General features: G+C 66.7%; 85 protein-coding genes (2 of these 85 cut by a window edge). 30 read left to right on the top strand and 55 right to left on the bottom strand.

Annotation, left to right across the window (positions count from 1 at the left end):
• Positions 1-1,139 carry the 5' portion of a right-handed parallel beta-helix repeat-containing protein gene (locus tag AC6UUM_RS15035; protein WP_500803057.1) on the bottom strand. The gene continues 16 nt to the left of window position 1, outside the view, so 1,139 of the gene's 1,155 nt are visible here — the first part of the coding sequence; its start codon is at positions 1,137-1,139; its stop codon lies beyond the left edge, outside the window.
• 195 nt (positions 1,140-1,334) lie between these two features.
• Here AC6UUM_RS15035 and AC6UUM_RS15030 point away from each other — a divergent pair, with 195 nt between their 5' ends.
• On the top strand, positions 1,335-1,937 hold the full coding sequence (locus AC6UUM_RS15030) for a TIGR02466 family protein (protein ID WP_500803056.1): 603 nt from the start codon (positions 1,335-1,337) through the stop codon (positions 1,935-1,937).
• Between the two features lie 66 nt (positions 1,938-2,003).
• Here the strand turns inward: AC6UUM_RS15030 and ftsZ are convergent, their stop codons facing one another.
• The 18 genes from ftsZ to AC6UUM_RS14940 form a co-directional block, all read right to left on the bottom strand.
• Positions 2,004-3,494: a cell division protein FtsZ gene (gene ftsZ, locus AC6UUM_RS15025; protein ID WP_500803055.1), complete on the bottom strand. Its 1,491-nt coding sequence runs from the start codon at positions 3,492-3,494 to the stop codon at positions 2,004-2,006.
• Positions 3,495-3,553: 59 nt separating this feature from the next.
• A complete protein-coding gene (ftsA, locus tag AC6UUM_RS15020; RefSeq protein ID WP_500803054.1) occupies positions 3,554-4,777 on the bottom strand; it encodes a cell division protein FtsA in 1,224 nt (407 codons plus the stop codon).
• A 90-nt stretch (positions 4,778-4,867) separates the two neighbouring features.
• Positions 4,868-5,746, bottom strand: coding sequence for a cell division protein FtsQ/DivIB (locus tag AC6UUM_RS15015; RefSeq protein WP_500803053.1), 879 nt, complete (start codon positions 5,744-5,746; stop codon positions 4,868-4,870).
• A complete protein-coding gene (locus tag AC6UUM_RS15010) occupies positions 5,743-6,672 on the bottom strand; it encodes a D-alanine--D-alanine ligase (RefSeq protein WP_500803052.1) in 930 nt (309 codons plus the stop codon). The genes AC6UUM_RS15015 and AC6UUM_RS15010 overlap by 4 nt, the downstream gene beginning before the upstream one ends.
• Entirely contained in the window at positions 6,669-7,631 is a 963-nt protein-coding gene (murB, locus tag AC6UUM_RS15005; protein WP_500803051.1) for a UDP-N-acetylmuramate dehydrogenase, read from the bottom strand. The genes AC6UUM_RS15010 and murB overlap by 4 nt, the downstream gene beginning before the upstream one ends.
• A 166-nt stretch (positions 7,632-7,797) precedes the next feature.
• The gene (gene murC / locus AC6UUM_RS15000; RefSeq protein WP_500803050.1) at positions 7,798-9,258 is read right to left on the bottom strand and encodes a UDP-N-acetylmuramate--L-alanine ligase; all 1,461 of its coding nucleotides are present in this window, start codon (positions 9,256-9,258) and stop codon (positions 7,798-7,800) included.
• The gene (gene murG, locus AC6UUM_RS14995; protein WP_500803049.1) at positions 9,255-10,394 is read right to left on the bottom strand and encodes an undecaprenyldiphospho-muramoylpentapeptide beta-N-acetylglucosaminyltransferase; all 1,140 of its coding nucleotides are present in this window, start codon (positions 10,392-10,394) and stop codon (positions 9,255-9,257) included. Before murG ends, murC begins: the two co-directional genes overlap by 4 nt.
• Positions 10,391-11,590, bottom strand: a complete 1,200-nt coding sequence (locus AC6UUM_RS14990) for an FtsW/RodA/SpoVE family cell cycle protein (RefSeq protein WP_500803048.1) — start codon at positions 11,588-11,590, stop codon at positions 10,391-10,393. The genes murG and AC6UUM_RS14990 overlap by 4 nt, the downstream gene beginning before the upstream one ends.
• An 11-nt stretch (positions 11,591-11,601) precedes the next feature.
• On the bottom strand, positions 11,602-12,873 hold the full coding sequence (murD, locus tag AC6UUM_RS14985; protein WP_500803047.1) for a UDP-N-acetylmuramoyl-L-alanine--D-glutamate ligase: 1,272 nt from the start codon (positions 12,871-12,873) through the stop codon (positions 11,602-11,604).
• On the bottom strand, positions 12,870-13,943 hold the full coding sequence (mraY, locus tag AC6UUM_RS14980; protein ID WP_500803046.1) for a phospho-N-acetylmuramoyl-pentapeptide-transferase: 1,074 nt from the start codon (positions 13,941-13,943) through the stop codon (positions 12,870-12,872). Before mraY ends, murD begins: the two co-directional genes overlap by 4 nt.
• Positions 13,940-15,322, bottom strand: a complete 1,383-nt coding sequence (locus AC6UUM_RS14975) for a UDP-N-acetylmuramoyl-tripeptide--D-alanyl-D-alanine ligase (protein ID WP_500803045.1) — start codon at positions 15,320-15,322, stop codon at positions 13,940-13,942. Before AC6UUM_RS14975 ends, mraY begins: the two co-directional genes overlap by 4 nt.
• Entirely contained in the window at positions 15,319-16,764 is a 1,446-nt protein-coding gene (locus AC6UUM_RS14970; RefSeq protein WP_500803044.1) for a UDP-N-acetylmuramoyl-L-alanyl-D-glutamate--2,6-diaminopimelate ligase, read from the bottom strand. Before AC6UUM_RS14970 ends, AC6UUM_RS14975 begins: the two co-directional genes overlap by 4 nt.
• Positions 16,765-18,513 (bottom strand): peptidoglycan D,D-transpeptidase FtsI family protein, encoded by a 1,749-nt coding sequence (locus tag AC6UUM_RS14965; protein WP_500803043.1) that lies wholly within the window; start codon positions 18,511-18,513, stop codon positions 16,765-16,767.
• The gene (locus tag AC6UUM_RS14960) at positions 18,513-19,010 is read right to left on the bottom strand and encodes a hypothetical protein (RefSeq protein ID WP_500803042.1); all 498 of its coding nucleotides are present in this window, start codon (positions 19,008-19,010) and stop codon (positions 18,513-18,515) included. The genes AC6UUM_RS14965 and AC6UUM_RS14960 overlap by 1 nt, the downstream gene beginning before the upstream one ends.
• A complete protein-coding gene (rsmH, locus tag AC6UUM_RS14955) occupies positions 19,007-19,987 on the bottom strand; it encodes a 16S rRNA (cytosine(1402)-N(4))-methyltransferase RsmH (protein ID WP_500803041.1) in 981 nt (326 codons plus the stop codon). The genes AC6UUM_RS14960 and rsmH overlap by 4 nt, the downstream gene beginning before the upstream one ends.
• Positions 19,984-20,487, bottom strand: coding sequence for a division/cell wall cluster transcriptional repressor MraZ (locus AC6UUM_RS14950; protein ID WP_500803040.1), 504 nt, complete (start codon positions 20,485-20,487; stop codon positions 19,984-19,986). Before AC6UUM_RS14950 ends, rsmH begins: the two co-directional genes overlap by 4 nt.
• Positions 20,488-20,830: 343 nt before the next feature.
• Positions 20,831-21,118, bottom strand: coding sequence for a hypothetical protein (locus AC6UUM_RS14945; RefSeq protein ID WP_500803039.1), 288 nt, complete (start codon positions 21,116-21,118; stop codon positions 20,831-20,833).
• 30 nt (positions 21,119-21,148) lie between these two features.
• Complete coding sequence (locus AC6UUM_RS14940) at positions 21,149-22,135, bottom strand: cysteine synthase A (RefSeq protein ID WP_500803038.1); 987 nt, start codon at positions 22,133-22,135, stop codon at positions 21,149-21,151.
• Positions 22,136-22,215: 80 nt separating this feature from the next.
• Here AC6UUM_RS14940 and AC6UUM_RS14935 point away from each other — a divergent pair, with 80 nt between their 5' ends.
• Complete coding sequence (locus AC6UUM_RS14935) at positions 22,216-23,673, top strand: hypothetical protein (RefSeq protein ID WP_500803037.1); 1,458 nt, start codon at positions 22,216-22,218, stop codon at positions 23,671-23,673.
• A 48-nt stretch (positions 23,674-23,721) separates the two neighbouring features.
• Here the strand turns inward: AC6UUM_RS14935 and AC6UUM_RS14930 are convergent, their stop codons facing one another.
• Positions 23,722-24,069: a hypothetical protein gene (locus AC6UUM_RS14930; RefSeq protein ID WP_500803036.1), complete on the bottom strand. Its 348-nt coding sequence runs from the start codon at positions 24,067-24,069 to the stop codon at positions 23,722-23,724.
• Between the two features lie 106 nt (positions 24,070-24,175).
• Between AC6UUM_RS14930 and AC6UUM_RS14925 the strand changes: the two genes are divergently transcribed.
• Positions 24,176-24,988 carry a hypothetical protein gene (locus AC6UUM_RS14925; RefSeq protein ID WP_500803035.1) on the top strand — a complete coding sequence of 271 codons (813 nt, stop codon included), beginning with the start codon at positions 24,176-24,178 and terminating at the stop codon, positions 24,986-24,988.
• Between the two features lie 4 nt (positions 24,989-24,992).
• Here the strand turns inward: AC6UUM_RS14925 and recQ are convergent, their stop codons facing one another.
• The gene (gene recQ, locus AC6UUM_RS14920) at positions 24,993-26,789 is read right to left on the bottom strand and encodes a DNA helicase RecQ (protein ID WP_500803034.1); all 1,797 of its coding nucleotides are present in this window, start codon (positions 26,787-26,789) and stop codon (positions 24,993-24,995) included.
• Positions 26,790-26,853: 64 nt separating this feature from the next.
• Here recQ and AC6UUM_RS14915 point away from each other — a divergent pair, with 64 nt between their 5' ends.
• Positions 26,854-27,846, top strand: a complete 993-nt coding sequence (locus AC6UUM_RS14915) for an esterase-like activity of phytase family protein (RefSeq protein WP_500803033.1) — start codon at positions 26,854-26,856, stop codon at positions 27,844-27,846.
• A 9-nt stretch (positions 27,847-27,855) separates the two neighbouring features.
• Here AC6UUM_RS14915 and AC6UUM_RS14910 read toward each other — a convergent pair whose 3' ends face one another.
• Together AC6UUM_RS14910 and rpmB are read right to left on the bottom strand one after the other, a co-directional pair.
• Complete coding sequence (locus AC6UUM_RS14910; RefSeq protein WP_500803032.1) at positions 27,856-28,485, bottom strand: GNAT family N-acetyltransferase; 630 nt, start codon at positions 28,483-28,485, stop codon at positions 27,856-27,858.
• Between the two features lie 22 nt (positions 28,486-28,507).
• On the bottom strand, positions 28,508-28,801 hold the full coding sequence (rpmB, locus tag AC6UUM_RS14905; protein WP_500803031.1) for a 50S ribosomal protein L28: 294 nt from the start codon (positions 28,799-28,801) through the stop codon (positions 28,508-28,510).
• 161 nt (positions 28,802-28,962) lie between these two features.
• On the opposite strand from rpmB, the gene AC6UUM_RS14900 reads away from it, so the two are divergent.
• Positions 28,963-29,241, top strand: a complete 279-nt coding sequence (locus AC6UUM_RS14900) for a YciI family protein (protein ID WP_500803030.1) — start codon at positions 28,963-28,965, stop codon at positions 29,239-29,241.
• A 155-nt stretch (positions 29,242-29,396) separates the two neighbouring features.
• Here the strand turns inward: AC6UUM_RS14900 and ptsP are convergent, their stop codons facing one another.
• Genes ptsP through AC6UUM_RS14885 form a run of 3 tightly spaced genes read right to left on the bottom strand, consistent with a single transcriptional unit; the run spans position 29,397 to position 33,939 of the window.
• Positions 29,397-31,658 (bottom strand): phosphoenolpyruvate--protein phosphotransferase, encoded by a 2,262-nt coding sequence (ptsP, locus tag AC6UUM_RS14895; protein WP_500803029.1) that lies wholly within the window; start codon positions 31,656-31,658, stop codon positions 29,397-29,399.
• The gene (locus tag AC6UUM_RS14890) at positions 31,658-32,698 is read right to left on the bottom strand and encodes an NAD(P)H-dependent flavin oxidoreductase (protein ID WP_500803028.1); all 1,041 of its coding nucleotides are present in this window, start codon (positions 32,696-32,698) and stop codon (positions 31,658-31,660) included. The genes ptsP and AC6UUM_RS14890 overlap by 1 nt, the downstream gene beginning before the upstream one ends.
• Positions 32,695-33,939 carry an aspartate kinase gene (locus AC6UUM_RS14885; RefSeq protein ID WP_500803027.1) on the bottom strand — a complete coding sequence of 415 codons (1,245 nt, stop codon included), beginning with the start codon at positions 33,937-33,939 and terminating at the stop codon, positions 32,695-32,697. Before AC6UUM_RS14885 ends, AC6UUM_RS14890 begins: the two co-directional genes overlap by 4 nt.
• Before the next feature lie 104 nt (positions 33,940-34,043).
• On the opposite strand from AC6UUM_RS14885, the gene ubiG reads away from it, so the two are divergent.
• The 4 genes from ubiG (at position 34,044) to AC6UUM_RS14865 (ending at position 37,470) form a co-directional block, all read left to right on the top strand.
• Entirely contained in the window at positions 34,044-34,781 is a 738-nt protein-coding gene (gene ubiG / locus AC6UUM_RS14880) for a bifunctional 2-polyprenyl-6-hydroxyphenol methylase/3-demethylubiquinol 3-O-methyltransferase UbiG (RefSeq protein ID WP_500803026.1), read from the top strand.
• Between the two features lie 218 nt (positions 34,782-34,999).
• Complete coding sequence (locus AC6UUM_RS14875; protein WP_500803025.1) at positions 35,000-35,938, top strand: hydroxymethylglutaryl-CoA lyase; 939 nt, start codon at positions 35,000-35,002, stop codon at positions 35,936-35,938.
• Positions 35,935-37,140: a CaiB/BaiF CoA transferase family protein gene (locus AC6UUM_RS14870; protein WP_500803024.1), complete on the top strand. Its 1,206-nt coding sequence runs from the start codon at positions 35,935-35,937 to the stop codon at positions 37,138-37,140. Before AC6UUM_RS14875 ends, AC6UUM_RS14870 begins: the two co-directional genes overlap by 4 nt.
• Before the next feature lie 24 nt (positions 37,141-37,164).
• On the top strand, positions 37,165-37,470 hold the full coding sequence (locus AC6UUM_RS14865) for a hypothetical protein (protein ID WP_500803023.1): 306 nt from the start codon (positions 37,165-37,167) through the stop codon (positions 37,468-37,470).
• Here AC6UUM_RS14865 and AC6UUM_RS14860 read toward each other — a convergent pair.
• Entirely contained in the window at positions 37,457-38,050 is a 594-nt protein-coding gene (locus AC6UUM_RS14860) for a TMEM165/GDT1 family protein (protein WP_500803022.1), read from the bottom strand. The genes AC6UUM_RS14865 and AC6UUM_RS14860 overlap by 14 nt on opposite strands.
• 53 nt (positions 38,051-38,103) lie before the next feature.
• Between AC6UUM_RS14860 and AC6UUM_RS14855 the strand changes: the two genes are divergently transcribed.
• Complete coding sequence (locus AC6UUM_RS14855) at positions 38,104-39,042, top strand: aspartyl protease family protein (RefSeq protein ID WP_500803021.1); 939 nt, start codon at positions 38,104-38,106, stop codon at positions 39,040-39,042.
• Between the two features lie 49 nt (positions 39,043-39,091).
• Here the strand turns inward: AC6UUM_RS14855 and AC6UUM_RS14850 are convergent, their stop codons facing one another.
• From AC6UUM_RS14850 to cobT, 6 genes are all read right to left on the bottom strand, one after another.
• The gene (locus tag AC6UUM_RS14850) at positions 39,092-39,790 is read right to left on the bottom strand and encodes a hypothetical protein (RefSeq protein ID WP_500803020.1); all 699 of its coding nucleotides are present in this window, start codon (positions 39,788-39,790) and stop codon (positions 39,092-39,094) included.
• Entirely contained in the window at positions 39,777-41,753 is a 1,977-nt protein-coding gene (locus tag AC6UUM_RS14845; protein ID WP_500803018.1) for a CHASE2 domain-containing protein, read from the bottom strand. The genes AC6UUM_RS14850 and AC6UUM_RS14845 overlap by 14 nt, the downstream gene beginning before the upstream one ends.
• Before the next feature lie 9 nt (positions 41,754-41,762).
• Complete coding sequence (locus AC6UUM_RS14840) at positions 41,763-44,993, bottom strand: CHAT domain-containing protein (RefSeq protein WP_500803017.1); 3,231 nt, start codon at positions 44,991-44,993, stop codon at positions 41,763-41,765.
• Positions 44,990-62,530 carry a hypothetical protein gene (locus tag AC6UUM_RS14835; protein ID WP_500803016.1) on the bottom strand — a complete coding sequence of 5,847 codons (17,541 nt, stop codon included), beginning with the start codon at positions 62,528-62,530 and terminating at the stop codon, positions 44,990-44,992. Before AC6UUM_RS14835 ends, AC6UUM_RS14840 begins: the two co-directional genes overlap by 4 nt.
• Positions 62,530-64,341 (bottom strand): ShlB/FhaC/HecB family hemolysin secretion/activation protein, encoded by a 1,812-nt coding sequence (locus AC6UUM_RS14830; RefSeq protein WP_500803015.1) that lies wholly within the window; start codon positions 64,339-64,341, stop codon positions 62,530-62,532. The genes AC6UUM_RS14835 and AC6UUM_RS14830 overlap by 1 nt, the downstream gene beginning before the upstream one ends.
• Positions 64,342-64,528: 187 nt before the next feature.
• Positions 64,529-66,382, bottom strand: coding sequence for a cobaltochelatase subunit CobT (cobT, locus tag AC6UUM_RS14825; protein WP_500803014.1), 1,854 nt, complete (start codon positions 66,380-66,382; stop codon positions 64,529-64,531).
• Positions 66,383-66,525: 143 nt separating this feature from the next.
• Here cobT and AC6UUM_RS14820 point away from each other — a divergent pair, with 143 nt between their 5' ends.
• The 4 genes from AC6UUM_RS14820 (at position 66,526) to AC6UUM_RS14805 (ending at position 70,709) form a co-directional block, all read left to right on the top strand.
• Positions 66,526-67,650 carry a CaiB/BaiF CoA transferase family protein gene (locus AC6UUM_RS14820; RefSeq protein ID WP_500803013.1) on the top strand — a complete coding sequence of 375 codons (1,125 nt, stop codon included), beginning with the start codon at positions 66,526-66,528 and terminating at the stop codon, positions 67,648-67,650.
• Between the two features lie 145 nt (positions 67,651-67,795).
• Positions 67,796-68,965: a deoxyguanosinetriphosphate triphosphohydrolase gene (locus AC6UUM_RS14815; RefSeq protein WP_500803012.1), complete on the top strand. Its 1,170-nt coding sequence runs from the start codon at positions 67,796-67,798 to the stop codon at positions 68,963-68,965.
• Complete coding sequence (locus AC6UUM_RS14810) at positions 68,962-70,095, top strand: serine hydrolase domain-containing protein (protein ID WP_500803011.1); 1,134 nt, start codon at positions 68,962-68,964, stop codon at positions 70,093-70,095. Before AC6UUM_RS14815 ends, AC6UUM_RS14810 begins: the two co-directional genes overlap by 4 nt.
• A 53-nt stretch (positions 70,096-70,148) precedes the next feature.
• Positions 70,149-70,709, top strand: coding sequence for a phage tail protein (locus AC6UUM_RS14805; protein WP_500803010.1), 561 nt, complete (start codon positions 70,149-70,151; stop codon positions 70,707-70,709).
• 313 nt (positions 70,710-71,022) lie between these two features.
• On the opposite strand, the gene AC6UUM_RS14800 is transcribed toward AC6UUM_RS14805, so the two are convergent.
• A complete protein-coding gene (locus AC6UUM_RS14800; protein WP_500803009.1) occupies positions 71,023-72,030 on the bottom strand; it encodes an FHA domain-containing protein in 1,008 nt (335 codons plus the stop codon).
• Between the two features lie 285 nt (positions 72,031-72,315).
• Between AC6UUM_RS14800 and AC6UUM_RS14795 the strand changes: the two genes are divergently transcribed.
• Positions 72,316-73,797 (top strand): serine hydrolase domain-containing protein, encoded by a 1,482-nt coding sequence (locus AC6UUM_RS14795; RefSeq protein ID WP_500803008.1) that lies wholly within the window; start codon positions 72,316-72,318, stop codon positions 73,795-73,797.
• An 8-nt stretch (positions 73,798-73,805) separates the two neighbouring features.
• Here the strand turns inward: AC6UUM_RS14795 and AC6UUM_RS14790 are convergent, their stop codons facing one another.
• Both AC6UUM_RS14790 and AC6UUM_RS14785 read right to left on the bottom strand, forming a co-directional pair.
• Entirely contained in the window at positions 73,806-75,737 is a 1,932-nt protein-coding gene (locus AC6UUM_RS14790) for a hypothetical protein (protein WP_500803007.1), read from the bottom strand.
• A gap of 57 nt (positions 75,738-75,794) precedes the next feature.
• Positions 75,795-77,009 (bottom strand): acyl-CoA dehydrogenase, encoded by a 1,215-nt coding sequence (locus AC6UUM_RS14785; RefSeq protein WP_500804989.1) that lies wholly within the window; start codon positions 77,007-77,009, stop codon positions 75,795-75,797.
• Positions 77,010-77,100: 91 nt separating this feature from the next.
• Between AC6UUM_RS14785 and AC6UUM_RS14780 the strand changes: the two genes are divergently transcribed.
• On the top strand, positions 77,101-78,105 hold the full coding sequence (locus AC6UUM_RS14780) for a fumarylacetoacetate hydrolase family protein (protein WP_500803006.1): 1,005 nt from the start codon (positions 77,101-77,103) through the stop codon (positions 78,103-78,105).
• A gap of 6 nt (positions 78,106-78,111) precedes the next feature.
• Here AC6UUM_RS14780 and AC6UUM_RS14775 read toward each other — a convergent pair whose 3' ends face one another.
• A complete protein-coding gene (locus tag AC6UUM_RS14775; RefSeq protein ID WP_500803005.1) occupies positions 78,112-78,711 on the bottom strand; it encodes an HNH endonuclease in 600 nt (199 codons plus the stop codon).
• Between the two features lie 135 nt (positions 78,712-78,846).
• Between AC6UUM_RS14775 and gluQRS the strand changes: the two genes are divergently transcribed.
• From gluQRS to AC6UUM_RS14740, 7 genes are all read left to right on the top strand, one after another.
• Positions 78,847-79,737, top strand: coding sequence for a tRNA glutamyl-Q(34) synthetase GluQRS (gene gluQRS, locus AC6UUM_RS14770; protein WP_500803004.1), 891 nt, complete (start codon positions 78,847-78,849; stop codon positions 79,735-79,737).
• Positions 79,738-79,791: 54 nt separating this feature from the next.
• Positions 79,792-79,992, top strand: a complete 201-nt coding sequence (locus AC6UUM_RS14765; RefSeq protein WP_500803003.1) for a twin transmembrane helix small protein — start codon at positions 79,792-79,794, stop codon at positions 79,990-79,992.
• Positions 79,993-80,012: 20 nt separating this feature from the next.
• Positions 80,013-80,558 (top strand): cob(I)yrinic acid a,c-diamide adenosyltransferase, encoded by a 546-nt coding sequence (locus AC6UUM_RS14760; protein ID WP_500803002.1) that lies wholly within the window; start codon positions 80,013-80,015, stop codon positions 80,556-80,558.
• Between the two features lie 21 nt (positions 80,559-80,579).
• Complete coding sequence (egtB, locus tag AC6UUM_RS14755) at positions 80,580-81,797, top strand: ergothioneine biosynthesis protein EgtB (RefSeq protein WP_500803001.1); 1,218 nt, start codon at positions 80,580-80,582, stop codon at positions 81,795-81,797.
• A 1-nt stretch (position 81,798) separates the two neighbouring features.
• Entirely contained in the window at positions 81,799-82,779 is a 981-nt protein-coding gene (gene egtD / locus AC6UUM_RS14750; RefSeq protein WP_500803000.1) for an L-histidine N(alpha)-methyltransferase, read from the top strand.
• 102 nt (positions 82,780-82,881) lie between these two features.
• On the top strand, positions 82,882-83,631 hold the full coding sequence (locus tag AC6UUM_RS14745) for an electron transfer flavoprotein subunit beta/FixA family protein (protein ID WP_500802999.1): 750 nt from the start codon (positions 82,882-82,884) through the stop codon (positions 83,629-83,631).
• A complete protein-coding gene (locus AC6UUM_RS14740; RefSeq protein WP_500802998.1) occupies positions 83,628-84,560 on the top strand; it encodes an electron transfer flavoprotein subunit alpha/FixB family protein in 933 nt (310 codons plus the stop codon). Before AC6UUM_RS14745 ends, AC6UUM_RS14740 begins: the two co-directional genes overlap by 4 nt.
• Before the next feature lie 377 nt (positions 84,561-84,937).
• Here AC6UUM_RS14740 and AC6UUM_RS14735 read toward each other — a convergent pair whose 3' ends face one another.
• Together AC6UUM_RS14735 and AC6UUM_RS14730 are read right to left on the bottom strand one after the other, a co-directional pair.
• The gene (locus tag AC6UUM_RS14735; RefSeq protein ID WP_500804988.1) at positions 84,938-85,924 is read right to left on the bottom strand and encodes an MlaA family lipoprotein; all 987 of its coding nucleotides are present in this window, start codon (positions 85,922-85,924) and stop codon (positions 84,938-84,940) included.
• 126 nt (positions 85,925-86,050) lie between these two features.
• Positions 86,051-87,007, bottom strand: coding sequence for a stealth family protein (locus AC6UUM_RS14730; RefSeq protein ID WP_500802997.1), 957 nt, complete (start codon positions 87,005-87,007; stop codon positions 86,051-86,053).
• 306 nt (positions 87,008-87,313) lie between these two features.
• Here AC6UUM_RS14730 and AC6UUM_RS14725 point away from each other — a divergent pair, with 306 nt between their 5' ends.
• Complete coding sequence (locus AC6UUM_RS14725; RefSeq protein ID WP_500802996.1) at positions 87,314-89,731, top strand: penicillin acylase family protein; 2,418 nt, start codon at positions 87,314-87,316, stop codon at positions 89,729-89,731.
• A gap of 4 nt (positions 89,732-89,735) precedes the next feature.
• On the opposite strand, the gene AC6UUM_RS14720 is transcribed toward AC6UUM_RS14725, so the two are convergent.
• The 8 genes from AC6UUM_RS14720 to ahcY all read right to left on the bottom strand — a co-directional run bounded on the left by AC6UUM_RS14720 (position 89,736) and on the right by ahcY (position 100,495).
• Positions 89,736-90,353, bottom strand: a complete 618-nt coding sequence (locus AC6UUM_RS14720; RefSeq protein ID WP_500804987.1) for a YceI family protein — start codon at positions 90,351-90,353, stop codon at positions 89,736-89,738.
• A gap of 307 nt (positions 90,354-90,660) precedes the next feature.
• Positions 90,661-91,419, bottom strand: coding sequence for a nucleotidyltransferase family protein (locus tag AC6UUM_RS14715; protein WP_500802995.1), 759 nt, complete (start codon positions 91,417-91,419; stop codon positions 90,661-90,663).
• A complete protein-coding gene (locus tag AC6UUM_RS14710; RefSeq protein WP_500804986.1) occupies positions 91,416-92,390 on the bottom strand; it encodes an aminoglycoside phosphotransferase family protein in 975 nt (324 codons plus the stop codon). The genes AC6UUM_RS14715 and AC6UUM_RS14710 overlap by 4 nt, the downstream gene beginning before the upstream one ends.
• Positions 92,387-92,857 carry a tRNA (adenosine(37)-N6)-threonylcarbamoyltransferase complex ATPase subunit type 1 TsaE gene (gene tsaE, locus AC6UUM_RS14705; RefSeq protein ID WP_500802994.1) on the bottom strand — a complete coding sequence of 157 codons (471 nt, stop codon included), beginning with the start codon at positions 92,855-92,857 and terminating at the stop codon, positions 92,387-92,389. The genes AC6UUM_RS14710 and tsaE overlap by 4 nt, the downstream gene beginning before the upstream one ends.
• A complete protein-coding gene (locus tag AC6UUM_RS14700) occupies positions 92,838-94,823 on the bottom strand; it encodes a TonB-dependent receptor domain-containing protein (RefSeq protein ID WP_500802993.1) in 1,986 nt (661 codons plus the stop codon). The genes tsaE and AC6UUM_RS14700 overlap by 20 nt, the downstream gene beginning before the upstream one ends.
• A gap of 74 nt (positions 94,824-94,897) precedes the next feature.
• Positions 94,898-96,937, bottom strand: a complete 2,040-nt coding sequence (locus AC6UUM_RS14695) for a TonB-dependent receptor domain-containing protein (protein ID WP_500802992.1) — start codon at positions 96,935-96,937, stop codon at positions 94,898-94,900.
• A 109-nt stretch (positions 96,938-97,046) separates the two neighbouring features.
• Complete coding sequence (locus AC6UUM_RS14690) at positions 97,047-98,996, bottom strand: TonB-dependent receptor domain-containing protein (protein WP_500802991.1); 1,950 nt, start codon at positions 98,994-98,996, stop codon at positions 97,047-97,049.
• 95 nt (positions 98,997-99,091) lie between these two features.
• Entirely contained in the window at positions 99,092-100,495 is a 1,404-nt protein-coding gene (gene ahcY, locus AC6UUM_RS14685; protein ID WP_500802990.1) for an adenosylhomocysteinase, read from the bottom strand.
• A 198-nt stretch (positions 100,496-100,693) separates the two neighbouring features.
• On the opposite strand from ahcY, the gene AC6UUM_RS14680 reads away from it, so the two are divergent.
• Entirely contained in the window at positions 100,694-102,787 is a 2,094-nt protein-coding gene (locus tag AC6UUM_RS14680; RefSeq protein ID WP_500802989.1) for a prolyl oligopeptidase family serine peptidase, read from the top strand.
• A 7-nt stretch (positions 102,788-102,794) separates the two neighbouring features.
• Here the strand turns inward: AC6UUM_RS14680 and AC6UUM_RS14675 are convergent, their stop codons facing one another.
• Genes AC6UUM_RS14675 through AC6UUM_RS14660 form a run of 4 tightly spaced genes read right to left on the bottom strand, consistent with a single transcriptional unit; the run spans position 102,795 to position 107,147 of the window.
• Positions 102,795-103,169 carry a YbaN family protein gene (locus AC6UUM_RS14675; protein ID WP_500802988.1) on the bottom strand — a complete coding sequence of 125 codons (375 nt, stop codon included), beginning with the start codon at positions 103,167-103,169 and terminating at the stop codon, positions 102,795-102,797.
• Between the two features lie 41 nt (positions 103,170-103,210).
• Positions 103,211-105,361 carry a glycosyltransferase gene (locus AC6UUM_RS14670; RefSeq protein WP_500804985.1) on the bottom strand — a complete coding sequence of 717 codons (2,151 nt, stop codon included), beginning with the start codon at positions 105,359-105,361 and terminating at the stop codon, positions 103,211-103,213.
• Between the two features lie 10 nt (positions 105,362-105,371).
• Positions 105,372-106,559, bottom strand: coding sequence for a hypothetical protein (locus tag AC6UUM_RS14665; protein ID WP_500802987.1), 1,188 nt, complete (start codon positions 106,557-106,559; stop codon positions 105,372-105,374).
• Between the two features lie 45 nt (positions 106,560-106,604).
• Positions 106,605-107,147 carry a carboxymuconolactone decarboxylase family protein gene (locus tag AC6UUM_RS14660; RefSeq protein ID WP_500802986.1) on the bottom strand — a complete coding sequence of 181 codons (543 nt, stop codon included), beginning with the start codon at positions 107,145-107,147 and terminating at the stop codon, positions 106,605-106,607.
• 75 nt (positions 107,148-107,222) lie between these two features.
• Between AC6UUM_RS14660 and AC6UUM_RS14655 the strand changes: the two genes are divergently transcribed.
• Complete coding sequence (locus AC6UUM_RS14655) at positions 107,223-107,543, top strand: winged helix-turn-helix transcriptional regulator (protein WP_500802985.1); 321 nt, start codon at positions 107,223-107,225, stop codon at positions 107,541-107,543.
• On the opposite strand, the gene hisN is transcribed toward AC6UUM_RS14655, so the two are convergent.
• Complete coding sequence (hisN, locus tag AC6UUM_RS14650) at positions 107,533-108,300, bottom strand: histidinol-phosphatase (RefSeq protein ID WP_500802984.1); 768 nt, start codon at positions 108,298-108,300, stop codon at positions 107,533-107,535. The two genes, AC6UUM_RS14655 and hisN, sit on opposite strands and share 11 nt — an antisense overlap.
• A gap of 2 nt (positions 108,301-108,302) precedes the next feature.
• Entirely contained in the window at positions 108,303-109,442 is a 1,140-nt protein-coding gene (locus AC6UUM_RS14645) for a CaiB/BaiF CoA transferase family protein (RefSeq protein ID WP_500802983.1), read from the bottom strand.
• Positions 109,443-109,733: 291 nt separating this feature from the next.
• On the opposite strand from AC6UUM_RS14645, the gene AC6UUM_RS14640 reads away from it, so the two are divergent.
• The 4 genes from AC6UUM_RS14640 to AC6UUM_RS14625 all read left to right on the top strand — a co-directional run bounded on the left by AC6UUM_RS14640 (position 109,734) and on the right by AC6UUM_RS14625 (position 114,200).
• Positions 109,734-110,318, top strand: coding sequence for a PEPxxWA-CTERM sorting domain-containing protein (locus AC6UUM_RS14640; protein ID WP_500802982.1), 585 nt, complete (start codon positions 109,734-109,736; stop codon positions 110,316-110,318).
• Between the two features lie 164 nt (positions 110,319-110,482).
• Positions 110,483-112,696, top strand: coding sequence for a transferrin receptor-like dimerization domain-containing protein (locus AC6UUM_RS14635; RefSeq protein ID WP_500802981.1), 2,214 nt, complete (start codon positions 110,483-110,485; stop codon positions 112,694-112,696).
• Positions 112,693-113,628, top strand: coding sequence for an alpha/beta fold hydrolase (locus AC6UUM_RS14630; RefSeq protein WP_500802980.1), 936 nt, complete (start codon positions 112,693-112,695; stop codon positions 113,626-113,628). The genes AC6UUM_RS14635 and AC6UUM_RS14630 overlap by 4 nt, the downstream gene beginning before the upstream one ends.
• Complete coding sequence (locus tag AC6UUM_RS14625) at positions 113,625-114,200, top strand: glutathione S-transferase family protein (RefSeq protein WP_500802979.1); 576 nt, start codon at positions 113,625-113,627, stop codon at positions 114,198-114,200. Before AC6UUM_RS14630 ends, AC6UUM_RS14625 begins: the two co-directional genes overlap by 4 nt.
• Here the strand turns inward: AC6UUM_RS14625 and AC6UUM_RS14620 are convergent.
• On the bottom strand, positions 114,197-114,604 hold the full coding sequence (locus AC6UUM_RS14620) for a GFA family protein (protein WP_500802978.1): 408 nt from the start codon (positions 114,602-114,604) through the stop codon (positions 114,197-114,199). The two genes, AC6UUM_RS14625 and AC6UUM_RS14620, sit on opposite strands and share 4 nt — an antisense overlap.
• Positions 114,604-115,343, bottom strand: partial view of an oxidoreductase gene (locus AC6UUM_RS14615; RefSeq protein ID WP_500802977.1) — the 3' portion only. It continues 253 nt past the right edge of the window; only the last 740 of its 993 coding nucleotides appear in the window; the start codon falls outside the window, past its right edge; the stop codon is at positions 114,604-114,606. Before AC6UUM_RS14615 ends, AC6UUM_RS14620 begins: the two co-directional genes overlap by 1 nt.

Raw genomic sequence — 115,343 nt, 5'->3', positions numbered from 1 at the left:
GCCGGGCCGTTTTGCAGGCGCAGTTGCCGGCCGACGAGGGCAAAACCCAGCATCAGCAGCAGCCAGGTCGCCGGCTCCGGCACTGGTTCAGTGTCAGACGCGCTGAAACTGACGGGGATCAACCGGCTGTTGTACGATCGGCTCTCGTGGATGCTGCCGACCAGCCCTGCCAAGGTAGGCACCAGATCGGAAAACATATGCTTCGGCCAGATGGCGTTGGCATCGGTGCGGAAATCGAACGACTGGTTGTTGGCAGCGTAATTGTTGGTGCCGTTGGGCTGACGCAGTCCAACCTGCCATTGAGCGCCAAACGGGGTGACGAACATATTGTCCACCATCACGCTGTCGGAACAGCCATAGCAGCTGACGCCGTGCACGTAGGTCGTGGCGGCATAGTTGCCCGCAAAGGTCAGCCGGGTTCCGCTGTTGTTGCTGGGCGTGAAGGATACAAAGGCCTGCATGATGCCCGCGGCATAATTGTTGAGGATATAGATGTCGGATTGCAGGGCAGCGCCAGGGGTGGTCCACAACTGGATGCAATCCGGATGGGCACCGTTGAAAGGATCAAAGCGGGTACAGCGATTTTCGGAAATGATCATCCGCTGGCTGCTCCACATCTGAATGCCATCGGATCGGCTGGCGACGAACTGATTGCCGGTAATCAGCGAATCCTGGCTCTCGCGGACATTGATGCCATCGCGATTGTTGGTGAATTCATTGTTGCGCACCGTGACGAAGCTGGATCCGGAAACGAAAAGTCCCCCACCCGTAACGTTGGCATTGCCCACCACCGTAGCGCCGGCAAAGCTGACCTGGCTGCTGTTATTGATGCGGATGGTGTACCAATCGCGCGTGTCCGTATCGGTGCGGCCCCAGGTGCCGCCATTGAAAGCAATGTTGTGGACATTCGTCAGGTTCATGCCTTCCAGCAGCGTGGCACTGCTGGCATCGACCCGGACACCGCCGAAATCCCGGTTGCTGATCCGCAAGGTGCTGCTGAACATGCCTTCCAGCCGCAGCGTGTCGCCAGCGTTCAAACGTGCCAGCGCGCTGTTGATCGTGGTCGGGGTCATCACCACGGTCTTGCCCGCCATGGCCGGTGCGGCGGCCCACAGGCCCCAGATGGCCAGCAGACGCACAGCAAGACGCCCCGAAAAGTGGCCTGAAAAGAACATGGCGATTTCTCCCTGGCAGGCCAGCGGGGTCGCCGACACATCCAGGGTGGGTAACGACAGCTCCGAAATGGGCCTGCGCGGCTATGGGCAAGACTTTCTCCAGATTGGAGGTAATCGCGCGGCTTGCGCATCGCGCGCCGCCGCGCGAGAGGCAGTGGCATGACCATTCAGCATCTGTTCGCGACGCCCTTGTGGCAGGGCATGATTGATGATGCTGCGTTGCTGGCCGATCTGGCAGGCAGCGTGCGCATGCTGGCGCAGGACGATGCGGCCGGGCGGCGCTGGTGCCGGGATCACCGCTATCGCGGCTATACCAGCTATGCCTCGTTGAACGATCTGCCGGTGCGTGATCCGGCCTTTGGGGCGCTGGCGCGGCTGTTGGTGCGCCAGGCGACGGATTTTGCTGCGGCGGCGCATCTCGATCTGGCTGGGAAGCGCCCGCGGCTGGACAGCTTGTGGGTCAATATCCTGAAACCCGGCGGCGGCCACAGCGGCCATATCCATCCGCACAGCATCATTTCGGGCACGCTCTATCTGGAGGTGCCCGACGGTGCCGGCGCCATCCGTTTCGAAGATCCGCGGCTGCCGATGCTGATGCACGCGCCGCCGCGCCGCCGCGACGCGCCGCGCGAAGCGACGACCTTCGTCGCGGTTGCACCGGTGCCGGGTATGCTGCTGCTGTGGGAAAGCTGGCTGCGCCACGAAGTGCTGCCCAGCGCCGCCAAAGCCGACCGCTTGTCGGTAAGCTTCAACTTTTCCTGAGCGTGGCCCAGAAGCAAGTGTCCGGGCCTCCGTGTGGAGACCGGGCCTCTTGCCGAACCCTGTTGCTCAGCGGTTGCCTTGCCGCTTCAGAAAGCCCGGCACGTCATCATCGGTGCCGGCCGCCGGCGCGGGCGGCGGCGCCAGCGTGGCGGGCGGTTCCGGGGCGCGGCGCGTGCGCGACACGCCCATCATGCGTTCGAACAGGGTGAGCGGCCGCTCTTCGATGACCGGCTCTGGTGCGGGTACCGGCGCTGCCGCCGGGCCGGCGGGGCCCGCCACCGGCACCTGCGGCGTGAAACGGAAGCTGGGCGGTGCCGCGGTCTCGGCGCGCTCGGCACCGGCCAGATCGATGGCATCATCCACTTCATCGCTGGCTTCGGCCTGTTCGGCCAGGTCGAGCGCCGGCTGTGCGGCCTCGGCGTTGTCTGCAATCACCTCGCCCTGCGGTGTCAGGTCGATCGCCGGTGCGGGCACTGGCTCGGCTGCGGGCGCAGGCTCCGTGATCGGGGCCGGTGTGGAGAAGATGCTGGGCTGTGACAGGAAGGCGCTGGCGGCGGCCTTCTTGGCGGGCACGGTGATCGGCATCGGTTTGGCGGCAGCATCGATGCCGGTGGCAACCACCGACACGCGCATCACGCCATCCAGATCGGGATTGAAGGCGCTGCCCACCATGATGTTGGCGTCGCCGTCCACCATGTCGCGGATATAGCTGGCGGCTTCGTCCACCTCCATCAGCTTCAGATCGTCGCCGCCGGTGATGTTGATGATCACGCCCTTGGCGCCGCGCATGGACACTTCATCCAGCAACGGGTTGGCGATGGCCTTTTGCGCCGCCTCGATGGCACGGCCTTCGCCGCTGGCTTCGCCGGTGCCCATCATCGCCTTGCCCATTTCGGACATGACGGTGCGGATGTCGGCGAAATCCAGGTTGATCAGGCCGGGCATCATCATCAGATCGGTGATGCCGCGCACGCCCTGGTGCAGCACCTGATCGGCCATCACAAAGGCTTCCTTGAACCCGGTGTTGGCATTGGCGATCAGGAACAGATTCTGGTTCGGGATGATGATCAGCGTATCGACATGCTTCTGCAGCTCGATGATGCCTTCTTCGGCGGCGCGCATGCGGCGGCTGCCTTCAAAGCTGAACGGCTTGGTGACGACGCCGACGGTAAGGATGCCCTTTTCGCGGGCGGCGCGCGCGACCACCGGGGCTGCCCCGGTGCCGGTGCCGCCGCCCATGCCGGCCGCGATGAAGCACATGTGCGCACCGTCCAGCGCGCTTTCCAGTTGATCGAGCGTCTCTTCGGCCGAGGCCCGGCCAATTTCGGGCCGGGCGCCGGCGCCCAGGCCTTGCGTGATCTTCATGCCCAGCTGGATGCGGGTCGCGGCCGGGCTCAGCGCCAGTTGCTGGGCATCGGTATTGGCGACGATGAACTCAACCCCGGTCAGATCGGCGGCGATCATGTTGGCCACGGCATTGCAGCCCGCCCCGCCAACACCGACAACGGCGATGCGTGGCTTGAGTTCGGTCAATTCCACCCGTGCGAATTCCAGCATCTCGTGTCTCCCATACGCGTTTACATACTAGATGATGTGCGAATCGGGGGGAAGCCGCTTCATAGACTTCCCCACAGTTTTTCAATGACGCCCGACAAGCCCCGACGCGGTTCGTTCGACTGGCCGGCAACCTGCTGATGCCAGATGTCGCCACTGTCGCTGGCGGCAAACAAGACCAGACCGGCCAGCGTTGCGAACGCCGGGCCTTCCTGCGCTTGCGGCAGGCCGACCAGCCCGCGCGGCCGGCCGATGCGGACATTGCAGCCCAGATAGGTTCCGGCATAATCGGCGATCGATCGCAGATCCGCGCCGCCGCCGGTCAGCACGATGCGCCGCGCCTGCGGGCCGACAAAGCCCAAAGTCCCAAGTGCGCGGGCAATCTCGCCGAACAGCATGTCGAGCCGGGTACGGATCACGCTGACCAAGGCGGCACGCGGCACCTTCACCGGTTCGCCGCTGCCGTCTTCGTTGCCCTGCGGGATTATCACCGCGTCATTCTGGTCGCGGGTGGTGGCGACCGCCGCGCCATCGAAGGTCTTCAGCCGTTCGGCGCCGCTGCGGCGGGTGGCGAAGGCGGCAGCGATATCCTCGGTGATGTCGACACTGCCCATCGGGATGGTCGCCACGCCCACGGCGATGCCGAACTTGTGCACGGCGATGCTGGTAATGCCGGCGCCGATCTCGATCAGCGCCACGCCGATGTCGCGTTCCTCGGCATCGAGCACGGCCAGGCTGGCGGCCAGCGGGCTGGCAACCAGTGCCGAGACCCCCAGATGCGCCTGGCCCACGGCGCGGCCATAGTTCAGGATCGCCGGCGTATCGGCGGTCACCACATGGATATCCATGCCCAGCCGATCGGCGTGCAGGCCCAGCGGGCTTTCCACCCCGACCAGCCCGTCCATCGTGTAGAGCGCCGGCATTGCATGCACCACGGTGCGGCCCTTGGGATCGATGGCGGCGCGCCCGGCCTGGCGCAACGTCACCATGTCGGTGGGCGTGATGTTGGCACCGGCAATATCGATTTCGGCGCTGGCCATGATGCTGGCCATGTTGCCGGCCGCAAAGCCGCCGACCACGCTGTTCATCTGGATGCCGGCGGCGCGTTCGGCCTGGTCCATGGCGCCACGGATCGCCATTTCGGCCTTTTCATAATCGGTCACCGCGCCGCGCTTCAGCCCGCTGCACGGCTTCTGGCCGCTGCCGATCACGCGCGGCTCTCCATCACCGCCGATCAGCGCGATCAACGCCGAGACTTTCGAGGTGCCGACATCGAGCACCGCCACCGGCCGTTCAGGCTGGCTGCGGCTGAGCGGAGGCAGGGGAAGGCGGGGCGGATTGCGTGAAGGGGTTTTGGGGGCCATGATCGTCTTTCGTCAGATTTCGCGGGCTTGCGCGGCGGCGCGGCGCGCCTTTTCCGCGTCGGCCAGCGTCTGCGCCACGGCCGGGCCAGCCACGATCATGCGGCCCGGCAGCCGCAGATCGAACCGGGTGAAACCGCCACCGATCAGCCGCACCGGGCCCTTGCCATCCAGCCGGGCAAAGGCGCTGAGCGCCGCCTTGGCCAGCGCCGGCCGATCAGGCAGCGCCAGCACTTCGCCACTTTTGAAGTGGAAATCCCAGCGCCGGCCACCGACCAGCGTAACGGCGGTCACATCGCGGCCCAACGGCGTGGCCGCCAACAGCGCCAGCGCCTCGCGCACCCGGCCATTGGCGTTCGGCCCGATCAGGATCGGCAGGTCGTTCCAGCGTTCCAGCCGCTCCCGGGTCAGCACACGGCCTGAAAGATCGATGGCGGCCAGTTTCTGGTTGAGCTGCCACAGCGCCACCGGCTTGCGCTCGGTCACTTCGATCACCAGCGTGTCGGGCAGGCGGCGCTGCACGCTGGCGTCGGCCACCCATGGCAGCTTCTTCAACCGTGTGCGCACCGCATCGAGATCGGTGGCCAGCATGGCATTGGTCGGGCCGTTCAGCACGGCGGCATAGATGGCCAGCCGATCCTGTTCGCGCGCGCCGATCAATTCGACATGCCGCACGTCCCAGCCGCGCGCTGCCGTCCATTGCACAAATCCGGTCCACAAAAGCTGCGGCACGCCGACCGCGATCATCACGGCGGCCGCAATCGCCAGCACCACGCCCAGCGCGATGCCGGCCTGGCGCTTGCCAAAGGCCGGCGCGGCGGTGGCGGCGCGGGTGGGCCGCGCCTGCGCCGATTTCGGCACGCGTGCGCCGCGTTTCAGGGTGGCCGCCGTCATGTCCGGTCTCCCGTCTCTGCAAGTGCCAGATCGATCAGCGTCTGCACCAATTGCTCATACGGCATCCCGATGAACCGCGCCTGTTCCGGCACCAGGCTGAGCGGCGTCATGCCCGGTTGGGTGTTGACCTCCAACAGGTAGAGGCCGGCGAGGCCCTGATCCGGGTCCCAACGGAAATCGCTGCGGCTGGTACCCTTGCAACCGAGCAGGCGGTGCGCGGCCAGCGCATGCGCCAGGCAGGCTTGCGTGATTTCCGCCGGAAGTTGGGCGGGGCATTCATGCACGGTCAGGCCGTCGGTATATTTGGCATCATAATCATAGAAACCCGACACCGGTTTAAGCTCTGTCACCGCCAGGGCGCGTGTCCCGATCACCGCGACGGTCAATTCCTTGCCGGCAATGAACGGCTCGGCGAGCAGGGTGGGAAACTCCGCCCACGGCCCCGGCACATCGCGGCGAATCGGGTTGCCGTGGTTGCTGCTGTCGGTGACGATGGCGACGCCAACCGACGATCCTTCATTGACCGGCTTCAGCACATAGGGGCGTGGCAGCGGATCGGCGTCGAACAGGCTCTCGCTGCTGACAATCACGCCCCTGGGCATCGGGATGCCGGCCGGCACCAGCACCAGCTTGGTCAGTTCCTTGTCGATCGCAATCGCCGACGTGGTGACGCCCGAGTGCGTATAGGGCAGGCCGAGCAGATCGAGCAGGCCTTGTACCGTGCCGTCTTCACCGGGCGTGCCGTGCAGCGCGTTGAACACGACATCGGGGGCGGCTTCGGTCAGGCGCTGGGCGACATCGCGGCCCATGTCGATCTCGACCACGTCATGGCCCAGATTGCGGCAGGCCTGCGCAATGCCGCGGCCGGAGGTGAGCGACACCTCGCGCTCGGCGGACCAGCCGCCCATCAGGACTGCGACCTTCATGGCGTGGCTCCTTGCTGGACGTTCCTCACCCCCAGCCCCTTCCCTTCAGGGGAGGGGCTGGGGGTGGGGAATGACGAAACTGCAGCAACCCGCCCCACCCGCTGGATCTCCCACTCCAACGCCACGCCCTGCGTGCGCAACACGTGCGCGCGCACCAGTTCGCCCAGCGCTTCGATATCCGCGGCGGTCGCACGGTGGCTGTTGATCAGGAAATTGCTGTGTTTCTCGCTCACTTCCGCGCCGCCAACACGCAAGCCGCGGCAGCCGGCGTTGTGCACCAGTTCCCAGGCCTTGTGGCCGTGCGGATTCTTGAAGGTCGATCCACCGGTGCGGGTGCGCAGCGGTTGGCTGGCTTCGCGGGCGGCAGCGATGCGGTCCATCTCGGTCTGGATGACGGCGCGCTCGCCAGGCCGGCCACGCAGCCGTGCTGAAATCACGATCTCGCCGTCAGCCAGGTTGGAGTGGCGATAGCTGTAGGCCAGATCGCTGGCGCTGCGGGTTTCGATAGTGCCGGCGCGCGTCACCACGCTCGCTTCTACCAGCACATCGGCGACCTCGCGACCGTAAGCCCCGCCATTCATCCGCACGAAGCCGCCCACCGTGCCGGGAATGCCGCGCAGAAACTCCAGCCCCGCCAACCCGGCATCGCGCGCCGCGCTGCTCACCGCAATGCCGCTGGCGCCGCCGCCGCAGATCATCGTGTCGCCGTCCGCACTCACCTTGCCGAAGGCCTTGCCCAACCGCACGACCACGCCGGCCACGCCGCCGTCCCGCACGATCAGATTGCTGCCCAGTCCGAGCGCGAGGACGGGCGTCTCGGCGGGCAGGGCGCGCAGGAAATCGCAAAGGTCATCGGCGTCGGCCGGCTCGAACAGCCAGTCCGCCGGCCCGCCGGCCTTGAACCACAGCAGCGGGGCGAGGGGGGCGTTGGTGGTGAGTTTGCCGCGGGGGGTGTTCATGACGCCCACCCCTCACCCCGCTCGGCTGCGCCGAGTCGCCCTCTCCCGCAAGGGGAGAGGGAAGCAAGGCACGCCCGCACGTCACCTCTCCCCTTGTGGGAGAGGTCGGACTCGCGAAGCGAGCCGGGAGAGGGGTACGCCCTCCGCCGCAAATGCACCGAAAGCATCACCCGCCCCGCGCCTTCGCCACCGCATCCGCCAGCCCGGCCGCCCACTTGGTGATATCGCCCGCGCCCAGGCAGATCACCTGGTCGCCGGGCTGCACCACGCCGGCCAGCACCGTCGCCAGCTCGTCCGCGCCGGAAACCACCGCTGCCGAAGGATGCCCGGCCGCCACCAGCCCGGCCGCCAAGGCTGCCGCGTCCACACCCTCGATCGGCGCTTCGCCCGCGGCATAGACCGGCGCCACGAACACCATGTCGGCATCGTTGAAGCCGGAGCAGAAATCCGCCATCAGATCGCGCAGCCGCGTGAAGCGGTGCGGCTGGACCACGGCGATCACCCGGCTGCCGGCACTTTCGCGCGCGGCCGCCAGCACGGCGCGGATCTCCACCGGGTGGTGACCATAATCGTCGATGATCGCGGCGCCGTTCACCTCACCCACCTTGGTGAAGCGCCGCTTGACGCCGCCGAAGCGCGCCAGGCCGGCGCGCAGGCCATCATCATCCACGCCCAGTTCCAGCGCCACGGCAATTGCCGCCAGCGCGTTCTGCACATTGTGCCGGCCCGGCATCGGCAGCAGCAGATCATCGATGCGACGCTGGGTGTCGGTGGCGCCGACCCGCGTGCGCACCAGCACCGCAAAGCGATTGCCGCCCGGCACCGGTGTCACCTCCAGGCCGCGCACATCGGCAGTGGCGGCAAAACCATAGGTGATGATGCGCCGATCCGACACGCGCGGGATCAGCGCCTGCACTTCGGGGTGATCGATGCACAGGATGCCGGCGCCATAGAAGGGCACGGCGTTGACGAACTGGCGAAAGCCTTCGCGCACCTTTTCGAAATCGCCCCAGTGATCGAGATGTTCGGGATCGATGTTGGTGACGATGCCAAACGTGCCGGTCAGCCGCAGGAAACTGCCGTCGCTCTCGTCCGCCTCCACCACCATCCAGTCCGACGTGCCGAGCCGGGCGTTGGAACCGATGGTGTTGATGATGCCGCCATTGATCACCGTCGGATCGAGCCCGCCGGCATCAAGCAGTGTGGCGACCATCGATGTCGTCGTGGTCTTGCCATGTGTGCCGGCCACGGCGACGCAGCTTTTCAGGCGCATCAGTTCGGCGAGCATTTCGGCGCGGCGCACCACTGGAATGCGCCGGCTGCGTGCTGCCACCACTTCGACATTGTCGGGCTTGATGGCCGTGGAAATCACCAGCACGGCGGCATTGGCGACATTCTCCGCCGATTGGCCAATGAACACGGTGATGCCCTTCTGGCGCAGGCCATCGACGACATAGGATTCCGCCGAGTCCGAGCCCTGCACGGCAAAGCCCAGATTGGCCATCACCTCGGCAATGCCCGACATGCCGATGCCGCCGATGCCAACAAAGTGGATGACACCGATATCGGTGCGGAAACCGGGCCGCAGGCGCAGGGCGCCGGGTTCGGGGGAAACAACGGGGCTCATGCGATCAATCCAGTGGCGATGACAAGGTTGGCCAGCCGCCGCGCAGCCTCCGGATGCCCGGCGGCGCGCGCGGCGGCGGCGGCGGTTTCCAGCCCCTGCCGGTCGGCAAGCCACAGCGTCAAGGCCTGCGCCAAGCGTTCTGCGGTGAACTCGCTTTGCCGGATCATTTGCGCCGCGCCGGCCGCGACCAGCGCGGCGGCATTGTCGGCCTGATGATCATCAGTGGCGATGGGCAGCGGTACCAGGATGGATGGCCGGCCCATCACCGCCAGCTCCGCCACTGTGGAGGCACCGCTGCGCGCGATGACGATATGGCTGGCGGCCATTTCGGCGGGCAGATCAGGGAAATAGGCGGCGATGCGCGGGGCGATGCCGGCGGCGGCATAGGCGGCGAGCATCGCGTCGCGGTCTTCATCACGGCCCTGATGCGTCACATCCAAACCCGCCCGCAGCGGTTCGGGCAGCAGCGCCAGCGCGGCCGGCACGATGCGGTTCAGGATCGCCGCGCCTTGGCTGCCGCCGGTGACCAGCAATTTCAGCCGGGGCGCGTCGGCATCAAACGGTACCTCGCGGGCAGCCAGCACTTCGGGGCGGACAGGGTTTCCGGTGAAATGCGCGCGGCGTTGCCAGCTGTCTTCCATGCGCCGGATGCGCGGAAAGCTGGTGGCGATGGCGCGCACCCGCGGCGCCAGATAACGGTTGGTGCGGCCCAGCACGGCGTTCTGTTCATGGATCAGGCAGGGCAGATACAGCGACAGGCCCGCCAGCAAGCCGGGCAGGGCGGGATAGCCGCCGAACCCGACCACGGCGCGTGGCCGCATCTGCTTGAACAACGCACGCGCCGTGCTGCGGCCCTTCCAGATGCTCAGCGCCACGGATGGCAGCGATTTCCAGCCACTGCGGCCTGTCGATGCGGCATCGACCTTGGTGATCGCCACGCCCGGAAACAGGCCGGGAAAGCGCAGGCCGCGCTCGTCGGTCACCAGATGCACATGATGGCCGCGCGCCATCAGTTCCAGCGCCAGGCAATGCGCCGGCACCATATGGCCACCGGTGCCACCGGCGCACAGCACATAGGTGCCGCCGGGTGCGGGGGCCTGCTGGCGCGGCCGCGAGTCGTAGCGATCCTCTGTCATGTCGTGCGCAGGCCGCCGGCTTGCGCCCACGGCCGGGCTTTCAGGAAGGGATTGTTGCGGGTGAGCGCCAGCAGCAGCCCGGCGCCGACGCACGTCGCCAGATAGGAGGAGCCGCCGTGGCTGATGAACGGCAGCGTCATGCCCTTGGATGGCAACAGCGCCAGATTGACCATCATGTTGATCGCTGCCTGGAATCCGAACTGGGTCGCAAGGCCGGTGGTGGCGAGGAACACGAACGGATCATCTTCGTCCATCGCCACCAGCAGCGCGCGCACCACCAGGCCCATGAACAGGCCGGCCAGCATGAAGCAGGCGATGAGGCCGAATTCCTCGCCGATCACGCTGAAGATATAGTCGGTCTGCGCTTCGGGCAGGCGGAACTTCATCCGGCCCTCGCCCGGCCCGGTGCCCAGCCAGCCCCCGGCGCGGAAACAATCCAGCGCCTTGTCGATCTGGAAGGTGTCGCCCACGCCGAAAATCCATTTGTCGATGCGCGCGGCGAAGTGATCGAGGGTGAAATAGGCGCTGACCAACCCAGCCGCGCCGAGCGCAACGCCGGTGCCGACCAGTTGCAGCGACAGCCCGGCGAGCATCGCCTGCACCAGCCACACCGCCGAAATCAGCGCCGATTGGCCGACATCCGGCTGCGCGATCAGGCACACCAGCGCCACGCCCAATATGCCGGCGCTGATCTGCAAGGTGGGCAGGCTGCGATCGGCGACGCGCAAGGATAGCAGCCATGCGGTGGCGATCACGAAGCAGGGCTTGAAGAATTCCGAAGGCTGGAACTGGAAGAAGGGCAGCTGGATCCAGCGCGCCGCGCCATTGGTGCCGCCGCCGATGAACGGCACCAGCAGCAGCCCGATCAGCATCGCGCCCGTGCCGAACACCGCGATGCGTTTCAGCAAGCGCACATCCAGCATCGAGGTCGCCACCATCAACGGCAGGCCGAGCGCCACCCAGCCCAATTGCCGATACAGGAAATAGAGATCATCGAGGCGATAATTCTTGCCCGACAATTTGCGCGCCGCCGCCGGAGAGGCCGCCGCCACCGCGACAATGCCGATGGCCATCAGCGCGAAGATCAGGATCAGCAGTGTCTTGTCGATCGTCCAGAACCAGCGGCCAAAGCTGGACCGGTCGCCGCGCGAAAGGGCGGTGGCAGACATTGCTCGGTTCTGGGGGCGGCTGGCCATGGCGGGGCTCCTCACAACTGGCTGACCAACGCCCGGAACGCGTCGCCCCGGTGTTCGAAATCGCGATATTGGTCAAAACTGGCCGCGGCCGGGCTGAACAGCACGACATCGCCGGGCCGGGCTGTTGCCAGCACGGCGGCGACGGCGGCCTCCAGCGTGCCGGCCATCGTGGTGGGCACCTGCGCACCGATCTGCGGCGCGAACAGTGGCGCGGCTTCCCCGATCAGCCAGGCATGGGCAACGTTTTGCAGGTGGGGCAGGATCGCCGACAGATCGGCCTGGCCGCCGGCATCGAGCTTGGGCCGGCCGCCAGCGATCCAGTGGATGCGGGGGTAAGCGGTCAAGGCCGGCGCCGTGCTGTCCGGATTGGTCGCCTTGCTGTCGTTCACCCATAGCAGCCCGCGCTTTTCGCCGACCGGCTCCATGCGGTGGGCAAGCGCGGCATAGCTGGCGAGGCCTTCGGCGATCGCGCCGTCAGCAATCCCCAGCGCGCGCGCCGCCGCCGTCGCAGCCTGCGCATTCAGCACATTGTGCGGGCCTTGCAGGCCGGGCCAGTTGGCAGCATTGCCGGGCAGCGGTACATCCTCGATGATGATCGGCGCAGCGGCGCTCATCTGCCACTGCGCCTGCGCCGCGCGACCGATGATGGCCGTTCCACCCGTCTGCATCCTGAACAGCCGCGCCTTGGCGGCGGCATAGCCGGCCATGCTGCCATGGCGTTCGAGATGGTCGGGCGTCAGATTGGTGCAGATCGCCACAGCGCAGGCCAGGCTGTGGGTGATGTCGAGCTGATAGGAGGAGAGTTCCAGCACCCATACGCCGCCCGCCGGCAACGGCGCCTGCGCCAGGATCGGCAGACCGATATTGCCCCCCATCGCCGCCGGGATTCCGGCCGTGGTGCACAGATGGTGAAGCAGCGCGGTCGTCGTTGATTTGCCGTTGGTGCCGGTGATGCCGACGATCCTTGTGGGCGGCAGGCTGGGCAGGGCGCGCGCGAACAGCTCGATATCGCCCAGCACGGGCACGCCATGGCGCGCAGCGGCGGCAAAGATCGGCGCGCTGTGCGGCACGCCCGGCGACACCACGATGCCGGCAAAGCCCGCCAGATCGATGCTGTTCAGATCGGCAATGTCAGCTGCCACATGCTGGCGCGCCGCTGCATTGTCATCCCAGGCGGTGACGTTCCCGCCCGATGCCGCCAATGCGGCCACGGTCGCGCGGCCGGAACGCGCCAATCCCAGCACGCCCCAGCGTTGGCCGGCAAAGGCAGGCGAGGTGATCACCGCAGCTTCAACGTGGCAAGGCCGATCAGTGCCAGCAGGATCGCAACGATCCAGAACCGGATGACCACCGTGGCTTCCTTCCAGCCCTTCTTCTCGTAATGGTGATGCAGGGGCGCCATGCGAAACACGCGCTTGCCGGTCAGCTTGAAACTGCCGACCTGGATGATCACCGACAGCGTCTCCAGCACGAACAGCCCGCCGATCACCAGCAGCACCAGTTCGTGATTGGTCACCACCGCAATCGTGCCGAGCGCGCCGCCCAGCGCCAGGCTGCCAGTGTCGCCCATGAACACCATGGCCGGCGGCGCATTGAACCACAGAAAGCCCAGGCAGGCGCCGATCAACGCCGCGCAGAACACCGCCAGCTCGCCCGATCCCGGCACATGATGGATGCCAAGATATTCCGAAAAGCGGATATTGCCGACCAGATAGGCGATGATGGCAAAGGCGGCGGTCGCGATCACCACCGGCATCGTCGCCAGCCCATCGAGGCCGTCGGTCAGGTTCACCGCATTGCCGAACCCGGTGATGATGAAGGCCGCAAAGACGATGTAGAACAGGCCGAGATAAAGGCCGAAATCCTTGAAGAACGGCAGATAGAGCGTGAAGCCGGTGCGGCTGGCGATGAACGATACCGCAAGACCGGCAATCAGGAATTCCAGCCCCAGCCGCACCTTGCCCGATACGCCCTTGTGGCTCTGTTTGGTCACCTTGTCATAATCGTCCATGAAGCCGATCGCGCCAAAGCCCAGCGTGACCAGCAGCGCCGTCCACACAAAGCCATTGCCCATGTCCATCCACAACAGTGACGAGACGGTCAGCGCGATCAGGATCAGCAGGCCGCCCATCGTCGGGGTGCCGCGCTTGGTAAGCAGATGCCATTCCGGCCCATCCTCGCGGATCGGCTGGCCCTTGCCCTGACGGCTGCGCAGCATATCGATGAAGCGCGGGCCCAGAAGCAGGGCAATCGCCAGCGCCGTCACCAGCGCCGCAATGGTGCGGAACGTGATGTAGCGGAACAGGTTGAAGATGCCGTCATAGCCAGCGAAATCGGCCATCAGCTTGATCATGCGGGGCTCTCCTCGGCCAGCGCGGCGACAATCCGGCCCAGCCCGACACTGTTCGATCCCTTGACCAGCAGCACATCATCCGCGGCTAACACACCCTGTAACTCCGCCTGCGCGGCGTCGGCCGAGCCGACGTGGCGCACATCGAGCTGCCGGCCAAGCGCCTTGGCCAGCGGTTGCATTTCGGGGCCGACCAGCACGGCCACCGCTACGCCGGCCTCGATCAGGTGTGGGGCGATGCCGGCGTGGAATTCGGCGGACAGCGCACCCAGTTCCTTCATCGCGCCCAGCAGGGCCAGCCGCCGGCCGTGGCGGGCCGGCGCGATGGCGCCCAGCACCGCGAGGCTGGCGGCCATGCTGGCGGGATTGGCATTATAGGCTTCGTCGATCACCACCGCCTGGCCCGCGCCTGCTGGCACGCGCAGCCGCCGGCCGCGCCCGGCCAGATCGTTGAACTCGGCCAGTGCCAGCCCGGCCAGCGCCAGATCGCCGCCGGCCGCCTGCACCGCCGCCAGCACGGCGAGCGCATTGTTCACCCAATGCTTGCCGGCGAGGCCGATGCGGAAGGTCAGCCGATCCGAACCGATGCGCGCCGTGACGCAACTGCAATCGGGGTGCAGCTTCACCTGCTCCGCCCACACGTCGGCGCCTGCGTTCTGGCCAAAGCGCACGATGCGGGCACCCGCGTCGCGCGCGCCGGCCGCCAAAATGTCGGCGTGGATATTGTCGTGCGGGATGATGGCGGTGCCGCCGGCGGGCAGGCCGGCAAAGATTTCCGCCTTGGCACGCGCGATGTCGGATTCCTGGGCAAAAAATTCGCGGTGGGCGCTGGCCACCCAGGTGACGACCGCGATATGCGGCTGCACCAGGGCAGTAAGCGCCGTCAGTTCGCCGGCATGGTTCATGCCCATTTCGAACACGCCAAAGCGGCTGGCGGCGGGCATGCGCGCCAGGCTCAAGGGCACGCCGGTATGGTTGTTGTAGCTTTTGACGCTGGCATGCACCGCGCCCGGCGCAAACCGGTCGAGCGTAGCCTTCAGCGCTTCCTTCACGCCGGTTTTGCCGACACTGCCGGTCACGCCGATGCGGGTGGCGCCGCTGCGATCGCGGGCTGCGGCGCCGAGCGTGTTCAGGGCCGCCATCGTGTCCGGCACCAGCACATGCGGGGCGGCCGTCGGCTCGCTGACCAGCAAGCCCGTCGCGCCGCGCGCCAGCGCGCCGTCGATGAAACGGTGGCCATCGGTGGCCTCACCCTGCAAGGCGATGAACAGGTCACCGGCGGTCACTTCGCGGCTGTCGAAGGTGACGCCATCCACGGCAAAATCGCCGCGCGCCACGCCGCCGGTGGCAGCGGCGATCTCGGGGGCGGTCCACAGGCTCATGCCGCGCACGCCCGCGCTACGGCCACATCGTCGAACGGCAGCACTTGCGTGCCGACGATCTGGCCCTGTTCATGGCCCTTGCCGGCGATCAGCACAACGTCGCCGGTCGCGGCTGCGGCCATGGCGGCCGCAATCGCCTCGCGCCGGCCCGGCACTTCGCGCGCACCCGGAGCCCCTGCCAATACGGCCGCGCGGATTGCGGCCGGGTCTTCGCTGCGGGGATTGTCGTCGGTGATGATCACCACATCGGCGTGGGCAGCGGCAGCTTCGCCCATCAACGGCCGCTTGCCGGCATCGCGATCGCCGCCGGCGCCGATGACGATGACCAGTTTGCCTGCCACATGCGGGCGCAGCGCCGTGCAGGCCGCGACAATGGCATCGGGCGTGTGGGCATAATCGACATAGACCGCCGCGCCGCCGCGCGTGATCACCGCCCGTTCCAGCCGGCCGCGCACGCCGGTCAGGCGCGCCAGATTGGCAAGCGTGCTGCGTTCGTCGCCGCCACAAGCGATCACCAGCCCGGCGGCGACCAGCGCATTGGCGGCCTGATAGGCGCCGATCAAAGGCAGGGCGATGCGGTGCGTGCCGGCAGCGCCCGTCACCACCAGATCCTGGCCCAGACTGGTCGGGTCACGCTGCACCAGTTGCAGATCGGTGCCCGCAGTGCCCACGGTGAACAGCCGCAAGCCGCGCGCGCGGGCCGCGGCGATCATCTGCGCCGACCAGTCGCCATCATCGGCCCAGATCACCGCGCAGCCGCCGGCATCGACGACATCACTGAACAATCGCGCCTTGGCCGCGAAATAGGCGGCCATCGTGCCGTGATAGTCCAGATGATCGCGGCTGAGGTTGGTGAAGGCGGCGGCCGCCACCGGCAGCCCTTCGATGCGATGTTGGTCAAGGCCGTGGCTCGATGCTTCGAAGGCGGCATGGCTGATGCCCTCGCGCGCCAGACCGGCCATGGTGGCCAGGAACGTCACCACATCGGGCGTCGTCAGCCCGCCGGTGCTGTCGCGCGGGGCGATCTGATCGTGGCCGGTGGTGACGCCCAACGTGCCGATGCTGGCGGCGCGCTGCCCGGCGACATGCCACAATTGCCGGGTCAATTCGGCCGTGCTGGTCTTGCCGTTGGTGCCGGTGATCGCCACCGTCGTCGCCGGGAATGGCGCGAAATATCGCGCTGCCAGACGGGCAAAGGCTGCGCGCGGATTGGCATCGGCAACGTGCAGCGCACCGGCCACCACTGCCTGCGGCCGGGCCACGACAGCGATCGCTCCGGCCGCAATGGCGGCGGCCACATAATCCTCGCCATTCACGCGCGCGCCGGCAAAGGCGCCAAAGATCGTGCCCGGCGCCACCTTGCGATGATCCAGCGCAAAGCCGGTGACGGGCCCATCGCCGCCACCGGGCACCAGATCTTCAAGGCGGATCGCGTGCGCCATCTATTCCTTCACCTCGGCTTTGGCTGGCAGCAGCCCGGTCAGATCGAGATCGCGGTTGGCATCGGGCGCCACATTCAGCGCCGGGGCAATGCGTTCGATGATGCGGCGCACGGCCGGGGCCACCACCATGCCGGCGGTGCGGAACCCGGCGCTGGCCTTGCTGCCGCGCGGATCGTCGATCATCGCCACCACCACATAACGCGGCGCATCCATCGGAAAGGCGGCGGCAAAATTCACCACATTCTGGCCGTGCACATAACGGCCATTCTCGATCTTCTCGGCGGTGCCGGTTTTTCCGCCCACGCGGTAACCGGGCGCGTCGGCGCGGCGGCCGGTGCCGCTGGTCACCACCAGCCGCAGCAGCCGGCGGATTTCGGCGCTGGTCTTTTCCGAAAACACCCGGCGGCTGGGTGCCACGGTGACGGCATCGCGGCGCAGCAGGGTCGGCGGATGATAGATGCCACCGTTGACCAGCGTGGCATAGCCGGCGGCCAGGTGCAGTGGCGTCACGGTCAGGCCGTGGCCGTAACTGATCGTCATGGTGGCGCTCTGCCCCCAATTGGACAGCGGCGGGAACTGTGGCCGGGCCTTTTCCTTCACTTCGATCTCGACCGGTTTCAGGAACCCCAATTTGTCGAGATATTCGCGCTGGCGGGTCCGGCCCATTTCGATGGCGATGCGCGCCGTGCCGATGTTGCTGCTGTGGATGAAGATTTCCGGAACGGTCAGCCAACGGTTCTTGGCGTGATCATCCTTGATGCGAAAGCCTGCAACATGCAGCGGCTGGGTGGCGTCATAGCGCTTCTGCAGGTTGGTCAGGCTGCCGCTCTCCAGCGCCGAAGCGATGGTGAAGGCCTTGAAGGTCGATCCCAGTTCATAACCGCCCAGCGTCACCCGGTTGAAGCGCGAGCCGTCGTCATTTTCCTTGGTATAGGCGGTGCCGTCGGCGCGCTGGCCCGGCACATTCGGGTTGAAATCCGGCAGCGACACCATCGCCAGCACTTCGCCGGTTGCGACGTCCAGCACCACGCCGGCGGCGCCCTTGGCATTCTGATCGGTGACCAGGGCGGCCAGCTCATTCTGCATCGCCTGTTGCACCCGCACATCCAGCGACAGCGCCAACGGCGCGGCGCGCGCCACCGGATCGGCGAGCCGCGCATCGAAGGCGCGCTCCACGCCGATCAAGCCGTGGCCCTGCTCGCTGGTATAGCCCAGCATCTGCGCGGCCAGATTGTAGTTCGGGTACAGACGCTGCGCCTCGCGCGCCACTTCGATGGCGGGATCGCCCAGATTGTTGATGCGCTGCGCCTGGCTGGGCAGCACGCGGTGCGCCAGATAACGCAGCGTCTGCCGGCTGGTCAGCACGTCCAATATCTCGTCGCGGCTTTGTTCGGGCAGGATTTCCGCCAGTTTGCCGGCCAGCAATTCCGGATCGGAGGTCAACCGCGCCGGCATCACGGTGATGGCATAGGCTTCGAAGGTGCGCGCCAGTTCGATGCCGTTGCGATCGACGATGTCACCGCGCGGTGGCGCAGCCGTCACCGCCACGGTCTCGCCCGCCGTCTGGCCCTGCAACACCGCCAGATCAACCAGCCGCACCAGCACGAACAGCGCCAGCACCGGAAAGAGCATGATCAGGAAGGCCAGCCGCTGCCGCGCCTGCGCCCGCGCCGTCACCCGCTCGCCCGCGACCGCCGCAGGGGCAGCGGCTGCAGCCAGTTTCGGATCGAGGCCGGGAATGCTGGCCATCAGCGGGCGCCGCCTTGCTGTTCCGGGGCGGGGATGACCGGGGCGGCAACGGCGGCCGATGGCGCCGGGGCGGCCGTCGGGAAGCTGGCGTTGATCACGCGCGCACCAACCGCAGCCGGCGGGTTCGGCTGAGGTGCAGCGCCGGGCAGGCCCGTTGGCGGGGTGATGGCATATTGCAGCGCCGGGCTGGGCGTTTTGACCTCACCGGGCTCCGCCGCAAAGCTGGCGAGCTGTACCGGGGAGCGCAGGATCTGCCCGCCTTGCGGCGCCGACAGTTGAAACACATTGTCGTTCCAGCGTTGCAATTCCGGCATGCCGGTGCGGGTGCGCAATTCGGCTTCCAGCTCGCGGATGCGCACGGTGTTTTCCACCAGTTCGATGTTCAACTTCGTGACGGCGCGGCGCTCGGCGGCAGCCTTGGTGGTGATGATCTGGGCGCCGGCCACCACGGCGGTCGTCGCCGCGATCCAGGCCAGGGCGGAAAGATACTGCCTCATGCCATTTCTCCTGCCGAAGTAGCAGCAGCCCACGCCGGGGCGTCTGTTGCCCATGCGGGGGCGTCGCTGCGCACCGCGCTGCGCAAGGTCGCGCTGCGCGCGCGCGGGTTGCGGGCGATTTCGGCGGCGGACGCGCGCACCGCCTTGGCCGGCCGCGCAAAGCTGGGCGGCGCACCCGGCATGGCGAGCGGCTGGTGCCGCGACCCGGCCGGTGCGCCGCCGCTACGGTCACGCAGGAAATTCTTCACCCGCCGGTCTTCGGCGCTGTGGAACGACACCACCGCCAGCCGCCCCCCGGGCCGCAGCAGCCGCTCGGCCGCCACCAGCCCGGCATCGAGTTGGCCGAGTTCGTCGTTCACATGGATGCGCAGCGCCTGGAAACTGCGGGTGGCCGGATCCCTGCCCGGCTCTCCCCGGCCGAGGACGCGGCGGATCAGCCCGGCCAACTCGCTGGTGCGCGTGAACGGGCGATCGGCGACAATCGCCCGCGCAATGCGGCGCGACGCGCGCTCATCGCCCAGATGGAACAGGATGTCGGCGATTTCGGCCTCGTCGGCACTGTTGATGAAATCGGCGGCGCTCATGCCGGTCTGGCTCATCCGCATGTCGAGCGGGCCATCGGACTGAAAGGAAAAGCCGCGCGCCGCTGTGTCAATCTGCATCGACGACACGCCGATATCGAAAGCGATGGCATCCACCGCCGTCACGCCGCGTTCGGCCAAGCCTGCCACCAGCTCGGCAAACGGCCGCTGGATCAAGGTCACATCATCGGTCGCCGCCAGATCGGCATTGAGGGCAATGGCATCGGGATCGCGATCGAAGCCATAGGCATGGGCGATGCCAAAGCCGCGCGCCGCGCGCAGATAACCGCCGGCCCCCAGCGTCGCATCGACATAGCGATCGCCCGGCCGCAGATCGAGCGCGGCCAGCACTTCGGCCAGCAGCACCGGCACATGCGGGGAGTCAGGGGCGCTCATGGCGTTTGCCGTTCTGGCGGCCGTTCCAGCGGCAGCCCGCGGGCTTCCAGCTCACCTTCCACCATGAAGCGCTGGCCATCAACCAGCAGCGGGTGGGCCATGAACGTCCACGGATCCCACAATTCAAAATATTCATAGCCGCCGACGAACAGCACGTGGCTGCCGATGCCGCCGGCGCGCTTCAGCCCGGCGGGCAGCACGACGCGGCCGGCATCATCGATGCTCAGATTCTGCGTGGAGCCGAACAGGAACGCGCGCTCGGCATGTGCCTCCGGGCTGATCGACGCGCCGTGCCGCGCATCGAAATCGCTCTTCAGCTTGGCGGAATGCGACTCGTCATAGGCCATGAGGCAGCGGCGCCCGGCGTGGCCCGGCCCCAGCACGACCTGACGGCTGGCAGTGCGGGCGGTGATGACATCACGAAAGGCAGCCGGGATCGACAGGCGGCTCTTTACGTCCACCGCGTTCACAAAATAGCCCGTGTAGGACGTGTTGCTCACCCAGATCCCCTGTCGGGATTGGGGTGCCTGCTGCCGCTGCCGCCGCCACTGTGGCGTTCATTCGGCAAATATCGGCCACAAACCGCCCCATCCCACTGTGGATAAGCGGTCTATCATGGGATTGAGTGGGCCTCAATGGAATCTGATGGGCCGATATGGTCTCAATTGGGGATATCCATGGGCAAACTGCATTTCTTGGCAAATCGTTCTTGGGACGTTCTCCGTGCGCCTCCGCAAAATCGGCCTGTGGATAAAATTGTGCGCTTTTTCACGCCGCGCGCGCCGCCAGGGCCGTCGCGCCGCGCCAGCCGATTCGCTGCCAGCCCGCACGCCTGCGGCTGGATCATTTCTCTTGCGGCCGGGTGGCCGGGCCGGGCGCGACGCCCAGCACCGCCAGCGGCTCACCGGCGCCGGGCTGGTCGTTCACCCGCGCCGGGCCCAGACGCGCCGCCGCGAGCATCACGATCAGAAAGATCGCTGCCAGCCCGGTCAGGCCCCAGCGCAGCCGTTCGCCGCTGCGCTCCGGCCGCCGTAGCCGGGCCAGCGCACCGGGCGCCCGACCAGAACCGCCCGCGCTGCCATCGCCCGATCCCTTGCTGGGCGGGCCGGCACCGAGGTCTGAAATCTTCATATCCATCAACCATGATTCTACGGTGTATGGTCACCCGGCGGCAAGGCCTTTGGCAGCAAGCCATTCATCATTGTAAATCGTTGACAAATAACGCAATCCGCTGTCGCACAAGATGGTCGCGATGATATGCCCCGGCCCCATGTGCCGCGCCAGCCGCACCGCGCCCGCCACATTGATACCCGAAGACAGGCCCAGGCAGATGCCTTCTTCATCGTTCAACCGGCGCACCCAGTGCAGCCCTTCGGCATCGGGCACGCGAAATTGCGCATCGACCTGCAGCCCATCCAGATTGCCGGTGATGCGCGACTGGCCAATGCCTTCCGATACGCTCGATCCTTCGGCCTTCAGCTCGCCATGGGCAAACCAGTTGTACAGCGCGGCGCCTTCCGGATCGGTCAGGGCGATGGTGATCTCCGGCTTTTCGGCGCGCAGCCCCAGCGCGACGCCGGCCAGCGTGCCGCCGGTGCCCACCGCGCAGGTGAAGCCATCGATCCGGCCGCCGGTCTGCTGCCACAGCTCGGCGGCGGTGGTGCGGATATGCGCCAGGCGATTGGCGACATTGTCGAACTGGTTGGCCCAGATCGCGCCCGGCGTTTCCTCGGCGATGCGGCGCGAGGTGTGCACATAATGGCCGGGATTGGCATAGGGCGCGGCCGGCACCAGCACCAGTTCAGCACCCAGGGCGCGCAGCGTGTCCATCTTCTCGCGGCTCTGGGTTTCGGGCATCACGATGATGGTGCGATAGCCGCGCGCCCGGCCGACCAGCGTCAGGCCGATCCCGGTATTGCCGGCGGTGCCTTCGACAATGATGCCGCCTGGGCGCAAGGCCCCGCGCGCCTCTGCATCATCGATGATGCCCAGCGCGGCGCGATCCTTCACGCTGCCACCGGGGTTCAGGAATTCGGCCTTGCCCAAAATCGTGCAGCCGGTGTCGCGGCTGGGGCTGGCCAGCGTGATCAGCGGCGTGTTGCCGATCAGCCGGGTGATGTCGGCAGCAATATCAGGGTTGGAGTTCATGGGCAGCTTCTACGCGGCGGGCGACCTTGCAGCAAGGAAGCTGTGTTGCGGTGCGGGCAAGCATGGCTAAACTGATTGTCATGCGTATATTCGCTTTCCTTGCATCGGCGCTGCTGCTGGCAGCATGCGGCGACCAGCCCGGCGGGGAACTGAAAGTTGCGGTTATCGGTGATGGCCCGCTGGCCGACGCGCTCGCGGCCGAAGCCACCAGCGCCACCTTGCTGAAACGCGGCGCCAATGGCGAACTGGCCACCGGGCTGGCGACCAGCTGGCGGTTTCTGGATGAAGGCGATGCGCTGATCCTGCGCCTGGCGCCGCTGCGCTGGCCCGGCCGCGATGGCCGGCCGGGGGCCGAACTGGTGGCCGGCGATGTCGTCGCCAGCCTGCGGCGGCCCCGCAACGCCGCGGCGCGCGCCCTGCTGGCCGATGCCGGGCTGGCTGCGAAGGGCAATGTGCGCGCACCCATAAACCGCGTCGTCGAGCTGTTGCCGCGCCCGCCGACTCCGTTTCTGCTCGAATTTCTGGCCGAACCGGCGCTGGCGCTGCGCAATCGGCGTGGTCAGGCCTATCCGGGGGCCTATGCCCAAGGCCGCGACGGCGCGTCGATCCGGCTCAGCCGACGCAGTGGTACCGCGACCGCTGATGCGCAGGCCGCCCGCATCATCATTGATGCCCCCGATGCCGCCGCCGCGGTCCGCGGTTTTGCCGCCGGCGATGTGCATGTCGTGCTGGGCGAAGGCCTGGCCGGGCTGGGCACTGTACGCGCCGGCGCGACCGGCCGAGCGCTGATTGTCGAACCGGTGCACGGCGTCATCGGCCTCGCCATCGCGCCCTTCGCGGTGGCGCCCGGCGGCCGGCTCGCCGATCCGCGCCTGCGCCGCGCGCTGCTGCTCGCGGCCGATGGCGCAGTGCTGGCCAATCGTTTCGCGCTGTCCGCCTTGCAGGCGCAGACAAGGCTGTGGGATGGGCTGCCGGCCCCGCTCGACGAACGCCGCCTGCCGCCCGGCGCGCGCCAGGTCCAGGCCAACGCCTTGCTGGCCGCAACCGGCCATGGCCCGTCGCGGCCACTGGCCTTGACCGTACTGGTGCCGGCGAGCGCCGAGGCGGCGCTGATCGCCCGCGAACTGGCGGCCAGCTGGGTGCCGCTGGGCATCTCGCTTGAAATGGTCACGCAGCGCCGCACCGGCGGCGCTGTGCCGCGCCACGATCTGGCGCTGCAGGAAATCACCGCGCCGGTGCCGGACGCGGCGGCGCATCTTGCCCGCTGGCGCTGCGGCCGCGCGCTGCCGTGCAGCCCCGCGGCCGACCGGCTGCTGCAAGAGGCGCGCGACGCCGGCAATGATCTGGCCACCCGCGCGGCCGCGGTTACGGCGGCCGAAGCCGCGCTGATGGTCGATCCGGCCTTCATCCCGCTGCTGCGTCCGGTGCGCTGGGCGCTGGTGGCAAACGGTGTCAGTGGCTTTCAGGCCAATGCATTAGGCCGCCACCCGCTGGGGCGGATGCTGCCGCCCGGCGCAGGCGCGGCCGGAGCGAACTAGAGTCGCTTTGCACCCGGAATGGCTCGCTCAGGCCGGGCAGATTTTCTGCTAGCAGCGCTTGGCCGACGCGCGGCCGATTTCGCGGCCAGCCAGGGCACCGGCGCCGGCCACCAGCGCGCTTTCACCGACATTGCCGCCCAGCAGGGCCGCACCGGCGCCCGCTATCACGGCACCGGCGATGGCCCCGCGTGTCTTGGCCCGTTTCTTGGCGCGCAGGCACTGCTCCAGCGTCTGATAGGATTTGCCATCATATTCATACAGGGTCGGCAGGGTCTGCGATTGGCTTTGCGCCTGGTTGCTGGTCTGCTGGGCCAGCACCGGGCTGGCCGCGGGGCCGGTCAGGCCGATCACCGCGGCAATCAACAGCGGGTTGCGAATGGAAAAAGCATTCATCATTGTCTCCTTGGCAATTGGCCGCATCATCCGTGGTTTGCCGATCGGCGACAAGCAGGTGACGACCGGATTAAGCCAGCGTTCAACTTGCCAGCCGCATCCTGTATGCATGATGAAGCAGTTGATGTTGCCAGCGCTGCTGGTGCCCGTTCTGGCTGCCAGCGCCGCGCTGGCCAATCCTCTGGTCATACCGGCGACGCGCAACGGCGAACCGGTGCGGCTGCGCGCCGAATATGTCCCGGCCAGCCAGTTTGCCGGAGCAGCCCCGGTGGCGGCGCCGGCGATAGCCGCGCCCGGATATCAGATGGCCTATCCGCCGCCCGCATATCCGCAAGATAGCCTACAGCCGGGCTATGATCCGGCCCAAGCCGGCTATGTGCGATCGGCCGATCAGCCATATTTCGACGAACGACCGGCCTATGATCAGGCCGTTTATCAGCAGGATGGCTACCCACAGGGCGCCAATTGGCAAGCGGGTTATGGCCAGCCCTATCCGCCGCCGGTCACGGTGGTGCAGACGCGCGTCGTGCCGGTCGCCTATCCGGTGCCCGTTGCTTATGCCGTGCCGGTCGGTTGGCGCGGCAATGGCTTTCGCGGCGGGTTTCGCGGCCGCGGTTACGGTTGGAACCGTGGCTTTGGCGGCGGCTATGGCGGCTGGAATCGCGGCTGGGGCGGCGGCGTCGTGATCCAGCCGGGCTGGAACAGCGGCTTTTATCGTGGCGGTTATGGCGGCTACTATGGCGGTGGCAATCGTGGTTGGAGCTGCCGCTCGACCGGCGGCGGTGCGCTGGCCGGCAGTGTGGCTGGCGCGGCCATCGGCTATGGCCTGGCCAACCGCTGGGATCGCGGTACGGGTGTGGTGATCGGCGGAATTGTCGGTGCACTGGCTGGCACGGCCATCGAACGCTCCGGCCGCTGCTGAACGCTCACCCCCGGGCGATCACGCTGAGGAAATCCGCGCCCCAGCGTTCCAGCTTGCTGGCGCCCACGCCCGGCACCCGTGCCAGATCATCGGGCGTGCGTGGGCGCAGGCGTGCCATCTCGCGCAGGGTCGCATCGTGAAACACCACATAGGGCGGCACTTCGGCGGCCGCCGCCAGTTCGCGCCGGCGCTGGCGCAGCGCATCGAACAGCGCCTGATCACCGGCGGCGACGTCGGCCGAACCGGCGTCACGCCGCGTGCTGCCTGAACGGCCTTCGCGGCGTGGCGGCGTGGCCGGCGCCTGTTTCAACTGCACCGCCACCTCGCCTTTCAGGATCGGTCGGGACGCCGGCCCCAGCGCCAGGCCGCCATGTTCGGGATCGCGCATCAGGGCGCCGGTCGCTTCCAGCTGGCGGGTCAGGCTGCGCCATTGATCGACAGACACATCCTTGCCGATACCGAACACGCTGGCCTGCTCATGCCGGAATTTCAACACCTTTTCAGACGTTTTGCCCAACAATACCTCGGTCAGGTGGCCGATGCCGAACCGCTGCCCAGTGCGATACACCGCCGACAGCAGTTTGCGCGCCGCCTCTGTGGCATCCAGCAACTGCGGCGGGTTCAGGCAATTGTCGCAGTTCCCGCAGGCATCGGGCGGCGCATCACCGAAATAGCGCAGCAATTCGCGCCGCCGGCAGCCGCTGGTTTCCAGGAAAGCGATCAGCGCGTTCATGCGCCGCGTCTCATCGGCCTTGCGCGCCTCGTCGCCGTCACCGGCAGCGATGAAGCCGCGCAGCCGCGCCACATCCTCCCCGCCCCAGATCAATTGCGCCACCGCCGGATCGCCATCGCGCCCGGCGCGGCCGGTTTCCTGATAATAGGCCTCGATCGATTTGGGCATGCCGGCGTGCAGCACGAATCGCACATCGGGTTTGTCGATGCCCATGCCGAACGCGATCGTTGCCACCATCACCATCGATTCGGATTTGACGAAATCGGCCTGGTGGCGGCTGCGCGTGCCCGGCTCCAGCCCGGCGTGATAGGGGCGGGCGTTGATGCCCGCCTCCGTCAGCCATTCGCAGATCTTCTCGGTCGCGGCGCGGGTGGGGGCATAGATGATGCCGGCCTGATCGCGGTGCTGGCCCAGGAAATCGAGGATCTGCCGTTTGAGATTGTCGCGCCCGGCCACATCATAGCGGATGTTCGGCCGATCAAAGCCCGAAAGCACCACGCGATCATCACCGATACCCAGTTGCCGCGCGATATCGACACGCGTCTCGCGATCGGCGGTCGCCGTCAATGCGATGCGTGGCACACCGGGCAGTGCATCGCAGAACGGGCGCAGCCGGCGATATTCGGGGCGGAAATCATGCCCCCACTGCGACACGCAATGCGCTTCATCAATGGCGATCAGCGCGATTTCGACCCGCCCGGCCAACAGGCCAAAGCCTTCGCTCAGGGCGCGTTCCGGCGAGACATAGAGCAGATCAAGCGCGCCATCGCGCATCGCCCGCCACACTTCTTCGCCATCGCTGGCCTGGCTGTTCAGCGTGGCGGCGCGCACGCCGACCGCCTTCAATGCGCGCACCTGATCTTCCATCAACGCGATCAGCGGCGAGATCACCAGCGCCGTACCCGGCCGGATCAGCGCCGGAATCTGATAGCACAGCGATTTGCCGGCGCCGGTCGGCATGATGGCCACCACGTCGCGCCCGGCCAATATGTCGGCGATGATGGCCAGCTGCGGCCCGCGAAATTCGGCGTGGCCGAACACGCGGGTAAGCACGTCATGTGGGGTCATGGCATGTCGATAGCCGGGGCTTTGCTGCGTTGCTATGGGCTTGTGGATGCGTTGGCGACAAACTGTGATTTGGGAATGGGCGTTGCTGGCCGCGCTGCTGCCGGCCGCCGCCTGGGTGCTGTGGATCGAGCTGCGGCCGCCGCGGGGGCTGGGGCCTCCGATCGCGCCGCACGCCATCGCCATAAGGGCCGAATCGCTGCCGGGCAGCGGTGTCAGCCTTTCCGGCGTGCGTCTGGCCGGGGCCCTGGCGCTTCGCAGCGATGATCCCGGCTTCGGCGGGCTTTCGGGGCTGACGGCGCTGCCCGATGGCCGGTTGCTGGCGGTCAGCGATGCCGGGCAATGGCTGGTGCTGCGCCCCGAGGTGCGTGGCAGCCAGTTGGTCGGCGTGACGAGCGCCGAAATGGGTGGGCTGCCGTCGCCGCCCGGCGGTGAAAAATATGACATGGATTCAGAAGCCGTGCAGGTGGCGCCCGATGGCCGCCTGGCGGTCAGCTTCGAACAGCAGCACCGGATCCTGATCTATGATGGCATGCCGCCGCGTCGGCTGGTGGCAACGCACTGGCGCACGGATGCGATGCGCTGGCAGGCCAATGGCGGCGGCGAGGCGCTGGCACTGCTGCCCGGCGGCGCCATGTTCTGGCTGCCCGAAGTTGCGCAAGCCGGGCTGCACCGCAGTGTGTTCATCGCAGCCTCCGGGCAGGCCCGCCGCATCAACGTGGCCGGGCTGCCGGGCTTTGCCATCACCGACGCGGTGGCGCTGGATGCGACCCGCGTGCTGCTGCTGCATCGCCGCTTCACCGGCGTGGAGACGGCGGCAGCGCTCAGCCTGATTGATCTCGGCGGTCCCGGCGTCGCCATTGTCACCGCCCGGCCCTTGCTGCGCTGGAACCGCAATTCGGCCTGGCCGATTGACAATATGGAAGGGGCGGCCATCAGGCGCGAAGCCGGCCGGACGATGCTCTATCTGGTGTCTGACGACAATTTCGCCGCGGCGCAGCGCACGTTGCTGCTGCGGCTGGATATCACGGCCTTGGCGGCTGCTGCCCAATCACGGTGAAGGCTTGCCTTAACGGCTTGCCGTCTTCCACATCGACCAGAAATTCGGGCCGTCGCCGTGCTGCCATTCGCCCTGCACGGCAAAGCCCCGCGATTGATACAGGCCGACATTGGCCGGTGTGGCGGTCTCCAGATAGCAGGCGCGCGTTTCGTGCTGATCGGTGCGATCGATGCCGGCCTTCAGCAGCGCGCCGCCCACACCCAGGCCCTGCGCCTGCGGGATCACGCCGATGAACTGCAGATACCAGTGCGGCCGCTTGTCGTGCTGCCGGTCCATGGCGCCCATCAGGCCCAGGCTGCGCGGCAGGGCAAAGCCGAATGTGGCAATCAGGCGGGGCAGGGCGGCGATCAATGTGCTGGTCGGCATTTCCGCTTGGCCCGGCGGCCGCCACAGCGCCGCGCCGATGATAGCGCCATTGGCGGCAACGGCGACATGCGCCAGATCGAGCCTGGCGTCGGCACCGGTGATCAACTGGAAAAACCGCAGCAGTTGCCTTGGCCGCCGGTCGCGGTCGGGATAAATCCACGCCATGGCCGGATCATCAATGAAGGCGTCGGCCAGCGCTGTGATCAGCGCCGGCCTATCCGCCGGTGTGGCGACCCGCACGTCAGGGGGCAGGTGCCGGATGGTGTTGCGCACGGCCGGCGGCTGCAACCGTCAATCAAGCAGCGGCGGCGGTGGCCTGCCTCTTGATTTCCTTCTTCAGCTTGGCAGCGCGCGGGCTGAGCAGATCGTCGCTGGTCTTCAGCAGCCAATTGTCGAGGCCGCCGACATGTTCCACCGAACGCAGGCCGTTCATCGACACGCGCAGGCGCACGCTGCGGCCCAGCGCGTCCGAGATCAGTGTGACATTCTGCAGATTGGGCAGAAATGTGCGCTTGGTCTTGTTGTTGGCGTGGGACACGTTGTTGCCGACCTGGCGGCCCTTGGCGGTCAATTCGCAAACGCGCGACATGGCGGTACGTCCTTGATCAAAAAACAAATCGAATCTGTGAAGGCGGCCCTGCCGGAATCGGCACAGCCACAACAGGGGGCGGCGCATAACCCAGCCCTGCCATGGCGTCAACCTTGGGGGAGGGGCTGGACTGCCCGCAACGGCCGGTGCAGAACGGGCCCATGCCCTATTTCGCCATCCATTGCATCGACAAGCCCGACAGCGCCGAACTGCGCGCCGCCAACCGCCCGGCGCACCTGGCGCACATCGATCTCTTCAAGGACAAGGTGCTGGTCGCCGGGCCCCTGCTGCGCCCCGATGGCCGCACCATGGGATCGCTGCTGATCATGGAGTTCGATGATCGCGACACCGCCATCGCCTTTGCCAATGCCGATCCCTATCATCAGGCCGGGCTGTTCGAGACCCGGTCGGTGACGAACTGGCACAAGGTGTTGCCGTAGGCGCAGCCATTTGCCGACTCCGGCACGCGCCTTCTTGCCTTGCTTCTGCACCTTGAACGGATTCGGCGGCTTCGCCGCCGGCCGTGGCTTGGCGGGCCGGTCGGCCCTTTCGTCGCCACGACCCTTCGACAAGCTCAGGGTGAGCGGGAGGTGGATCAGAAGATCAGCCCCTGCCGCTTGGCTGCGCTCAACAATTCCGCGCGGATATTCACCCCTGGTGCCGCCAGCCAGCCCAGCATCGCATCGCCCAACGGCTCAAGCGTGGCGGCGCGCACCATCGCCTTGATCGGGCCGATGCCGGCCGGGGTGATGGACAATTGCTCGACGCCCAGCGCCATCAGCGCCAACGCCTCCAGCGGCCGGCCACCCATTTCGCCGCAGACGGTGACCGGCACATCATGGTCGGCGGCGGCACACACGACGCGGCGGATCACGCGCAGGATCGCTGGCGACAGCCAGTCATAACGATCCGCCAGCCGCGGATTGGCTCTGTCGGCGGCAAACAGGAATTGGGTCAGGTCGTTGGTGCCGATCGAGACGAAATCCACCATCGGCAGCAACACATCCAGCTGCTCGATCAGCGCCGGCACTTCGATCATCGCGCCATATTCCACTCCGGACGGCACCGGCCGCCCCGATGCCTGCAACCGTTCGCGCTGCGCTTCCACCAGCGCACGGGCTTCGGCGAACTCCCAGGGTTCCGATACCATCGGGAACATCACGCTCAGCGTGCGGCCGGCGGCAGCCTCCAGAAGGGCGCGCGCCTGTACCTTCATCAGGCCGGTCCGACCCAGCGCCAGGCGCAGCGCCCGCCAGCCCATCGCCGGATTCTCGTCCTCCTCGTCACCGGCCAGATAGGGCACCGATTTGTCGCCGCCGATATCGACGGTGCGGAACACCACCGGCTTGTCGCCCGCAGCATCGAGCACACCCTTGTACAGCGCTTGCTGGCGTTCGCGGCGCGGCAGCGTGGCGGACACCAGGAACTGGAATTCGGTGCGGAACAGCCCGATGCCATCGGCGCCGGCCAGCGGAATCGCCGCGGCATCATCGACCAGCCCGGCATTCATGTAGAGTGCGATCTGGCGGCCATCCCGGGATATGGCCGGCAGGTCGCGCACCTTGGCCCATTGTTCGGCCTGGCGGGCCTTCAGCACCCGCATCGCCTGATAGGATTTGATCGTGGCTGCGGTCGGCCGCACCAGCAGCGCGCCATTGCCGGCATCGACGATCAGTTCATCGCCATCATTCACCTGCGCAAACAGATGTTCGACACGGCCGAGCACCGGCACGCCCATGGCGCGCGCCACGATGATGACATGCGCGGTCAGGCTGCCTTCTTCCAGCACCACGCCCTTCAGGTGACGCTTGTCATATTCCAGCAGCTCCGCCGGCCCCAGGTTGCGCGCGATCAGGATCGCATCACCCTGCAAGCCCAGTTGCGCCGCGGTGCCCAATTGCCCGGAAAGAATGCGCAACAGCCGGTTGGACAGATCATCGAGATCGGTCAGCCGTTCGCGCAAGTAAGGATCATCGATGCTGCGCATGCGCAGCCGGTTGCGCGATTGCACCCGCTCCACCGCAGCTTCGGCGGTCAGGCCGGTTTCGATGGCATCGTTGATGCGCCGCGCCCAGCCTTCGTCATAGGCGAACATCTTGTAGGTTTCGAGGATCTCGTGGTGATCGGTGCCGGCGACGAACTCCGATTGGCCCATCATGGTTTCGATCTGCTCGCGCATGCGGCGGAAGGCATCGACCAGCCGCGTGCGCTCCAGCTCGACATCGTCCGACACCGTGTGTTCCACCACCACGCGCGGCTGGTGGAACACCGCCAGCCCGCGCGCCAAGCCATCGACCAGCTTCAGCCCGTTCATGCGCAGCGGGCCGGAGTTGGCGGCGCGCATCCGCATCGCCTGCGCATCATCAACCAGACCAGCGCCGTGGATCAGTTCGGACAGCACCATGGCGACGGTTTGCAGGCCTTCGATCTCGATCTCGGCATATTCGCGCGGTTCGCGGTGCTGCACGGCCAGCACGCCGATGGCGGCTTCGCGTCGCACGATCGGCACGCCGCAGAAACTGTGGAAATCATCTTCGCCGGTTTCGGGGCGATAGACGAAATCCGGGTGCGCCTTGGCTTCGGCCAGGCTCAGTGGCTCGCGGCGCGAAGCGATGGTGCCAACCAGGCCCTGGCCCATCGACAATTTCGTCACATGCACGGCGGTCTGCGCCAACCCGAAGGTGGCATAAAGCTCGAGCACGCCATCGCGCAGCAGATAGATGGAGGCGACTTCGCTGCCCAGTTCGTCGGCGACGATCTTCACCACCTGATTGAGCTTGGCCTGCGCCGCGGCTTTCCCGGCCATCACATCGTGAAGGCGACGCAGGATGATGCGGGCGGCGCTGGCGGGGGGCATCAGGCGGCTGCTTCCCGTCGTTCAGGGGGGGCAAAGCGCCGGCTGATCGCGGCCTCGGCTTCGCTGGTCAGTTCGGCGATGATCTCCGCCACCGGCTGTACCTTGGTCACCATGCCCACCGATTGCCCGGCCATCAGGCTGCCGTTCTCGATGTCGCCTTCCACCACGGCGCGGCGCAGGGCGCCTGCCCAATAATGTTCGATGGCCAGTTGCCCGGCGGCCAGATCCATCTCGCCGCGGTCCACCGCTGCTGCCACTTCGCGCTGGCGTTCGTTGAAGGCTTCGCTGCCGGCATTTTTCAAGGCGCGCACCGGGATCACCGGCAGGCGCGGATCGATCTGCACGCTCGACAACGCATCGCGGGCGCTGGCCCGCACAAACGCGGTCTTGAACTTTTCATGCGCCACGCTTTCTGCCGACGCGGCAAAGCGCGTGCCCAGCTGCACACCCGAGGCGCCCATTTCCAGATAGGCGGCAATGGCGTTGCCCCGCCCGATGCCGCCGGCAACGAACACCGGCACATCGGTGATCACCGGCAGGATTTCCTGCGCCAGCACGGTCAGCGACACCGGCCCGATATGGCCGCCAGCTTCCGATCCTTCGATGACGATGGCATCAACGCCTGATCGCACCAATTTCTTCGCCAGCGCCGCGGTGGGGGCAAAGCACATCAATTTGGCGCCGAACGCCTTGATCGCGGCGATCGCTGCGCCCGATGGCAGCCCGCCGGCCAGCACGACATGGCTGACATTCTGGCGCGCGCAGACCTGGATCAGTTCATCCAGCATCGGGTGCAGCGTGATCAGATTGACGCCAAACGGCAGTTGAGTCAGCGCCCGCGTCGCGGCAATTTCGGCCTCCAGCAGGGCGGGCGGCATTGATCCGCAGGCGATCACGCCAAAGCCGCCGGCATTGGAAATTGCGGAGACCAGCTTGCGTTCCGACACCCAGGTCATCGCGCCGGCCATGATGGCATGGCGCGTGCCCAGAAACGCCCGGCCACGTGCGGATGCGGCGTCGAGATGCGGGGTATTGCTCATGCCTCGGTCTCCGCATCGGGTGCCGGCCCATCCAGGCCATAGGCGGTGTGCAGCACGCGCACGGCGAGCTCGACATAATCCTTCGGGATCAGCACGCTCACCTTGATTTCCGATGTGGTGATCGCCTGGATGTTGATGCCGCGGCTGGCCAGCGCGCGGAACATCGTGGCGGCGACCCCGGCATGGCTCTTCATGCCGACACCCACCACCGAGATCTTCGCGACATCATCGTCGGAAATCAGCTGCTTGAAACCGATTCCGCCCTGGGCCTTTTCCAGCACCGCCAGCGATGCCGGCAATTGCGCGCGCGGCACCGTGAAGGTCACGTCGGTGGTACCTTCGCCCTTGGCGATATTCTGCACGATCATGTCCACGTTGATGTTGGCATCGGCCAGTGGCCCGAAGATGCCAGCGACCACGCCCGGCACATCGGGCACGCCCACCAACGTCACCTTGGCTTCGCCACGATCGGCGACCACGCCCACAACAATCATGCGTTCCATTTCATCATCCTCGTCCACCACCAGCGTGCCGGGTGCGTCGGAGAAGCTCGACAGCACCTGCACTACCATCTTTTCCTTCATGGCCAGTTCCACCGACCGTGTCTGCAACACCTTGGCGCCCACGCTGGCCAGCTCCAGCATCTCTTCATAGGTGATGCGGCTGAGCTTGCGCGCGCGCGGCACGATGCGCGGATCGGTGGTGTAGACGCCATCGACATCGGTGTAGATGTCGCAGCGGTCGGCCTTGAGCGCGGCGGCCAGCGCCACCGCCGATGTGTCCGATCCGCCGCGGCCCAGCGTCGTCACCCGATTGTCGTCGGTCAGGCCCTGAAAGCCCGGCACCACTGCCACTTCGCCCTGCGCCATGCCGGCCAAAATGGCTGCGGTGCCGACATCCTCGATGCGCGCCACGCTGTGCGCGGCCGTGGTGCGGAATGGCACTTGCCAGCCCAGCCAGCTGCGCGCCTTCACCCCCGCCGATTGCAGGGTGATCGCCAACAGCCCGGCGGTGATCTGTTCGCCGGCTGCCACCACCACATCATATTCGGCCGGATCGGCCAGTGGCGAGGCTTCGCGGCAATAGCCGACCAGCCGGTCGGTCTCGCCGGCCATGGCAGAGACCACGACCGCAACCTGGTTGCCGGCATCGACCTCGCGTTTCACCCGGGCGGCGACATTGCGAATCCGCTCTGTCCCCGCCATCGATGTTCCGCCGAATTTCATCACGATCCGGGCCATGGCCGGCTGCTTCCCTTGTCACGTGCTCCACTATTGCTCTTGCCTGATAGGAACCAAGGGGGGCAATGGCAAGCAAGGCGCAGCTTTCGTGAGGCGAAGCAAAGATGACCAATGCGGCCAGCATCAACCCGGACGAAGCGGCATTCTTTGGCGCGCTGGCCGGCGATTGGTGGAACCCGCACGGCTCGTCGGCCATGCTCCACCGCATCACACCGGTGCGCACGGCGCATATCAGGGCAGAGGCGGTGGCGCATTTCAGCCTGAATGCCAGAAGCCGCCGGCCGCTCAGCGGTCTGTCGGCCCTTGATGTCGGCTGCGGTGCCGGCCTGATGGCGGAGCCGTTGGCCCGCATGGGGTCCAGCGTTACGGGCATCGATGCCGCGCCTGAGAATATCGCCGCGGCCGCAGCGCATGCGCAGGCCGGCGGGCTGGATATCGCCTATCATTGCATCGCCGTGGAGGATCTTGCCGACAGCGGCGAGCAATATGATCTGATCACGTGCCTGGAAGTTGTCGAGCATGTCGCGGGCCGCGATGGGTTTTTTGCCGCGCTTGCCCGCTTGCTCAAACCCGGCGGGCTGGCGATATTCTCCACCCCCAACCGCACCGCGGCGAGCTGGGCGGTGGTGATTGCCGGCGCGGAATATCTCACCCGCAGCATCCCGCGTGGCGCCCATGATTGGAACCGCTTCTTCACGCCCGATGAACTCGCCGAAGCGTTGCAGAACGCCGGCCTGACGCCTGCTGAACCAGCCGGCTTGTCGTGGCGGCCGGGCAAGGGCTTTCATATCAGTGGCGATGTGGCAGTGAATTATTTCCTCAGCGCGTCCAAGGCCAGCTAACGGCCCGCCGCGCCTGGGTGGGGGTGGCGCGGCGGGCCGGGCGGCGTGGGCCGCCATGATGGCCACTTCGGGGGGGAAGCGACCATCACGACAACATTAACGGAATGTAATGTCGATTGCCACAGCAAAAGTCGGCTTTGGGCTTGGCCAAAAGCGCGCACCCCCGGGATCTGCAGCCGATTTGCCTGAATCCACCGATTATGCTTCCGTGCGCGGCTATGGATATTGATGCCGCCGTTTCGATCGTCGAGGTCTCCCCCCGGGACGGCCTGCAGAACGAGGCCGGCTTTGTCGAAACCGCCGATAAGCTGCGCCTGATCGATCAGCTGATCGGCATGGGCGCGCGGCGGATCGAGGTGGCGAGCTTCGTCAATCCGCGCCGCGTGCCGCAAATGGCCGATGCCGAAACGGTGGTCGCCGGCCTGCCCCCAGCGCCCGGCGTGCGCTTCATCGGCCTGTGCCTGAACGAGCGCGGCGTCACCCGCGCCATCGCCACGCAAGACACGCCGCGCCCGCTCGATGAAGCTGGCTGCGTGCTGGTCGCCAGCGACAGTTTCGGCATCATCAACCAGGGCCAGAGCGTTTCCGATGGTATCATCGCCAATCGCGCCATGCTGAAACAGGCCCGCGATGCCGGGCTTTATGCCCAGGTGACGATCAGCGCGGCCTTCGGTTGCCCCTATGAAGGGCCGATGGCGGCGGATCATGTCGTGGCGCTGGCGGCGCGCATGGCCGATGCCGGCGCGCAGGAAATCGCCCTGGCCGACACGATCGGCGTGGCGGTGCCGGCGCAGGTGTTTGACCTGACTGCCCGTGTCATCGCCGCCATCGCGCCGATTCCGATCCGCCTGCACCTGCATGACACCCGCGGCCTGGCGCCGGCCAACGCCTGGGCCGCCTATCAGGCCGGGTGCCGCACCTTCGATTCGGCGCTGGGTGGCTTGGGTGGCTGCCCGTTCGCGCCGGGCGCTGCCGGCAATGTCGGCACCGAAGAGCTGCTGTATCTGTTCGCCCATTCCGGCGTCGCCACTGGCTATGATCTCACTGCCGCGCTGGCCGCAAACCAGTGGTTCGCCGGCATCATGGGCCGGCCGCTGCCCAGCCGCGCCGGCAAGGCCGGAGATTTCGTGGCGCGGCCGCTGCCTGCTGCCCGATGACCGACCAGGCGATGGAAAACACAGGTGCGCTGGCGGGCATCACCGTCATCGAAATGGGCCAGTTGATCGCCGGGCCGTTCTGCGGGCAGTTGCTGGGCGACCTGGGCGCCGATGTCATCAAGATCGAGGCGCCGGGGCAGGGTGATCCGATGCGCGGCTGGGGCGGCGGCGCGCAGCCGATGTGGTGGCAGGTGATCGCCCGCAACAAGCGCTGTGTCAGCTGCGATCTGCGTGGGCCCGAAGGCCAGGCCCTGGCCCGGCAGATGATTGCCAAGGCCGACATCTTGATCGAGAATTTCCGGCCCGGCACGCTGGAAAAATGGGGCATGGCGCCAGACGCCCTGCACGCCATCAACCCAGGTTTGATCATCGTGCGTGTCTCCGGCTACGGCCAGACCGGGCCCTATGCCGCGCGCGCCGGCTTTGGCCTGATCGGGGAGGCGATGGGCGGCTGGCGGGCCATTGTCGGCGATGCCGATCGCCCGCCAGCGCGCATGGGTGTTTCGATCGGGGACACGCTGGCCGCCACCTATGGCGCGCTGGGCGCACTGGCGGCGCTCAATCACCGTCATGCCACCGGCCGGGGCCAAGTGGTCGATTCGGCTTTGTATGAAGCGGTGTTGCAGGTCATGGAAAGCCTGGTGCCGGATTACGCCGCGTCAGGATTTGTGCGGCAACGCTCCGGCGCGATCCTGCCCGGCATCGCGCCGTCCAATGTCTATCCGGCGAAGGATGGCGATTATCTGATCGGCGCCAATCAGGATGGCGTGTTCGCCCGGCTGTGCACCGCCATGGGCCGGCCGGAACTGGCACACGACCCGCTATATGCCAGCCACGACGCGCGTGGGCAGCACCAGCGCCAGCTCGATGATCTGATCGGCGCCTGGACCGCCACGCTGACGATTGCCGAACTGGAAGCCATATTGGTCGCTGCCGGGGTGCCGGCGGGCCGCGTCTATCGCCCGCAGGATATGCTGGACGATCCGCATTTCCAGGCCCGCGCCGCCATCACCGCCGTGCCGCACCCGCATCTGGGCACGGTGACCATGCAGAATGTCATGCCGCGCCTGTCGGCCACGCCCGGCGCCATTCGCCGCCATGCTCCTGAACATATTGGGCAAGACAATGATGACGTCTATGGTAGCTGGCTGGGGCTGGACGCGCCCGCGCTTGCCGATCTGCGCCAGCGTGGCATCATCTGACGGGTGATATCGGGGAGACGATCCGTGCGTACCAAGTTGATCCTGCTGACGGCCGCCCTGCTGGTGGCGGTGCCGGCGGCAGCCGATGCCGGCCATGCCTTCCGCAATGAGACGATGGCCGGCCTGCGCTGCCGCCTGTCCAGCGAAACCAGCGATACCGCGATGACCATCACCCTGGAGCCGAAGGAACGGGTGACGGTGATGGCCAATTATATCGATATCCGCTGTGCCGAGCCGGTGTTGCGGCAACGCTTCGCCCTGGCCGGCGGCAAGACTTATGTGTTCCGCCGCTTGCCCGATGGCAGCCGCGTCAGCCTCAGCCCGGAATAAGATCCGGATACCACAGCCGGGCCAGCATCGCGATGCCCAGTCCGGCAAACAGCAGCGCCGCCAGCCGGCGCACAAGCCGCAGCGACACCCGCGCCACGATGGCCTCCCCCATCAGCACTGCCGGCGCATTGGCCAGCATCATGCCCAGCGTGGTGCCGATGGTGACGGCGATCACATCCTGAAACCGCGCCGCCAGCGCCACTGTGGCCACTTGTGTCTTGTCGCCGATCTCCACCACGAAGAACGCCACCATGGTGCCGATCAGCGCATGGCTGGTGCCGGTGGCCTGGGGCGCATCGTCCAATTTGTCAGGCACCAGGGTCCATGCCGCCATCGCCAGAAAGCCGATGGCGACCGCTGTCTGGAACAACGGCCCGGCCAGCAGCCCGGCCAGCGCCACGCCGGCCCAGGCGGCAAGGCCATGATTGGCCAATGTTGCCAGCAGGATACCGCCCAGCACCGCGAACGGTTGGCGGTAGCGCGCCGCCAGCACCAGTGCCAGCAACATGGTCTTGTCGCCGATCTCGGCGAGCGCCACGACGCCGGCCGAGGTTGCGATAATGGGCAGCGTGGTCAGCATCCGCGCCATTACCGCCTCTTGCGTTGCCGGTGCAATGGGCGGAAACTGCGTAGATGAGTATGATTATCCTGTTGCTTGCCGCTACCACCGCAGCTGGCCTGCCCGCCGCGCCAGCCATCCCGGCGCCCGTCAGCCAGATCCTGATCGCGCCGGCCACCATCGACAATACGCTCGAAATCGAAGGTGAAGCGCTCGAAGCTGAACAGTTGAAGAAGCGCTTGTTCATCGATGTGAGGGTGAACAACAGCGGCCCGCACCGCTTCCTGGTCGATTCCGGCGCCGATCGCTCGGTGGTCAGCGACGGGCTGGCGCTGCAACTGCGCCTGCCGGCCGGCGCCCCGGTGCGGGTGCAGGGCATGGCCGGCGTGCGCGAAGTGGCGACGGTGGAGGTGGCCGCGCTCAGCCTGGGTCAATCGGACATCGGCCCGATCACCGCGCCGGCATTGGCGGCCCGGCATCTGGGTGCCGAGGGCCTGATCGGCATCGATGCGCTGGCCGATCAGCGGCTGATGCTCGATTTCGACAAGCGCACCATAACCGTGCAGGATTCGCGCCGGCCCTATACCGAAGGCAGCAGCGGCGAGATCGTCGTCACAGCACGCCGTCGCAAGGGCCAGCTGATCATCACCCAGGCCTCGGTGGAAACCCGCGGCGTATCCGCGGTGATCGACACCGGCAGCGAGATCACGCTGGGCAACATGGCCCTGCGCCAACGGCTGTTCGGCAATCGCCGACCGGCCGGCATGCGCGACATCGATTTGCTGTCGGTGACCGGCCAGGTGTTGCGCGCCGAAGTCATGACGCTGAACAATGTGCGGGTTGGCGGGCTGTATCTCAACAATGTGATGGTGGCGTTTGCCGACGCGCCGCCGTTCCGGTTGTTCGGCCTGTCCGAACGCCCGGCGATTTTCCTCGGATCGGACCTTTTGGCCAGCTTCCGCCGCGTCAGCCTGGACTTCCGCAACCGCAAGGTACGCTTCACCCTGCGATAGGATGGCTTCGAATTCGCTCCCTCCCGTACAGGGAGGGAGCGATCACGATTCAATTCTGCAAGGTGTTGGCGGCCAGGCGCAGGAACTGGCTGGTGCAGCCGGCATCGGCAAGCGTGGCACCCAGCGCTTCGACGTTGGTCGGCGCGCTCACCTGCTTCACCGTCAATTTCACCGGTGCCTTGCCGCCATTGACTGTCAGCATGCCCGGCTTGCCGGCCACCGCGGCGGGCAGATTGGCCAGCGCCTGGCCGGGGCCGAACACCACGTCGGCGCTGCTGCCATCGTCACGGCTGATGGTCAGCGTTTGCGCGGCGGTGGTTTCAGCGCGCCATAGCGAGATATTGGCCGGATCGATGGCGCACACCGTGTCGCTGGTGCGGGTATCGAGCGCCCATACGCCGGGTGGCGTCGGCGGGCCCTGATCCTGGCCGGCGGAGCGCACGGCCCCGATGCGGGCGCGGCGGGCTGGCTTTTGCACCAGCAGGTCACTGAACGCCACTTCCTGGGCCACTGCGCTGGGCGCGGCCAGGCTGAAGCTGCCGGGGCCGGAAAAGCTGCGGGTGCCCTTGGCATCGAGCACGATGATCGAATCGCCGGCCTTCAGGTTGATCGGCCCATCGGGCAGGCGCTGCCCTGGCTTGTAACTGCTTGCCGACGGGCCGGCGGCGCGCACCACCAGCGGACCGGCCACGGCCGTTGTTGCCGCCAGCAGCGTCGCCAGCACGCCAAGTGACTTAATCGAGATCATAAACACCTCCGGGTCCTACCTGTTCCAATCGCTTTACCAGATACGCAAGGGCCGTGTCTTGCGGTGCAGCGGCCGCACGGGCCTTCAAGCCGTCGAGCGCCGCGGTCGCGCCGCGATCGAACGCGGCAATCAGCTCGGCCGACACCGGATCGGCCACGGCAACGCCAGCGCCCAAGGGTTCGAACACTTCGATCGGCTTGTCGCGACCGCGCACCCGCACCCGGCCCATGGCGCGGAAATGCTCCAGGCCCATCTGCTCGGCGGCTTCCAGGCTGATCAGGGCAGCGGTCTTGAGCGACTTGTTGGCGCCTTCCAGCCGGGCGGCGACGTTCATCGAATCGCCCAATGCCGTGTATTGGATGCGGCCTTCGCCGCCGAAATTGCCGACGACCACATCGCCCCAGTGCAGGCCGACCCGGGTGCGACCCATTTTTGGCCGGTTGCCTTCGGCAAAACAGAAGCGTTCACCCGCCTTGGACATTTCCACGGCGCAGGCCAGCGCGCGGGCGGCATCGTCGGGCCGCGCGATCGGCGCGCCCCAGAACGCAATGACGGCATCCGCGACGAACTTGTCGAGCGTGCCGCCATGTTTCAGCACCACCTCGCTCATCGTGTCGAGATATTCATTCAGCGTGGCGGCGACGATTTCCGGCGGCTGGCTCTGGCACATCGAGGTGAAGCCCTCGATATCGCTGAACAGCGCGAAGACCGGCCGGCGCTCGCCGTTCAGCGACAGCATTTCCGGGTTGCGCAAGATCTGTTGGGCGACATCGCGCGGCAGATATTTGCCCAGCGCACCTTGCGCAAACTTGCGTTGATCGGCGCCGACCAACCGCGCCGTGGTGGAGGCCGCCATCAGCGCCAGCAGCCAGCCGACCCCAAGGCCGGCACAGGGCAGGCCATAGGTATCAAAACCGCCGTTTTGCAGGGCATAGGGCATCCCGCCGAGCAGCGCGACTTCGGCGATCACCAACGGCCCAAGTATTCGCACGCCCAGATCGAAGCCGCCGGTAACGGCCCCGAGCAGCACTGCCAGCAGCGCCAGGCCCCACAGCACTGCGGCCGGTATCGGCGTCAGGCTGGTGCCGTCCAGCGCCTGGGCGATCAGCACGGCGTGCAGTTCCACCCCCGGCGTGGTGGTGCCCGAAAGCCGGCTGAACGGCGTGATGAACCGATCCGCTTCGGGCAGATCGGCGCCGATCAGCACGATCTTGCCGGCAATCGCATCCTTCAAGGCAGCGGCGGTTTCGGCATTGCCGAACAGATCGACCGGCAACGATGCAAACACCGGCCGGTCGGCAAATTGCGGTTTGCGGAAAATCGCCGAGCCCTGATGATTTGTGTAGGCGCTCAAGCCGGTGATGCGATTGACCAGCAATCCCGGCGGCAACTTGGTGGGGCTGGGCCATTGCCGCCAGGCATTGTCGCTGTCCACATCCAGCCGGATGTTGGCGGTGCGCACCGGTGCCGACGCGACGCTGGCGAAGAATTCGCGCATATGGGCTTCCTGCCACGGCATCACGAACTCGCCATTTTCGGCATTGGGGGAAAAGCCGAAATAGGTCGGCGTTTTCATCGCCAGCAGCGCGGATTTCAGCACCGGGTCTTCGGGCTGCGGCTGATCGATGAGAATGTCGACCCCGATAGCGCGCGGGCCAAGCGCATCGATGTTGGTGAGGGCGCGGGCCAGCATGGTGCGATCGAGCGGTGAACGCTTGCCGGTGGCGGTGAGCGTTTCCTCGGTAAATACCACCAGCACAACCCGATCATCCTGATCGACCCGTGCCGCCGTCAGATCGACCCGCACATCATAAAGGCCACGCTCGGCAGACAGGGCAAACGGCAGATTCCAGCTGTAGCGGGCGATCAGCAACGCCCCGATCAGCACCAGCAAGGTCACGCCCAACCGCAGCGGCCCGGCCTGCGTGATGGCAAGTTTCAGATTGGCAAGGCGGTTCGACATGGCGGGCGCTCAGTGGCCGGAGCCGGCCGTGGGGGTTGCTGGGGCGGCGGCGGCTGGGGCGGCGGCTGTCGCGGCGGGGCCTTGGCCCATCAGCGGCTTGGCCGCATCACCGATGATGGCAAAGCCTGACCAGTAATAGGGATGCGAGGTTTCGAGCACATCCATCATCTGGCGCTGCGATTGGCGCAGCGCTTCGCCCACCGCCTGCTTGCCGGCATTGGCGAACAGCCCGAGGATCAGCGTGCGGGTGGCATCGAAACTGTCCGGCACCGGCCAATGGCTGGCGATCACGGCGCGGGCTCCGGCGCCGACGAAGGCGCGCACCAGGCCATCAAGAGCGAAATTGCCGCCGGTGGTGATCCCGGCTTCGCGCGTGGCCGAAGCGGTGGCGGCACCGGCGGTGTCGCATGCCGAAAGGATGATGGTGTCGGCATCCAGCGACAGATCGAAGATGTCGCGGAAGCTGAGCAGGCCATCGGAGCCGGCCCCGCCAAAGCTGGTGAGCAGGGCCGGGCGGGCCGGGCATTCCGGGCGCGGCGCGGTGACCAGGCCGTGCGTGGCGAAATGGATGATGCGATAATTTTTCAGATCGCTGCGCGCCATCATGGCGGTATCGGTGAAATCGCCTTCGGTGGAAACAGTGGAACCGCCGGCGCGCAGCAAATCGGCCGCCAGCCGCAGTTCGGTGGCGGAAATCGGCCGTGACCATTCCAGCAGCGGCCAATCACAGTCACTGCGCGGCGGCACCGGGCTGGCGTTGGCCGGTGCGCTGACGGGAATCGCGCTCGCCGCGGCCGGCAGCATCGCCGCCAGCGCGGCCGCGCCGCGGGTATTGCCGCTGCGACCGGCGGCAACAGGGGCAGGTGCTGCCACGGCCACCGGCAATTCCGGCGGGCGGGCACCGGGCGGCACCGCGTTCTGCCCCAGCCCCAGATAGGCGTTGGCAGCCCGGCTGCCGGCGATGCTGCGCACATCCAGGAAGGCCCGCGGCGAAGTGGCGGTGGACACCATGCGATCGCGGCCCAGCCATGCGAGGCCGCGCGCATCGAACGGATCGGCGTTGTCGTCAGTCTGCCGCGCCTGATAGGCGGCCAGATTGTCATCGGCGGTGATCAACAGGTTGAACGGCAATTGCAGCAGCGCGCCATCGGGCTCGGCGATCAGATGTTTGCTGGCCAGCATCAGCTTGGCGCCGACGCCATCGTCAGGCCCGGCCAGCAGCTTGTACAATCGGCGGGCGGCAGCGGCATCGAACGGATAGGTGGTCGGCCGGCCGTTTTCGAAGATCACCACCGTGTCGCGGATGGCCTTCACCAGCGCTCCGAGTTCCGTGCTGGTGGCGGATATGCTGTGCACCGCGGCCGCCTGTCGGCCAAGCACCAGCGCATAGGTCTGTTCGCCCAGCAGAATCAGCTTGAAATAGGCTTCGTCGGGGCCGAGCGCGGCCTGCAGGCTGGCGACGGTCACCGTGGTGTTGCTGATGCTGCGATAGCGCGGGAAATCCGCCAGTCGCGCCAGCACCGACGTCTGGTCACGGCCCAGCACTGCCAGGCGTTCCCGCAGGGCGGCGACCTGCTCGCGCTCCAGCACCGTGGGGGCCTCCATCTGGTCGATCCGGCTGATTTCGGCCTGCGTGCGCACCAGATCGCGCGACAGGGTGACCGACTGGCGGAACAGCGCCGACGCCGCATCGCTGCCGCCCGACAATTCACGCGCGAGCACGGCCTGGGTTTGCGCCACGCCGGGCCGCAGCAGGATCTGGCTGGCATCGAAGATATCGTTGGCAGCGGCGGCATCGCCCTTGGCAGCCAGGCTGGCAAACCACGGCACCAGCAACGGCCGCAGCAACTGGCCGGCGCCCGGCACGTCGGGTGCCGCCTTGACGATGCTGCGGAACAGCGGCGCGGCCTCCGCGTCACGACCCTGACGTTGCAACAGCGCGGCCTGCCGTGCTTGTGCCGCCAACAAGGCTGCGGACCCGGGATATTGCGCTGCGGTCAAGGTGACCGCTTCGGCCAGGGCAGCCATGGCCTCTGCGCCGTTGCCCAGTTGCTCGGTCACACTGCCACGCTCTGTAGCGACCGCCGCCCGCAGCCAGCGAACCGACAACACGCGACCGCCGCGCACCCGTGCCAACTGGTCTTGCGCCTGTGTCAGGGCGACCGCCGCAGCCGGCAAGTCCCCCATCCCGGCCAGCGCCGCGCCGCGCAAATACAGTGCCTGTGCATCGAGGATCTGCACCCGTTCTTCCGGCGTGAGCGCCGCATTGCCGGCGCCCAATGCGCGCATCGCTGCATCATCGATGTTGAGGCGCTGCGACAAGGACGTATCAATGTATCCGGCTGCCAGCCGGCTGGTGTCGGTGGTGCCGACATTGCCGCTCACCTGGCGCGCCAGCGCGTCCAGCGCAGCGCTGTTCTGATGGCGGTTCAGCTGATGTTGGGCGAGCGCGTTGCGTTGCAGGCGGCTGGCGATCGGATCATTGGCGTCGAACAACAGGGCCGCTCGCGCAAACAGACGCTCGGCATCGGCAAAATTGCCGAGATTGGATTGCTGCAGGCCCTGATTGGCAAGATATTCGGCGCTGCGGGTGAAGCCGGGGGCGCCCAGCCGGTTGCGTTCCACCAGCAGATCGAAAAACTCCGCCGCTTCGGCAAAGCTGGAGGCATTGTTGCGCCCATAGGCTTCAACAAGCGCCTGCCCTGGCTCCAGGCTGCCGGCCTGGATGCGCGCGAAGGCCGCCGGATCGCCGGCCTCGGTGGCCGCCACTTCAACGGTGCCGGCGATCGGCGTATTGGCCACCAGCGTGCGCAAGCCCAGTTCCAGCGCCGAAGCATAGCCGGCAAAGCCGTCGGCGACGTAGAGCGTGCGGCCGCGCTGCACAGACAAGCGAAGACGGTTGAGGCCATCGACGGTGCAACGGCTGGCCATCACGCCGGGCAGGCCGGGCAGCGTCGCCGCTGCCGGTGCCGGGCAACCCGGCATCAATGGCGGTGCGCCAGTGCGCAAGGCATAAAGGCTGCCGACTGGTGCCGCTGCATCCCGGCACACGATGCGATAGCCGTGATCGAACATGCCTTTCAGCAGCGGATCGGCCACCTGGGCTTGCGCCGTGCACAGCACGCCGGCGTTGCCAATGCGGAAGCTGTCGGCCAGCGCGAGGCTCCGAGACTGTGATTGCGCCTGTGCCGGCAGCGGCAGCAGCGCAGCCGCCATCAACATGAGCCCGACGCGGTTCATTTCAAGCCTCCCGGCCGGCGCACACCGCTGGGGACCGGATCCAGCCACAGCGCCGGATTGCCGCCGCTGGTTGCCGGATCGTTGGTTTCCAAATCGGCCGACATCTGGCTGAAATCGATCAGACGCTGCAGGGCGACAATCGGCAGCTTGTCTGCCGCCGCTTCGGCTTCCTCTTGCTGCTGTTCGGTTGTTTCCGCCTCGGCCGCCAGACCGGGGATGTTGTTCACGATCGCATCGACCTTTTGTTCAACCGCGGGTGGTGGGCCGGGGGGCGGCTCCGGCGGCGGGATGGTGCACCCGGCGACGACTGCGCAGCCATTGACCTGCGCTGTGCTGGCCAGGCGGACGACGCCGGGCTGGACCGTCACGGCCGTGCGCGTGGCATCATTGGTGAGGAACGTGCCGCCAGAACCGAGCACGCGGCCATTGATCACCAGATCGAGCAGCGCCGTCTGGCTGCCGGTCGCCGTGACGATCAGGCCGCCGCTGCCGGCGGTGAAGCCGGCGCGGGTGGCGGCATCGCCGCTGTTCTGGATCAGCACGTCCTGCGCTGCGTTGATGCGGATGCTGCCGGCAATCAGCGGCCCGGCAAGCGCCGGATTGGCCGCAGCGGCATTGATCGCATCGTTGCGCGCCGTGCCGGTAAGCGTGCCGCCGCTGATCTGGCCGAGCAGCGTGTCGCTTCCCACCCGAACACTGCCGGCGGTCAACGTCAGCGTGCCCAGCGGCGCTTCGGCATTGCTGCCCAGTTGGATGCGGCCCGTGTTGGTCGCCACTTCGATGCGGCTGCCGGAGGTGAGGGCCAGCGTGTTGGCCGCGCTTGCCTGCGCCATGGTGACGGCGCCTGTGACGCGCAAAAGGCCGCCGCTGGACAGGGTGATGCTCGTCGGCAAGGTCTGGGACTGGCCCTGATTCTGGCCCTGGCCAAGGCCGGGCACGCTGGACGGCAGATCGAGCTGCCCCACCGTCATCGTGCCAGTCGGCAGGCGCACGCTGATGTTGCTGGCGCGCAACGTGCCGAACTCGGCATTCGACAGGCTGTAGGTGCCTGTGACATCGCCGCCGCCGATGCTGGCGGTGGTGACCGCATTGTTGATCAGGGCACCTGCAACCTGGCCATTTGCGGCCAGGCTGATGTCGGTGGCGCCATTGCCGCCGATGGTGCGGCCGGGGGTGATGATGATGTCATCCGAGGTGATGGCCACCCGGTTGGCGCTGATATTGCCGGCCAGCGTGGCCGCGCCGCCCACATCGATCAGCACACTGGTTGGCGCCGTGATCGCCTGTGCGCCAAATCTGCCGGTGGCGGCGGCGATGAAGCGACCGGTGCTGGCTGCGCCGCTGATGGTGATATCGCCGATCAGGCGCTGCGGCGTGCTGGCCAGAAGCGCGGCAAACTGCGGGTTGCCGGCCGTATCGAATGTGATCTGCGGCAGCAGTTCGTGGCTGGCGATATAGACAAATCCGCTGCCCGATGTGCTGAGCGCGCCGGTGGTGATACCGCCGGTATCGAGCAGCACGATGCCGCCCGGCGCAGCAATGTTGCCCGTCGTCACGCCCAAAACGCCCGACAGGGTGGCGCTGCCCGAAATGTTGATCGCGCCGGTGGAGATGGTGCCCGGCGTCGTCACGAACAGCACACCGCTGGCCGCCGGGGCCGGATTCACCGTGCCGGCATCGATGTTGCCGTTGAGGATGATCGCGCCGCCGGCGTTGAGGAAGATGGAATCCGCCGCAGACAGGCTGCCCGTGGTCAGCGTGGTTGCCGCGGTCAGGCGGATATCGTCGCTGGCGCGGATGGTGCCGGTCACCAGTGCGCCGCCCACGCCTGCAGCCTGCCGGGCGGTCAAGGTCAGGGTGCCGCCCACGATCAGGTTGCCGGTGGTCAGGTTGCCGGTGGTGCCCAGCGTGAGGGCGCCGGTTGCCGTGAGATTGCCCAGCAACAGATCGCTGGTGGCATTGAGATTGATGAAGCCGGTGCTGGCGGCATCGACAAGATCAACGGTGCGCGCGGCAATGTTGGCACCCCTGGAGACCGTCACGCCGGCGCGGGCCTGGAATGTGCCGGCCGTTGCCGCCTCCAGCAGGCCGGTAACCAGCGCACCGCGCACCGTGATGTCGCCGGCGGTCGGCACGATGCTGGCCGCAAACAGCGGGCTGTAATTGGGCACGCCGGCCGCGAAGCTGATCAGGCTGGCCTGATCGATGCCGGCGAACCGTATGCGGCCCATCGTTGGTGTGGCGACGGCGGCGGTGGTGATGGTGCCGCCCGACAGCAGCACCAGATCACGCCCGCTGGTCAGTGCACCGCTGGCCAGTGCGCCCGACGAGAGCAGGCCGATATCGCCGGCCGCCATCACGCTGGTGACGCTGACGCCATTGCCGCGCACGAAGATGTCGCCGCGCGCGCCTGCTTGGGGTGATGCCTGCGCCGCCGACAGCGCGCCGGTGGCTGTTATCGCACCGCCTGCGATCAAGCTCATCCGGTCCCCGGCTGCCACGCTGGCAAGTTGTAGGCCCTGGGCGGTATTGATGCTGACTTCACCGGCCGCGGTGATTGCGCCAAAGCTGCCCGTGCCGCCGGCAACCACGATCAAATCGTCACTGCCGACAAAGCTGCTGTCCAACGCGACATTGCCGCTGCTGTTGATGCTGGTCAGCCCGGCATTGATCAGGCCGGCGATGCGCACATTGCCGCCAACATCGATCAACAGGCTGGTCGGCGCGGTGATCGCCTGGGCACTGAGACTGCCGGTGGCGGCGGCAATGAAGCGGCCGGTGCTGGCTGCGCCAGTGATGGTGATATCGCCGATCAGGCGCTGCGGTGTGCTCGCGAGCAAGGCGGCAAATTGCGGGTTGCCGGCCGTATCGACGCTGATCAGGCTGGCCTGATCGATGTTGCCAAAGCGCACCCGGCCGGATGCCGGGGTCAAGATGGCGCCGGTGGTGGTGTTGCCGCCCGACAGCAGCACCAGATCACGCCCGCTGGTCAGTGCACCGCTGGCCAGTGCGCCCGACGAGAGCAGGCCGATGTCGCCGGCCGCCATCACGCTGGTGACGCTGACGCCGTTGCCGCGCACGAAGATGTCGCCGCGCGCGCCTGCTTGGGGTGATGCCTGCGCCGCCGATAGCGCGCCGGTGGCTGTTATCGCGCCGCCTGCGATCAGGCTCATCCGGTCCCCGGCTGCCACGCTGGCAAGTTGCAGGCCCTGGGCGGTATTGATGCTGACTTCACCGGCCGCGGTGATTGCGCCAAAGCTGCCCGTGCCGCCGGCAACCACGATCAGATCGTCCGTGCCGACAAAGCTGTTTTCCAACGCGACATTGCCGCTGCTGTTGATGCTGGTCAGCCCGGCATTGATCAGGCCGGCAATGCGCACATTGCCGCCAACATCGATCAACAGGCTGGTCGGCGCGGTGATCGCCTGGGCACTGAAACTGCCGGTGGCGGCGGCAATGAAGCGGCCGGTGCTGGCTGCGCCGTCAATGCTGATATCGCCGATCAGGCGCTGCGGTGTGCTCGCGAGCAAGGCGGCAAATTGCGGGTTGCCGGCCGTATCGAAGCTGATCTGCGGCAGCAGTTCATGGCTGGCGAGATAGACGAAGCCGCTGGCCGAGGTATTGAGCGCGCCGGTGGTGATACCGCCGGTATCGAGCAGCACGATGCCGCCCGGCGCGGCGATATTGCCGGTCCTGACGCCGAGCACACCCGACAGGATTGTGCTGCCAGACACGTTGATCGCGCCGGTGGCGATGCTGCCTGGCGACGAGGCAAACAGCACGCCGCTGGCCGCCTGGGCCGGATTCACCGTGCCGGCATCGATGTTGCCGGTTATGATCGACCCGCCAGCGGCGAGGACAATGGAGTCCGCCGCAGACAGGCTGCCGGCGTTGAGCGTGGTGGCCGCGGTCAGCCTTATATCGTCGCTGGCGCGGATCGTGCCGGTCATCAGCGCGCCGCCCACGCCGCCAATCTGCGACGCCGTGAGCGAAAGCGTGCCGCCAACGGCCAGATTGCCCGTGTTGATATTGCCGGTGGTGGCCAACATCAGCCCGCCATCGGCCGTGATACTGCCGAGCACCACATCGGTGGCCGCAGTGAGGTTGATGAAGCCGGCGCTGGCCGCATTGGTCAGATCAAGGCTGCGCGCGGCGATGCTGGCACCAGTCGTGACGGTCACGCCGTCGCGGGCCCGGAACATGCCGGTGGTGGCCACCTCCAGCAGGCCCGCAACCAGCGTGCCATTGACGGTGATGTCGCCCGCTATGGGCGTGATGCTGGCCGCGAACAGCTGGCTGTAATTGGGCACGCCGCCTGCAAGGGTGATCATGCTGGCCTGGCCGGCAGAACCAAAGCGCACCCGGCCGGATGCCGGGGTCAAGATGGCGCCGGTGGTGGTGTTGCCGCCCGACAGCAGCACCAGATCACGCCCGCTGGTCAGTGCACCGCTGGCCAGTGTACCCGACGAGAGCAGGCCGATATCGCCGGCCGCCATCACGCTGGTGATGCTGACGCCATTGCCGCGCACGAAGACATCGGTAGGGCCAGCGGCCACAGGCCTGACCATGCCGGCATCGATCAGTCCGACATTGATGGTGCCATTGGACAACAGGCTGAGCCGGCCACCCGCGCTGATCGTGCCGTTGGTGATGGCGGTGGCGGCGTCGATCACGCCGTTGCGATCGGCCCGCAGGCTGGTGAAACCAATGCTGCCGCCGCTGAGGAGGATATCGCCGGTGCTGACCACATCCTGCAACGTCACGGTCGCCGTCGGCCCGCCGCGGATCTGCACATCCTGGCTGCCGGTGGTCTGGGTCAACAGATTGATACCGGCCGTACCGTTGAGGACGACAATCGGCGCGGTGATCACGCCGCGCGGCCCGATGGCCGGGGCGGTGAAGCCGGAAAGGAGTGACCCTGCGGCGCTGACCTCCAGCCGGCCGCCGGCCGTGATCGTGCCGCCATCGTTCAGGGCGAGGCTGCCGCGCGAGACGAACTGGATGTCGCCCGCCACGGTAATGGCCGATCCGGCCTGGGCTACCAGCCCGCCGCGCACGGTCGATGTGGGATCGACCGAACCATCGGCAAGAGCCCGGAAGCTTGGCAGCAGGATTTCGGCGCCACCGGCGCTGAACAGGCGGATGACGCCTGGTTCGCCATTGCTGCCGCTGGTGCCCGAACCGGTGCCATTGGCCGTCGCCTGCACCGATCCGTCGCTGAACAGCCGCACGGTCGGTCCGCCGGCCTGGCCGGTGCTGGCGATCGTGATGCTGCCACCGATGCCGTTTGCCGAAATGCCGGGCAAGCCACCGCTACCGCCGGCATTGCCATTGGCTGTAAGGTTGAGCCCCATGTTCACGCTGGCATTGGCGTTGGTGAACAGCAGCTCGATGGTGCCGCCGCGCCCATTGCCATGTGCCGCCGGCGAGCCAGCGCCGGCGGCACCGCCGCTGCCGCTGGCGGTCAAGGTTGCAGACGCCAGATTGAGCGTGCCGATGGCACCGGTGGCTGTGCCACTGCCCATGCCGATGCGGATGGTGCCGCCGTTGGCATTGCCGCCTGCGCCGCCGGGGTTGGCGCTACCATTGCCGCCAACGCCGTTGGCCGTGGCCGTGACCGTGCCAATGGCCAGTGTGCCGCTGTTGCCGGTGGAACCCAGCAGGATGGTGCCGCCTTGGGCCGTGCCGCCCCCACCGCCGCCACTGCCGCCGCGGGCATTTGTTTCGATGCCGACCGCGCCAGTTGGGAACAACGCCATGCCGCCGGGTACAGCGCCGCCGGCGGTGAGGAAACGCACCTCGCCACCCAGAGCATTGCCGCCCGCAGCAGTCTGGCCGGCGCCGCCGGTCGTGTTGGCAGCGATGCTGATGCGGCCGGCCACATCCAGTGTTCCGGTGCCGATGTCGAAGCCGATCTGCGAACCGGTGGCATTGCCGCCGTTGTTGCCAGCGCCGCCCGTGGTCTGGGCATCGATCACCAGGCCCGCACTGCCGACGTTGATCGCGCCGTTCACCGTGGCGAGAATCCGGCCGCCGGTGGCTGCGCCGCCGGAGCCGACTGTGCCATTGCCGCCCGCGCCGCCGATGCGGGCTGCCGAAATTTCGATGCCGCCGCTGGTCAGGCTGCCGCTGCTGCCGATGACAATATCGATGCGTTCGCCAAGCGCGACGCCGCCAACGGGGCCATTGCCGTTGCCGAACCTGTCAGAAGCGCCGGCCCTGGCCTCGGCCAGCACACGCACATTGCCGGCGCTGATGCTGCCCGGCTGCGCTGCGCTGCTGGTATTCACCGCCAGTTTCGCGGTGCCGGCGGTGGCGTCGCCGCCCTTGCCGCTGTCGCCACTGCCGGCTGTGGCTTCGACATTGAGCAGGATTTCGCCGGTCACGGCAATCTGGCCTGTGCTCACCGTCACTTCGGCCGTGCCGGCGGTGGCGGTATCGCCCAAGGTGCCGGTTGTGCCGCTTGCTGGGGCATAAAGCTCGAGATCGTCGCCAACGGTCAGCACGCCGCCGCTGTTTGACACGCGCGCCGTGCCGCCGGTGGCCGTGCCGCCAACGCCATTCTGGGCGATGCCACGGGCAAACAACTGAATGTCGCCAATGCTGCCACGGGTGGTGATGCGGCCGGCGTCACCATTGTCGTCGGGCGTCAAGCGGATTTCCGTCCGGCCGCCGGTGCCGTTGCGGCCCGAACCATCGGTCTGCAATTCGATGTAATTCGCGCTCAACGCGCTGCCTTGTCCGCTTGCCGTCAACTGCGCCGTGCCGCCCTCCCCGTTGCCGCGCGTCGTGCCATTTCCGCCCCACCCTCTGGCCGACATGAACAGCGTGTTGCTTATGGTCACAGCGGCGCCGCCCAGCACGTCCATCTGGGCCGTGCCGCCGGTGCCGTTGCTGCCAGTGCCATTGGGATTGCCGCCCCCCAGCGCTTCTGCAGCGACGCTTGCAAATCCGGCCTGGAACGTGCCGCTGGCCACCGTCAGGGTGGCGCCGCCGCCGGTGGCAGCGCCGCCGCTTGCACCGTTCACGAAGCCGGTGGCATTGACGGTCACCTCGTTTGTGACCTGCACATTGCCGCGTGCCGTGAAGCGCGCCGTGCCGCCGGTCACGGTGCCGCTTGTGCTGCCATCGCCGTTGCCGGCCACCGCACCGGCATCGATCGTCAGATGGTCATTGATTTGCAAGGTGGAACTTTCGGCCAGGAGCACTTGCGCCAGGCCGCCCCGCACGACGTTGGTGCCGCGGGCAACACCGTCCGCTTTCGCGCCCACGCCCACAAGGCCAGCGAGCAAGGTGCCGCCGGTGGACATGATTCGCGCCGTGCCGCCTTGCGCAGCATTGCCAATGCCGTCGGCAGTGAGAGACAAGCGGCCGTTGCTGGCATCCAGCGTGCCGCCATCAAAGGACAGTATGGCTGTGCCGCCCACGCCATCGCCCAGCGTTGCGCCCAATCCACCTGCCCCACTGGCCAGCGCGATCAGCGCCCCCGGAAGCTGCAAGATGTTGCCATTGCTGATGCTGGCCGTGCCGCCAATGCCTTGCCCGCCAAGGCCCAGGCCATTGCCGCCGGTGCCGCTGGTGCCGAGTGTGATCTCGCCGGTGCTGGCGCTGGTGATGACCAGATCGCCGGTGCTGCCCAGGCTGGCCAGAGTGACCATGCCGCCGTTAGCTGCGCCGCCCTTTACGCCTGTGCCTTCACCGCCCTGGGCAGATGCAGCCAGTTCGAAATTGCCCAGATCCAGATTGATCCGTGCGGTGCCTGACGTTTCAAACCGGCTGCTGCCGCCAATGGCCGCGCCGCCGCTTTCGCCAGCGCCGCCCGTGGCATTGGCGGTCAGGCGGAATTCCGCGTTCACGGTTGCGCTGGCACCGGCATTGATCAGCACCGCAGCCGTGCCGCCCTCGGCATTGCCGCCTTGGCCCGGCCCATTTTCCGCGCCAATGGCGTTGCTGTCGATGGTGAGTGCCCTGGTTTCCAGGCTGCCACCGGTGAGCGTGACGGTGGCAGTGCCGCCGAAGGCCGCGCCGGGCACCGACAATATGGACTGCGGGGATTGATAGCGGGCGCGGGTCGAAAGCCTCAGGTCGGCTTCGAACGACAGCGTGCCGGCCGATTCCACGGTGATGCTGCCGGCGCGGACGATCTGGTTGAGGACGCTGGTGTTGACGGTCGCATCCGTGACGGCTTCGAGGCCATTGGTGGCCGAAATAATCCCGCCGGTGCCGGTGGTGATCGCGATGCTGCCGCCCCGGATGGTGCCGCTGCTGTCTTGGGATGATGTGGCGGCGGTGGCATCCAGCAGGATCAAGCCGCTTGCGGCAATCGTGCCGGCCACGGCAGACAGGGTGAATTGCCCCCCGGTCGGATTGCTGGCGGTGGCCGTGCCATCCCAGCGCAGATCGCGGGCGATGTTCAGCAGGCCAGCCGCGACTTCAACGCGGGCTTCGCCGCCCGCGGCCGTGCCTTCACCGTTGCTCGCCTGCACATTGGCAGCGGTGTTGAGGGACAGATCGCGGCCGATGCTGGTCTGGCCGCCAGAGACAGTCAACGTCGCTGTGCCGCTCTTGGCCATGCCGCCAGCCTGGCCGGAGCCGCTGCTGGCACCGGCTTGCAGGACAAGCCCGTTCGGCAGCGTGAAGGTGCCGGCACTGGTCACGGTGATGGTGCCGCCGTTGCCGCTGCCGCTGACTCCGTTGGATGAACTGCCGCCATCGCCCCGGACATCGAGCACCAGATCATTCGAACCCGTGCTGGTGACGATCAGGCTGTTGTTGCTGGCGACATCAACGCTGATGGTGCCGCCAATGCCGGTGCCGCCTGCGGCGGTCGCGGCGTTCGCGCCGGTGCCGCCGCTGCCGGTGGCGCTGATGGTCAGGGCCCCATCGCCGATGGCAAAACTGGTGTTGCCGTTGCTGGTCAGGGTGATTTTGCCGCCGCGGCCGTTGCCGCCGATGCCGCCACTGCCCATGCCGTCATTGCCATCGCCGGTGCCGCCGCGCCCGTCGGCTTCCAGCCTGACACCACCCGCGATGGTCAGGCTGGTGCCCGGATTGGTCAGAATCGTGATGTCGCCGGCCGTGCCGTTCGCGCCATTGGCGCTGGTGGCATAGCCAGCTTCGGCGCTGGCGCTGGCGGACAGGCCGCCGGCGGTGAAGCTGCCCAACGATTCGAGGCGGATATTCCCCGCCGTTGCCGTTCCGGCATTGCTGCTGTTGCCGGTCACGCCGGTGTTGATCGAAAGGCCCTTGCCCGGATTGTCCTTGCCGATGCTGGTCGTGCCGCCAGCCAGCCAGGTGACCGCGCCGCCGGTGATCCCGGCGCCGGGCCTGGTGAAGAACCGCGCGACATCGGCCCGGATCGACAGCGATCCGCCGATGCTGACCGTGCTGGTCGGCGCCGTGGTGATCGCAACATTCCCGCCAAACGCCGACGATCCGGCCGAGGTCCCGGAACTGATGATGTTGGCAAGGATCTGCATGTCGCCAACGGTGCTGAACGTGCCGCCGGTGCTGCTGAGATCGGCATTGCCGGCGCGGGCCAGCGTGCCAGTGGCCTGCACATCAAGATCAAGCGTGCTGCCAAAGGCCAGGCCGCCGCCATTGTTGAACATCAGCGCGATCTCGCCGCCGGTGCCATTGCCGGCCACGGTCCCGCTGGTGCCGGCCGTGCCGCTGGCCGACAACATGGTGATGCCATTGGCATTCACCTGAGCGGCGTTGGCCGAAACCAGGATGTTGCCGGCGGTGGCCGAACCACCCAGCGTGTCGCCGCTGCCGCCCACGGCAGTGGCGATCAGGCGCGTCAGGCCGTTGATGGTAGCGATGGTGCCCGCCGTGGCGGCAAAGCTGGCGTTGCCGCCGTCCGCGTTGCCGCCGATTCCGCCTGAACCAACGCCGCCTATGGCCGTCGCATCCAACCGGGCCTCGCCGGTTACCGTCATTTGGCCGCCAGCGATCACGACCTGGGCCGTGCCGCCGGTGGCGCTGCTGCCCGTGTCCCCATTTTGGGCGATGGCGCTGGCCACCAGATCCAGATTGCCACCGATATTCAGCACGCCACGGATCATGTCGATCTGTGCCATCCCGCCGGTGGCGTCGCCGCCATTGCTACTCAGGTCGCTTCCGGCAAACAGCCGAACTGCCCCCAGCGACGTGATGCTGCCGGCAAAGCCGCCCGCATCGGGGGTGAAGCGGATTTCGGCCAGGCCGCCGGCGGCAGGATTGCCATAGCCGTCCGCATACAGGTCGAGTGTCCCCACCGTCAGCGCTGTGCCCTGTCCGGTGGAATTCAGGCGCGCCATGCCGCCGATGCCGACACCGCGCACATCGCCGAAGCCGCCCGTGCCCATGCCATCAAGCAACAGTTGATCGCTGATGATCACCTGGGCACCACCGGCGAGGCTGACGACCGCATTGCCGCCCTTGCCAAGGCCTGCCGTGCCCGTGGCACTGTCGCCGCCATAACCCTGCACCAGCAGGGACACGTTGGCCGTCTGCAAGCTGCCACCCGTGACGGTCAACAGCGCACTGCCAGCCGTGCTGGCGCCGCCCTTGCCCTCGAAACCGGCGGCGGCGTCCACCAGCACTTCGTTGGTCGCCGTGACGGTGCCGCGCGTCTCGAAGCGGGCGGTGCCGCCAGTGACGGTGCCGCCGGGGTTGCTGTCGCCTGAGTTGGCGAGGGCGCTGGCATTGACGATCACCGAGTTGCTGCTCAGCAAGGTCGAACTGTCGGCCAGCAGGATTTCGGCGATGCCGCCGCGAATGATATTGCTGCCCAGCGCCTGGCCCCGTCCTTCGGCGCGCACTTCGATGATGCCGTTCACATCCAGCGTGCCGCCGGTGGACGAAATGCGGGCGGTGCCGGCGATCGCCTGATTGCCGTCACCATCGGCTGCCAGCAACAGCCGGCCATTGCCCACATCCAGCGTGCCGCCCGCGTAGGCCAAGGTGGCGCCGCCGCCGCTGCCGTTGCCCCGGCCGGCGGTGGTGCCGCCAAAACCGCCGAAGCCGCTGGCCCGCAGGCTCAAGGCGCCGGGCAGGGTGAGGATATGATCGTTGACCACGCGGCTGTTGCCGCCGGTGCCGGCGCCGCCAAAAGTGCTGCCATTGCCGCCTGTGCCGTTGGCGCTCAAGGTAAGGATGCTGGCGCCAGCGCCGGTGAAGATGATGCTGCCGCTTGGTCCCAGGCTTTCGAGGATTACCGTGCCGCCGGTTGCGCTGCCGCCGTTGGCTGTGGTGCCGTTGCCGCCCACGGCGGTGGCACCGATATTGAGCAGCGATGGGCCGAGATTGATGGCAGCCGTGCCGGCCACCGACAGCTGCACGGTGCCGCCAATGGCGGTGCCCCCTGTCGCCCCGGACCCTGCGCCGGCAGCGCCGTCCAACCGCAGTTCGCCATTGATGGTCGCGCTCGCGCCGCTCGCGACAAGAACGCGCGCGGATCCGCCAGTGGCATCGCCACCCACGCCCTGGCTGTTGCCGCCGCCCCCGGCCCCTGCCGCCAATCTGAGGCCGGCAGACGTGAAGCTGCCGCCAGTGAGGTTGACCACAAGCGCCCCGCCCATGGACGCGCCGCCTTGAAAACCAGGGCTGATATATTGGGCGCCACCGTCCACAAACAGACCCGTTCCGCCGATGGTGACGGTGCCGGCTGACAACATGTCGAACGTGCCGCCGCGGGCCGTCATCGTGAACACCGGTTGGCCCACCAGTGACACCAGATTGGCCGAAAAGCTGCCCGCGATGGTCAGCACGCCTGCGGCGCCCACCGTTACATCAATGTCGCCAGCTCGCGACTGTGTCGTAGGCACCGTCACTTCGGTGAAGACATTGGCGGCCATGCTGAGGCTGCCGCCGATCAGCAGGCTGCCATCCACATCCAGCGCCAGCGTGCCGCCGCGCCCGATGGTGCCGCCACCTTCGGCTGTCAGTGACACATTGCCGGCCACGTTCAGCGTGCCGGCATTCACGTCCACCGTCAGCGTACCACCGGTGCCGTTGCCGCGCTCTGCCAACGGCAACACGCTGGCATTGCCGTTCAGCGTCATGTTTCCATTGATGCTTGTGGTGCCGCCGCTGGTCGAAAGCATCGCCGTGCCGCCGTTGGCGTTGCCGGTCGCCGGGCCGTCGCCGCTGGTGGCATTCACCAGTATGTTGAGGCCGCCCGGCAGGGTGAAATTGCCGGCATTGGCAATGGTGACCATCCCGCCGACGCCATCGCCGCCCTTTCCAAGCGAGCCCGCGCCAGCGCCGCCGATGCCAACCGCATCCAGTTCCAGGCTCTGGCCGCCGGTGGACAGGATGCTGAGGCTGCCGGTTGCGGTGCTGTCGATCAGCATGACGCCGCCGCTGCCGGTGCCACCGCTGCTGTTGCTGCCGGTGCCGCCGGTCGCGGTGGCGCGGATGCTGATCGGATCGTCGATCAGATCCAGCTGCATCGTGCCGGCGTTGCTGATGCGGATCGAGCCGCCGGTCGCTGCGCCGCCGGCGCCATCGAGCGCGTCACTGCCACTGGCGTTGGCGTTCAGCGCAATTTCACCAGTGACCTTGAACTGGGCACCAGCTGTCGACGCGATTTGGATCTGCCCGGCGGCGGTGAGCCCCGGCCCGGATTGCACCTTGTTGTTGCTGGCATTGGCCGTCGCGAACAGGCCTTGGCCGAACGCCAGCATGCCACTGTCGGCGTTGACGGAGATCGATCCGGCCGTCGCTGTGCCGCCGGTGCCGCCCGAGAAGCTGGCAGAAACGCCCAGGCTCGCACGGCCGCCAATCGTCGTGCTGCCGCCGCTGCTCCAGTTGATGACCCCGCCGGTTACTGTGTCGGCACCGCCGCTGCCGATGACATTCGCGTTGGCATAGACGTCCAGGCTGCCGGCGATGGTCGTGCTGGCGCCGGCGCTGCTGCTGATCGTGACGGTGCCGCCGGTGACCTGCACGCCGTTGAAGCCGGAATTGGATAAGATGTCGTTGAACAGGGTGAGCGTGCCGTCCACCACCAAGGCGCCGGTCCCGGAGCCTATGATGCTGGTGCTGCCGCTCTGGGCGATGCGCCCATCGACGGAATGGAACACATCGACGCCGCCATTGAATTGCAGCCGGCCGCTGCCGGAATAGTTCAAGTTGATGGCGCGGCCGGTGGCATTGCCGGCCGGTATCGATGCGCCGGCGCCGCCGCGCAGGAAATCGATGAACGCGGTAAAGCCGTTGAAGTTGATGGCGCCGCCGCTGGCGGTGATCGTGCTGGTACCGCCGACGGCATTGCCCGGAGATACGCTGGACGCGCCGCCGAAGGCATTGGTGCCGATGCGCAGCATATTGGTTGATGACGACAGGTTCAGCGCGCCGGCGGTGTTGATGATCGACAGAATGCCGCCGGTGGCGGTGCCGCCAGCCAGTATTGCGCCGCCGTTGCCAGCCGATGCGCCAATTTCCAGGGTCAATTGCCCGCTGTTGTTTGTGATGCTGGTGGTGCCGGCATTGCTGATCAGGATCTGGCCACCCTGGGCGTTGCTGCCGTTGTCTTGCATGCCGCTGGTCACGCTGGCGTTCGCGCTGATGGTCAGCCCGCCTTGCGGATCATTCGCGATGGTAAGCGTGCCGGTGGCCGCCGTGCTGATATCGATGATGCCGCCGGTTGCGGAACCAAGGCCGGCCTGGCCATTGCCTTGCCCGCTCAGCCCTTCGGCCAGCAACGCCGGCGAACCCGTCATTGTCAGGGAACCGCCCAGCGACTGGACGGCCACACGAACCGTGCCCCCTGTCGCCGTGCCAAACTGCCCGCTGGCAGCGGCAAACACGCTGGCAAGGCTGGCACTGCCGCCGTTTACCAGCAGTTCAACCGTGCCGCCCGTGCCGTTGCCAGATTGTTCGCCCATCGGGCCGGGAGAACCGCCCAATCCGTTGGCCGACAGGCTAATGTCTTTGGTGTTCAGCGTTCCGAGATTGGAAACAACGCGCGCTGTGCCGCCAAACCCGTTTCCGCCGGCCACGCCAAGCGCACGTGCGGCGCCGCCGAAACCATCCGCATTCAACCCGGCGCTGTTTTGCAGGGTCAAGCTGCCGACATTGGTCGCGTTTGAGGTCCCTTTTTCCAGCTTCACTTCGGCGGTGCCACCGCGGCCGCTGCCAGGCGCTGCTGCGCTGTTGCCGCCGATCCCGAAGGCGTTGACGGTGAAACCGCCTGACACCGCCATGTCGGTTGGATTGCCGCCTGTGGCATGCGGCGTGGCCAATATGCCGCCCTGGCCACCAAGCGCATTGCCGCCGCCGGTATCGGCCTGCGAACCGTTGCCGCCATTGCCGCCGGTGGCTGACACATTCACCGTCGTGATGCCGGCCCGCACCTGCGCGCCGCGCGCAATGAGATATTGGTTGCCGCCGGTGGCATTGCCGCCGCGCCCGGATGCGCCCCCAGCCTTGCTCGCGCCGCCTTCGCCGCCGACCGCGCTGGCATTCAGCGTCACCGTGCTGCCCAGATCGGCGCGTGATCGATTGACGACCGGCGTGATCGTTCCGCTGCTTACTCCGACATTGGTGATGCCGCCGCCCAGGGCATTGCCGCCGGCGCCGCCCGCGCCGTTGTCGCTGCCGCCGCCCGTGCCGCCGACGCTGCTGTTGTCAACAGTGGTCGATCCGCCAATCAGTTCGGAAAAGCCGCCGGTCGCGAGCAGATACAGATTGACCGCGCCAGAGTTCGAACCCGATGCATTGCCGCCCTGGCCGCCGGTGCCTGACCCTGATGAGCCGCCGGCGCCGCCGCGCGCACGAGCGAATATGGTCATGCTGTCGGCCACGATGCGCGCACCGCTGCCGTTCTCGGCACCCTGAATGAACGCGAAGGCTTCGCCCACCGTGGCGTTGCCGCCGGCACCGCCGCTGCCGGACAGGGCGTCCCCGCCGGTGGCATCGGCTTCCAGCTGCAAGCTGCCGACGTTCAACGTCGCTTCGTTGATGTTGACCTGTGCGCGGCCGCTCTGGGCGTTCCCGCCCACTGTGCCGGCCCCGCCAAAGGCTGCGCCGTCGAGCCTGAGCGAAGCCGCCGTGGCAGATTTCGATCCAAGCTGGGCCCGTGTGAAGCCGCCCCGCGCCACGCCGCCGGCGCCGCTGCTGCCGTTGCCGCCGGTTGCGGTGGCCGAAAGGCTGATGCCCCCTGGCGCGACGATGCCGGAATCGGCTGCAGTGCCGCCCGTCCCATAGCGCAGGAACACGGCCGGAAGCTCATTGTCACCATTGTCGAGTGCGGTGGCGTTGCCGCCAATCGCACCATTGCCGCCCGTGGCATTGGCTGAAACGTTCAATTCGCCGGACAGCAGCAGGGAACCGCCACTGTTGAAATTCACTTCGGCACGGCCGCCCACCGCTGTGCCGCCGTTGCCACCGGCCGTGCCCGCGCCGCCAATGGCACTGGCGGCCAGAAGCACGGCTGCACCGTTCAGCGCCACGGTGGGCCTGCCGGTGGTCACGATCTGCATCGTGCCGCCGGTGGCATTGCCGCCCTTGCTATTGATATTCGCGACGCCGGACGGGCCTTCGGCAGAGGCACTGATGAACGTATCGCCAAAGGCTTCGACCCGGGTCAACCCGGTGCTGTCGTTGACTTCCAGCCGGGCCGTGCCGCCGCGGAAATCATTGCCGCCAGCGCCGGAAAGCCCAACGGCATCGGCCGTGATGAACAGATTTCCCGACGACAGGTTGCCGCCGCCCTGCACGATCACCTGTGCGCTGCCCCCCCGGATCACGCCGCCGCCGCTGTTGGTTGTGGGGTTCTGTCCACCACCGCGGCCGCCGCTTTCCGTGCCAGACTGCGCGCCGGCGTCAATAATCAGCGCACCTGGAATGGCCAATGTGGTGTCGGCATTCAGGGTCAGCCGCGCGGTGCCGCCGTTGGCATTGCCCGATAGCTGGCCGTTCTCACCCATGTCGCCGATGCCCAGGGCTGACAGGATGACGTTGCCACTGCCGCTGTCGTTCAGCGTCACTGTGCTGCCGGTGGCCAGATCAAGGTTGGCAAAGCCGCCAAAACCGCTGCCGCCGCGGCCGCCGTCGGCAAAGCCGCCGGTGCCATTGGCCTCTGCCGTCAACGAGGCCGCTTCCAACGCCCCGCCGTTGAAGACCTGGATCAGCGCCTGTCCGCCGAAACCGGTGCCGCCCGGTGCGGCGCCAACGCCGGCCAGTCCAAAGCCATTGGCCCGCACCGTGGCGGACCCGCTGATCCGGAAATCGGCACTGCCCGACGTGAGGGTGGCGACCCCCGCCGTGCCGGCCCGCACCGGATTATAGGCCGATGCATCGACCAGCACATCGCCGCCCACTGTGAGCAAGCGGTTGTTGCTGGCGTTGACCGTGGCAACCCGTTCACCATAGGCCGAAACGCCGCCGGCCAGGCTCAGATCGCCGGACTGGGCCACAACCTCGATGTTGCCGGTGGACCTGATGGTCAGTTCCGACGTGATCGTCTTCTGGTCCACCCGGGTCAGCGCGACGCCGGTGCCGACACCCACCGAAGGCGTGGCCACCTGTTGCAGCCCGCTGCCGCTGGTGGTGCCGCTGATGTTGTAACCGGCCGACAGCACGATGGCGTTGCCGTCCACATCCGCCGCCCCGGCAACATCAAAGCCCAGATTGCCGCCGCCTGAGATCAGCATGGTGATCGTATCGTTCTTCGGCATTGCCAGCATGTAGATACGGTGAAAAATGCCCTGGGCGCTGTTGCCGGCCGGGCCGGTGATGCTGCCGGTGGTCTGGATGGCGATGCCGGTCGCAGCGGTGGCGACGTTGGTCGTGATGTCGAACAGGCCGCCATTCAGCGTGAAACTGGCATCTTCGGCCGCCACCAGTGCCGCCGACCCGTCAACGGTGATGCCGCCGTTCATCAGGACGCGCGGCGCCACCGCGATGACATAGCTGTCGCCCAGCGCGTTGCTGGCATTGATGGCAGCACCGGGCGTGATATTGACCTCCGCCGTGCTGCCGGTGGCGGCCTGCAAACGGAACTGGTTGCCACCTGTGATGAACGGCTGGCCCGCGGCCGCGCCCACCGGATCATTGGTCGTGAGCAAAAGACTGCCGACATTGAACTGCGCCGTGGACCCGATCACCAGGCCACTGGGTGCATAGAACCACACACTGCCCGCTGCACTGCTGTTGACCGTGCCGGACAGCGCGATGGCGCGGGTTGGATCGGTGCCGAAAATGCGGTTGAGGACGGTGAAACTGGCCCCCTGGGGCAAGCCGCCGCCGGCGTTGAAATTGGCGGTGAAGCCAGTTGGCAGAAAGTTGATCGGGGCGGCACTCGTTGCGGTATCGAACGGAACCCAGTTGACGATGACCTGCGAGTCATTGACGGAAATATCTTCGCGGCCAGGCAGGAAACCCCGGCTGATGCTGCCAAGGCTGGTGGTGGCTGTCCCCTGGAAGGCCTGCGCCTGCACGATCTGGGGCTGCAACGCCAGCATGCTGGCCAATACGCCGGGCGATGCGGCCAGTGCCAGCCGGGTGCGCGCGCTGCGGGCTGGCGCGTGCTCGTCGAACAACCGCATCAGTTGGTCCTCCACGGCAGCAGGCGGGTGGTGAGCGTGACCAGCAGCCGGACATCACCAGCATTCACCGGCCCGAGGCCTTTCAGCGCCACGGCGCCGCCAATGTCCAGCCGCGCCCGATCCGAAAGCACCATCCGCGCGCCGCCGCCGGCCGAAACCAGACTGTCCGGGTTGTTCGCCGTCGCGCCCAGATTGCGTGTCCACGCCCAGCCGGCATCGACGAACACATAGGGTTGCGCCGCCAGCTTCAGGGCCGAGCTCAGGATGATCGCATCATGGCGCAGCTCCGCAGTCACCGCCAGGCCGTCGTCACCGGTCAGCGCGCCGGGCTCATAGCCGCGGCCCACGGTGAAATTGCCGAGCGCAAAGCGTTCGAAGCCGAACAGATTGCCGCTGGCATATTGGGCGCGCGGCTGCACCACCAGGCTGATCCGACGCGACAGCCGCGCTTCGCCAAGGCCGGTGAAGCGCGCCACCGTGGCGGTGGGGCTGCCGTTGACCAGGCCCGGCGGCACGGCCCCGGCCGCAGTGCACAGGGCCGGCGTTTCCAGACAGTCCGGGCTGGCACCAAGGATCGACAGCCCCTGCCGCACTTCCAGGCCAAGCGTGACGCGCCACGCCGAGGTGCCGCCGGGGCCGCGGCCGCGCAAATCCAGCCAATCCGCATCGATCTTGGCATAGGCCACGCGGAGCCGATCACGCGACAGCGGCGCGGCGTTGAACTGCACCTGTTGATTGAGCAGATCGAGCCCGGCCTTCGCGTCCACGCTCGCCGCCTGGCTGCGGCGCAGCGGGTAGGAGGCTTCGATATTGGCAAAGAATGTCGTGGCTTTCACCGGCGGCACGGCTGCACCCAGTGCGGGCTTCGTCCAGGCCTCGGTAACGCGCCCGCCCAGCCGAAACCCTTCGCCGCCGATGGCAAAATCATGCCCGGCCTGCAAAACCTGCTGCTCACGCAGTTGGCTGGTGGCGTAATAGGATATGAAGCTGTGATCGCCGAGCCCGGTCAGGCCATGGGCCTGCACGCGCAACTGCCCGCCCCACGGGCCGGTTTGTGCCGGGCCCAGATTGGTCACCACGGCATCGGCGGCAATCGGGCGGCGCTGCACGCTGACTTCGCCGACCATGTCGCCAATCGTCGTGCCAGCCGGCTTCAGGGCCAGCCGCACGTCCATCCCGGGCATATCCCGCGCCAGCAACAGATAACGTTCGGCGGCAATGCGGTTGAACACCTGGCCGGTGGCCAATTTGTTCAGATAGCGCGCCACCTGGGCTTCGTTGCGGCCGGCATCGCCGCGCACGCGAACCGCCGTCAGCCGGGCATAGAGCACTTCAAACTTGACAACGCCGGCTTCGATCCGCTGCGCCGGCACCTGCACCGCCGCCAGATAGCCCATGCGGCGCAATTTGGTGGCCACGGCGTCGCGAATTTCACACAGTGCCGACACCGGCAACTCGCGCCCTGCCAGCGGACGCCACAACGGCTCCAGATCCCCTGCTGCAACCGGCGCAAGATTGTTGAATTCAGCCCGCGTCAGCGTCAATTTGATCGCGGCATAGGCGGGATCGGCCAGCGCGCACGGGCTGCGTTCGATATCGCCATCGACGATCAGCCGCGTGGGTGCCGTGATGGTCGGGCGCCGGCTGGGATCGATTTCTTCGCGCGTCGGCGCACCCGTCACGCCCACCTGCGCCGTGGCCGGGAAGGCCATGACGCTCAAAATCGCTGTACCGATCAGGAAGCCCGATGTGCGCCGGGCGATATCGGGCAGTTGCGGCGTGCGCCCAGCCCAAATACCCCCGTCGTCCATTCCACTGCCCTCCGCAACTTTGCGTTGCGACCCCTGATTTTCTGCACACTAAGCCCAATTGCGACAATAGCGCCAGCACCTTGTGAATTGGTTACGTGCCGCGCTGGTGCAGCGATGCAGGCCATGATGACGTTGGGGGCAGAAAGCTGAAGCCCGATCCGGATGCCGAGCGCGCCGCCATTGGCGATCAGCGCCGGCGCCGGCGTTGATCGCCGCCATGTTCGAACAAGGCGGCCAGGCTGTCGATGATGGTGCCGCCCAATTGTTCGGCGTCCATGATGGTGACGGCGCGAGCATAATAGCGTGTCACGTCATGGCCGATGCCGATGGCGATCAGTTCCACCGGGCTTCTGGTTTCGATCTGGCGGATAGCGGCGCGCAGGTGGCGCTCCAGATAATTGCCACTGTTGACCGACAGGGTGGAATCGTCCACCGGCGCGCCATCGGAGATCACCATCAGGATGCGCCGGTCTTCGCGCCGCGCCAGCAGGCGATCATGCGCCCACAGCAGCGCCTCGCCGTCGATATTTTCCTTCAACAGGCCTTCGCGCATCATCAGGCCCAGGTTCTTGCGCGCCCGCCGCCACGGCGCATCCGCCTGCTTGTAGATGATGTGGCGCAGATCGTTCAGGCGACCGGGCTTGGCCGGCCGGCCCGCGGCCAGCCAGGCCTCACGGCTTTGCCCGCCCTTCCAGGCGCGCGTGGTGAAGCCCAGGATCTCGGTCTTCACGGCGCAACGTTCCAGCGTGCGCGCCAATATGTCGGCGCAGATCGCCGCGATGGAGATCGGCCGGCCACGCATCGATCCCGAATTGTCGATGAGCAGGGTGACGACCGTATCGCGGAACTTGGTGTCCTGCTCCACCTTGTAGCTGAGCGCATGGGCCGGGTTGGTGACGATGCGCACCAGCCGTGCGGCATCCAATATGCCTTCTTCCTGATCGAAATCCCAACTGCGGTTCTGCTGGGCCAGCAGGCGGCGTTGCAGCCGGTTGGCCAGCTTGGTCACCGCCGATTGCAGCGGGATCAATTGCTGATCGAGATAGGCCCGCAGCCGGGTCAGTTCCTCATCGTCGCACAGATCGGCGGCACCGACGACTTCGTCAAATTTCGTGGTGTGGGCACGATATTCGAAATCCGGCGGCAGGTCAGACAGCGGCTGGTTGGGCCGCCACGGCATTTTGCCCTCGTCGCCATCCTCGCCCATTTCCGCGTCGGACACCATGTCGGTATCCATCTCGACTTCGCGGCTTTCCGATTCCTCTGGCGCATCGGCGGATTCCTCGGCGCGGGTTTCGGTGGACTGCTCCTGGCCGCCACCGTCGTCCTGTTCCTGATCGTCGCTGTCTTCGCCGGGCTGTTCCTCTTCGTCCTGGCCGTCGCTTTCTTCCGCTTCTTCGGCGGCTTCGTCCGGATCGGCCCCCAGGCCCAGATCATTGAGCACGCGGCGCAGCGCCTGCGCAAAACCGGCCTGATCTTCCAGCGTGTTGGCCAGATCATCCAGATGCCCGGCGGCGCGCGCCTCGATATCGGCACGCACCATATCGACCGCCGCTTCGGCGGCGCGCGGCACCGCGGCGCCGGTCAGGCGTTCGCGCATGATCAGCGCCAGCGCACTGGCCAGCGGCACTTCTTCGGGGGTGCGGGCACGCACGATCGGATCGGTGCGCACCCGCGCCTCCACCATGCGATCAAGATTGCGCGCGACGCCGGCCATATCAAGCGCGCCCAGTGCCTCACAGCGTGTCTGTTCCAGCGCGTTCCAGATCTCGCGGGCCGGGCCGGCATCGGGCAGATCCAGCCCGTGCAACTTGGCATCATGGTGGCGGCGCTTCAGCGCGAAACTGTCGGCCCAGCCGCGCACTTCGGCCACCTGTTCGGGCGGCAGCGCGCGCGCCGGTTGCGGCACCCGGGCCTGTTCACCGAAACAGGCCGGTTTGTCGGCTGTATAGGCCAGATCCATGCCCGGCGCGTGGCCAAGCGCGCGCATGCTGGCCGCCACCGCCTGGCGGAAATCCTCGATCGGGCTGTTGTCGGCCATGACCCCATTTGTGCCGGCCGTGCGGGCCTGTCAAATGCCCAAAATGTCCGGGTTTGCTGCCAGCGCACCTCACACCGGCAACAGCTTGACCTTTCAGGCCCGCGTGGCAGGGGGAAGGAACATATAACTGGGGAGCAAAGCACATGGCAGGGCCGCTGCAGGGCATCAGGGTGATCGAACTGGCCGGCATCGGGCCGGGGCCATTTGCCGGCATGATGCTGGCCGATCATGGCGCCGAAGTCATCCGGGTCGATCGGCCCGGCGCGCGCATCGATGCCCGCGATCCGCTGCTGCGTGGGCGCCGGGTGATCGGCGTGGATCTGAAATCACCGCAAGGTCAGGCGCTTGTGCTCGATCTGGTGAAAGGCGCCGATGCGCTGTTCGAAGGCTTCCGCCCAGGCGTCACCGAACGGCTGGGGCTGGGGCCGGCGCAATGCCATGCGGTCAACCCGGCGCTGGTCTATGGCCGCATGACCGGTTGGGGCCAGTTCGGGCCCTATGCCAACGCTGCCGGCCACGACATCAATTACATCGCTCTGGCCGGCGCGCTGCATGGCTATGGCCGCGCCGGTGACAAGCCCACCCCGCCGATCAACATGGTTGGTGATTTCGGCGGCGGCGGCATGATGCTGGCGTTCGGCATGGTATCGGCGTTGCTGCACGCCAAGACGACCGGGCAAGGCCAGGTGATCGATTGCGCGATGACCGATGGCGCTGCGGCGCTGATGGCGATGATCTGGGGCTTCCGCGCCAACGGCATCTGGAAGGATGAACGCGGCGTCAATTTGCTCGATACCGGCGCGCATATGTATGACACCTATGCCTGTGCCGATGGCAAATATATCAGCATCGGCAGCCTGGAACCGCAATTCTATGCGCTGCTGCTGCAAAAGACCGGCTTGTCGGATGATCCGGATTTTGCCGCCCAGATGGATTCGGGGCGCTGGCCGCAGTTGAAGGATCGGCTGACCGCGCTGTTCGCCACCAAATCGCGCGACCAATGGTGCGAGATCATGGAAATGACCGACATCTGCTTCGCCCCGGTGCTGTCGATGGCCGAAGCCCCGCACCACCCGCACAATGTCGCGCGGCAGACGTTTGTGGAGGCCGATGGCGTCATGCAGCCGGCGCCGGCGCCGCGCTATTCCGCGACCGTCTCCGATCCGGTGCGGATGACGAAGGCGGCCGACACCGATGCGATCCTGGCCGATTTGGGCTATGACGCGGGCAAGATCGGGGCGTTGAAGGCGGCCGGGACCATCAAGTGAGCAAGGCCGGCATTCACCTCTCCCCTTGGGGGCGAGGTCGAGAGACGCCGCAGGCGGCCCGGGAGAGGGGTGGCGCCCGTAGCCACAGGCGTCACCCCTCTCCCGCCGCGCTTCGCGCGAGTCGACCTCTCCCGCAAGGGGAGAGGTGACCGTGCTCGCGCCCTACGCCACCCGCTGGCAGGCGTCGCGCGGTCGGCTGCATGCGGGCGCGCCGTCGGCCACCCGCAGCCCGTTCGCGCGCGACCGTGATCGCATCATCCATTCCGGCGCCTTCCGGCGCTTGCGCTATAAAACCCAGGTGTTTGTCGCGCCTGACGGCGATCATTTCCGCGTGCGGCTGACCCACAGCCTGGAGGTGGCGCAGATCGCCCGCAGCCTGGCCCGCGCGCTCGGCGTGGACGAAGACCTGACCGAGGCGCTGGCGCTCGCCCATGATCTGGGCCATCCGCCATTCGGCCACAGCGGCGAAGATGCGCTTGAACGCGCCATGGCGCCGTGGGGCGGCTTTGATCACAACGGCCATGCCCTGCGCATCGTGACGAAACTGGAAAGCCGCTACCCCGGTTTCGACGGGCTGAACCTCAGCTGGGAAACGCTGGAGGGCCTCGCCAAGCACAATGGCCCGGTGTTCGAACCCGGCTGGGCGCTGGCCGGTGTCGATGCCGCCTGGCCGCTCGATCTGGCGAGCCATGCCGGGCTGGAGGCACAGCTGGCGGCGATCGCTGACGATATCGCCTATGACAATCATGATCTGGACGATGGCATCCGCGCCGGCCTGTTTTCGGTGGAAAGCGTGGCCGAAGCGGTGCCGTTTGTCGCCGATTGCTGGCAAACTGTCACCAGCCGCTGGCCGCATGTCACCGCCCGGCGGCGGCTGGTGCCCGAATTGGTGCGTGAAATGATCGGCCGCATGGTGGCCGATGTGCTGGACACGACGCGCAGCCGGCTCAGTGCCATCAACGCCGCTGACGTGATCGACATCCGCCAGGCTGGCCACATGATCGCCGGCCTGTCCGCGCCCTTGTCTGCCGACGTGCGCGTGTTGAAGAATTTCCTGCGCGACCATATGTATCGCGCGCCCGCGGTCGCTCGCCTGCGCGATCCTTCCGAAGCCGTGGTCGCCGCGCTGTTCGCCACGCTGCACGCCGATCCCACCCGCCTGCCCGGCGACTGGGCGACGACCTGCCCGGCCGATGAACCCGGCCGCGCGCGGCATGTCGGTGATTTCGTGGCTGGCATGACAGACCGTTATGCGCTGAAACTCTATGAGCAACTGGTGGGGCCTTCGCCCTTGCCGCAGGAGATGGTGACATGAGCGACATTCAGGGTTTTGTGGATCCCCGCTTCGAAGGTGTTCGCACCACGATGGCGGCAATGCTGGCCAGCGGCCAGGATATCGGCGCCAGCTTTGCCGCGACGATCGATGGTGAACCGGTGATCGACCTGTGGGGCGGCCACGCCGACGAAGCGCAGACGCGGCCGTGGGAAAAGGACACGATCGTCAACGTGTACAGCACCACCAAGACGATGACCGCGCTGACCGCGCTGTGGCTGGCCGACCAGGGCGAACTCAAATTCGAAGAGCGCGTTGGCCATTACTGGCCGGAGTTTGCCGCCGCGGGCAAGCAGGACGTCACCGTCGCAATGCTGATGAGCCACAGCGCCGGCCTGTCGGGCTTTGCCGAACCGATGCAGCCGGAAGACCTCTATGATTGGGATCTGGTCACCAGCCGGCTGGCGGCACAGGCGCCCTATTGGTCGCCCGGCACCGCGCCCGGCTATCACGCCGTCACGCAAGGCTTTCTGGTCGGCGAAGTCGTGCGCCGCATCACCGGCAAATCGCTGGGCACGGTGTTTGCCGAAAACCTCGCCGGGCCCTTGGGTGCCGATTTTCACATCGGCCTTGATGCCAGCGAAGACCGCCGCGTTGCCGATCTGGTGCCGCCGCCGGGCGGCGCGGCGATCAGCGCCGGGGAGCCCTCGGAACTGACCAAGAACATGCAAAGCAACCCGCCCATCAACCCGCTGGAAACCCGCACCCGCGGCTGGCGCGGCGCCGAAATCCCCGCCGCCAACGGCCAGGGCAACGCGCGCTCCGTGGTGGCGGTGCAGACGCTGATGGCCAACGGTGGCGTTTCGGGCGGCAAGCGCCTGCTCAGCGAAGCCGGCGTCCGCCGCGCCCAGGAGCTGCAGATCGAAGGCGATGATCTGATCCTGAACATGCCGATCCGTTACGGCCTCGGCTACGGCCTCCCCAGCCCGGCGCGCCCTTTCCCCAATCCGAACAGCGTGTTCTGGGGCGGATACGGCGGCAGCCTGGTGGTGTGCGACATGGATGCGCGGCTGTGCATGAGTTATGTGATGAACAAGATGGCCGGCACCACCGTGGGCGACATGCGGGCGGGGATGTTGATGGCCGGCGTGTGGGGGGCGTTGATGGGGTGAGGGGATGGGGTTAGGTTTCGTATCCTTGGAATCCTGAACGGACAGGGGCTGTCATGACGAACACCGAATTCCCCAAGGCGACCTACGGCTACGACCCCTACCGCAATTACAAGTTCCGGGTAAAATGGGATGGGCGGTATGTGGCTGGCGTGTCCAAAATCAGCGCGTTAACGCGGCAGACTCATGTTATCACACATCGTGCTGGCGGTGACCCGACGACACCACGGCGGCTCCCGGGGCAGAGTGAATATCAGGCCATCACCCTGGAACGCGGTGTCACCCATGACATGGCCTTCGAACAATGGGCCAACAAGGTGTGGGACTACCATAATTTCACCATCGATGATCAGCAGGGCGGCACCGGCAACCCGGATGTCTCGCTAAAAGATTTCCGCAAGGACATCGTCCTCGAGGTCTACAACGAGGCCGGCCAGAAGGTGATCGCCTACAATGTTTACCGTTGCTGGCCGTCGGAGTTCACCTCGCTCCCTGAGATGGATGCCAACGGCAATGCCGTCGCCATCCAGATGCTGAAGCTGGAAAATGAAGGCTGGGAACGCGACACGAGCGTCGAAGAACCGGATGAGCCGTCGTTCACCCTGCCGGCCGGCTGACCGCGAGAGCCATGAAGTTGCCAAGGCAATTCCGGGTAAGCCAAATATAACAGCCAAAGCGCTTTGCCGAGCCAGGCGCATCAATCCGTTGGAAACGCGCGTCCGCGACTGGTGCGGCTGTGCATGCGCTCCATGATGAACACGATGGCCGATACCACGGTGAACGCCATGCGCGCCAGCACGTTGATGGACGGCGTCTGGCAGGCGTTGTTGCGGTGAGGGCGGGCGGCGGGATCGGGATCACTGCTTGTCGAGACAAGAATTTTCCGATTACCGTGACAGTGTCCGCAATTGGCAAGACCAGGCGTCTATTTCAAGCATAGCTCGACCACGGACTTGCGCCATTCAAGCGTTCGGAGAGGCGCGTGACCTCGTCGCCGCGCAGTATCACCGCATCTTGCGGGTCGGTGTAGCCTTTCAGATCGACCTTCCTGATGGGAAAGTCCTCGCGATACGGAAAGGACCCATTGAGCAAATCGAAGCTCGCACGGCCGATGACGAGGTCGGCATCGTGGGTGCGCGTGGCGGATTCCAGCCTGAAGGCGCGGTTGACCGCCTCGCCAACGGTATTGATATCGATTTTGCCGGCGTTGCCGAGATTGCCAAAGGCAGCACGGCCGCTGTTGATGCCGCCACCGATCGACAAGGGCCGCGGCAGGACCATATCGGCGTTGATCCGCGCCGCCATCGCCGCCAGCGCCTGATAGGCCGACACCACCCGACCCAGATCGGCCAGTTCGATCACAGCCGTATCGTCCGCCGACCCGTGCAGCCACGACGCCATGACGGCATCGCCCAGATAGCGCGGCTGATAGGCCCCGAAACCTTCGAGTATATGCCCGGCTTCGGCATTGAAGCGCCGCAGCAGCTTGCCTATTTCGGCCTCTCCGATTTCCTGCGCCAGCACCGAATAGCCCCGGATGTCGATGACGAGGATCGTTACCAGACGATCCTTCAACATCACGATGGTCGCCCCGTTTGCCTGATCGGTGCTGGGTGGCGCGATCGTCACGGACGTTTCAAAGCGCAGCAAGGTCTTGCCGATGGCGATAAGGTCGCCATCGACCAGCGAGATTTCGGCGGAAACCGGTCGGCCATTGCGCATCGTTGCGGCTGTGTTGCTTACCGGCACAAGGGTGCAGCACCCGTTGTCGTCGGCACGGATGATGGCGTGACGGCGGGATGCGGTGGTGTCGTCCGGGTCAAGGCGCAACCGGCTGGCGGCATCGCGGCCGATATCGCAAAAACTGCCCGGCGCAATCGCGACCGTTTGGTCGACGCCCTCCAAGCGATAGTGAAGCTTGGCAATACGATCATCCATTGAGCGGCCCCCGCCTAACCCGTCAATTCATAATCAATGCACGCCAGACCACTTTATCATGTCGCAGTGATTCGCAACGTTATTCCGCTGGTCATGGTCAACGACTCGTTTCGACGACGGCGGAAACTTCCATGACCGCAACATAGACACCAGAGAAAAATTCGACCATTCAACATTTTAAGCCTCATGCTTTACCTAATGACAATGATTGTGGACGCAAATTCACAGGTCTGAACAGCCGTGCACTTAATTGACAAGATGCATGTGGCACGAGAGAGTCCTGGCATGGCTCGATTGGCGCGATTGATGGTTCCCGGTGCGGCACAGCCTGTGACGCAGAGCGACAAGCGCTGGGGTGGCGTGATGGGGCTCGCGCTGGCGCTGGCGCTGGCGCTGCCGGGACCGGTTGTCGCTGCCGACGCGCCGGCCAGCCCGCACACGCTGGCGCTGGCGGCGGGGTACAAGGCGGCGTTTCTGTGTTCCGGGCGGTGGAATGCCGGGCAGGATGAAGCGGCAATAACGCGCGATGATCTGACCGGGATTTACCGCGAATATGAGCCGTTGATCCCCGCGTTGCCGGTGGTGATTGATGAGGCGGCGCGGACGGTTTCAGTGAAATTCTCCGACAATTTGCCGCCGCGCATTGCGGTGTGGCGGCCGCTGCTGGGCTGTGCGCAGTTGCCGGTAGGGGCCGGGCCGGAGGTAGCGGCGCAGGTGCCGCGCCTGGCGCCGGGGCAGGTCCGGCCGGATTTGACCGCGACCGATGCGATGGCCTGGCCGATGGGTGATGCGAAGGCGGTGCAGCCGCTGAAGAACGGCAAGCAGCGCGAGGCGCTCGATCGCCTTGTGCGGGCAGCGTTCACGCCGGCCTACAAGAGCGCACGCACCACGGCGGTGATCGTATTGAAGGACGGCAATATCATTGCCGAGCAATATCGTGATGGCTGGACAATGCACACGCCGCAGCGCACCTGGTCTGTGGCGAAATCATTGACCGCAACGCTGGTGGGCCGCGCCGTGCAGTTGGGGCTGGTGGATGTGAACGCCCCGGCGCGCGTGCCGGGCTGGCAGGCGCCAAGGGGATCAGAGGGGGGTGATCCGCGCGGGGTCATCACGCTCAATCAATTGCTGCGCATGAACAGCGGCCTGTGGACAGCCGGGCCGGGCAATCGCACCGATGAATCCTATCTGGGCGGCGCTACCGTCGCGCAGACCGCCGCCACCATGCCGCTGGAATATGCGCCGGGCACGCATTTCAACTACAGCAACAATGATATCATGCTGGCCGCGATGAGCCTGTCGCGCACGCTCCGGCGCGGCGCATTGGCCTTCCCATTCACCGAATTGCTGTGGAAGGCCGGGATGACCCGCACCACGCCGGAAACGGACTGGCGTGGCGATTTCATCCTGTCGTCGCAAGTGTGGATGACGGCGCGCGATGTGGCGCGGCTGGCGCTGCTTTATCAAAATGGCGGCAAGGCTGGCGGTGCGCAGTTGTTGCCGCCGGACTGGCCGGCGTTTGTCGAGCGCGCCGATGCCACGCAGCCGGTGGGCCGGCCCGAAGGCTATGGCGCCGGCTTCTGGCGCTGGGGCGGTTTGGCCGGCCTGCCGGCGGGCACCTATGCGATGAACGGCAATCGCGGCCAATATGCGGTGATCGTGCCGGGCACCGGGTTGATCGTCGTGCGCCGCGGCTTCGATCATGGCGGCGAGGGGTTCGACATGCCGCGCTTTGCCGCCGATGTGGTGGCGGCGATGGGGACATAGCCGGCCGATCAGACCGGAACGGCGAAATGCTTGCCGGCGAACACGGCCTGCCAGCCTTCGATTTCGGAAATCACCACATCGTCGGCGGCATGGGCCAGATCGGCAACGCTGCCATAATCCAGCGCGCTTTCGGGCGCGGCGATGAGCAGGCTGGCGCGGCGGTGCAGGGCGTCGAGTTTCTCGGCCGACACGCGCGAGATGGCGGCGAAGCGATCGAAATCACCGAAATAGCGGATGCCGGCCACCGCGCCGCCCAATGATGGGAACAGGATGCCGAGGAAGGTGAACAGCTTGCCGAGCTTTTCCGACAGCGCCGGCGGCGTCACACCGGCCTCGCCGCCGGCCCAGAGCACCAACCAGACCGTCACTGAAACCAGCGCCAGCTTGAAGGCGGTTTCCGATACGGCATCCAGCCGGTGGTGGACATGGGCGAGCCGCCGCGCCTTGATCCGGTGATAATCGCGCTGGCCGGCCAGGTGTGGTAGCAGCAGGCCGGCCAGCACCGCATGCAGCCATGGCCGGGTAATCGCGCCGGGCGGCAGGCCGATTTCGCGAAGGGCATGGCGGGCATGATGCTCGGGCCAATCCGCGCCGGAACTGCGCGGCCAGCGTGCCCGGCCAACTCCCAGCGCCAACGACAGTGGCGCGTGGCGCAGATATTCGGCGGCGCGGCGGGTTTCGAACCAGCGATCGTGCCAATGGCCGCGGTGCGCTTGCGCCGTGAGCAGCACGATGAAGCCCAGCGCCAGGAACTCCGCCAGCGCGAACGCCCATTTCGCTTGCGCCAGCGACAGCGGCAGATAGGCGACGCCCGCGATGATCGCCGCCAGCGACGCCAGGAAATTGGTGACCATGCCGCCGCGATATTGATCGGAATAACGCGCAGCGATGCCATCGGCCCAGGCAAAGCGCGCCAGCACCGCCGCGCCAATGCGGCCCGGCCAGGCTGGATCGGCGCCGGGCAGGGCGGCAATCGCCGCCAGCAGGGGGGCGCCGCTGCCGGTGGCAATGTCGCTCGGTCGTTCGTGCACCTGGATCAGCGATCGCCACGGCCGGCCGTCGCCGCTGAACAGCGCCTCGATGCGGCGATAGCCGTGAAACATCAGGCTGCTGCGCGGCCGCCAGGCGCTGCTCGCCAGCGCGTCGGCGGCATGACCGGTGGCGTGCAGCGCGCCGTGCACCAGCGCAGCCAGCCTGGCCTCCCGCCCGTCGGTGTCGCCCGGCTGGTCCAGCGCCTCCACGGCATCCAGCATGTGCCAGCGTTCGGGTTGCCGGGCATCGATCAGCACGACCGGCACGCCGGCGGCCAGCGCGTTGGCCAGCGTGTGTCCGGTGCCGCCGGGGGCATCGCGCGCCGCGCCATCCCATACCGCCAGCAGCAGATCGGCCTGCTCGATCATCACCCGCCCGGCCAGCGCCGCCCGGCGCGACGCGATGGCTGCATGGAACTGCGCAGCGGCCACATCGCCAGGCGCCGCCAGTGTGGCGAGGAAGCTCTGCGCCACCTCCTCATCGGCATCGGCCAGTTCAAACACATGCGCGCGATCGAGCAGCGCGGTGATGGCAACGGCCCGGGCGGCGGTGCCGGCATCGTGTGGCACCGCGCCGGTCAACAGGCGGCCCGCATCATCAGCGTTCACCGGGTGGGCATTGATAGCGCGGTTGAGCACGCGCCCGAACGGCAGCGGCGCGGCGATGGCCCAGCCCTGCGCCAATGCCGAATGCGCCGCCATGTGATCGGCGCCATCGGCCAGCAGGCTGTGCAGCCGTACCGGCGCGCCGGCTGCGGTGGCGGCGATGGCGTCGAAAATCTGCGCGATCACCGCAGCGATGCGATCCTGATTGGCGGCAAAATCGCCATTGCTGGCGCGGTGGCCGGTGATGGCCAGCGACAGGATCGGCACCGGTAACGGCGGCACTTCAGGGGCAGAACTGGCCATCGTCACCAACCTTCAGGGCTTTCCGGCCAAAAAATGCGGGCAGTTCGATCAGATGCTTCAGAAGAATGCCTGCAATCCCGTCTGCGCCCGGCCCAGGATCAGGGCGTGGACATCGTGGGTGCCTTCATAGGTATTGACCGCCTCCAGGTTCATGACGTGGCGGATGACGCCATATTCATCGGAGATGCCGTTGCCGCCGTGCATGTCGCGCGCCTCGCGGGCGATGCTGAGCGCCTTGCCGCAATTGTTGCGCTTCAGCAGACTGATGGCTTCGGGGGCCAGGCGCTTGGTATCCAGCAGCCGGCCGCCGGCCAGCGCCGCGCACAGGCCCAGGGTGATCTCGGTCTGCATGTCGGCCAGCTTCTTCTGGATCAGCTGTGTCGCGGCCAGTGGCCGGCCGAACTGCTGACGATCCAGCGTATACTGCCGCGCCGCGTGCCAGCAAAATTCCGCCGCGCCCATCGCGCCCCAGGCGATGCCATAGCGCGCATTGTTCAGGCAGCCGAACGGCCCGGCGAGGCCTTCGACCCCCTTCAACAGGCGATCTTCGGGCAGATGCACATCGGCCAGCACGATCTCGCCGGTGATGCCGGCGCGCAGCGAGAATTTGCCTTCGATCTTGGGGGTGGCAAAACCGGCATCGCCGCGCTCGACGACAAAGCCGCGGATCTTCTCGTCATCGCACTTGGCCCACACCACCGCGACATCGGCCAGCGGCGAATTGGTGATCCACATCTTGGCACCATTCAGCAGCCAGCCGCCCTGCACCGCCTTGGCGCGGGTCTTCATGCCGGCAGGGTCTGATCCGGCGTCGGGCTCGGTCAGGCCGAAGCAGCCGATCAGCTCGCCGCTGGCCAGGCCGGGCAGATATTTCTCCCGCTGCGACTCGCTGCCATAGGCATGGATCGGGTGCATCACCAACGATGACTGCACGCTCATCGCCGAACGATAGGCCGAATCCACCCGCTCCACTTCGCGGGCGATCAGGCCATAGGCGACGTAGGAGGCCCCGGCGCAGCCATAGCCCTTGATGGTCGGCCCCAGCAGGCCGGCAGCACCGAATTTCTTCATCAGATCGGGATCGAACGTCTCGTGGCGGTTGGCGAGCTTCACGCCCGGCGCCAGTTCCGCATCGCAGAAGGCCCGCGATGCATCGCGGATCATCGTCTCTTCCTCGCTGAGCTGGCTCGCCAGCAGCAACGGGTCTTCCCAGTCAAAGCGCGGCCATTTCGGCGCGAAATGCTGGACGTCGGAAATCGCGGCAGTGGCCATCATCATGCTCCTGGTTCCTAGCGCTTTTAGGCGTGCGCATCGCCGACGCCAAGACTTGCGCGCCGCGAAAAACCGGCGCAGCCTGTGCGCCATGAAACTTGCTTCGCTGAAGTCCGGTCGAGATGGTCGGTTGGTTGTGGTGTCGGATGATCTGGCCTGGTGTGCTGCGCCGCCGCCGATGTACCCTACCCTGCAATCCGTCCTCGATGATTGGGACCGCGCCGCTGCGGTATTGGAGGGGGTCGCCCTGTCACTGGCGCATGATAGCGTGCCGCACGCGCGCTTCCACGAACGCGATGCCGCAGCGCCCTTGCCGCGCGCCTTTCAATGGGCCGATGGCAGCGCTTATGTGAACCATGTCGAACTGGTGCGTCGGGCGCGCGGTGCGGAATTGCCGGCGAGCTTCTGGCACGATCCGCTGATGTATCAAGGCGGCAGCGACCATTTCCTGGGCCCGCGCGAGGCCATCGCCTGCCACGATCCGGCCTGGGGCCTCGATCTGGAGGCCGAAGTGGTGGTGGTGACCGGCGATGTGCGCCAGGGCGCCAGCCGCGAAGAGGCGCTCGCCGCCATCCGCCTGGTTGGCCTTGTCAACGATGTGTCCTTGCGCGGTCTGATCCCCGACGAACTCGCCAAAGGTTTCGGCTTCGTGCAGTCCAAGCCGGCCTCGGCGCTGTCGCCGGTGCTGGTGACACCGGCGGCGCTGGGCGACCGCTGGGCGGATGGCAAGCTGATCGGCACGCTGCAGATCGACATCAATGGCCAGGCCTTTGGCCGGGTCGAGACGCATACCGACATGAATTTCGATTTCGGCACGTTGATCGCGCATCTGGCGAAAACCCGCAGCATTGGCGCCGGCAGCATCATCGGATCGGGCACCGTCTCCAACCGCGACGCCGATGGCGGCCCCGGCCGGCCGTGCGCGCAAGGCGGCCATGGCTATGCCTGCATCGCCGAACAGCGCATGGTCGAAACCATCCTGACCCGTGCGCCGGCAACGCCTTGGCTCAGCCCCGGTGATGTGGTGCGCATCGACATGCAGGATGATCGCCACCACAGCATTTTCGGCACGATCGAGCAGCTTGTTGTGGCCTGACGCCGTTCAGGCCAGCAGCTCGACATCCCAGTAAAGATAATCGCGCCAGCTTGAATGGCAGTAATGCGGCGGGAAGGCGCGGCCGTTGGCTTGCAGTTCGTGGGTGGATGGCTGCTGCGGCCGGGTGAGCAACTGCATATGCGCTTCGGCCGGGGTGCGGCCGCCCTTTTTCAGATTGCACGGCGCGCACGCCGTCGTGACATTTTCCCACGTCGTGCGCCCGCCATAAGCGCGCGGGATGACATGATCGAAGGTCAGATCGCCGCCGGGCTGCGTGCAATATTGGCAGGTGAAGCGATCGCGCAAAAACAGGTTGAAGCGCGTGAACGCCGGGGTGGACGACGGGCGCACATATTGCCGGAGCGCGATCACGCTGGGCAATTTCATCCGCAACGATGGCGATCGGATCTCGCGGTCATATTCGGCGATGATGTCCACGCGTTCCAGAAACGCCGCCTTGATCGCGGTCTGCCACGGCCACAGCGACAGCGGATAATAAGACAATGGCGTGTAGTCGGCGTTCAGCACCAGCGCCGGACAGGCCTCTGGTGACACAAGATGCGGGATCGAGGCGAATTTTTCCTCGATGAGGTCGCTCGTCAACATGCATCGTCCTCCCACGCATGGGAGCGGCCATATGTTCACGGGCCCAGTCGCACCGGGGCGGGAACCCCCAGGGCCGCGCACGCAGCGGCCGCGCCGTGATGCAACAGGGTTTACAACGAATAGTGTGTCAGGCCAATGACAGGCCCGGATTTCGTTGTGGATAATGTGGATAACCCACCTGTCACCACGCGCTTTGCGCCGTCGCCGACCGGGCTGTTGCACCGGGGCCACGCCTTTTCGGCGCTGATGGCGTGGCGGCTGGCGCGCAGCCGTGGCGGCCGCTTCGTGCTGCGGTTAGAGGATATCGATTCCACGCGCTGCCGGCCGGAATATGAAGCGGCGATCCTGGACGACCTGGCCTGGCTGGGGCTGGACTGGGACGGCCCGGTGTGGCGGCAAAGCGAACGGGGGCCGGTGTACGCGCAAGCGCTCGATCGGCTGATTGCTCATGGCGTCGCCTATCCGTGTTTCTGCACCCGAGCCGACATTGCGGCAGCGGCGAGCGCCCCGCATGGGCCGGACGGCCCGTTTTATCCCGGTACCTGCCGCAATCCAGATGCGGCTGCTCGCGCCCTGCGGCTGACGCGCGAGCAGCCGGCGTGGCGGCTGGATGTTGGCGCAGCGCTGGCGCTGACCGGCCCGCTGCGCTGGCATGATCACACGCAAGGCTGGCAGTCCACCGATCCCAAGCTGATGAACGATATCGTCATTGCCCGCCGCGATGTCGGCACCGCCTATGCGCTGGCGGTGGTGGTGGATGACGCGGCGCAGGGCATCACCGATGTGGTGCGCGGAGTCGATTTGTTTGAAGCGACGCACGCGCAACGCCTGTTGCAGGCGATGCTCGGCCTGCCGACGCCGCGTTATCACCACCATCCGCTGATATTGGACGCCGACGGCAAGCGCCTGGCCAAGCGCGACCCTGGCGAAACGCTTGTCGCCTGGCGTATCGCCGGGCATAGCCCGACAGACGTCATTGCCAGCCTGAATTTGCCGGCCCATGATGCCATCGTTCCGATTGGCTGAGGGCCAACCGCCGCACCCCCTGTGCAGCGCGTCAAACAATGGTAGACCCAGCCGATGCAAACCACGCTCGTCATCTTCATGGTCCTCGCTGCGGTCGCCACGCTGGGGGTGTTGGCGCGCGGCATCATCATCATGGCGCGCGGCAAGGATATCACCGGCGAGAAATCGAATCGGATGATGAGCCTGCGCGTGGCGCTGCAGGCGCTGGCGATTCTGTTCATCGTCATCCTGTTCCTGATCAACCGGCCCGGCTAAGTCAGGGCTGGTCCGGGCCAATGGTCAAGCTCAACCGCATCTACACCCGCACCGGTGATGATGGCTCCACCGGCCTCGTTGATGGCAGCCGCGTGTCCAAGGCCAGCCACCGCCCGGTGGTGATGGGCAGTGTGGACGAAGCCAATGCCGCCATCGGCCTCGCGCGTCTGGCGGCGACGCCGGCCACCGATGCGATCCTGTCGCGCATCCAGAATGATCTGTTCGATCTGGGCGCCGATGTCGCCACCCCGCCGGGCATCGATGGCGCGTTGCGCATCGTCGCGGCGCAGGTGGAGTGGCTGGAGGCACAGATCGATGCCGCCAACGAAGGCCTCGCGCCGCTGACCAGCTTCATCCTGCCCGCCGGCACCCCGGCCGCCACCCATCTGCATCTGGCCCGCACTATCGTGCGCCGCGCCGAGCGTGATGCCGTGGCCGCCGGCGACGAAATTTCGCCCGATGCGCGGCATTATCTGAACCGATTGTCGGATTTGCTGTTTGTGCTGTCGCGTGTGGAAAATCGTGCCACAGGCGATGTGCTCTGGGTGCCTGGCGCCCATCGTTGATCTTTGCAGGAGGCCTGCGCCATGGCCACCGACGTCCCGGATTTGCTGGCTGCGTTCCACCGCACCCGCGCGCTGACCGCGGCGTTGGCAGCGCCGCTGTCGGATGCAGATGCGAGCGCGCAATCCATGCCCGATGCCTCGCCGGCAAAATGGCACCTGGCGCACACGACCTGGTTTTTCGAGGCCTTTGTGCTTGCCGATCTGCCGGCCTATCGCACCTTTGATCCGCGCTTCGGCTATTTGTTCAACAGCTATTACGAATCGGCCGGCCCGCGTCACCCCCGCAGCGCACGGGGCTTGCTGACGCGGCCGTCGCTGGCCGAGGTGATCGAATGGCGCGATCATGTCGATGCGGCGTTGATCGCGGCGCTGCCGGGGCTGGATGCGGCGGCGCTGGCACTGGTCGAACTGGGCATCAATCACGAACAACAGCATCAGGAATTGCTGCTCACCGACATTCTCGATCTGTTTGCCGCCAATCCGCTGGCGCCGGCGTATCTGCCGGCCGCACCGGTTGAGTCATCGCCGCGCGCCCGCCAGTGGCTGAGTCATGACGGCGGCATCGTGCGCATCGGCCATGACGGGGCGGGCTTCGCCTTTGATTGCGAAGGCCCGGCGCATGATGTGCTGCTGCGGCCGTTCCAATTGGCGAGCACGTTGGTGACCAATGCAGAATTTCATGCGTTCATCGCCGACGGTGGCTATGCTGATTCCCGGCTGTGGCTGTCGGATGGCTGGGCGTGGGTGCAGCGCGAAGGGATCACCGCGCCGCTGCGCTGGCAGGCGGATGGCACCAGCATGACCCTGGCCGGCCGGCAACCACTGGCCCCGCACGCACCCGTCACGCACATCAGTTTCTATGAGGCCGATGCCTTTGCCGCCTGGGCCGGCGCGCGCCTGCCCACCGAGGCCGAATGGGAACAGGCCGCGCGCGATGACGACCCGTGCGCCGGCACGCAATTGGACACGGCCGCGCCGGTGCAGCCCACGAGCGCCAGCTCCGGCCTGTTCGGCGATTGCTGGCAATGGACCGCCTCGGCCTTCCTGCCTTATCCGGGCTTCCGCCCGGCGCCCGGCGCGGTCGGCGAGTATAATGGCAAGTTCATGAACGGGCAGATGGTGCTGAAAGGCGCCAGCTGCGCCACGCCGCGTGGCAGTTCGCGGGCCAGTGTGCGCAATTTCTTCCAGCCGCAGCAGCGTTGGCAGTTCAGCGGCCTGCGGCTGGCGAAGGACGCTTGAGATGTATGAAGCCGCCGGCCCCGCCGAGGATGTCGCCTTCGACTTTGCTGACGCCGTGCGCGCCGGCTTGGCTCAGCCGCAGAAGGTGATTCCGGCGCGTTATTTCTATGACGAGGCCGGATCGCAGCTGTTCGAAGCCATCACCCGGCTGCCCGAATATTATCCCACGCGCACCGAAACCGCGATCCTGGCCGAACAGGCCGGCGCCATCGCTGCCCTGGTGGGGCCGGGCCGGGCGGTGATCGAATATGGATCGGGATCATCGGCCAAAACCCCGCTGCTGCTGGAGCCGTTGCAGGCGGCGGCCTATGTGCCGGTCGATATTTCCGGGGAATTCCTGCAGCAATCGGCCGCTGCGCTGGGCGAACATTTCCCCACCCTGCCGATCCTGCCGGTGGTCGCCGATTTCACCCAGAGCTTCCGGGTGCCGGCCGGCGTGGCCGGGCTGCCGCGGCTTGGCTTTTTCCCCGGCTCGACGCTGGGCAATCTGGCGCCGATGGCCGCCATCGATCTGCTGCGCGGCTTTGCGGCGCTGCTGGGGCCGGGCAGCTGGCTGGTGATCGGCCTTGATCTGGCGCCCGGCCCTGGCAAAAGCGTGGCCACGCTGGAGGCGGCCTATGATGATGCGGCCGGGGTGACATCGGCCTTCAACCTGAACCTGCTCACCCGCATCAACCGTGAACTCGGCGGCACCGTGTGCATCGACGATTTCGCCCACCGCGCCGTGTGGAACGCTGCGCTCGGCCGCATCGAAATGCATCTGGTGGCGGTGCAGGATACGGACTTCACCGCCGCCGGCGAAACATTCCGCCTGGCGGCCGGCGAGACCATCCACACCGAAAACAGCTATAAATGGACCCTGCCCGAAAGCCGGCTGATGGCCCGCGCCAGTGGCTGGCTGCCCACCACCACCTGGACCGATCCCGATCAGCGCTTCGCCGTGCATCTGTGGCAGCATGATGCAGGCGCGATGCAGCCCTGACGACCCTGCGGCCTTTGGCAGCCCGCACAAGCCGGCAGGTTGACTGGCGCGCCTGTGCGTTGCAAGCACGCGAAATCAGCACAACCTTGGGAAGTGATGCATATGAAGCTGCTCGTGCCCGTCAAACGGGTGGTAGATTACAACGTCAAAGTGCGGGTGAAATCCGACCAGACCGGCGTCGAGCTGGCCAACGTCAAGATGAGCATGAACCCGTTTGACGAAATCGCCGTCGAAGAAGCCATCCGCCTGAAAGAAAAGGGCATTGCCACTGAAGTGGTGGTGGTGAGCGTGGGCGTGCAGCAATGCACCGAAACGCTGCGCACCGCGCTCGCCATGGGCGCCGATCGCGGCATCCTGGTGCTGACCGATGTGCCGACCGAATTGCTGGCGGTCGCCAAGATCCTCGCCGGCGTCGTCGCCGAGGAACAGCCGGGCATGATCATCCTGGGCAAGCAGGCCATTGATGACGATGCCAACCAGACCGGGCAGATGCTCGCCGGCCTGCTCGGCTGGGCGCAGGGCACCTTTGCCTCCAAGCTCGATCCGCAGGGCGAGACGGTGAACGTCACCCGCGAAATCGATGGCGGCCTGGAAACCGTGGCGCTGAAGCTGCCGGCGGTGGTCACCACCGATCTGCGCCTGAACGAGCCGCGCTATGCATCCTTGCCCAATATCATGAAGGCGAAATCCAAGCCGGTCGCCACCAAGAGCCCGGCCGATTACGGCGTGGACATGACGCCGCGCCTGACCATCACCAAGGTGACCGAACCGGCCAAGCGCCAGGCCGGCATCAAGGTGAAGAGCGTCGATGAACTGGTGGCGAAGCTGAAGGAAATGGGAGCCGTGGCATGAGCGTTCTTGTATTGGCCGAACATGACAATGCCGAACTGAAAGACGCCACCCTGGCCGCGGTGACCGCCGCGACGCAGTTGGGCGGCGATGTGCATCTGCTCGTGGCCGGCAGCGGCTGCGGCGCCGTGGCCGAGGCCGCTGCCAAGGTGGCGGGCGTTGCCAAGGTGCTGGTGGCCGATGATGCGGCGCTGGGCGCGGCCCTGCCGGAAAACCTCGCCCCGCTGATCGCTGGCCTCATGGCCGGTTACGATGCGTTCGTGGCCCCGGCGACCAGCCGCGGCAAGAACATCGCCCCGCGTGTTGCTGCCGCACTGGATGTGGCGCAGATTTCCGAAATCCTCAGCGTCGAAGGCCCGAACACCTTCACCCGGCCGATCTATGCCGGCAACGCCATCGCCACCGTCACCAGCAGCGATGCGAAAAAGGTGATCACCGTGCGCGGCACCGCCTTTGCCAAGGCGGCGACCAGCGGCGGCAGCGCGGCCATCGAAGCGGTCGGCAGCGGCAGCGATGCCGGCACCTCCAGCTTCGTCGGCGCTGAACTGACCAAGTCGGCCCGCCCGGAACTCACCGCCGCCAAGATCATCGTGTCCGGCGGCCGTGCGCTGGGCTCGTCGGACAAGTTCCACGAATTTATCGATCCGCTCGCCGACAAGCTGGGTGCCGCCGTCGGCGCCAGCCGCGCTGCCGTCGATGCTGGCTATGCCCCGAACGATTATCAGGTCGGCCAGACCGGCAAGATCGTCGCGCCGGAACTCTATCTGGCCGTCGGCATTTCGGGTGCCATCCAACACCTGGCCGGCATGAAGGACAGCAAGATCATCGTCGCCATCAACAAGGACGAAGAAGCCCCGATCTTCCAGGTCGCGGACGTCGGCCTGGTTGGCGATCTGTTCACCCTGGTCCCGGAACTGACCGGCAAGCTGTAAGCGCGCCAACCGCGCTGCCAAGAGGCCGCCGCTTCGGGGAGGGAGCGGCGGCCTTTTTTGTGTTTGGGAGAAAGGGGGGGCTCCGGCCCAAATCAAGTCGGTGACGTGGGCAGGGACGCGGTCCATGCACCCACTTGTTTGGTGTCTCCTTTGGAGCCTTCATCCCGGTCGTTGCAATGGCCGCGAGACCGTCCTGAAACCTGCCGTTCCTGGCGGGCCGGAATGAGACGGTCCGGTTTCGGATGGTCAGGGTCGGAAAGCACTTTGTCGGCAGCCAACCCGACACACGCCGTTCCGATGGGGCACATGGATTGAAGCGGAACGGGTTGTCGTTCGGCAGCGCCTCCACCTGCTCGATTGCCGCGACCTGAGCCCGCTCAGCGCGGACCCTTGCCCACGCGTGGGATGAGATCGGGATCGGGGCTGGTGTCGCCATGGCGCGGGCAGATCGCGCCGATCTCGGCCCGCCGCTGGGCCAGATAGACCTCCCGCACGGCGACGTAGGGATCACCGCTTTCGTTGCGGATACGCTGGAGCTGGCTATCGATCTCGACCCGGTCGGTCAGGGCATCGACGACGCCGAGCGCCACGTTCACCTTGCCATCATCGAACGGCTTGCCCACCACCGTGGGCAGGACCGCCTTGTCCAGGCCAAGGCCGAAGAGATCGCGCAAGGTGGTGGGGCCCACGATCGGGAGGAAGAAATAGGGGCCATTGCCGACGCCGTAGCAGGCAAAGGTGTTGGCGAAGCTGTTGGGCCGGTAAGGCAGGTTGAACGGCTTGCGCCGTGCCATGTCGAACAGTCCGCCAACGCCGATGGTCGAGTTGATCCCGAACCGTGCCGCCGACTTGGCTGCGCGCCCGATCTTGAGCTGCAGGATGTAGTTGAGGAAGCTGGCCGGTTCGTCGAGGTTGCGCAACACGTTGCGCAGGCCGTTGCGGACAGGCTTGGGAACGGCCGAGGCATATCCCCGCGCGACCGGTGCGACGACCGCCTTGTCGACCGCCTGAATGGCGGCGAACGACTGCGCGTTGAACTTGGCAAGCGGATCAATCCGCGACGATTGGCGCGCGGTGACAATGATCTCGTTGCCCTCTTCTGGCGCAGGGCCGGTGGTCGAACCCGGACTGACCGTTATGCCATCGGCCTTGGTGAGCCCGGCGGGCGCTGCTGTCTCAGTCGTGTCACCGACGAATGTGGGAACGGCCACCCCAACCGTCGGCTGGGTAGCGGGCAGCGTTGCCGACGGCTCCGGTGCAGTGGCAGCCGGCTGCCTCTCCTGCGCGGTAAGCGCGGCGGCGGCGGGCGCTGCCGCGGTGCCAACGGAAAGGGCGGCGGCGGCGAGTGCGCCAAAGGCGATCACGTCCAAGCGCCGGGCGCCCGCTGCGCGCCGTTCACGTTTCCACCCAACGCGGCCATCAAGCGCCGGCCAAAAAACAATCGGGTGCGGAGGTCCGCGACCCTGCCCGCCGGAGGCCCCCTTCTCCCCTCATGCCGCGATCGCGCGTTCGATCCAGGCGCGGGTGTCGGGGATGGCGGCTTCGACCTGGGGGAGATCGTTGATGCACAGGAACTTGAACTGCGGTTGGCACGCGCGGGCGAGATAGGCGCGGACTTGCGGCAGCGGGTAATCCAGCACGGCGCCGGTGCGCAGGTGGAGGTGATCCTCGCCGTCATGCAGCACGGCGATGCCGGCGGCGATGCAGGCGTGATTGTGCAGGCCCTGCGGCAGGAATTGCGACACGCAGCGGAAGCGGTGGCCGAGATTGGCCACGAACGCCGCGCGGTGGTGATCATAGAGGCGTTCCAGCACCGAACGGCGCAGCGGGTGGATCACGTGCGCGGCGCGGAACAGCCGGTCCGCGCCAAAGCCCGCCAGCGCCGCGGCGTTGATCTGGGTGAGCGCGTTGAGCAGCGCCGGATCATCGCGGCTGGCCGGATCGGCGGCGATGGCGCTCTGATCGACCCAGGCGCCGCGCAGCACCGGTGCCGCGCCCTGGAACACATCCTCGGGCGCCAGCGGCCCGGTCAGGAACACATCATCGTTGAAATAGACGAAGCGCTCGGCCAGGCCGGGGATGCGCCACAGCAAGGTCTCGATGGCCAGCGAGTTGAAGGTGGGCAGCGCGGCTTCATGGCCGGCAAACAGGGTCAGATGATCGACGATGCGCACCCGCGCCACCAGATCGGCCGGCAGGCGTGACAGATCGGGCATTTGCGCATCGGTGATGATCCAGATCCGGCCGATCCACGGCGCATGATTGGCGATGGAGCGCAGGCAATAGCCCAGCTCGTCATTGCAGGCCCAGCGGTGCGGGTTGGTGGCATTGGCGTTGCGCGCCGTCTGCGGCTGATGACGCTGACGTCGGGCGATATGGGCCGGATCGTCGCCATCAACCCAGGTGATGACCGCGTCGATCCGCGCATCGTCGCTGAAATGCTGCATTGGTCCCGTCCAGGCGAGCGTTTGGTCCGCCACGATAGAACAGGACGGGCGAGGCCATGGGGCCGGGCGTGTGACAAGTCAATGACAGGGTGGGATGGGGAACGCTTTTGGGGCCTGACGCTCTGCCCGCTGTCCTACAGCGGCAAAGCCTGTCATCATGCTGTTGTTTGTAGGTCTGGCGCAAATCAAAGGCGAAAAACTGAAACAGCAAATAAAATCAACGCACTAACCCCTCCGGTTCGTCAAAACTGGCAAAACCGGGCGGGTGAAATGGCAGCGGGGGGCGGCATGGGTTCGGGGCAATCGGTGAGGGCGAAGATTAGAGTGGCGGCCCTGATGTGTGCGCTGTGTGGCCCGGCGGCGGCTGAGCCGGTGACCATTCACCGTGATGCCATGGGCGTCCCGCATGTGTTTGCCGATACATCGGCTGGCGTGATGTATGGTGCCGGCTATGCGCTGGCGCAGGATCGGCTGGCGGCGATGGAGTTGCAGCGGCGCGGCGGGGCCGGGCGCCGGGCGGAGATATTGGGGCCGGCGGCGGTGCCGGGTGACAGGACGGCGCGGGATCGGCGGCTGCCCGATGCCGAATTGATGCGCATGTATCAGGCGATTCCGGTCGAGCACCAGGCGATGATGCAGGCCTATGTCGATGGCATCAATCGCGCCGTGGCCGAGGTGCTGGCCGATCCGGCGCACAAGACGCCGATCGAGTATAACCGCTGGGGCATCAAGCCCAGCCCGTGGACGCTGATCGATTTCCTGGGCTATGTCGCGTCGGTGCCGGGGGGCCGCGATGCGCATGAGATCGAGAATCTGGCGTTTCTGAACGCGATGATCAAACGCCATGGCGAAGCGGTGGGCCGGCGGATTTTCAATGATGTCGTGCCGCTCTCTGATCCGGATTCGCCCACGGTGATTGCCGCTGGCGAGGATCGGGCGCCGGCGCGGCCGCTGCCGGTGGACCGCCAGGTGTCGCTCAGGGCCGGCGGCGTCGATTTGACTCGGTCGCCGGCACCGCCGCCCTCCGGCGAAGCGCCGACCGGCGCCAGCCGCTGCCTGGTGATCGGCCCGCAGAAATCCGCCAGCGGCAAGGTGCTGATGCTGGAGGCCACCGCCGATGGCCCGGAAATCCATCTGCGCGGCGGCGGCTTTGACCAGGCCGGTTTCAGTTTCAATGCCTATGGCCCGCCGTTCATGGGCCGCGGCGTGCAGCATGGCTGGCTGCTCACGTCGGGCGTGGCGCAGGCCAATTCGGTCTTTGCCGAAAAGCTCAATCCGAGGAACAAATATCAATATTGGTTCAAGGGCGCCTGGCGCGACATGGAGCGGCGCACCGAAACCATCCTCGTCAAGGGCGCGGCCCCGGTGGTGCACGAAGTGGCGCGCACCGTGCATGGCCCGGTCATCCAGTGGGATGCCGCCAACAACGTGGCCTTTTCCCACAGCTTCGCCATGCGCGGGCGGGAAATCGACCACTGGGTCGGCATTGTCGAGATGGGGCGGGCGCGCAGCATCGAGGAATTCGAGGCCAAGGGCGTCAATCGCATGGGCTGGAATCTTGGCATCTGTTACGGCGGCGAAGATGGCCAGATCGCCTTCTGGGAAGCCGGCCTTCTACCGAAATTGCCCGCTGGCGTTGATCCGCGCCTGCCGATTCCGGGCACGGGCGCGCATGAGCTGTCGGGCTATCTGACGCCGGCCGAGCAGCCGCATGTGCGCAACCCGAAACAAGCCTTCCTCCACGCCTGGAACAGCAAGGCGACAAGCTGGAGCCCGGAAGGCACCGAGGCCCGCAATGGCGCGACATTCCGCACCTGGGCAGGCAACCGGCTGGCGGCAAAGGGCCAGGCGATCACGCTGCTCGATATGCGGGCGTATAACGAGACGATCTTCCACGCTTTGGGCGCCAGCGACCGCACGCAGACGCACCCGGATTTCTTTGCCCCCTATATCCGGGCGGCGATGGCGGCCAGCAGCGATCCGGAGGTGAAGGAAGCCGGCGCATTGATGCAGGCGTTCAACGGGCTGTATGAAGATCGTGATGCGGATCAGCGTTATGACAATGCCGGGCTGACCCTGTTCCGCCAGTGGCTGGCCACAGCGCCGGCGATGATCTTTGGCGACTCGATCGGCGATTGGTGGCAGCGCGTCGATCAGGAGCGTTACCTGCGCTATCAGACCAGCCTGCTGCTGCGCGCGCTTCAGGGCGACAAGGCCGGCGCGCCGCTGGCGTTCGACTGGTTGCAAGGGCGGGATCGCGACCAATTGGTGGCGGAGACGATCAAGGCGAGCGTGAACCAGTTGCGCGGCCGGTTTCCGGGCCAGGCCATGGCCGATTGGAAACAGCCGATATTCTGGAAATATTTCGACCCAGCCGCCCAGCGTCCCGACCGGCCCGCCCTGCCGGACGATCCCGATCCGCCGCGCCTTTCGGCCATCTTGAAACTGGGGCCGGTGATGGCCCCGCACAATGGCGGCGAAGGCTGGGTGGGCCTGATGGAGATCGCGCACGACCAGCCGGCGCTCTATTCCGTGGTCGATGCCGGCGGGCAGAGCCTGTTCATCAACCCACAGGGCCAGGGCAATCCGCATCTGACCGACCAGACCATGATGCACGAAGCCAATGAGCTGAAGAAGATCGAGATGCGCCCGGATGTGGTGCAGGCCGCCGCCGTGTCGCGTCAGATCATCGACTATGCGCCGGCCCGGTCGTCGGGCGGTTAAGCACTTATTTCTGGAACGCCGCAGCAATCTCCAGCTTCACCTCGTCGCCGACGATCGGCACGCCATAGCCCAGGCCGAATTCGCTGCGCTTGATGGTGCCGGTGGCGCGGAAGCCGATATTCTCCTTGCCGCCCATCTGCGGCGGCGTCTTGCCGGCGCCATAGAAGCTGACGTTCAGGGTGACGGGCCGGGTGACGCCATTGAAGGTGAAATCACCGGTCAGCGTGCCGGTCTCGCCGTTGGTGACGAGTTTGGTGGACACGAAGCGTGCATCGGCCGGGGTGGGGCCGAAAAAGTCGGGCTTGCCGCCGTCCTTGGCGGGCCGCAGCAGGTGGCCGGTCAGGCCGGCGCTGGCGGTGGTCACCTTGGCGACCGGGATGGTCACGTCCAGCTTGGCGTTGTTCGGCGCCTTGGGATCGATGGTCAGGCTGCCGGTGACGCTGCCGAAGATGCCGGTGTAGGGCGTGAAGCCGAGGTGATCGAGCGTCCACATCACCAGCGTATGATCGGGATCGGCGCTGTAGGTGCCGCCACTGACGGCTGCGAGATTCCGGGCGCCGGGCACCTGGGCGGTGGCCGCCGAAGCGAGCAGGGCAATCGCGATCATCCAGGCAGTGCGCATCATCAATCTCCATGACCAGAGCCGCACGGGGGCGTGCCCGGTTCCTCGGTTGGGTGGATAGCCGATAATCATGGCCCCGACATACTGATAATCGCGGGGGTAGAGTGCTTTCCGACCAAGTTGGGTCATCGGTACGCCAAAGGCTTCTTGGGGCGGATTTGGTTCAGGGCAAGAAGCGAGGAGGGCGCGATGCTCTTCGCATCGTAACCGACGAGCGACGCTGCCCTGAACCAAAGGCGCCCCGCCCCGGAGGGGTCGCCCGAAAGGGCGATGACGGTGATCCAACTTGGTCGGAAAGCGCTCTAGCTCAGGCCTCGGCCAGCAACGCTTCGGTCTCGCCGATGCTGGCCGGGGTGCCGACATGGAACCACAGGCCGGGGTGGGACAAGCCGAACATGCGGCCCGTGGCCAGCGCCTTGTGCCAGGCGCGCCACATGGTGAAAGGTTCGGCCGGCTCGCCTTCAAACAAGCGGCGGCTGATGATCTGCAGGCCGGAATAGACGAAGGGCGCCACCTTCAGCCCGCCGCGCGGGGTAAGCTGGCCCAGCCCATCCATGTGGAAATCACCGCGGCCATCATAGCCATGGGCGCGGGCCAGCGGCACCAACAGCAGCAGCGCGTCCATCTGATCGGGGTTCCAGCGCGCCGCGATAAGGCGCAGCGTATCGACCGGGCCATCGATCCACATATTGTCGGCATTGATGGTGAAGAAACTGTCACCGCGGATCAGCCGCAAGGCTTGTGCGATGCCGCCGCCGGTTTCGAGCAGCAGGGCGCGTTCATCGGAGATGTCGATGCGGGCCGGGTGCTGGCGGGATTTGACCGCAGCTTCGATCTGATCGGCGAAATAATGCGCGTTGACCACGGCATGTTCGACCCCGGCCGCCGCAACGCCATCGAGCGCACGATCGAGCAGGCTGCGCCCCGCAACTTCGATCAGCGGCTTGGGGCGGGTGGCAGTGAGCGGCCGCATGCGCTTGCCCAGGCCCGCCGCCATCACCATGGCCGTTTCGGGCAGGGTGCAGGCGATGGTGGGGCGCAGGAACAGCGGCGGCGGCGTCGTCATGATGGCACCTCCACACCGCGGCGCGCGCTGGCCGGTACATGCGCATCATACCAGGCCTTCACCGGCGCCAGCGCCGGATGTTCGAGATTGGCGTTCACCATTTCCCACAGCCGCGGGTGAAAGCGCGGGTAGGCCGGCTTGCCATCGCGAACATAGAGCCGGGTGAACACACCCAATATCTTGATGTTCCGCTGCGCCGCCAGAATGGCATAGGCGGTGCGGAAGGCCGCTTCATCCAGTTCGGGCCGCGCCGCGATATAGCGGGCCAGCATCGCCGATTCGAGTTCGGGCGAAACCGTGCGGCGGATATCCTGCAACAGGCTGGCCAGATCGTAGGCGGGGTGGCCGGCCAGCGCGTCCTGAAAATCGAGCAGGCCAAGCCGCTGGTGGCCGGGGCGGTCGAGCAGCATCAGATTGTCGGCATGATAATCGCGCAGCACCAGCACCGGCGGATGGGTGAACAGCGCCGGCCACAGCGGCGCCCAGGCCGCATCATGGCCCGGGGCTTCGGCCAGGCCGACGGCGGGCAGATACCAGTCCGGGAACAGCCGGGCTTCGCGAAGATACTCGGCTTCGCTGTAGGGCGGCACGTCGGTGGGCGGGTGCTGGTGGAGCGCGGCGAGCAGATCGACTGCGGCAGCGTAAATCTCGTGCTCGGCAGCAGCATCTTCGGCCAGCACCGGATTGACGCGGGCATCGCCGAAATCCTCCAGCAGGATCAGGCCCTGGTCCAGATCAGTGGCCATAGCCTGTGGCGCGGAAAATCCCAGTGTGTCGAGATGCTTGCCGATGGCCAGGAACGGCCGGCTGTCCTCCTTGTCGGGCGGCGCGTCCATCAGCACGGCGCAGCGCGTCCCCAGCGTGACGCGGAAATAGCGGCGGAAACTGGCGTCGCCTGCCAACGGGCGCACCGCTGCACCGCCCCAGCCATGGGCGTTGAGGAAGGCACCGGTGCCCGGCGGCGGAATCATGGTTGCAATTGTGGCCACCGGCCTTCCCAAGCCGGGGGCGCGTCCCAAGTCAAGGTGCGGGGCTCATCACCGCTGCCATCGATATGCAGATGCAAGGCCGTGGCGGGCAGGCGAGCGCCCAGCCTTTGGGGCCATTCGATGATCAACGCGGCATCGGTTTCAAACAGGCCGAGCGCGTCGGCTTCGGCTGGATGATCGATGCGGTACAGATCGACATGCCATACCGGCACCTTCACATCGGGCGGATCATAGGCCTGTACCAGCGTGAAGGTGGGCGACGGCACTTCGCCGGCCCAGCCCAGGGCCTGGATGATGCCGCGCGCCAGGGTCGATTTGCCGGCACCGAGATCGCCGGAAAGCGCGATGACATCGCCGGCGCGCAGCACGGCGGCGATGGCGGCGGCCAGCGCGGCCGTGTCCGCCGGCGTGTCGAGCACGATGGCCGGTTCAGAAATCGATGGTGACATAGGCCTGCGCCAGTCTGCCCGGAATGGGGCCATAGGCGCCAGCACCGCGCAGGTCCCAGCCCTCCATATCGAACAGGTTGCTGATCTGCACGCGCAGCAGGGCATTGTTGCCCGCCAGCCTGAACCGGTAACGTCCGCCCAGATCGACGATGCTGCGCGCCGGGATGGCCACGCGGTTGCTGACCGTGGCGGTTTCGGAACTGCGCCAGGCCAGCCGCGTGTCGAACGACAGGCCCGGCGCGAATGGCGGCCGCCAATCGGCGCTGAACTCGATCCGCTGGCTGATGGCACCCACCGGGCGCGAGCCGATGGCGCCGCCCGCCACCACGCCGGGGCCCGACACCTTGGGCCACAACCACACGCCGCCGGCCACGATGCTGAGGCTTTTGGTCAGCGGCCCGGCGACAGAGGCTTCGACGCCGCGGTTCACCACATCGCCAAGCACGTCGAAGCGGTTGTTGGCATCCAGGTTGAAATAGGGCTTGGTGATGTCGAACACGCCGGCAACCAGCTTGATCTGATCGGTGAGCGCCCAGCGCAGGCCGGCATCGAACTGGCGGGTGCGGATCGCCGGCAGGGCCTCGTTGCGGTTGGCGGCATTGCCCGGCGCGATGCCGCTTTCTTCCAGGCCATTGACGGTGCCAGCATAGATCACCAGCGCATCGGTGATATTGGCGGCCAGCGTGACATTATACAGCAGCAAGCGGTCATCGGTGGCCTGCACGCCGCCCCCCAAGCCATTGACAGTCGGAAGATCGATGCGCTTCTTGTAGTCCGTCCACTGCAGGCCGGCCGCGACTTCGCCCACGCCCAGCCAGCGGCCTTCATAGGCGATGCCGCCGGTGAGCTGTTTCACATCGTCGAACTGCTGCTGGCCAAACCGGAACGCCGGTTCCGGCACCAGGCTTGGCGTGTCGATCTGCACCGGGCCGAGCTCCAGCGTGTCGGACCCGCCAAAGCGGCGGTGGCCGCTGCGGCCCCGCACGGCCAGATGGATCTCGTGCCGGCGCGGGCCTTCAACGATCTGCCGGGTCAGGCGCACTTCGCCGGATATTGCGGCAAAGGCCAGGCGCGGATCGACGATGACCCGCTGGGTGCCGGTGCGATCCGGCTGCAGCGCGCGCACCAGATTGGTCATCTGGCGTTCGCGGTTGCGCGACGACCGGAAGAGGCCGGCGCGCAGCAGCCATTTCGGCGCCACCTGCCAATCGGCCAGCACGCCGATATTGGCATCAAGGCCGGAGCCGTTCACCCAATCCGGGCCAAAGCGCTGCCGACGCGGCAGCAGCGGCGGCAGATACTCGCTTGCCGTCTGGAAGGTCAGGCGGTGATCATCCAGCGTCTGGTGCAGCAGGCTGGCAAAGGGAATCAGCGTGACGCCCGGTGCCGGGTTCCAGCGCGCAATCAACGTGCCGCCAAAGCTGTTCTCTCGCGTCGCATCCGGCCCGCTTTCGAAGCGCGCCGACGCGCCGAGCCCAAGGCTCAGGCCGTCATTGACCGGCAGCACGGCATCGGCTTCGGCGTTGGTGGTGCCCCAAGCGTCGGCGGCGAGCAGCACGCTGGCCGCGGCCTGATCGCCCGGCCGGCGGAAGCCAAAGTCCACAAGGCCCGTGGGGGCCGGGAAGGGGCTGCCCAATGCGGACAGGCCGACGCGGATGGCGGTGGTGCGGCTGATCCGGGTGCTGGGCGGCACGACCGGATCGAAATACAGGCCGTCGATGCGCACATTGCCGGCCGCGATCGGCGAGAAACCGCGCACATTCATCTGGTTGTAGATGCCGATCACTTCGCGGCCGATGGTGCTGCCAAAGGCATCGCCGACCTGGCGGACGGCATTTTCCGAAGCGCGGCTGCCGGTGGCGGCAACGCCGGCGTCAACCGGCCCGGACGCGGCCGGAGTCTGCGCCAGCAACGGCGGTGCCAGAACGGCCAGCGTGCCGGCCATAATGAACATCTGCCCCGTCATCACGTCTGCGTTCGCCGCTTTGGCGCCAGACTGCAAGGCGTGATGGCGGCAAACCCCACCAAAATGTTGGGCCTTCAGAAATCGACGGTCAGATAGGCCTGGGTGACGCGGCCGGGCAGCACCGTATAGGCATTGGCACCGCTGCCGCGCAGTTCAAAGCCCTTTTCGTCGAACACGTTGGTCGCCTGGATGCGCAGCACGGCATCATTGCCAGCCAGTTTGAAGCGGTAGCGTCCGCCCAGATCGATGAGCGTGCGGGTGGGCACCGACACGAGATTGTTGACCGTGGCGATTTCTGGCGAACGGTAGGACAGGCGCGCATCAAATGACAGACCGGGCGCGAAGCCGGGCCGCCAATCGGCCGACACGTCCACCCGCTCGCTGATGGCGCCCACCGGCAGCCGGCCGACCAGCCCGCGCGTCACCGCATCGCCAGTCACCTTGGGCCGCAGCAGCACGCCGCCGGCCACAACCGACAATTCCTCTGTGATCGGGCCGGCGACGCTGGCTTCGATGCCGCGGTTGATCACCTCGCCCAGCACATCGAAACGGCCGGTGGCATCCAGGTTGAAATAGGGCTTGGAAACCTGGAACAGCCCGGCAATCAACCGCATGCCGCCGCCCAGTGCGATGCGCACCCCTGCATCAAGCTGGCTGGTCTCGATCGCCGGCAAGGCTTCGTTGCGGTTGGCGGCGATGTTGGGGGCAACGCCGGATTCCTCGAGGCCGGTGACCGAGCCGCCATAGAGCGAGATCCCCGGCGTCACCTGCACGCCAACGGTGATATTGTAGAGCCAGGGGCTGGCATCGGTGGCGGTGATGGCGCCGGGCAGGCCGATGCGCTTGCTGTAATCGCTTTTCTGCACGCTTACTGACAATTCGCCAATGCCGGCCCAGCGGCCTTCATAGGCGATGCCGCCGGTCCACTGGCGGACATTGTCCTTCTGCTGCGGCCCGAACTTCAACACGGGTGGCGGCACATCCGGCGCCATGCCCAGGATGTTGACCGTGCCCAGCGAGACCGTATCGGAGCCGCCAAAGCGGCGATAACCCTGACGGCCGCGCACGGTGAAATGCAGCTGGTGCAGGCGCGGGCCGTCCTCGATCCGCCGCGTCACCCGCACCTCGCCGCTGGTTGCGGCATTGTACAGCGTTGGATCGCCGGTGATGCTCTGCTGGCCGAAGCCGGCTGGCGAAGTGAGGCGCACCACATTGGCGAACTGGTCACGCACCACGCGCTGCGACCGGAACAGGCCGGCGCGCACCAGCCAATCCTTGCCTATTGTCCAGTCGGCGATCAGGCCCGCGTTGATTTCGGTGTCGCCGCCGCGCGACCACCACGGGCCAAAGAACTGGCGGCGCGGCAACGGCGGCGGCAGGAAATTGCCCTGCGGGATCGACAGCGGGCCATGATCGTCGATCGGGGTTTCGCGCACATTGATGAACGGCAGCAGGCTGAACGCAGCGCTGGGTTTCCATTCGGCGATGAAGGCGCCTTCATAACTATGGTCGCGGGTCTTGTTGAAGCCATTTTCCAGCACGATGCCGGCGCCGAAGCCGACGGCCAGGGTCGAACTGACCGGCAGGCTGGCATCGAATTCGGCCGTGGGCGTGTTCCACGTGTTGTAACCGATCAACACGCTGGCGGCCGCCTCTCGTTCCGGCCGGCGCAGGCCCAGATCGACAACCCCGGTCGGTGCCGGGAAGGGGCTGCCCAGCGCCGACGGGCCAACGCGGATGGTGGTGGCGCGCACCAGCCGGCTCGATGGCGTGACGATCGGATCGAAATACAGGCCATCGATGCGAACATTCCCGGCGGCGACCGGTGAGAAGCCGCGCACCCGTTCCCGGCTGTAGAGGCCGGAAACTTCGCGGCCGATCGAGGTGCCAAAGGCATCACCGGCCTGGCGCACGGCATTTTCGGATGATCGGCTGCCGGTGGCGGCCACCACAGTGCTTGGCGGCGTCAGATCAGGTTCGTCGGCGGGGGGAGGCGTCAAGGGTGGCGGAGTGCTGTCATTGGGCGGTGCGGGCTGGGCCGCCGCTGACGGCGATGCGGCAGCCAAGGACGCGGCCGCAGCCGCCATGATGGTCATCATGGCGACACTTGTCATGATATCTGCCCTTCTCATGCGCTGTTCCTTGGCTAGCCGCAGCGGCCAAGTCCAGCGTTAAACGGCTTATTTCTGCTGCGTAGCGCCCAATTGGTCGCCATGCGCACAATCAGAAATCGATCGTGAGATAGATCTGCCCCACCCGGCCATCCAGGGGGCCATAAACCCCGGCATCTTCCAGAAACACGCCGTTGACCCCGCCGGCGTTGATGATCTGCGCCCGCAGCACCGCCGGCTTGCCGGCCAGCCGGAAGGCATAGCGCGCACCCAGATCGATGAAGCTGCGCGGCGGCAGTGCCACAAGGTTGTCCACCGTGGTCACTTGCCGGCCATCCCGGAACAGGCCGATATCCAGCGACAGGCCGGGGGCAAAGGCCGGGCGCCAATCGGCCGACAGGCTGAGCCGCTGCGGCACGGGCCCGACCGGCAGCGCCCCCGACACGCCCAGCGCTACCGCTTCGGCCGAAACGCGCGGCCAACTGAACACGCCGCCGACCACCAGCGACAGGCTTTGTGTCAGCGGCCCGGCCAACGACAGTTCCACCCCGCGGTTGGTCACATCGCCCAGCCGGCCAAAACGGTTGCGCGCACCCAAATTGAAATAGGGCTTGGACAGCTGAAAAGCACCGGCCACCAGCACCAGCGGCCCCAGTTGCTGCCGCACGCCCAGATCGAACTGGCGGGTGATGATCGCCGGCAGCGCCTCGTTGCGGTTGGCGGCATTGTCGGGAGCGACGCCGCTTTCCTCCAGCCCGGTGACATAGCCGCCGTACAGCCGGGTGCGCGGCCCCAGCACCAGCGCCGCATTCACGTTCATCAGCCACGGCCGCGCCGTCACGTCCACCTGCTGGCCGGGCAGTCCGATGCGCTTGGCATAATCGCTGCGTTGCACGCCCAGCGAAAGGCTGCCGCGGTCCTGCCATTCGCCTTCATAGCCAGCGGCCAGGGTGAGCTGCCGCACCCGGTCTTCCTCCTGCACGCCAAAGGCAAAGGCGGGCAGCGGCGCCGGGCTGGGCCGGTCGATGCGGGTGGGGCCGAGATCGATGCTGTCCGCCCCGCCAAAGCGACGGAAGGCCTGGCGGCCGCGCAATGCCAAGTGCAGCCGGTGGGCGCGCGGGCCATCATCCCATAGCCGCGTCACCCGCGCCTCACCGCTGGTGCTGGCAAAGAACAGCGGTGGATCGGCCACCAGTTGCTGCTGCGCCCGGCCATCGGGCTGCACTTCCAGCAGCAGGTTTGAAAAGGCGCGCGGGCTGGAAAGTGTGGAGCGGAACAGGCCGGCCTTAACCTGCCAGCCAGCACCCACTTGCCAATCCAGCACGGTGCCAGCGGTGGTTTCGGTGCTGCGCCCCGCCGCCCAGGCCGGGCCGATGAAGCGCCGGCGCAGCGGGTCGGGCGGCAGCACCGCGCCGGCTGGCACATAGAGCGGGCCAGCATCTTCGCGCGGGGTATATTCCAGGCTGAAAAAACCGATCAGGCTGATCCGGCCCGTCGGCCGCCACTGTGCGATCACGGCGGCATCACGCGCCACTTCGCGCGTGGCATCGATGAAACGCTGCTGGCTGAGCGCGGCGCCCACGCCGATGCTGAGCCGGTCGGTCAGCGGCCGCGCGATGTCCAGTTCGGCCGCACGGCTGCCCAGGCTGTCGGCGCTGAACAGGGCGGAACCGGCGGCTTCGCCCTCCGGCAAGCGCAGGCCGATATCGACGATGCCGGTGGGCGCCGGAAACGGGCTGCCCAGGGCCGATGGCCCCACCCTGATGGTGGTGGCCCCGCTGATGCGGTCCGACGGAAGGCCGACCGGATCGAAATACAGGCCCTCGATGCGGACATTGCCGGCCGCCACCGGCGAAAAGCCGCGGATGTCGTCGGCGCTGTACAGGCCGATCTCCTCGCGGCCGATCACTGTGCCAAAGGCATCGCCCGCGCCGCGCACGGCATTTTCATCGGCACGATTGCCGGCGGCGGGCTGGGTGACGGCGGCCGGCATGGGGGCGGCGTCCTGCGCGGCGGCCGGCAATGCGGCCAGCAGCAGAGCGGGAAGGACCGGAAGCTTCATTGCAGATTCTCCCTGCCCATGGCCCCAAAACGCAACGGCGGCCGGCACTATCCGCGCCGGCCGCCGTCGTCAATTGCGTTGCGAAAGGCTTGCAATCAATAACGATAATGATCCGGCTTGAACGGGCCGGTATCGCCGACGCCGATGTACGCCGCCTGCTTTTCCGAAAGCGTGGTCAGCTTCACGCCGAGCTTTTCGAGATGGAGGCGCGCCACCTTCTCATCGAGATGCTTGGGCAGCACATAGACCTTGTTTTCATATGCCGCCCCGCGCGTCCACAATTCGATCTGCGCCAGCACCTGGTTGGTGAAGCTGGCCGACATCACGAAGCTGGGGTGGCCCGTGGCGCAGCCCAGATTGACCAGCCGGCCCTTGGCCAGCACGATGATCTGGTTGGGCGGTTTTCCGTCTTCGGCGGGGAACTCGACGATGTCGGTACCGGGCTTCACTTCGGTCCATTTGTAGTTGGACAGGGCGGAAATCTGGATTTCGCTGTCGAAGTGACCGATGTTGCAAACGATGCTGTTGGGACGCATCGCCATCATGTGTTCGGCGGTGATCACGTCCATGTTGCCGGTGGCGGTAACGAAGATGTCGGCGCGCTGCACCGCTTCTTCCATGGTGACGACTTCAAAGCCTTCCATCGCGGCCTGCAATGCGCAGATCGGATCGATTTCGGTGACCATCACGCGGGCGCCGCCGTTGCGCAGCGACTGGGCGCTGCCCTTGCCGACATCGCCGAAGCCGGCAACGCAGGCGACCTTGCCGGCCAGCATCACGTCCGTCGCGCGGCGGATGGCATCGACCAGCGATTCCTTGCAGCCGTAAAGATTGTCGAACTTGGATTTGGTGACGCTGTCGTTCACGTTGATCGCCGGGAACGGCAGCTCGCCCTTCTTGGCGATTTCGTACAGGCGGTGGACGCCCGTGGTGGTTTCTTCCGACACGCCCTTCAGATTATTGACGGTTTCGGTCAGATAACCCGGACGCGCCTTGATGAACGCCTTCAGCGCGCGCTGGAACTCGACTTCTTCCTCATTCTCCGGCTCGCCCAGCGTGTGGCCGGCTTCGAGCTTGGCGCCCCACAGCGCGAACATGGTGGCATCGCCGCCGTCATCCAGAATGATGTTGGCGGTGGTGTCACCCCAATCGAAGATGCGGCCGACATAATCCCAATAGTCCGCCAGGCTCTCGCCCTTGATGGCATAGGTCGGGATGCCGGCAGCCACCATGGCGGCGGCAGCATGATCCTGGGTGGAAAAGATGTTGCAGGTGGCCCAGCGCAGTTCGGCACCCAGCGCCACCAGCGTTTCCATCAGCACCGCGGTCTGGATCGTCATGTGCAAGCTGCCGGTGATGCGCGCGCCTTTCAGCGGCTTCGAAGCGCCGAATTCGCTGCGCAGCGCCATCAGGCCCGGCATTTCGGTTTCGGCAATGTTGATTTCGCGGCGGCCGAAATCGGCGAGCGACAGATCGGCAATGGCGTAATCATGGGCCATGATCGGGTTCCTGCATTCAGATTTGGAAGACGCGATCCCCCTAAGCGTCGCGGCATCGCAGGGCAAGCATAAAGATTGCTTTATATGATGCACCCCGATGGCCCCGCTGCGGCTGCCGGAAAACACGCCGCCGCGTTTGACCGGAGCGGCGCGGCGCCGCTACACCATCGTCATGCTTGTTCTGGAAAAGGTCTGCCCATGCAACGTCTGCTTCTCGTGGCCGCGCTGATGAGCGCTGCTGCCGTGTCTGCCGCTCCGATCACCTATCCCGCCACCGAACGGGGCCCCGAGGTGGAGGCGCGCCACGGCATCAGCGTGCCCGATCCGTATCGCTGGCTGGAAAATGACGTGCGCACCGATACCAAGGTGGCCGCCTGGGTGGACGCGCAGAACCAGGTGACGAGCGCCTATCTGACGACCTTGCCCAAGCGCGAGGCGATCCGGTCGCGCCTCACCGAATTGTATAACTATGAGCGCTTCGGCATTCCGCGGGTGAAGGGCGGGGTGCAGTTCTTCACACGCAATTCCGGCCTGCAGAATCAGTCCGTGCTCTATGTGCAGACGCCGGGCGCGGAACCCCGCGTGCTGATCGATCCCAACCCCTGGGCCAAGGATGGCGCCACCGCGCTGGCCGAATGGGAGCCTTCGGCGGATGGCAAATATCTCCTCTATGCCGTGCAGGATGGCGGCACCGATTGGCGCACGTTGAAACTGCGCGACGTGGCGACTGGGGCGGACCTGCCGGACGTGATCGAGTGGGTGAAATCCAGCGCGCTGGCCTGGCGCAAGGATGGTTCGGGATTTTATTACTCGCGCTTTCCGGAACAGGCCGGGCCGAAATATCTTGGCGTCAGCCTCAACCAGAAACTCTATTTCCATCGGCTTGGCACGCCGCAGTCGGCCGATGTGCTGGTGTATGAAACCCCCGCCCATCCCAAGCGCGGCCATTTCGGCGCGGTCACCGATGATGGTCGCTGGCTGGTGATCATCACGTCCGAAGGCACCGACAGCCGGTATGAAGTCCATGTTGCCGATATCGCCAAGGGTGAAGCGCCGCGCGCGCTGGTGACCGGGCTGGATTTCGATTGGTCGCTGGCCGGCAGCCGTGGTGACACGCTGTATTTCCGTACCAACAGGCAAGCTCCCAAGGGCCGGGTCGTCGCCATGAATGCCATCACCGGCGCGATCACGCCGCTGATTGCCGAAGGCACCGCGACGCTCACCGGCGCCAGCCTGGTCGGCAACCGGCTGCTCGCCGAAACGCTGGAGGACGCCAAATCGGTGGTCCGCCTCCATGAACTGGATGGCAAGCCCGTGGGCGTGGTGCCATTGCCCGGCATCGGCACGGCCGGCGGATTTGAATCGTCAGTTGACGGCGTGACGCATTTCGCCTTTGCCAGCTTTGCGACGCCGGGTTCGATCTGGCGCTATGACGCGGCGACCAACACGGCAACGGTGCTGCGCCAGGCCAAGGTGGCGTTCAATCCGGGCGACTATGCGGTCAGCCAGATCTTCTACACATCCAAGGATGGCACGCGGGTGCCGATGTTCGTGGCGCACCGCAAGGATCTCGACATGAGCAAGCCGCATCCGGCGCTGCTCTATGCCTATGGCGGCTTTGATATCAGCCAGACGCCGGGGTTCAGCGTGTCGCGGCTGGTATGGATGGAAATGGGCGGCGTGTTCGCGCTGGCCAATATCCGCGGCGGCGGCGAATATGGCGCGGCCTGGCACGATGGCGGCCGCCTGCTCAACAAGCAGAATGTGTTCGACGATTTCATTGCCGCCGGTGAAGCGCTGATTGCCGGGGGCATCACCAGCAAGGGGCAACTCGCCATCCAGGGCGGTTCCAATGGCGGGCTGCTGGTGGGCGCTGTCACCAACCAGCGCCCCGATCTGTTTGCCGCCGCACTGCCGGCGGTGGGCGTGATGGACATGCTGCGTTACGCCAACTGGACCGCCGGGCGCTATTGGGTCGATGATTATGGTGATGTGACCAAGCCGGAATATTTCCGCTACAATCTGGGGTTCAGCCCGTACCACAATATCCGCAGCGGCAAGGATTACCCGGCCGTGCTGGTGACGACCGCCGATACCGATGATCGGGTGGTGCCGGGCCACAGCTTCAAATATGCGGCCGCATTGCAGGCGGCAAAGGCCGGCGACAAGCCGCACCTGATCCGCATCGAAACCCGCGCCGGCCATGGCAGTGGCAAGCCGACCGACAAGATCATCGCCGAAGCCGCCGATCTCTGGGCCTTCGCTGGTTACTGGACCGGGCTCACGAAATAGGCGGCGCTTACGTTAGAGGTTTCTGGGGCCCGTTCGGGCGGGTGACGATGAACAGCGCGGTGACCGGCAGGATCAGCGCCTGGATCAGGATCACCCGCTGCGGCGCGCCCATCGCCACCGACAGGCCGAGCACGCCGGCCATCGACAGGATGGCCAGCAACTTGGCGCGTGGAGAAATGGCGCGGTGGCGCTGCCAGTTGGCGATGAGCGGCCCGAACAGGCGGTGACTTGTCAGCCAATCGTGCAGGCGCGGGGACGAACGGGCAAAGCAATAGGCCGACAGCAGCACGAACGGCGTGGTCGGCAGCAACGGCAGCACCACGCCGACGATGCCAAGCGCGAGGGACGTCAAGCCGATCAGGAGCCAGAGGGTGCGGAACATGCGCCTCTTGTATCAGTGCGGCGCGCTGTTGCCAGTCATTCTCAACCAGTGCTGGCGAGGGCGGCGTTGGCACGGGCCGGCGTGGTTGTGCTGCCGCGGCCGGGGGGCAGCACCAGCGTCACCTTCGCCAGCCTGGCGTCGTCCGGCGCCGGCCGGATGGCGGCACTGCCGGCCGGCGCGGCGGGCAGCTGCATGTCGGCGGTGATGATGCGCAGCAGCATGGCGCGGGTCGCCTCCCACATTGGCATGCTTTGGGCCACGCTGAGGCTGCTGGTGTTGAGCCCGGCGGTGAACAGCCGCACGATCAGGCGATCACGCGCCGGGCTGTCGGCGCCATCAAAGGCAATGCCGATGCGGCCGCCGTGGCTGCGTGCCACCCGGCCATCGATGCTGCCCACGCCGCGCAGCCGCACCCGCACCGGTTCGCCTGCGGTGACGCTCTCGCCCCCTCCACCGATTTCGGCCAGCGCGATGCCCGATACCGAAATATCCAGCCCGCGGGTGATGGTGGCATGGCGGGCATCGCGCCGCCACACCGCCACCTGATCGTCCAGGGCAAAGCGCGCCTCGGCCCGCAGCGCCGGGCGCCCCAGGCACAGCATGGCGGCGAGGAACAGCACGGTGATATTAATCAGCCCCCAGAAGGCCACCATCGGCACCAGCGCGCCCTGCGCCACGATGCGGGTATCGGGGATGGCATTGATCACCAGGCCAACCAGCGTGGCGATCATCAGCGCTGTGCAGACCAGGAAGATGCCGCGCTGATAGCCGCCGCTGGCGGCGTCCGATCCCTTGGGCGTTACCTTGAAGCCATGGCCGTGCGGCTTGATCAGCGTCTTGATGATGACCGGCAGTAACCGAAAGCTCTGGAAGGTGCCGAGCACCTGGGCAGCGATCGGGAAATAGCGGCCGCCGCCCAGCAGCACGATGCCGCCGACCTGCGCCACCACCATCGGCACCAGGAAGAAGATGGCGCTCTGCGCCGTCACCCCCACCAGCGGCGGCACATCGAAGAAAAGGAAGATCAGCGGCGAGATGATCGCCAGGATCATCATCAGGGCCTGGGACAGCCACGCCGTCGGCAGGAAGAACAGGCGGTGGCGCAGCGCATGCCCCGGCCCCAGCGGGCCGGATTTCAGGAACAGGATCTGCGTCGCGCCCTGTGCCCAGCGCGCGCGCTGCACGAAAAACGCGTCCAGGCTTTCCGGCGCCAAGCCAAACGCCAACGGCTCGTTCAGATAACGGGTGACATAGCCTTTCTGCAGCAGGGCCAGCGACAACAGCATGTCTTCGGTGATCGAACCCGCCGGCAGGCCGCCACCGATGGCATCGATCGCGGCGCGGCGGGTGATGCTGTTCGATCCGCAGCAGAAGGCGGCATCCCAGCCATCGCGGCCCGGCATGATCGCTTCGAAGAAGAAGCGCTGATCATCGGGCATCGCCTCGCGCAGCGCGAGATTCTGCTGCAGCGGATCATGGTTGTAGAAACTGTGCGGCACCTGCACGATGCCGATGGCCGGATCGTCGAAGAAGCCCATGGTGCGCATCAGAAATCCGCGCTGCGGCACGAAATCGGCATCGAACACCGCCACGAACGGGGCGCTGGTCACGCTGAGCGCGTGGTTGATGTTGCCGGCCTTGGCGTGAAGATTGTCCGGCCGGGTGATGTAGCCGGTGCCCTTGGCCAGGCAATAATCGCGCAGCCAGGCGCGGCGGCCATCATCGGCCACCCACACGTTCAGATTGGGCCAATCCAGCGCCAGCGCGCCGAGGATGGTCTTTTCCAGCACCTCAATCGGCTCGTTATAGGTGGCGATGATCAGATCGACCGCCGGCATCTGGTGCGGCAGGCCGGCGGCCAGCCGCGCCTCGCCGGCGTCGGCTTCGGCGCTGCGATCGGTGCGGCGTGCAAGGCCGGCAAACAATATCGCGGCATCGAACAGGCCGAACAGTTCAACGCCCAGGCACAGCAGCGCAAAACCCAGGCCAAACCCGTCGGCATCCCACGGGATGGTGCTGGTGATGCGCCAATTCAGATAGGCCCCGACCACGCCTGCCACGGCCGCCACGATGACGGCGCGGGCGAGCGGGCGATTCAACCCGAACAGCGGCGCCAGCAACAGGCCCGATATGGTCAGCAGCAGGGGCGCCGCCACCAGCAGGGCCGGCGCGGTATCGAGCGGGGGCAGCATCAACCGTCGGTCACCAGCGCGGGAAGCGCACTTCGGCCAACCGGCCGACGTCGCAGCGTCGCGCCAGGCTGGCCGGCCGCGGCAACGACACCAGCACGCTCAGTTCCCGTGCCGCCTTGTCCGGATTGGCAGCCAGCATGGCGCCGTCGCGGCGCGCGGCGGCACCCACGGTGGAGGCCACCTGGCCGCGCAGCCAATCCTCACTGCCGATCAGCCGCACCTGCACGGGCGCGCCCGGCACGATGGCCTCCATGCGCCGTTCGGGCAGCGCGACCTCGACATAGCGGCGATTGCAATCAGCGAGCTCGATCAGGCTGGCACCGGGTGCCACCGTGGTGCCCTTGGGGGCCGGCTGTGACCATACCACGGTGCCGCCGGGCAGTTGTGCATCAAAGGCGCTGGCGCGCGCCAGACGCACGGTTTCCGCCGCGACCTGGATGGCCAGCTGCGCCAGCCGCGAATCGGCGTCGGCCACGACATTTTCCAGTTCCTGGCGGCGCAGCAGCAACCGGTCGCGCTGCTGATCGCCATATGGCGCGTCCATCGCCGCGCCGGCCAGATACAGGCCATGGCCGGCCGCCTTGGTTTCGATGGCCAGCGCATCCGCCTGATCCCCCAGCGCGGCGCAGCGATATTGGGCGGCGGCCGCGACGGCGCGCACCCGGTCGCGCTGGGTGAAGGTGGCAAAGCGCTGCTGTGCCAGCACCTCGACGCGTGTCCGTTGCAAGGCGGCTTCGGCGGCTTCGGCCTGGCAGGCGGCCAGTGCTTCGCGGGCAGCAGCGGTGGTGGCGGCCAGCCTGGCGCTGGCGGCGCGGCCGAACTGCGCCGATCGGCTGGCCAGACGGGCGTCGGCGGCCTCCAGCTCGGCAATCTGTCGGCGCGCCAGATCGCGCGCCGAGATCAGCGCTGCCTGCTCGCCCTTCAGCGCCGCCAGCGGCCCGGTATCGAGGATGCGCGATGTCACCAGCCGGGCCGTGATTGCGGCGGCAATGGCGGTGCCGGGCGGCGGCAGATCGGCGGCGACAATGCCGGGGATCGGCGATGCCATGCGGATGATCGGCGCATTCACATAGGCCTCCCCGCCGACTTCGCTGGTGACATAGGGCGCAAACGCCCAAAGGCCGAGCGCGGCCATGCCGGTGGCCAGCGCCAGGCGCAGGCGATTGGAACGGATCAGGGTTTCGATGCGGCCGGCCATGCTGCGCTCCTTGCCCATAGAGCAACGGGCGCGGGTCCGCGAATTTTACGCCGGGCGCACCGAAAATGGCTCGTGCGGCAACTGGGCGAGGTTGGCGACGAAGCTGATCGTCTGGTAGGCGCCGGCCAGCGCGCAGATTTCCAGTTGCTGGGCGCAGGTCCAATCGGCTTCGAACCGGGCCTGGGTGGCGGCATCGAGCCGGCCATTGCCGCACAGTTGATCGATGGCGGACAGCAGCCCGGCTTCGGCCGGCGACCAGACGGCGGGGTCGATCACGGCCTCGCGGGTGGCGGTAAGCTGATCTTCATCCAGCCGGGCCGCCCGCGCAAAGATCGCAGCATGGACACCCCATTCATAATCGCAACCGCGCAGCGACGTGACGCGCAGGATGACCAGTTCGCGCACCCTGAGCGGCAATGGACTGTCCCGATCGAGCAGATTGGGCACGCCCTTGCGCAGAAAGCGCGGGCTGTTGGCGAAGGTGCGGAACAGCGACAGGATATGGCCATCCTGCTGCGGATAGGCGGCGAGCAGGCTGGCGATCTCGCTCTCATATGGTGGGTCAAGCGGTTGCAGATGATTGGACAAGGTGCCGTCCTTTGCTATGTTTCCGATAGCGGCAATACGCTATGAAAAACATAGCGTCAACAGGAGCGGTAACATATGGCGGCAGTGCGGGGTTCCACCAGCGGCCGGCCGATCATGCGGCTGCTCGATCTGCTGGGGCAGCGCTGGGTGCTGCGCATCCTGTGGGAACTGGATGGCGGGCCCCGGACGTTCCGGGCCCTGCAATCCGCCTGCGAAACCATTTCACCGGCGGTGCTGAACACCCGCCTGAAACTGTTGCGTGCCCATGATCTGGTGGCGTTGCAGCCGGACGGCTATGCGCTGACGGCCCGCGCCCGGACGCTGAATCCGATGCTGATGCAATTGCACAATCTGGCCGAGCTATGGTCGGCCGATGGCGACTGGCCTATGCGTTGAGCGCCGCCGCAATCGCCGCGGCCAGCGTCGCATCACCAGCCGCGATTACCCGGCCGCCGTCGTCCTCACCCTGGCGCAGCGGTGCCCCACGCCAATCGGTCATCACGCCGCCCGCGCCGTGGACGATCGGCACCAGTGCCGCCCAATCGTGCAGTTTCAGCCCGGCCTCGATCACCGCATCCAGATGCCCTGCGGCGACCAGGCCATAGTTATGACAATCGCCGCCATAGAGCGTATCGGCCGCCTGGGTGCGCACAGCCTCGAACCGCGCGAAATTCTCGGCGTCAAACGCCTGCGGGCTGGTGGTGCCCAGCCGGGCGCTGGCCAGATCGGCACAGCGGCGCACGTGTACGCGCTGGCCATTCAGCGTGGTCGGATGATCCGGCCCGGCCAGCCAGCGATCACCGATGATGCATTGATCAATAACGCCCAGCACGGGTTCGCCGCCGTGCATCAGGCCGATCAGCGTGCCGAACAGCGGCCGGCCGGCCACGAAGGCGCGGGTGCCGTCGATGGGATCCAGCACCCAGACACGCTCAGCATCGGGGCGGTCGTCGCCATATTCTTCGCCAATCACACCATCATCGGGGCGATATTCGGCGAGCAAGCGGCGTATGGCGGCTTCGGCCTCACGGTCGGCGGCGGTGACCGGCGAGAAATCCGCCTTGGTCTCCACCAGAAACGGCCGGCGGAACCACGGCCTGATGGCGGCGCCGGCAGCATCGGCCAGGCGCTGGGCGAGGGTGAGATCGTCCATTGTCACAGGCCGAGCTCCTTCAGGATGGCGGCGCGATCCGCATCCAGCGCCGGTGCCGGGGTGCGGGTGGCGGGATCGGCGTGGGCGGAAAGTTTCACCGGATTGCCCGCCGCAATCAACGGCGTGCCATCGGGCAGGGCGGTCTGCACCACCATGTTGCGCGCCTGCACCTGCCGGTTGGCCAGCGCCTGGCCGATGTTGTTGATCGGTCCGCAGGGCACACCGGCTGCTTCCAGCACCGGCAGCCAATGCGCGACGGGCTGGGTTTGCAGCACGGATTCGAGCACATCGGCCAGGGCATCGGCATTGCGGCTGCGCGCCTCATTGCCGGCAAAGCGCGGATCATCGCCAGGCAGCGCCAGCGCCCGACACAGGGCGGCAAACAACTGATCATTGCCCGCCGCAATCACGATCGGCGCGTCGGCGCATTGATAGGCGGCAAACGGCGTGATGCTGGGGTGGCGGGCGCCCAGCGGCCCCGGCGATTCGCCGGTGGCGGCATAGCGCGCGATGGCATTTTCGAGGATGGCGATCTGGCCATCGAGCATCGCCACATCGACGAACTGGCCAACACCGGTTGCGGTGCGATCATGCACGGCAGACAAGATGCCGATCACGGTAAACAAGCCGGCGGTGATGTCGCCGATGCTGGTGCCCACCCGCACCGGCGGCCCGCCCGGCCAGCCGGTGACGCTCATGATGCCGCCCATCGCCTGCACCACCATATCATAGGCCGCCTTTTGCGCATCCGGCCCGGTGTGGCCAAAGCCGCTGGTTGCGGCATGGATCAGCTGCGGGAAGCGTGCGTGCAGCACATCCCAACCATAGCCCAGTCGCGCCATCACGCCGGGACGGTAATTGTCCACCAGCACATCCGCGCGTTCCAGCAGCGCGTCGAACACGGTGCGATCGGCCGGCGCCTTCAGATCGAGCGCGAGCGATTGCTTGCCGCGGTTGATGCTGGCGAAATAGGCGCTGTGGCCATTGATGAAGGGGCCATAGGCGCGGGCATCATCGCCGCCATCGGGCCGCTCCACCTTGATGACGCGCGCGCCGAGATCGGAAAGCAGCATGGTGGCATAGGGACCGGCCAGCACCCGCGACAGATCGATGATGAGGAGATCGGAAAGCGGGCCAGGCATGCCCCATTGCTAAGCCGCAGCGCACGCGGGCACAAGTCGCCAATCGGATGCGGATGGCGCTGCGCCCGCCCGCGGCGGCTTCTGCGAGGCGGGCCGGAGCGGCCAAATGCCGCAAACTGTCGGCTGGCTTTACACTTGGCTCAACCGTGGTTCTTCAAATGGATGGAATCGTTGATTTGGGTCAGTTGGCACGAAATATGCATAACAAGCGGTGTTAGGCAGGTGCGTTCTGGCCTGCTCAAACGCCTTCATGTAATACGCCGGGCCTCCCGGTCGGAAAAGGGGATTGTCATGTCCATCAAGTTGCTCTCCGTTGCAGTGGCTGCGGCCACTTTGGTTGCGGCGCCTGCCGCTGCTGTCACCATGAACGGTACGGCCGCTGTCTCGTTCGTCGGTCTTGCCTCCAACACGCCGTCGATCGATGTCGGTACGGTGATCACCCCCACCTTTTTGACGATTGTCGGCAGCGGGACAGGTGACCTGTCCACCTCCACCGGCTCCCTCCTGACGCCGTCGGCGTTCTCGGCCACCAACGGCAGCGCCTTCAGCTTCACCAGCGCCATCGGCAACTACACCGGCACGGTGAGCAATGTTCTTTCGGTCGGTGCGGTGGCTAACCGCACGCTGACGGCCTTTGCGCTCGGCACCTTCACCCCGGCCGGCCCTTATGCCAGCTTTGGTGCTGGCCCGGCGTCGCTGACCTTCGCCTTCGCCCAGAATGGTTCGGGCGGCGCAGTCAGCGGCAGCTTCGTCCTGTCCACGCCGCCGGTTCCGGTTCCGGGCGTGCCTGAGCCGGCCGCTTGGGCGATGCTGATCTCTGGTTTCGGCCTGACCGGTGCTGCCATGCGTCGTCGCCGCGCCGCGGTCGCTGCCTGATCAAGCGGTCCGCGCGGTCGCTCCGCGCGGACCTTGATTGGAAATGCAAACGGAAAATGGCACCGGAAACGGTGCCATTTTTTGTGTCTCGGCCGCATGCTGCGGCTGCTTGCGGCGCATGGTTGCTGGTGTCAGGATAGGCCTTTGCCACTGAGGACCTGCTGATGCGCCGTATCGTTGCCCTTCTGCTTGTTGCCGCCGCGCTGCCGGCGCTGGCGGCGCCCCCTGCCGACCGTGAAGCCGCGTTGGATGCGCAGATCAGCAGCACCGACCAGATGGCGTGGCTGAAAACGCTGTCTGCCGGCCCCAACCATCTCGGCAGCCCGCACAACCAGGCCAATGCCGCGACCATCGAGAAGATGTTCCGCGATTGGGGCTGGCAGGTGAAGCGCGCCGAGTATCAGGTGCTCTATCCCACGCCGATTTCCACCGCGCTGGAACTGGTTGGCCCTGTGGCGAAGAAGCTCGGCGGGCAGGAGCCGGGCATCCCGGAAGATGCCACCTCCAACGCGCTGGCCGGCGCGCTGCCGCCCTATGTCGCCTATCAGGGCGACGGCGATGTGACAGCACCGGTGGTCTATGTGAATTATGGCCTGCCGGCGGATTATGAAGCGCTGGCGCGGCGGGGCATTTCGGTAAAGGGCAAGATCGTCATCGCGCGGTACGGCGGCGGTTGGCGGGGGCTGAAGCCGAAGCTGGCGCAGGAAGCCGGCGCCATTGGCTGCCTGATCTATTCCGATCCGCAGCAGGATGGTTATGGCAGCGCCGACACTTACCCGAACGGCGGCGGCCGCCCGCCGGCCGGCGTGCAGCGCGGCAGCGTGGTGGACATGACCACCTACCCGGGCGATCCGCTGACGCCCGGCGTTGGCGCCACCAAGGACGCCAAGCGCCTGACGCGCGAAACATCGCCGACCGTGCTGAAGATCCCGACGTTGCCGATCTCCTATGCCGATGCCACCGAGATCCTGACCCGGCTGAAGGGCGCGCCGGTGCCGAACGACTGGCGCGGCGGCCTGCCGTTCCATTACCGTTTTGGCGGCGGCGATGATGTGAAAGTGCATCTGAAGGTCGAATCCGAATGGTCGCTGAAGACCATTTCCAACGTCATCGCCACGCTGCCCGGTTCGTCCAAGAAGGACGAGTGGGTGGTGCGCGGCAACCATTATGACGGCTGGGTGTTCGGCGCCTCCGATCCATTGTCCGGCGAAGTGGCGATGATGAGCGAAGCCAAGGCGCTGGGCGCACTGTGGAAATCCGGCTGGCGGCCCAAGCGCAGCATCGTCTATGCCAGCTGGGACGGCGAGGAGCCGGGCCTGCTCGGCTCGACCGAATGGGTGGAGCAGAATATCGCCGATCTGCGCAGCAAGGCCGTCGTCTACATCAACAGCGACAGCAATGGCCGCGGCACACTGGGCGCCGATGGCAGCGCGCAGTTCACGTCGCTGATCGGCAAGATCGCCGCCGACGTGAAGGACCCCGCCACCGGCGCCAGCGTGGCGGAGCGCTGGCGGGCCGGGGCGCGGGCCCGGGCCTTCGAGGGTGCGCGCGGCAATGCGGCGGCGCTGGCCGCGGCCGAAGCTGGCGCCGATCAGCCAATGGACGCGCTCGGTTCGGGCAGCGACTATACCGCCTTCATCCACCATGCCGGCGTGTCGTCGATCAACATCGGTTTCGGCGGCGAAGGCGAAAGTGCTGGCTCCTACCACTCGATCTACGACAGCTATGATCATTTCGTGCGCTGGGATGATCCCGGCCTCGCTTATGGCGCGGCGCTGTCCAAGGTGGCGAGCCGGCTGGTCCTGCGGCTGGCCGATGCCGAGGCGCTGCCGGTGCGCTTTGCACCCGTCGCGGCGGCGGCGCGCGCCTATCTGGGCGAGATCAAGACGCTGATCGACACCCGCCGCAAGGAAGACGACAAGCGCGCGGGCTTGAGCGCCGATGTGTACCGGCTGGGCAGCGATCCGCGCGATCCAATCGGCCCGCCGCTGGCCAAGGCCGCGACGCCGGCGCTCGATCTCGCCGTGCTCGATGCGGCGATCACCAAGCTGGATGGGGCCGCCAAGGCGTATGATGCCGCCATCGCCGCCAGGGGCGACAGCCTGAGCGTGGCCCAGACCACGGCGCTCAATGCACGGCTGCGCGATATCGAACAGACCTTGCTCAGCCCGTCGGGCCTGCCGTTCCGGCCGTGGTTCCGCAACATCCTCTATGCACCGGGCCGCTTCACCGGCTATGGTTCCAAGACGCTGCCGGGGGTGCGCGAGGCGGTGGAAGAGCGGCGCTTTGACGATGCCACCCGCGAAGCCAGCATCGCTGCCAAGGCGCTGAGCGATTATGCGGATCGGCTGAATGCCGCGACGGCGGTGCTGAAATGAGGCTGCTGCTCGCCCTGTTGTTGGTGGCAACGCCGGTTGCGGCGCAACGCATGCGACCGGATGATGTGGACAAATTGCCGTCATCGCCGGCCACCGCCACGCTGGCCTATGGCAGCGCGCCGATGCAGGTCGGCGATCTGCGGCTGCCCGATGCCAAGGCCTTTGGCCCTGGGCCATACCCGGTGGTGATCGTCATCCACGGCGGCTGCTGGTGGAAGGGCTTTGCCACCAAGCAGGGCACCGCGGCCCTGGCCAGCCGGTTGACGGAGCGCGGTTTTGCCACCTGGAATATCGAATATCGTCAGGTTGGCGAAACCGGCCCGGATGGCAAATACAGCGGTGATCCCGGCGCCGGTTGGCCCGGCACGTTCCAGGATTGGGCGGCGGCGACCGACCATCTGCGTGATCTTGCCAAGCGCTACCCGATCGATCTGAAGCGCGTTGCCGTCACCGGCCACAGCGCCGGCGCGCATGCCGCGCTGTGGGTGGCCGGCCGCCACAAATTGCCCAAGGACAGTGAAATCGCCAGCCCCGATCCCCAGAATCTTGGCCCGCTGAAGATCGGGGCCGTGGTCGCCATCGACGGGCCGGGCGATCCAGCCAGCGAACTGACCTTGTTCGAAGAGGCATGCGGCGTGCCGGCCGGCACCGCCCTGTTCGGCGGCCCGCCCGCGGCGCAGCCGAAGCGCTGGGCTGAAGGCACGCCGCAGCTGCGGCTGCCGCTTGGCATGCCATCGGGGCTGATTTCGGCCACCCTGTTCCTGTCGCCCACGGCCGCCACCAAATGGATCACCCAGGCGCGCGCCGGAAAGGACAAATCCAGCGCACTGATCCTGGGCGGCACCGGCCATTTCGAGGTGATCGCGCCGGGCAGCCCGGTGTGGCCGCAGGTCGAGGCGTTTCTGGTTGAACAGCTGAAAGTCTCCCCATGAAACTTCTCGCTTCGCCCACCTCGCCCTATGCCCGCAAATTGCGGATTTTGGCGCGTGAACTCGGCATCGCGCTGGCGCTGGAAGAAACCATGCCGATGAGCGATCCGGCAACGCTGCTGGCCGCCAATCCGCTCGGCAAGGTGCCGGCGCTGGTGCTGGATGATGGCAGCGCCCTCATCGATTCGCCGGTGATTGCGGCTTGGTTGCTGGCCTGCGTGCCCGGCCAGACGCTGCAACCCACGCAAGGTGTCGATCACTGGCAGGCACGCACCACCGAAGCGCTGGCCGATGGCGTATTGGACGCCGCGATCATCCTGCGCTTCAACATGGCCCAGGGCATCACGTCGGGGCCATGGGTGGACCGGCAATATCGCGCCATCGAACGGGCGCTCAGCGTGATGAATGGACGGGTGGGCGGCAGCGCGTTTGGTGACATCTGCTGTGCTGTCGCCTGCGATTATCTGACCTTCCGCTACCCTGATCTCGATTGGCGCACCCACAATCCAGCGCTGGTGGCATTGACCGATCGGCTGCTGGCCACGCCGGCGTTTGTGGCGACGGTGCCGGTCTAACCATCCCGACCGCGCGGCAGGCGCACGGCGCCTTCGGGCACCGCCACCCAGGGGTGACGGCGTTCCTCGAACACGCTGCGCAGCGGCGGCGGGGTGGCGGGATCGGCGAACAGGCCGGCGGGGATGGCGATCAGGCCGGGGTTGAGCGCGGCCTTGTAGCTGATGGTGCTGCCGCATTTGGGACAGAAGCGGTTGGTGAGTTCGCGGCCCTTGTCGCTCAGATGCACATATTCGCGCGTTTCGCCGCTGATCGTCACGTCGGCCTCGGCCAGCCACACCGCCATGCCGAACGGCGATCCACTGCGGCGCTGGCAGCTGGCGCAATGGCACATGTTCACGGCCGCCGGCTGTCTGGCGAGCGCGACCCGCACGGCGCCGCACAGGCAGTGGCCAACCAGCTTCATCAGGCCAATTGCGTGGCGGCCGCAATCATCGCTTCGCTCATCGCCCACAGCCGCGCGGCACCGGCTGGATCAACGGCCCAGGGCCGAACATGTGCCCAGCGCGGGCTGGCCTCGGTGGCCAATTCGGCAATGTCGCAATCCTCGCAGTACACGCCGCCAAGCCCGTCCAGTTGCGGACTGGTTGCGCACCACAGGCTGGTGGCGGCCCCGCCCGCGGGAGATTTGAACAACTGGGCCACCGCGGGCGGAATGCTGCCGTCCGGGTTCTTCCAGCCCAGCGCCACCTGTTCTTCATCCGGCAGATGGCGCTGCAACGGGGTGAAAATGCCGCCAGGGTGGACGGCAAAGGCCCGGATGCCGTCACCCTGCCACTGCGCGTCGGCGCCCAGCGCAAACAGGGAATCGGCGGTCTTGGCCTGACCATAGGCCACCCATTTGTCATAGGGCTGCTGATGGAAATGCACATCATCCCACAGGATCCCGGAGCGGGCATGGGCGATCGACGACAGCGCCACCACCCGCGCTCCGCCCGCCTGTCGCAGGGCGGGCAGCAGATTGCGTGACAGTTCAAAATGGCCCAGATGGCAGACCGCAAACTGATATTCCCATTCGTCGCCAATGCGTTGCAGCGGGCAGGCCATCACCCCGGCATTGTTGATCAGGCCATGCAGCGGCGTACCGCTGGCCACGAAATCGGCCGCGAACCGGCGCACACTGGCCAGATCGGCAAGGTCCATTG

This window comes from Sandarakinorhabdus sp., from assembly GCF_987265915.1.
Note: the sequence above shows the minus strand (reverse complement) of the source record. Positions and strands in the feature narration are given on the sequence as shown.

Coding starts and splice junctions, on each gene's coding strand:
- AC6UUM_RS14670 (WP_500804985.1), bottom strand. CDS start 105,361: ATGCTGCCCCCGCTCGATACCGCGCCGGCCCTGCTGGTGGCGGCGCCC.
- AC6UUM_RS14925 (WP_500803035.1), top strand. CDS start 24,176: ATGATGAAGCAGTTGATGTTGCCAGCGCTGCTGGTGCCCGTTCTGGCT.
- AC6UUM_RS14730 (WP_500802997.1), bottom strand. CDS start 87,007: ATGCAGCATTTCAGCGACGATGCGCGGATCGACGCGGTCATCACCTGG.
- AC6UUM_RS14965 (WP_500803043.1), bottom strand. CDS start 18,513: ATGGCCAGCATTCCCGGCCTCGATCCGAAACTGGCTGCAGCCGCTGCC.
- mraY (WP_500803046.1), bottom strand. CDS start 13,943: ATGATCAAGCTGATGGCCGATTTCGCTGGCTATGACGGCATCTTCAAC.
- AC6UUM_RS14975 (WP_500803045.1), bottom strand. CDS start 15,322: ATGAGCCTGTGGACCGCCCCCGAGATCGCCGCTGCCACCGGCGGCGTG.
- AC6UUM_RS14990 (WP_500803048.1), bottom strand. CDS start 11,590: ATGGCCAGCCGCCCCCAGAACCGAGCAATGTCTGCCACCGCCCTTTCG.
- AC6UUM_RS14625 (WP_500802979.1), top strand. CDS start 113,625: ATGAAACTTCTCGCTTCGCCCACCTCGCCCTATGCCCGCAAATTGCGG.
- AC6UUM_RS14960 (WP_500803042.1), bottom strand. CDS start 19,010: ATGAGGCAGTATCTTTCCGCCCTGGCCTGGATCGCGGCGACGACCGCC.
- AC6UUM_RS14935 (WP_500803037.1), top strand. CDS start 22,216: ATGCGTATATTCGCTTTCCTTGCATCGGCGCTGCTGCTGGCAGCATGC.
- AC6UUM_RS14740 (WP_500802998.1), top strand. CDS start 83,628: ATGAGCGTTCTTGTATTGGCCGAACATGACAATGCCGAACTGAAAGAC.
- AC6UUM_RS14795 (WP_500803008.1), top strand. CDS start 72,316: ATGGCTCGATTGGCGCGATTGATGGTTCCCGGTGCGGCACAGCCTGTG.
- AC6UUM_RS14700 (WP_500802993.1), bottom strand. CDS start 94,823: ATGACGGGGCAGATGTTCATTATGGCCGGCACGCTGGCCGTTCTGGCA.
- AC6UUM_RS14810 (WP_500803011.1), top strand. CDS start 68,962: ATGAGCGACATTCAGGGTTTTGTGGATCCCCGCTTCGAAGGTGTTCGC.
- AC6UUM_RS14715 (WP_500802995.1), bottom strand. CDS start 91,419: ATGACGACGCCGCCGCCGCTGTTCCTGCGCCCCACCATCGCCTGCACC.
- AC6UUM_RS14645 (WP_500802983.1), bottom strand. CDS start 109,442: ATGCCTGGCCCGCTTTCCGATCTCCTCATCATCGATCTGTCGCGGGTG.
- AC6UUM_RS14930 (WP_500803036.1), bottom strand. CDS start 24,069: ATGATGAATGCTTTTTCCATTCGCAACCCGCTGTTGATTGCCGCGGTG.
- ftsZ (WP_500803055.1), bottom strand. CDS start 3,494: ATGCTGGAATTCGCACGGGTGGAATTGACCGAACTCAAGCCACGCATC.
- AC6UUM_RS14690 (WP_500802991.1), bottom strand. CDS start 98,996: ATGAAGCTTCCGGTCCTTCCCGCTCTGCTGCTGGCCGCATTGCCGGCC.
- AC6UUM_RS14665 (WP_500802987.1), bottom strand. CDS start 106,559: ATGGCCGGCCGCATCGAAACCCTGATCCGTTCCAATCGCCTGCGCCTG.
- AC6UUM_RS14675 (WP_500802988.1), bottom strand. CDS start 103,169: ATGTTCCGCACCCTCTGGCTCCTGATCGGCTTGACGTCCCTCGCGCTT.
- AC6UUM_RS14900 (WP_500803030.1), top strand. CDS start 28,963: ATGCCCTATTTCGCCATCCATTGCATCGACAAGCCCGACAGCGCCGAA.
- AC6UUM_RS14870 (WP_500803024.1), top strand. CDS start 35,935: ATGACCGACCAGGCGATGGAAAACACAGGTGCGCTGGCGGGCATCACC.
- AC6UUM_RS14845 (WP_500803018.1), bottom strand. CDS start 41,753: ATGTCGAACCGCCTTGCCAATCTGAAACTTGCCATCACGCAGGCCGGG.
- ptsP (WP_500803029.1), bottom strand. CDS start 31,658: ATGCCCCCCGCCAGCGCCGCCCGCATCATCCTGCGTCGCCTTCACGAT.
- AC6UUM_RS14945 (WP_500803039.1), bottom strand. CDS start 21,118: ATGAAGATTTCAGACCTCGGTGCCGGCCCGCCCAGCAAGGGATCGGGC.
- AC6UUM_RS14640 (WP_500802982.1), top strand. CDS start 109,734: ATGTCCATCAAGTTGCTCTCCGTTGCAGTGGCTGCGGCCACTTTGGTT.
- AC6UUM_RS14890 (WP_500803028.1), bottom strand. CDS start 32,698: ATGAGCAATACCCCGCATCTCGACGCCGCATCCGCACGTGGCCGGGCG.
- AC6UUM_RS14720 (WP_500804987.1), bottom strand. CDS start 90,353: ATGCGCACTGCCTGGATGATCGCGATTGCCCTGCTCGCTTCGGCGGCC.
- AC6UUM_RS14840 (WP_500803017.1), bottom strand. CDS start 44,993: ATGAACCGCGTCGGGCTCATGTTGATGGCGGCTGCGCTGCTGCCGCTG.
- AC6UUM_RS14850 (WP_500803020.1), bottom strand. CDS start 39,790: ATGATCTCGATTAAGTCACTTGGCGTGCTGGCGACGCTGCTGGCGGCA.
- AC6UUM_RS14860 (WP_500803022.1), bottom strand. CDS start 38,050: ATGCTGACCACGCTGCCCATTATCGCAACCTCGGCCGGCGTCGTGGCG.
- tsaE (WP_500802994.1), bottom strand. CDS start 92,857: ATGTCACCATCGATTTCTGAACCGGCCATCGTGCTCGACACGCCGGCG.
- AC6UUM_RS14830 (WP_500803015.1), bottom strand. CDS start 64,341: ATGGACGACGGGGGTATTTGGGCTGGGCGCACGCCGCAACTGCCCGAT.
- recQ (WP_500803034.1), bottom strand. CDS start 26,789: ATGACCCCACATGACGTGCTTACCCGCGTGTTCGGCCACGCCGAATTT.
- AC6UUM_RS14970 (WP_500803044.1), bottom strand. CDS start 16,764: ATGGCGCACGCGATCCGCCTTGAAGATCTGGTGCCCGGTGGCGGCGAT.
- ubiG (WP_500803026.1), top strand. CDS start 34,044: ATGACCAATGCGGCCAGCATCAACCCGGACGAAGCGGCATTCTTTGGC.
- AC6UUM_RS14875 (WP_500803025.1), top strand. CDS start 35,000: ATGGATATTGATGCCGCCGTTTCGATCGTCGAGGTCTCCCCCCGGGAC.
- egtB (WP_500803001.1), top strand. CDS start 80,580: ATGGCCACCGACGTCCCGGATTTGCTGGCTGCGTTCCACCGCACCCGC.
- ahcY (WP_500802990.1), bottom strand. CDS start 100,495: ATGGCCCATGATTACGCCATTGCCGATCTGTCGCTCGCCGATTTCGGC.
- AC6UUM_RS15010 (WP_500803052.1), bottom strand. CDS start 6,672: ATGAAGGTCGCAGTCCTGATGGGCGGCTGGTCCGCCGAGCGCGAGGTG.
- AC6UUM_RS14765 (WP_500803003.1), top strand. CDS start 79,792: ATGCAAACCACGCTCGTCATCTTCATGGTCCTCGCTGCGGTCGCCACG.
- AC6UUM_RS14940 (WP_500803038.1), bottom strand. CDS start 22,135: ATGAACTCCAACCCTGATATTGCTGCCGACATCACCCGGCTGATCGGC.
- AC6UUM_RS14835 (WP_500803016.1), bottom strand. CDS start 62,530: ATGCGGTTGTTCGACGAGCACGCGCCAGCCCGCAGCGCGCGCACCCGG.
- AC6UUM_RS14820 (WP_500803013.1), top strand. CDS start 66,526: ATGGCAGGGCCGCTGCAGGGCATCAGGGTGATCGAACTGGCCGGCATC.
- murG (WP_500803049.1), bottom strand. CDS start 10,394: ATGACAGAGGATCGCTACGACTCGCGGCCGCGCCAGCAGGCCCCCGCA.
- AC6UUM_RS14885 (WP_500803027.1), bottom strand. CDS start 33,939: ATGGCCCGGATCGTGATGAAATTCGGCGGAACATCGATGGCGGGGACA.
- AC6UUM_RS14710 (WP_500804986.1), bottom strand. CDS start 92,390: ATGATTCCGCCGCCGGGCACCGGTGCCTTCCTCAACGCCCATGGCTGG.
- AC6UUM_RS14790 (WP_500803007.1), bottom strand. CDS start 75,737: ATGGCCAGTTCTGCCCCTGAAGTGCCGCCGTTACCGGTGCCGATCCTG.
- cobT (WP_500803014.1), bottom strand. CDS start 66,382: ATGGCCGACAACAGCCCGATCGAGGATTTCCGCCAGGCGGTGGCGGCC.
- rpmB (WP_500803031.1), bottom strand. CDS start 28,801: ATGTCGCGCGTTTGCGAATTGACCGCCAAGGGCCGCCAGGTCGGCAAC.
- AC6UUM_RS14620 (WP_500802978.1), bottom strand. CDS start 114,604: ATGAAGCTGGTTGGCCACTGCCTGTGCGGCGCCGTGCGGGTCGCGCTC.
- AC6UUM_RS14800 (WP_500803009.1), bottom strand. CDS start 72,030: ATGGATGATCGTATTGCCAAGCTTCACTATCGCTTGGAGGGCGTCGAC.
- AC6UUM_RS14855 (WP_500803021.1), top strand. CDS start 38,104: ATGAGTATGATTATCCTGTTGCTTGCCGCTACCACCGCAGCTGGCCTG.
- AC6UUM_RS14680 (WP_500802989.1), top strand. CDS start 100,694: ATGCAACGTCTGCTTCTCGTGGCCGCGCTGATGAGCGCTGCTGCCGTG.
- AC6UUM_RS14630 (WP_500802980.1), top strand. CDS start 112,693: ATGAGGCTGCTGCTCGCCCTGTTGTTGGTGGCAACGCCGGTTGCGGCG.
- hisN (WP_500802984.1), bottom strand. CDS start 108,300: ATGGACGATCTCACCCTCGCCCAGCGCCTGGCCGATGCTGCCGGCGCC.
- AC6UUM_RS14780 (WP_500803006.1), top strand. CDS start 77,101: ATGAAACTTGCTTCGCTGAAGTCCGGTCGAGATGGTCGGTTGGTTGTG.
- AC6UUM_RS14775 (WP_500803005.1), bottom strand. CDS start 78,711: ATGTTGACGAGCGACCTCATCGAGGAAAAATTCGCCTCGATCCCGCAT.
- AC6UUM_RS15015 (WP_500803053.1), bottom strand. CDS start 5,746: ATGACGGCGGCCACCCTGAAACGCGGCGCACGCGTGCCGAAATCGGCG.
- AC6UUM_RS14805 (WP_500803010.1), top strand. CDS start 70,149: ATGACGAACACCGAATTCCCCAAGGCGACCTACGGCTACGACCCCTAC.
- AC6UUM_RS15030 (WP_500803056.1), top strand. CDS start 1,335: ATGACCATTCAGCATCTGTTCGCGACGCCCTTGTGGCAGGGCATGATT.
- AC6UUM_RS14745 (WP_500802999.1), top strand. CDS start 82,882: ATGAAGCTGCTCGTGCCCGTCAAACGGGTGGTAGATTACAACGTCAAA.
- AC6UUM_RS14635 (WP_500802981.1), top strand. CDS start 110,483: ATGCGCCGTATCGTTGCCCTTCTGCTTGTTGCCGCCGCGCTGCCGGCG.
- rsmH (WP_500803041.1), bottom strand. CDS start 19,987: ATGAGCGCCCCTGACTCCCCGCATGTGCCGGTGCTGCTGGCCGAAGTG.
- murC (WP_500803050.1), bottom strand. CDS start 9,258: ATGAGCCCCGTTGTTTCCCCCGAACCCGGCGCCCTGCGCCTGCGGCCC.
- egtD (WP_500803000.1), top strand. CDS start 81,799: ATGTATGAAGCCGCCGGCCCCGCCGAGGATGTCGCCTTCGACTTTGCT.
- AC6UUM_RS14785 (WP_500804989.1), bottom strand. CDS start 77,009: ATGGCCACTGCCGCGATTTCCGACGTCCAGCATTTCGCGCCGAAATGG.
- gluQRS (WP_500803004.1), top strand. CDS start 78,847: ATGACAGGCCCGGATTTCGTTGTGGATAATGTGGATAACCCACCTGTC.
- AC6UUM_RS14655 (WP_500802985.1), top strand. CDS start 107,223: ATGGCGGCAGTGCGGGGTTCCACCAGCGGCCGGCCGATCATGCGGCTG.
- AC6UUM_RS14760 (WP_500803002.1), top strand. CDS start 80,013: ATGGTCAAGCTCAACCGCATCTACACCCGCACCGGTGATGATGGCTCC.
- AC6UUM_RS14695 (WP_500802992.1), bottom strand. CDS start 96,937: ATGACAAGTGTCGCCATGATGACCATCATGGCGGCTGCGGCCGCGTCC.
- murB (WP_500803051.1), bottom strand. CDS start 7,631: ATGAACACCCCCCGCGGCAAACTCACCACCAACGCCCCCCTCGCCCCG.